We start from the raw sequence: 115343 nt of genomic DNA on the forward strand, positions 1-115343 counted from the left end.
CTCTTGATAAGGGCAGGTTGCACACGTGTTACGCACCCGTACGCCGCTCTCAATCTTCCGAAGAAAATCTACCGCTCAGCTTGCATGTGTTAGGCCTCCCGCTAGCGTTCATCCTGAGCCAGGATCAAACTCTCCATTGTAATGTTTGTTTAATCCTTAAACTCTTGCTCAATTTAAAATTGACGCTTTGGTTTTTTTTCCTTACTTGGTTGTTATATTATTTATGTCAATGATCTCTTTTCTGTTCGCATCCTCGGCTTCTTTTTTCTGTCATCTGTCTGCCGATTTGCGAGTGCAAAAGTAATTAAAAATTTTAATACCCACAAATGTTTTTTAATGTTTTTTTTTCAAACCCTCTAAAACATCCTTCCGAATATTAAACCCTTATTTCTAAATATCTCCTGCGCTGCTTGTCATTTCTGATTTGCGAGTGCAAAACTAAAAACTTTTTCCGAATCTCACAAATATTTTTTCAAGTTTTTTTTCGTAACCCGAATTCACATTGTAGTGTATTCTTTTTATTTGTTTCTAGTAACTTCTGCGCTGCTCACCACTTCTGATTTGCGAGTGCAAAAGTAGTTTCTTTAACCCTACCAATCCAAACTTTTTGTAAACTATTTATTAATTTAATCTTAACTTGCTTATTGTCAGGATCGTTTATTTTGGTTTGATGTTTCTTTTGTTTTAAGTTTAGTTAAAAAAGGAAACGGGAATTTCGGATCTGCCTTTATACTTAATGATCAAAATAGATTTTATCGCAAAGTGAAACTAAGGTTTTTATATATCATCCTCTTTTAAGAGAAACTAAGGCGCAAGGCTTACTTAGGTAAAACTAAGTTTGTTTGAAGTTGCGAGTTAACCACAAAAGGAAACAAAAGAGTTAACTGGGATTTGCATTTGAAGAAAGTTGAGGCACCAGATTGACTTCGTCGAACCACTTCGTTAGGTTTCTGCGTGTCGCTCTGAATGGCAAATGCAATCAAGAATTAGAATTTATCGTAAGGCTAAACAAAGACTTTTAATTTTCACTACTATTTTAAGGAAAACTAAGACGCAAGCTTACTTAGGGAAAACAAAATTTATTTGAAGAGAGGAGTTAACCACAAAAGGGAACAAAAGATTTAATTGGAATTAGTTTCATATAATGCAAAACATAATTCATAATTCATAATTCATAATTCATAATTAAAAATCGGAAATCTAAAATTGAAATTCGGAAATCGAATTACTATCCAGCATCTGCAATAGGGATGGAAGCGGCATCCTTGGAGCGGAGCGAGGCGACGGTGTTACGGCGCGACGAAGGAGCAACGTAACATAGACGACCGAGCGAAGCTTCCAAGATACAGCGGACAGCCCGACCGAGCTAGCAAGGACTCAGCATGGCGCGAGGATTGCCCGAAATAGAAAAAATAAAAAATTAAATTCTGCCTTGTTGCTTCAGCTTCCAATAGCGCAAAAGTCCAGAAACAGACATCCAACTTGGGTTTGCATATTCGTAAACTTGGATTTCTTCGGAAGACAGTCCTTTTTTGCGAAGTTGATTTTGTGTATAGTCCATAAACTTCGGTGTAATTTCGTCAGGCGAAGTTCCGTTTTCGAAATAAGGTTTTATCCAATTTGCCCAATCGTCCAAAATCGCGCGAAGTTCTTGTGTATGTTGCTTGGTGTTTTCTTGACGTCCAAAATGTGTGAGATAAAATGCGTCTGCATTTTCGGCATCGAGTTTATCTAAAGATTGTTTCCAAAGTTCGATATTGATATCTGGTGGCGGACAAGGCGGAACGACAGGATGATTTCCGATTTTGACACCGCCGACATCGCCAGTGAAAATTACACTACCAAGCTTATACGCATTGTGATGAACGGCGTGACCAGGTGTGTAAATCGTTTTGAATTCGTGTTCTCCAATTTTAACAATATCATTATCGTCAACTTGAACAAGATTTTCTTCGGCAATCGGTTCCATTTTTCCCCAAAGTCGATCCATATCGTCGCCATAAATCATCTTGGCAGAATTCCATAATTTTTCAGGATCGAGCATGTGCAAATAGCCTTTCGGATGAACATAAATCTTCGCACCTGCTTTCGCAAACTTCCAAGCGGCGCCCGCATGATCAAAATGAATATGCGTCAACAAAACGTGCTTAACATCATTAATATCGAAACCCGCACTTTCGATAGCTGATTTTAAATGTTCGTAAGTGGATTCGGGACCCGACTCGATAAGAATTAAACCATCTTGACTTTCGATCAAAAAAGAACCAATCGCATGTGGCGTATTGAGAAATTGTAAATCGAGGATTTTGATATCGGACATAATTGAATTATTTTGGACACTCCAATTTACCAATAAAAAAGCCATCTACAAAACTTGCAGATGGCTTTTCTTTATTTTTTCGGACTTGCCTTTTTGGTTGTCGTCGTTTTCTTTGCTGTGGTTGTTTTTTTGGCAGCAGGTTTTTTAGCTGGCGCTTTTTTCTTGGTTTCAAAAGCTTTCGGGTCTTGCTCTTTAATCCAAGCTTTCACCGTTTCCAAATCCATTTGTTTCAATTCTTCGGCATCATACTTTTCACCGTCTGCTCTTTTTGGAATTTTAAGATTCACTTTTCCGAATTTGATAAAAGGTCCCCAACGTCCATTTTCCAAAGCGATTTTTTCATCTTCCCATTGTTGAATGTAACGATTGGCTTCTTTTTCTAGTTTAGCATCGATTAACTCAACAATATCCGATTGCGACAAGTTGTTGAAATCATATTTTTTAGGAACATTTACATAAATCGATTTGTATTTAATGAACGGTCCAAAACGTCCAGTTCCTTTCGTTACCGGTTCGCCTTTATAGCTTGCAATTGGCGCATCGGCTTTTTGCTTTTCTTTGATAATTTCTTCAGCACGATCTTGATCAACTGATAATGGATCTTCGCCTTTCGGGATGGAAATGTAAGTTTCGCCCCACTTCACATACGGTCCAAAACGTCCAACGCCAATCGCAACGGTTTGACCTTCATATTCATTTAATTCAAATGGGAGTTTAAACAATTCCAAAGCTTCTTCCAATGAAATTGTTGCAATATTTTGACCGCTTAACAATGACGCAAAAATTGGTTTTTCTTCATCGTCTTGCTCACCAATCTGAATCATCGGTCCAAAACGACCAATTCTCGCGTGAACTTGTTTCCCAGATTTTGGATCAATACCCAAAATACGTTCTCCAGTTGCACGTTCTGCATTCTCCTCAACATCTTCAATTCTTGGATGGAATTTGGAATAGAAATCCGTCATCATTTTTTTCCATTCTTCTGAACCATCTGCAATTTCGTCAAAACTTCCTTCAACACGCGCCGTAAAGCCGTAATCTAAAATCTCTTGGAAATTGTCAATCAAAAAGTCATTAACCACTTCACCGATGTCTGTTGGGACGAATTTATTCTTATCGCCACCAAACTTCTCGTCAAGAACTTCTTTTTTGATTGCGCCTTTGGTTAGCGAAATACGAACAACTTCTCGCGTTTGCGGTTCAATCTCGCGCTTGTCAACATATTCACGATTTTGAATTGTCTGAATTGTCGGCGCATAAGTCGACGGACGACCAATGCCCAATTCCTCCAATTTTCTAACCAAACCAGCTTCCGTGTAACGAGCACTTGGCTTGGTGAATTTTTCTGAAGCTGTAATTTTTTTATAATCTAAAACTTCACCGATTTTAACTTTCGGAAGTAGTTTTTCGTTGTTTTCCTCATCATCTTCCTCTGTTTTTACTATTCCGTAAGCTTTAAGGAAACCATCAAAAACAATAACTTCGCCTTGCGCTTCAAAATGTTGTGGCAAGCTTGGATTTCCGATTTCGATAACGGTTTTTTCGATTTTAGCATTCGACATTTGCGAAGCTAACGTTCGACGGTAAATCAATTGATACAATTTGCTCAATTGGGCATCACCAATTGTTTTAACACCAAAATCAGTCGGACGAATCGCCTCGTGCGCTTCTTGTGCTGACGCAGATTTTGTTGTGTAATTTCTTGGTTGAGAGTAATCTGCTCCGTATTCCGAAAGAATTTGCGCTTTCGCACCATTAATCGCTTCTTGAGATAAATTCACGGAATCCGTTCTCATATACGTGATAAAACCTTCTTCGTAAAGACGCTGCGCCAAACGCATTGTCGTGGTCACATTGTAACCCAAACGCGAAGACGCCTCTTGCTGCAAAGTCGAAGTTGTAAACGGCGCCGACGCAGAACGCGTTCCTGGCTTTGTCTCAACATTAAGAACTTTGAACTCTGTATTTTTTGCTTGTTCTAAAAACTGTTCCGCATCGGATTCTTTAGAAAAGTCTTTTTTAAGTTTAGCGGCGATTTCTTGCTTACCATCGTTTAAAAAAACCGCATCAACCTTGAAACTTGCTGTTGGTTTGAAATGTCTAATTTCTTTTTCGCGCTCAACAATTAGTCGCACCGCAACCGATTGTACACGACCTGCAGAAAGCCCTGGTTTTACTTTTTTCCAAAGAACAGGTGACATTTCGAAACCTACAATTCTGTCCAAAACACGCCTTGCTTGTTGTGCATTGACTAGATTTTGATCAATATCTCTTGGATTTTCGATTGCTTTTAGAATCGCATTTTTTGTAATCTCATGGAAAACAATACGTTTTCTGTTGTCTGGTTTTAATTTCAGTTCTTCTGCCAAATGCCAAGCAATAGCTTCTCCTTCGCGGTCCTCATCGGATGCTAGCCAAACCATTTCGGCTTTTTTGACAGCTGCTTTCAACTCGGCAACCAATTTCTTTTTATCGGCAGAAACCTCGTAATCTGGCGTGAAAGACGACAGGTCGATTCCCATTCCTTTTTTCGGCAAATCCCTTATATGACCGAAGCTGGACTTCACTTCGAAATCCTTCCCCAAGTACTTTTGGATGGTTTTTGCTTTTGCTGGTGACTCAACGATAACTAGATTTTTGGACATTCTGAAATTTTTTGCAAAAGTAGAAGTTTTTTATTAAATGAGATTTATTGTTTTAAATCATTTTATGAATCAGTTCAAAAGGAACAAAGAAAACCCGATAAAATAAGCCTTCGAAAGTAAATCCTTTCCCAGACATTTCTACTCTATAAATAAGTGATATAAAAATAATTACAAAAGTAATAAGATAAGTTTTATTAAGTTGAATCGGAAAATATTCCCAGATCGTTTTAGTTGGTTTAATTAAAATTGGAAACATAATAATGAGGAACATCATGTGGATATACATCCAGCGTCCCCAATCAATTGCTAAAACGAATAAGGGTAACGAAAATAGAAATGCTCCTAAAATCATCCACCCGACAATTTTGCAGATTTTTTCAGTTTTTAAATAAAAAATAACATGAAAAATGCTAATTGCTAAACTCAAAAAATACCAACGATAATCATCGAATGCATTTTTAATATATTCTCTTTCGTTAATATCCCAGAAGAAAATCCCTCGTGTGAAAACAACGCCGCGTTCCTTAAGAATTGCTAGCGAATGTCCCTCGTTGATTTCCTTCCCAAAAAGAACAATTAGAACCGCAGGTATAAAAACAGCAGCAAAGTATTTAATATAGCGTTTTAATTCAAATTTTTCTTCTTTAAGATATAATGCGATCACAAAATAAGGAACAAAAAACAGTGCTATCTCATGTAAAAACATCGTGATAAAAAGTCCAAGAACTATTATCCATTCTTTGGTTTTTGTGAGTTTGTTATTGATTAACCAAAAAACTAACAACGCAAAAAGTAAGAATATGATAAACTCCTTTTTCCCTGCGTAATCCACACAATTGAAAAGTCCGACAAACCCCACAGAAGACAGCATTAGTGAGATATATAGCAAATCGAGTTTCCTGTTTTTTATGATTTTAAAATAAACAAAAAAGAAACTAACAATAATCACTAGCTGAAATCCAAAGACTAAATAGTTAAGTGGAAATCCTGTCAAGTCTTGCAATAAAAAGAAAAAACTTCCGGAAAGACCTCGTCTCTTAAACCCTCCATCCTGATAGTTAATCAGCCAATCTCCAAGAATATAGCCGTCCGATTTTTTGTTATGAAGAAAAGTAAAAGCCAAAGTGTAAACCGCAGTCGCAATCGTTATAAGATATGCAACGAGTTTTAAGTTTAGCTTACTTAGAAATTTATCCAGCTTCATATCGTATAATTATGGAAGAATCCAGTTTTTATATCTATCTATTGTAAATCTTCCTTTACTAATATTGTTAAATGATGAGAATACTAAGAAGTTAAAAATCGCAAGACAAATAATGAAGAAATGTATTATTTTTTTAGTTCCTTCATTAACCACATACATAGCATTTGGAATTATTAGATAAGAAACCCCAACAAATACACCCGCTAATCTTGACGAAAAGATTGGATTATTCCTAAATATAAAATAAGAACAAATTGCAATTACTGCATAGTTACGATGATACTCGTAATAGGGATACTTCTTTTTCATCGGTGTATCAAAAGCAAATAAGAAGAAGGTCACAATGGTCATCATGAGTTCAGGTAATCCAAACTCTCCTCGTTGTCGTACAATAGTTTCGTTCATATAGCCGTTAAACCCTACGGAAACTGTTGCGTCAGCCGTCAAATTCTCTAACCAGCTACCAAATATCCGATACACCTCAAATGGGGACGCAATTAGAGAACCTATTATTAACAACAGCATCATCATTTTATTAAGAGGAATACGAGCTACCCAATACATTGGTAATAATATATAACATACACTATGCATCCCACCAGCAATATGAATAAACAACAAATACATCCACACCCTCCGTTCTTTAATATATCTTATCGCATAATAAGCAATAAAAGAACCTAGGTTTTGTCTAATCTGCCCACTCTCACCAACAAAAAACCCAGGAATAAAAAATATCAACAAAAATGTAAAAGGATACATCGTATTTTCCTCCACAAATTTGTTTTTAAATGTTACTGCAAGAATAGCGACAACAAAAGTTAACATAAAAAATGGAGCATTAAACATCCTCACCACTTTGTTAATGAAGACAAATCCCCATTCTAACTCAACTGGATTAGGTGGTGTTAAACCTAACGCTTTTAGGAAAATACTCCAATAATCTTTGGTTGTCGACCAATAATAAATACCTAAATAACTTCCAAAATCGGCCCCTACATTATCTCTAAAACCTGCAAGAATTATAAAATATGCACCAAGCCAGTAAAGATACTTTCGGTCTAGCTTTTCAGAATAGGTCTCATAAAAACTGCAGATCATCATGATAACCATTGCAACGATAAAGTAAGGATGTAATATATTCATATCGTTAAATGGTTAATTTCAAATCAGATTTAGAGTTAATAGCAAAAATTACTGCAATAATCATTATCGGCAAAAATAGTCTAGTTTCCCAAAACAATCCGACCAATACGACCATGGCAAAATAAGGTAACGAAAAAATTAAAAAGTTAAAAAAGATACTTTTGCGCTCTTTTATATCAATAAATTTATTCAGAAGCCATATTCCGACTATCCCATATAGCAATCCCAAAAGATTAAATGGACTTGTGAAATTTTGTTTTAAATAAACACCTTCAAAAAATGTCGTTTCTTGTTTAATAATCATTGTTCTCAGTAAAACATACGGAATAATAAACGCTAAAACCAAAATCAACACGTTGACAATAACATTTTTATTCAAAGTTTTTAAATTCTTAAAATCTAAAAATAAAGCAGCAAAAAAAGCAATATTAAGACAAGCCGTTTCTCTAACAAATGTTGACACAAAAATCACAATAGCCGTCAAAATAACATACAAAAAATTCTGGCTTTCTTTAAACTTTAAACTAAAAAAAACACCTAAAAGAAAAAACGCTAACGCAATAGAATCGCCATTAGTAGGCACATATTGCGTCATACAGGTCAAGAAAACAGCGACAATAAAAAGCAGCAAATTCTTCTGACTTTTAAAACCCGAACCATCACTTACAACATTGATTATTCGTTCAAGAACAATAAAAGAAATTGCAAAAAACAACGCATTGGTCAAAAAAATACTATGATAATAAATGCTTCCATTTTTTATTAAAATAGGTTTAATTATCACCAAATAATTTTCCACGACAAAGTGAAGAAAATTATTCATCTCAACACTTACATAATTTGGAATAATTCGATAAGCATACACCGATGAAAATATAAAATCTGGTGGTTGCTCGAGATGTTTTATTTTAACATAAGACGATTCGAAACCGTAATATGTCATAAACAACAATAAAAAAGGAAAAACTATGACAATCAAGAAATAATTCAGGCTTCCTTTCAGTAGATTTGACATGGATATTCAATATTTTTTCTCTTTACGATAAAACGCAAAGATTCTCATTTGTTCATTTTTATAATTGCAAAAATATAAGATTTTAAGATACAAACTTTTGTAACATCATTCCTTTTTTAATCTTTCTTAAAATATTTGATATTAAATTCATGTTTCAACACCATATTTCTCACCTTGCAGACCGCTATTTTTTGCTATATTTTCACTAAATTCGCAAACTTAATTATTTAGTATAAAAGAACTTGAGACTGAAAATGAGTCAATTTAAAGAATATAAAAACCTAAACCTTAGCCAAGTTGCAGAAAATATTGCTGCTAACTGGAAGGAAAACGACACTTTCAAAAAATCTGTGGAAATCCGAGAAGGGCATCCTGAATTCGTGTTTTACGAAGGGCCGCCATCTGCAAACGGACTTCCAGGCATTCACCACGTTATGGCGAGAGCGATTAAGGATATTTTTTGTCGTTTCCAAACGCAAAACGGAAAGCAGGTTTTCCGAAAAGCGGGTTGGGACACACACGGACTTCCTGTGGAATTGGGCGTTGAGAAAGAATTAGGCATCACCAAAGAAGATATCGGAAAGAAAATTTCCATTGAAGAATACAACCAAGCTTGTCGCAATGCGGTAATGCGTTATACGGACATTTGGAATGACCTTACCGAAAAAATCGGTTACTGGGTAGATTTGGAAGATCCGTACATCACTTACGAACCAAAATATATGGAGTCGGTTTGGTGGTTGTTGAAGCAATTGTACAACAAAGATTTATTGTACAAAGGTTATACAATTCAGCCATATTCGCCAAAAGCGGGAACTGGACTTTCTTCTCACGAGTTGAATCAACCAGGAACCTATCGCGATGTTTCGGACACAACGGTTGTTGCTCAATTTAAAGTTAAAAAACTGTCTGAAAAAGTTGCTTCAAAAATCAAAGGTTATTCTTCGATTGAAGCTTGCGATATTGCAGAAAATACTTGTGGCGGCGCTTTGCATTGGGCAGAGTTCGACAATGAAAAAGAGCAACCTATCCATATTTTAGCTTGGACGACAACACCTTGGACTTTGCCTTCTAACACAGCATTGACGGTTGGTCCAAACATCGATTATGTTTTAGTAAAAACTTTTAATCAATATACTTTCGAACCGATAAATATTATCTTGGCGAAAGCTTTGGTAGCAAAACAATTCGGGAAGAAATTCGTAGAAGGAACAAACGAAGATTTTGCAAATTATGCGGCTGAATCCAAAACCATTCCTTACCAAGTTTTAGCAGAATTCAAAGGATCGGATTTGGTCGGAACAACTTATGAGCAATTGGTTCCTTGGTTTTTACCAGCTGAAAATCCAGAAAAAGCTTTTGTTGTAATTCCTGGAGATTTCGTGACAACGGAAGATGGAACGGGAGTTGTGCACACGGCGCCGACTTTTGGTGCAGATGATGCAAAAGTGGCTAAGGATGCTGGTGTTCCGCCGATGTTGGTGAAAGACGAAAACGACAATTTGGTGCCGTTGGTGGATTTGCAAGGTCGTTTCATTAAAGGTGAAAATGTCCCTGAATTATTTTCAGGAAAATATATTAAAAACGAATATTACGACGACGGAACGGCACCTGAGAAATCTTGGGATGTGGAATTAGCGATTTTGCTAAAAACCGAAAACAAAGCCTTCAAAGTTGAAAAATATGTCCACAGTTATCCGCATTGCTGGAGAACGGACAAGCCGGTTTTGTACTATCCGTTGGATTCTTGGTTCGTGAAAATGTCTTCAGTTAAAAACCGTTTGGTAGAATTAAACGAAACCATCAATTGGAAACCAAAATCTACTGGTGAAGGGCGTTTTGCGAATTGGTTAGAAAACGTAAACGATTGGAATCTTTCCCGTTCAAGATATTGGGGAATTCCGTTGCCGATTTGGAGAACTGAGGATTTAAAAGAAGAAATCATCATTGGTTCGGTTGAAGAATTATATAATGAAATCGAAAAATCGATTGCTGCAGGTTTGATGACGGAAAATCCTTTTAAAGGTTTTGAAATCGGAAACATGGCGAAAGAGAATTACGAAATCATCGACCTTCACAAAAATGTGGTGGACAAAATCGTTTTGGTATCAGCGTCTGGAAAAGCAATGAAGCGCGAAAGCGACCTAATCGACGTTTGGTTCGATTCTGGAGCGATGCCTTATGCACAATTGCATTATCCGTTTGAGAACAAAGCAATGATCGACGATAGAAAAGCCTATCCAGCAGATTTCATTGCAGAAGGTGTTGACCAAACTCGTGGTTGGTTCTACACGCTACATGCGATTGCGACGACCGTTTTTGATTCGGTGGCTTATAAAAATGTAGTTTCTAACGGTTTAGTTTTAGACAAAAACGGACAAAAAATGTCGAAACGTCTAGGAAACGCCGTTGATCCTTTTGAAACGCTTTCCGTATATGGTCCCGATGCCACGCGTTGGTACATGATTTCGAATGCGAATCCTTGGGAAAACCTAAAATTCGATATCGAAGGAATTGATGAAGTTCGTAGAAAATTCTTCGGAACGCTTTACAACACCTACTCTTTCTTTGCTTTGTATGCGAATGTTGATGGATTTAATTATTCAGAAAAAGATGTTGAAAACAGACCAGAAATCGACCGTTGGATTTTATCCGAATTAAATCTTTTAATTAAAGAAGTAAAAGCTTTCTACGAAGATTATGAGCCAACAAAAGTGGCAAGAGCAATCAATACGTTTGTGAATGATAATTTATCGAATTGGTATGTAAGATTGTGTAGAAGACGTTTCTGGAAAGGCGATTACAGCGATGATAAAATTTCGGCTTACCAAACTTTATATACTTGTTTGGACACAATTGCAAAACTTTCGGCTCCGATTGCGCCATTCTTTATGGATCAATTGTACCAAGATTTGAATGCTGTAACTGGAAAAACAAACGGCGAATCTGTGCATTTAACGGACTTCCCAGTTGCTGATGAAAGCTTAATTGACACCGATTTGGTAGAAAAAACGCATTTGGCGCAACAAATTACGTCGATGGTTTTCTCATTAAGGAAGAAAGAAAATCAAAAAGTTCGTCAGCCGCTTCAAAAAGTGATGATTCCAGTTTTGGATGCAAAAACAGAAGCTCAAATCAATGCAGTTGCGGAACTAATTAAGCAAGAAGTAAACGTAAAAGAGCTTCAATTAATTAATGCTGAAGAAGCGTCACATTTAATTGTAAAACAAATCAAACCGAACTTTAAAGCTTTAGGAGCGAAGTTAGGAAAAGACATGAAAGCAGTTGCTGGAGAGATTTCTGCTTTCACAAGTGAGCAAATTGCAGATCTTGAAAAAACAGGAAAAGCTACAGTTTCTGGACACGAAATCACGATTGACGATGTTGAAATTTTCACATCAGACATCCCAGGTTGGACGGTAGCAAGTGAAGGAAAAATCACTGTGGCATTAGATTTGACGTTAACGGACGAATTGAAATCGGAAGGAATTGCAAGAGAATTCATCAACCGCGTTCAAAACCTTAGAAAAGACAAAGATTTTGAGCTAACGGATAGAATTAACATTTCTATAGAAAACGATAATCCTTTCTTAGCTGACATCGAAAGAAATAAAGCTTATATCTCTGAAGAAGTTTTAGCAAATAATATTGTTACAGAAGCGATTTCTGAAAACTTCAACGAAATTGAGATAGATGAAGTTAAATTTAAAATAAAGGTAGAAAAAGTTTAAAAATTGTTAATATTGCTTGTTTTTTTTGTAACAGTTTTATAAATATTTTTTACTATCTTTAATTAATATAAAAAAACCAAATTATTTAAAGTTATGAACATGGCAGAAGAGAAATTACGATATAGTGACGCCGACTTACAAGAGTTTAAAAAACTGATTCAAGATAAAATAGATAAAGCAGAAAAAGATTTAAGTCTTATTAAAGAAAGTTTTATTAACGATCAAAATAACGGAACGGACGATACGTCGCCGACTTTCAAAGCTTTTGAAGAAGGCGCAGAGACGCTAAGCAAAGAACAAAATGCGTTGTTAGCAGGAAGACAAGAGAAGTTTATCCGTGATCTGAAAAATGCGTTAATCAGAATACAAAACAAAACTTACGGGATTTGTCGTGTAACAGGAAAGTTAATCTCAAAAGAAAGATTAAAAGCTGTACCACACGCAACTTTGAGTATTGAAGCTAAAAATATGCAACGTTAATCCAAAAACATTTGAGATTGTATAAACGATTATTTTCTTTAATTAAGTAATAATACAGGTTTACAAGAAATTGTAAACCTTTTTTGGTTATAAAGTCATGATACTGGTTATCATCTTTCTTATTATTATCCTTATTTTTGCGTTTGTTTTTAAAGACAAGTTTAGCGCTTCAATTTCTAAACCAGAAGAAAAGTACATGAGCATCGATGACCGTTTTAATAATGATAAACGTGAGCGCGAAAAAGAAATTGACCAACTGCTAAGCAAAATTGGCGAAAACGGAATAGACGATCTAAGTCCTAGAGAACGAAAAAGACTAGACGAATTATCAAAAAAATAAATCCTAAATAAATAATGGAATCTATAATAGTACACACAAAAAATGCAATGGAGTTAGCGGCTCTTAAAAGTGTTTTGAAAGACATGAATATCGAGTTTGAAAAATTTCATACAAGAAATCATTTTCACAATCAAAAAACGGTGAAGAAAATCAACGATAAAAAAGAGCAAAAAATCAATAGACCTAACAAGCCAAAAGGACAATAATGAAGAAGATTGCATTAATCACTTTATTGATTTTAATAATCGACCAAGCTTCAAAAATCTATATTAAAACACATTTCCATCTTGGCGAAAGTGTAGAAGTCTTTGGACTTAGCTGGTTTCGATTGACTTTTGTTGAGAATCCAGGCATGGCTTATGGACTGCATTTCGGAGGACTTTGGGGAAAATATACTTTGATCTTGTTAAGACTTGTCTTAGCTGGCGGGATGATTTTCCTTTTCAGAAAATGGTTAAAAGAAGGTGCGTCCAATTACCTCATCATTCCAATGGCCATGATTTTTGCAGGTGCAATTGGTAACGTTATCGACGGCATGTTTTACGGGATGATTTTCGATTCTGGAACGATGTACGAAGAAAGTATCGGCCGTTGGATTGACTACGACAGCGTATCAAAACTAACGCCTTTCGGTGAAGGTTATTCGCACTTTATGCGTGGTTGTGTGGTCGACATGCTGCACTTCCCGTTGGTTGACACGACTTGGCCAGATTGGGTGCCTATATTTGGCGGTAAACATATTGAATTTTTCAAATATATCTTTAATGTAGCAGATTCTGCGATTACAGTTGGCGCTTTGTTCCTTTATATATTTAGAAAGAAAGCTTTCCCAAATGGTTTAGATTTTTAAATTAAAATTTTTGAAAAGCAATAAATAAATCTTATTTTTAAAATTCGATTAAATGATACGAGTTTAGAATGAAAATTTTCAAGAAAATATTAAATACAGGACTGATACTCATCGTAGTATCAGCCCTTTTTGTTTGGTGGTCCAACACAACGATAGAAAGCGACACCGAAGCTTATAATTCGTTTAATATTAATGATATTCCGAAGGAGAAAGTTGGTCTTGTACTTGGCACTGGAAAAACGCTAGCGAATGGTCAACCAAATCTTTATTTCAATTACAGGATCGAGGCTGCTGTAGAATTATACAAGGCAGGAAAAGTCCAATATTTCATCGTAAGTGGTGACAATTCTAAAAAGAACTACAACGAACCCGAAGATATGAAGTTGGCTTTAATGGAAAAAGGTGTCCCCGAAAATCATATTTTTGAAGACTTTGCTGGCTTCCGAACTTTGGATTCTGTAGTTAGAGCAAAAGAAATTTTCGGTCAAAAAGAACTCGTTATCATTTCGCAAAAATTCCATAATCAACGCGCGGTTTTTCTAGCGCAACAAAACGGAATGACGGCTTATGGCTACAACGCAAAAGATGTCAACAAAGCGATGGGCTTCAAAACCAATCTTAGAGAAAAGTTTGCGAGAGCCAAAGTCTATTGGGATATGTTCTTTGGTGTGGAGCCGAAATTCGGAGGAGAAAAGATTCAGATTCCGTAATTTACCATTCGACATTTCAAAATTACCGTTCATCATTTATAACCATAATTGCTGATCATGAGATATTATATTTGTTTAAGAAAAACCTCAAAAAACAAAATATCATGGTCACACTAATCATCGAAATCGCTGTTAAAATCATAGATTTTATCACACAATTTTTCGCTTAATATTTTTTAAACCAAAACAAAAAAATGAATAAAAAACCAAACTACTCAGAGATGCCAACTGAGGAATTGCAAATATTACGTGACAAACAAAAGAAGATCTGGACTACTTTTGCTAGCATTTGGATCGTCATACTTTTGGTGTATTTAGGAATTAACATCTACAAAGGTTTTGAAAAATTTAATTTCCCAGCGTCGATTCCTATTTTTATTCTCCCAATTACGTTGTTGCCGATCTACACGACCTTTGCGACAATGGATAAAGAATTAAAAAGTAGAAAAAAATAAATATGTCAGACATCGATTATACAACTCTTAGCAACGAAGAATTGTTAAAAGCTAAGAAAACTTTAAAGTCTACGAAAATCCTTAATTCGGTTTTAATTGGCTTCATGGTAGGCGTAGCGGTTTTTGCCTATTGGAAGAAAGGCTTTGGGTTTGCTTTTATTTTTCCTGTGTTTTTAGGCTACTTACTTTATAAAGCTTCGAAAAAAACTGAAATCCTAGAAGCAGAACTAAAAAAAAGAAATCTCTAGAGCAAGTAAAAAATAAGATTAAACATGAAACTCTTAAGTAATTGGCGTTATCACCTTTTCACGATTGTATTTTTTGTGTGTATTATTTTCTTCTTTTTGACTTTTAGAAAATTAATATTCACAGAACTTTACGGCGGCAAAGATTTTCAAATGTTTTGGGTGTTCGAGCTTTTCCTTTGCGTTGTATCGCTGTACATTATATCCAACATTACTGTTTTTATTTTAGAAAAAATAGAACATTTTGGACTTCTAAAACCCAAAACCATCATCATATTATTTGCCGGTTTGTTTCTATGCCACATTGCTTTTCAGGGAACATTTTGGCCAATTTTACAAGAATCGCAAGATTACTTTATTCCCAAAAAATATCATTATAATTTTACTGAAAAAATGGTATTTGATAAGCGTTTGGTTAATTATTTTTATTTCTTTTTTATATCCGTAACGTGGCTGGTTTTCATCTACGCCTACAAGATTTATGAGATGAATCAAAATGAACTGAAGCATAAACTCACCATCGAAAAAAATTTAAAAGAAGCCAATCTCAACACGTTGAAAGGACAGATTAATCCTCATTTTATTTTTAATAGCCTTAACAACATCCGAGGTCTTGTACAAGAAGATCCGCAAAAAACGAAAGAAATGATTACGCGACTTTCCGAGTTATTGCGATCGTCACTTCTATCAGGGAAAAGTAATTTTGTGCCGTTAGAACAGGAAGTGGAAACGGTTGAAAATTTTTTAGAAATTTCTAAAATCCAATACGAAGAACGTCTTAGCTACGACATCGATATTCCAAAAGAGCATTATCGTTATTATGTTCCGCCAATGATTTTGCAAATGTTGGTCGAAAACGCTGTTAAACATGGGATTTCTGTTTTAAAAGATGGTGGTTCTATTTTGGTTAAATCTTATGAAAACGCAGACACTTTTAATCTTTTAGTTAAAAATTCTGGCCAACTCAACACGTCCGAAAAAGGAACGCAAATCGGAATTAAAAATATTGAAGAACGTCTAAAACTATTGTACGACAACCAAGCTAATTTTAGTCTAAAAGAAGAACACAACGAGGTTATTGCCCACATCAGCATAAAAAAAGATGTTTTGAAAAGTTAAAATATGATGAAAATAAAAGCCATAATTGTTGAAGATTCTCGTCTTGCACGCAACGAACTGAAAGAACTTCTCGAAGCTCACCAAGAAATTGAATTGCTTGCAGAAGCAGAAAATGCCGATGTTGCCGAACAATTAATAAAAGAACTAAAACCAGACCTCATCTTTTTGGACATCCAACTTCCAGGACGCGATGGTTTTCAGCTTTTAGAAATGTTGGACGATGTACCGATGGTGGTTTTCACAACGGCTTTTGATGAATTCGCTATTAAATCGTTTGAATATAATGCGCTCGATTATCTTCTAAAACCTATCAATCCGAAACGCCTGAACCAAGCTTTAGAAAAAGTGATTGATAAACTAAATGAACAAGCCGAAAAGCGCGAGAAGAAATTAGATTTTGATGATCAGATTTTTATTAAAGAAGGTGAAAAATGTTGGATGGTTCGTATTTCGGAAATTTATCTTTTTGAGGTGGAAGGTAATTACACCAAAGTATTTTTTAGAAACGAAAAAGCAACACTTTCTAAATCGCTTAACCTCATCGAAAAAAAATTGCCTCCAGAAAAATATTTCCGAGCCAATCGTAACACGATTATCAATGTAAGTTTTATCCAGAATATCGAGCCTTGGTTCAGCGGAAATCTCATGGTGAAACTCCCTAACAACAACGATGTCGAAATATCGCGCCGACAAGCTGTCATTTTTAAAGAAACTTTCGGAATCTAAACCGATTCTAATAATACAAAAAACCGTCGTAAAGACGGTTTTTTGTTACCTAACTTAAAATATAATATGAAAAAGCAATTAGCCTTTCACAAACTTGATACTTTCTTCTTTTCCGTTTTTAAGAACTTTAAGAATGTAAGTTCCTTTTGATAATTTAGAAATATTGATTTGGTTGCTACCTGTATTTTTTTCAGTAATTACTTTTTGTCCCACCAAGTTGTAAATTTCGATAGTGTCTTGTTTACCAACATTTGTAAGATTAATAATATCTTTTGCTGGGTTTGGATAAAGTTTCACCTTGTCTACATTCACATTACTAGTTGCCATGTTTGATTCTGGCAATTTGATAGCGAATCCCATAATTTCGCTACTGTCCTTAAGTCCAACACCAACAATGTATTGACCATTAGGAGAAATCGCCAATGGCAAAGAAAAGTTAATCCCTTTTGTATCGTAACCTAGACTTTCTGCATATTCGTTAAGGTCAACGCGTCCACCTTCTCTTGTCCAAATAAAACCACTACCCGAGAAAGCGCCAGTTCCCCACTGTCTGAAGTAACCAACCACCGTTTTACCATCGTCAGTAATACCTGTTGCAGAACCTTCGTACATTGGATCTTCGTGCGTTAACTCTAGATAACCTTCGGTCTCATCCCAGATATATGGATAATCGTAATTTGCTCCGATAATCGTTTTTCCATTTGGTGTTACAGAAAAAGCTTCGCCCACATTGTTACCATCTGTATCTTTAATAAAATGCTGAACGCCATTTTTCCAATAAACTCCAAAACGGTCAAAGTCATCATCTTGCCAACCAACAATAACAGTCCCGTCATCATTAATACCATTAGCACGAGAGCTTGTTTCAGGATTTGTACTGCCTAAGTCAACAAGACCGCCAGCTTCTGTCCACTTAATTGCATGCGCTTCCATCGCATTTAGGAATCCAAGTCCTACAACTGTAGTTCCGTCGCTTGTCATTCCGTAAGCTGAACTTTCTTGTCCTGCTACTATATTTCCTAGATACTTCCAAGTGCTGGTTGCGACATTGTAATGCGCCATTTCGTTAATCATCGTATCTGGATTTGTCATGGTACCAGAAATATATTTACCATCACTAGAAACACTTGTGTTACCAGATATTTGCTCACCATTAGACGGCTCTCCGATCACAACAACGCCACCAGCTTCCGTCCACATAATCTGATTACCGTACATAACGCTTCCAACTGCAACACCGTTGTTAGAAACATCTGTCATAAATCCGAATTCTGTTGTATCGAAAACTTGGGCATTAGTTAAACTGATAGAACCAAGAAGTAAAGCTGAGTAGTAAAGTTTTTTCATTTTAAATTTTGTAAATATTCGTTATTGAACAAACTTAGATTTATCATAGAAAAAAAACAAAGGAATGACTTTCGTATTTCGGGAAATCCTAAAGTAAAAATTATTTAAATAACTAAATAACAACCACTTACAAAAACAAAAAAGGAAACCTAAAATAGTTCCCTTTCCTTTAACTTAATTTAATATGAAGGCTAATTCTTAGCGAATTATAACATTCCGACTTCTTGTAATTGATGATTCTTCGTGTGTTATTTCCTTTCAATAAATTGAAATAGTAAGCTTATTGAGTTTATAATAATTAACATTGATTTGATGCTTCAAACATAAAACAAAAATGAAATTGAGTTCAAGAATTGATCTTTCGGATTTCAAGAAATTACAAAAGCTTAATAATAAAAAAGATAGCCGACCTGTAACGAGATCGGCTATCTACTAATAACAAAATATGAAAATTAATCCTTAATAAATTTCAAAGTCTCTACTTTGCCATCATTAGTGATTTTTAAAATATAACTTCCTTTCTCAAAGTTTTGAACATCCACTTTTTTCTCGTTTGAAGTCGAAATAGTGTTCATTTTTTGACCAGCCATATTATAAATCTCGACATTAGAAATTTTTCCTTCATTACTAATATTTACAAAATCTTTAGTTGGATTAGGATAAATGCTAAGTTTTGCTTTTTTTGCGTCATTGGTTGCCATCGTCGAATCTGGAAGTTTAATAACAAATCCTCTTGCATCATCTGCTGTCAAACCAATACCAGCAATGTATTGTCCGTTTGGAGAAATCGCCATCGGCAAAGAGAATTTTAAACCAAGTGTATCATAACCAAGGCTAGCAACATAATCGTCAAACTTAACAACGCCTTTTTCTTTAGTCCAGATAAATCCGTAACCGTCCAACGCCATCCCACCATATGGTGTAAAGTATCCCAATACCGTTTTACCATCGCTAGACACAGCAGTTGCTGATCCAAAATAATCTTCATCTAAAGGTGCTATTGCCGTGTAACCATCTGTAGCACTCCAATAGAAAGCATTTTCGTCCAAGCCTAGCCCAACGATAGCACTTCCATCTTCTGACACCGAAATAGCTTCACCTACATGATTGCCAGCTGTAGTCTTAATGTAATTTTGTTGTCCATCCTTCCAATAAACACCTTGTCTTCCTCCGGTAGAACTATCTTGCCAACCAATTACAACATTACCGTCTCCACTTACGCTATTTGCTCTAGAGCTACGACCAGTAACTGTACTTCCTAAATCTTGCATACCATTGGCTTCAGTCCACTTTATACCGTGACCTTTTCCACTGCTTGTCCAACCTAGACCAACAATTGTTTTGGCATCGTAAGACGCACCCCAAGCCGAACTTGTATCTGTACCCGAGCTATTGCCGAGACCTCCAAGATATGTCCAAGTCTTTGATGCAACATCATATTTTGACATTTCGTCTTTACCTGTGCTTGGGTTTGTCATAGATCCTGTAACGGTTGTACCATCTCTAGACACAGTAGTCATCCCTCCAATGTAGTCATTCTGAATTTCACCAATAACCGAACCGCCCGCTTCCTCAGTCCAAATTACATGTAATACACCATAGACATTACCAACTGCAACACCGTTATCCGAAACGCTTGTCATCTGTGCAAAACTTCCTACATCATAGACTTGCGCATTAATACCAATAGTTGCGCTCACCAGAAGTGCAGAAATGTAAAGTTTTTTCATAAATTTTTATTTAATTTTTTGATTCTCTAACTTACTGGTTAGGAACGAAATGAACTAAAATCTGTCTTTGGGATTTCGGAAAATCAAAAAGAACTTAATTTTAATCCATTGAAAATCAAAGACTTTAAAAACAAGTTACAATTATAAAATCTTGATAAAAAAGAGAAATAAGGATTCTAAATTATTCGATAAATAACAAATATTTACAAATCTTTTACTAAATTCACGCTTCTTAACTAATTGTTATCAATTTTGCATTAAGAACAAGCTTATAAATGTGGTGTGAAAAATATATATAAATATTGTGTGGTCTTTTTTCTGATGTGCTATTTCTCCCTGACAGCGCAGGATAAAAGTGAATTTAAGTTAATGCTTTCTAATAGTATAGAAAAGATGTATCAAAATCCGGATGCGGGCATCAAAGCTATAAAATCTATTAGTTCTACTTCTGATAATATCCATAGACAACTGGTTGCAAGAAGCTTACTTTCAGAATCTTATCAATTAAAAGCTAATTATGACGAAGCTCTTAAAATGGCTTTAGAAAATGTAAACACAAAAGGAGAGCTCGAGCCTAATGATCAATTACTGAATAATATTGGAATGATTCAGCAATTACAAAATTTAGGACTTTACGAACAGTCAGAAAAGCTGGTGGACACTATTCTTAAAGAAGATAAAAAAAGAATTGCAGCCCAAGAAAATAGAATTATCGCTGCCAAACTTTATCAATTGCATGCGAAAAATCTTTTTAGAAAAAATAAAATAACAGAAGCGCTAGATTTGCTGACAAAAAGTAATGCTCTTTGCGATATCAACGAAACATCGAGTTACAACATTTTATCCACTAATATTTTAATAAATGCGAGACATTCGCTTCAAAAAAGAGATTATAAACATTTAGAAAATCTGGTCGATCAACTCAGTGGTATTTCCGCAAAACATCCTCAAAATCTTTATGTTGCTTCTCGGTTAGAAAAGTTGAAGGCGAGCATATTATTTGATCAACAAAAATACGATGAAGCGATTGTCCATCTAGACTCTGCCCTATCCAAAATTAATCACGTCGATTTTTTAGGTTTAAAAAATACGCTTTACGATGATCTTGCGAAGAATCATTTGGCTTTGCGTCACACAACCGAACACGATAAATATCAAAAACTGCATCAAGAAAGTCAAAATAAAATCGATGAAAGTCGAAAAGAAGCGATCGAAAATTTGATGCAACTTAATCTCGATTTCCAAAACCAAAACTTCCGAACGATAGAGCATAAAAACCATACAAATCTTTATACATCTCTAGCTGTTGGTGCTGGATTATTACTTTTAATGGGATTTTGGTTATTTCAGACTTATCAAAAAAATCAATTTCTAAATACACAATCAAAGTTTTTAGAATATCAAGCCAAACTATTCGAAAGTCAAAAACAGCAATCAGTTCCGCCAGTTTCAAAAGAAGTTGAAGTTGAAACGCCAGTTGAAAATGATGCAAATCCAATTACGGATCAAGAACTTGAAAAAACTACTAAACAAAAAAGCTTTTCGATTTCCAAACAAAAAGAAGATGAAATTCTGCGCAAACTAAATGACTTCGAAATGTCAAAAACCTTTATGGATCGCAATATGTCTTTGGCAGCGCTATCAACGCAACTCGAAGTTAACACCAAATATCTTTCTGAAGTTATTAAAAAAAGTAAAGGAAAAAACTTCACAACCTATATTAACGAATTGAAAATCAACCATATTGCATACCTCATCTCGACAGATGCGGCTTATCGTCAATATAAGATTAGTTATCTCGCCGAGTTGGCAGGATTTGCGTCGCACAGTACATTTAGCATCGTTTTCAAAAATGTGACTGGCGTTACCCCGAATGATTATATACAACAAATTGCTAAAAGAAAATTGATATGAGAAGTTGGTTAATTGCAATTTGCTGCTGCTTTTTATTAGCACCAAAACAGATCTTTGCACAAGATTTAGAGGCTGATAAATTAAAATTTAAGGAGGCGAGAATGTTGCTTTATGATGAACCAGAAAAAGCAATTAGCATCTCCAAAAGCCTTTTAAAAACAGAAAAAACACCCGATCAAATTGCGAATATCTATATGTTGATTTCGAATGCTTATGTTGCCAAACGCGACATAGACAGCTCGTTATACTACATCATGCGGACTTCCGACTTATTGACGACCAACGTTAAAACGGTTACCAAAATTAGGATTCTTAATACGATTGGCGTGCAATATCAACAGATGGATTTGTTCGATAAAGCCTTAGAAAATCTTGAAAAATCCGAGGCACTTTGCCGTACGCTGCCTGCGAAAGACTATGACCGAAATTTTAATCTAAACTTTATAGACGCCGTTCGCGGGATGATCTATCGTAGTCAATCTAACCCAGAAATGGCGATTAACAAATTTGTCCCTGCCATTAGCTTTTTCAAAAATTTAGCAACAGAACCAAAAAACGACGCCAACATTAGCGTTTTTTCTTACAATCTTGCTTATTGTTTCTTGGAACTAAAAAATTACAACCAAGCCAAAAATTATTTTGATGAAGCCATTTTCTATGGTAAAAGATCAGGAACAAAAAGCCTAGAAGCCTTTGCATATAAAGGTATGGCGGACAATTACTACACACAACATGATTACAAAAAATCCTTAGAGATTCTAGCAGCAGCGGAGATTCTTGCTAAAGATGTTTCGGATCTAAGTCTAAAAGAAGGCATCTACGAAATAACGCGCGACAATTATTTGGCGTTAAATGATTGGACAAAATATCAATCTTATAATGAGTTACTTCGTTTGACGAGACAAAAAAAGCAAGACAGCGAACTGAAATCGCTTAACCGTCTCATGAATTTGCAAAACCAAGATTTCCAAAAGAAACTTTCAAAATCCGAAAAACAGTTTTCTATTTATCAAATCATTATTTGGTCAATTGTAATTTTAGCTTTACTTATTATGTTAAAACGAATTTTGGATTTTAGAAAACGAAACAAAACGCTTACTCAAAAATTAGGAAGTCAACTGACTGACTAATCTTTTATGTAAAGTCAGGAGGTCAAGAAATTGGTCAACAACACAATCTTTTGTATTTTTGCTATTAAATAGAACACTATTATGGCAAGAGTCTTAACCGGCATCCAAGCGACCGGAACCCCGCATTTGGGAAATCTTTTAGGAGCGATTATTCCTGCAATCGAATTATCAAAAAAAGCAGAGAACGAATCATTTTTATTCATTGCAAATCTTCATACTTTAACCTTGATTAAAGATGCAGAAGCTCTGAAACAAAACACCTATGAGATTGCTGCAGCTTGGCTTGCTTGTGGACTAGACACCGAAAAGACGCACTTTTACCGTCAAAGCGACATCCCAGAAACTTGTGAATTGACTTGGTATTTGGATTGTTTTTTTCCGTTCCAAAGATTGCAATTGGCGCATTCTTTCAAAGATAAATCGGATCGATTGGCGGATGTTAATGTTGGATTGTTCAACTATCCAATATTGATGGCTGCAGATATTTTGTTGTACGATGCGGAGATTGTTCCTGTAGGAAAAGATCAACTTCAACACCTAGAAATTACAAGAGATGTGGCAGAAAAATTCAATCGTCAAATGGGCGAAGTTTTTGTTTTGCCGTCAGCTGAATTGCAAGAAGACACCAAATATGTTCCAGGAACAGATGGTCGCAAAATGTCAAAATCGATTGGTAACATCATCAACATCTTCGCACCTGAAAAGGAATTGAAGAAACAAGTAATGTCCATCGAAACGGATTCTAAATCTTTGGAAGAACCAAAAGATCCTGAAACGGATAAAGTATTTGCGATCTATCAACTGATTGCAACACCAGAACAAACCGAGGAACTAAGAGCTAAATATCTGGCTGGCAACTTCGGATACGGTCATGCAAAAACTGAATTGTTAAATCTTATCTTAACACGTTTCGAAAAAGAGAGAGAGACTTTCAATTATTATATGTCGCATCTTGACGAACTAGAATCGAAATTGCAAGAAGGTGCTGCAAAAACACGTCCAATTGCACAACAAACTTTAGAAAAAGCAAGAAAAAGTCTAGGACTATAAAGCTTAAAAAAAAATCGGCGGAATTTATTTCGCCGATTTTTTATTGTGCAGAATCTAATATTCTCGATCTTATTTTTGTAAAATCTAATTAAGATTTAAGTAAAATATCTTGTACATCATCCATACGAGACATCACTGTTCTTGCGTATGAGCAATGTGGATAGACTTTCCAATTGTTATCTCGAGCAAAATCGATGGCTTCTTTCACGATTAACTTGCCAAGTCCTTGTCCTTCAAATTTTGGATAAATATTGACAAACGAAATGACATATCGGTTATCTTCGGGCATTATCGTGTAGGTTAATCTTCCCACTTCTTCGCTGTCATTATGCATCGTCATAAATCCGCCGTTGCCTGATTGGTTGTTTTGGTATGTGTAATTCATAATCTTTTTATTTTTAAATGAAATTTCAAATATTATTCCAAATTAGGCAACTGCGTGACGCGATAGGGATAGTAGCGAATATCCTTTTGCGAGGTGGCTGAGCGCAGCGAAGTCCACCTCGCAAAAGATAGCAGCGGATAGCCCGACCCGAAAGCTTCGGGAAAAGCGAAGGCTCGGGAATCGCCCAAAATACTATCTAACTGGCGTTCTCAATTCGCCGTAACCTAACAATCCATCGTAGTTGCGGCCAAATGGCGTGTAATATAATAAGGACTGGTAAAGGTTTTCGGTCTGCCAAAAGTTACCATTTATTTCTCCAAAATTTAGGCTTCCATCCTCGTTTTTAGTAGCGAGCATATAGTTGTAAAAGCCTTGTTTTAGGTAGATTTTTGCAACATACATTTTGTTGGCTTCGTCATAACTCATCAAGCTATTTTCGTCGACTTTGTAATCGTTAAATTGTCCAAGAACGTAGATGTTTTTGTTCATTTTTAAACTTTCTAAAGCGAAATGAACCATAGAATAATCGGCTTCTTTGTTGGCGTCACGTTCGATGCCTAGATCATTTCGACGGAAATAATAGGCGCCGTTAACGTCGCCATAAGCTTGGTAAGTCTCGGGATATGCCCAAACTGGGAATAGGTAAGTTTGGTTCTGTCCATTTTCTGAGCCTACGTTGGCAACCATGTCGTACGCTTGATTAAGGATTTTGTTATCGAAATAATAAAATTCGCTATTACCTGGAAATGCTAAGCCAAGCTGTTGAAACAACATTTTGTTACCCAAAGTCGACGTTGGACGTTGATTAGTAATCATCGTATTCCAGTTGTTATTTTGCATCAACGACATCGAAATCGAATTGATGTTATTGGTAACGCTTGTCCCACTACCAACCGCCTGCACTTCTATACGTTGACGCAAATCGGGCTTTTTGGCATCTTGATATCTTGACATTTGCAAACCTACATTAGCCGCTTCTTCATAAATTGCAAATCTTTTTTTGAAAAGTGGTTTGTCCGCAGAATCTTTATAAACGATAATCTCGTAGTTACCAGAGATTTTTGGTGTGATTTTTTCGTTCGGGAAAGTCAATTGATAATGTGTGTAAGCCTGAGTCGTGTTAAACGAATACTGAAAATTATCGATCAACGCATTAAGGCTTCCGTTGGCATATTCTGTAAAGAAAAGTCCGTCATCTTGCCAATTTCGGTCGTAATGTTTAATGGTATATCGATAAATTTGGCTGCTATTGGTTAAATCATCAAACCTTAAAATAAGTTGTTGGTTGAAACTAATAATCGGCGTCTCGTCATTAGTTTGTGGATTAAACAATTGTACACCAGCAATTTTCTGAGCCTGCAAAAGGCTTGTCATTAAAAGAAAAACAAAACTTAACTTCTTCATATCACGAAGATAAGAAAATTAGATTCGATTTGGTATTTTTGTAATATTAAGAAATACCTATGTTACACATCAAGACTTTTGCATTTAATCCATTTTCGGAAAATACATACATTATCTACAACGACGACAAAGAAGCTTTTATCATCGATCCGGGAAATTTCCAAATCCACGAGACGCAACAGATAGAATCTTTCTTGGATGACAACCAACTAAAAGTTAAAAACATTTTGTTGACGCATGCACACATTGACCATGTTTTGGGACTTCAGTGGGCTTATGACAAATATGATGTTCCTGTATTGTTACACCTTAATGATAAAGAATTATTGGACAGAGCGCCAATGAGCGCGATGCAATTTGGATTTGCTTTTACGCCTTTTGTTGGAAATTTAGAATTTCTAAACGATGGTGACGTTATTAAACTTGGCGATGAAGAATTTAAAATTTTGTTTGTACCAGGCCATTCACCAGGAAGTATTGCTTTCTATAACGAGAAAGAGGCTTTTGTAATTTCGGGCGATGTTTTATTTTACGGAAGTATTGGCAGAACGGATCTTTATAAAGCGAGTTACGAACAACTTATTGAAAGTATCAAAACAAAGTTATTAGTTCTGAATCCCGACACCAAAGTCTACAGCGGACATGGCGATCCAACGACTATCGGTTTCGAAAAAGATTTTAATCCTTTCTTGAAGTAAACTTCATTTAAAAATTTCACAAAGCAATTTAAGATTTTGAGAAAAATAGTAAAACTGATATTTTTTTTAAACCACAAATGCTTTTCATTCAATAAAAAAACGCTCTCAAAAATTTGAGAGCGTTTGTATTTACTAAGCTTTCCACTTGATATTACAACCCATACTTGGTTTTTGTATATCTTCTTGTGGTTGGTCAGCCAAAAGGTTTTCGAAAGCAATGATAAGATCTTCACCTGTTATTTCTTTTTGATTTCCCGGACGCGAATCATCCATTTGACCACGATATACCAATTTTAAATCTTTATCAAACAAAAAGAAATCTGGCGTGCAAGCTGCTTCATAAGCTTTAGCAACTTCTTGAGATTCATCATATAAATATGGAAAATTAACACCATGTTCCTCCGCAAAATCTACCATCAACTCTGGTCCATCAGCTGGATATGCAATTGCGTCGTTAGAACTAATTGCAATAAACTCGATGCCTTGTGATTTATAATCGTCATAAAGTTCAGCCAATTTTTCGATCACATGCAATACAAAAGGACAGTGATTACAGATGAACATCACCAAAGTCGCTTTTTCACCTTTCAGCGCATTAAGCGTTTCAATTTTATTTTCTTTGGAAGGATTAGGTAGCGCAAAATCTGCAGCAACAGTTCCTAAAGCCAACATATTAGAAGGAGTATTAGCCATTTTTATAAAATTTTGTGAAGCAAAGATAAGCTTTCTTCAACAGAATTTTCGTAGTTAACCCAATTAACATCAACTAACTTTTTGTTCCAAGTGACTTGACGTTTTGCATACCGACGCGAATTCTTTTTAATTTCCTCAATCGCAAAGTCCAGCGTCCATTCGTCATCCATGTACCGAAATAATTCGGTGTAACCAACAGTTTGCAAAGCAACTTTATCACGATGTGACAAAAGACCTTTTGCTTCTTCTAAAAGACCTTGTTCCATCATAATATCTACGCGACGATTAATTCGGTCATAGATAACTTCTCGTGGCGCATCGATGCCAATTCTTATGGTTTCGAAATTTCTTTTATTTTTTGGAGAATCAAGATTTTCAGTATAAGATTTCCCTGTTTGAAAAATAATATCCAAAGAGCGGAATAAACGTCGTGGATTTTCTAAATCGACATTGTTGTAATAATCTGGATCTAAAATTTTCAAAAGATTTTGAAGTGGTTCGATGCCCTCTTTTTCAAAAATAAATTGCAGCAGTTTTTGGTTGTCTTCGTCGGCTTCTGGCAAATCGTTCATACCTTCAACAACAGCTTTTTCGTACATACCACTACCACCAACCATAACAACCACATCGTGACTACTGAATAATTCGTCCAATTTGTCAAGTGCTTCCTTTTCGAATTGCCCTATCGAATAATAATCATCAATGCTAAGATTACCTATAAAATGATGCGGAACTTCGGCCAATTCTTCATCCAAAGGCACGGCGGTTCCTATTTTCATCTCTTTATAAAACTGTCGCGAATCACAAGAAATAATCTCAGTATTTTGAGACTTTGCAATTTCGATTGCCAGTTTAGTTTTTCCGATTCCGGTTGGTCCTACAACAGAGATGAGCCTTTTCAAAATTTTATTTTTTGCGAAAATACGAAATCGAATAATTATTATTAATTTTAATCCACTTTTGAAACAAAATATGACACCAAATATTCAATCCAAATTACCCAATGTCGGCATCACCATCTTTACAGAAATGAGCCAACTCGCAGCAAAAGAAAACGCAGTTAATTTATCGCAAGGTTTTCCTGATTTCCCGATTGATGCAAAGCTCACTCAATTTCTAGAAGAAGGTTCTGCAAAAGGACTCAACCAATATTTACCAATGCCTGGTTACATTGGACTTCGCGAAGCTATTTTGAAAAAAATGTATGACAGTCACAAAGCGACCTACGACATCGAATCCGAAATTACCGTAACGGCTGGCGCAACACAGGCTATTTTCACCGCAATTGCGACCATTGTTAAACCTGGTGACGAAGTTATTATTATAGAACCTGCTTACGATTGTTACGAACCGACGATTCAACTTTTTGGAGGTGTTACAAAACGTTTAATTCTTCACAAACCAGATTATGTCATCAATTGGGAAGATTTTAAAAATTTAATTAGCAACAAAACAAAACTCATCATTTTTAACAATCCAGGAAATCCTTCAACTCGAATTTTAAGAGAATCCGATATTCAGGAATTGATAAAAATTGTTAAAGACACCGATATCTTTTTATTGAGCGACGAAGTATATGAAAATATCACTTTCGATAATAAAGAGTATTTGAGTTTTGCACGTTATTCTGAACTAAAAGAAAGAAGTTTTATTGTAGCATCTTTCGGAAAACTGCTTCACATTACAGGTTGGAAGTTGGGTTATATTTTAGCACCAAAAGAAATGATGTCAGAATACAGAAAAGTCCATCAATACAATGTTTTTTGCGTCAACTCGCCATCGCAATATGCGATTGCAAAATACATGGACGAGGTTTTGGACTATCATGAAATTGCAAAAATGTATCAAGCCAAACGCGATTATTTCCGCAATGCGCTTGCTGGCACGGATTTCAAATTACTCAATTGTGAAGCCACTTACTTCCAAGCGGTCGATTATTCTGCAGTTTCAGAACTTGGTGATAAAGATTTTTGCAAACATTTAACACAAGTTTATAAGGTTGCAGCTATACCTTTCTCGGCGTTTTATCATAATTTTATGGACGAAAAAGTAATTCGCTTTTGTTTTGCAAAAAAGCAGGAAACTTTAGATCAAGCAATTGAAAATTTAGTTAAACTTAAAATATGAAAAAATTAATTGGGCTTAGCCTTTTGTGTTTCGGGCTAATGGCAACTGCACAAACTAAAAACGATCCCAAACAACTAAAATTCGCAAACATCGACGTAAGTCCGTTGGACATGGTGTACTATCCGTTGGATGCGGCGACTGGCAAAAATGTAACACCGATTATGAAGGTGACTTACTCGCGTCCGTCAAGCAAAGGAAGAGCAATTTTCGGAAACTTGGTGAAGTACAACGAAGTTTGGCGTTTTGGCGCTAACGAAAACACAGAGCTTAAAGTTTTCAAACCTATCAAAATCGACGGTAAAGAAATCCCTGCTGGCTGTTATAGCATCTACGCGATTCCTGGTGAGACCGAATGGACCGTTATTATCAACAAAACCACAGACGTTTGGGGCGCTTACGCTTACAACACGGCTAACGACCTTGTTCGCGTCAAAGTACCGGCTACCAAGTTGACTTCGCCGATGGAATATTTCTCAATTAGCTTTGTAAAAACTGACGACGGCGCCAATATGGTTGCGGGTTGGGACACAGCGCAAGTTAGCTTGCCAATTCAGTTTTAAAATATTTTTGGGCGTGCCCCAACACCCCGACTGGAAGAAGATTTCGTTTTTTGAAGGAAGATTCTAGCAGTCGGGGCGCTGGGTCGGTCTCCTACGGACTACACTTCGTTTCGGTCCACGTAAAAGGCGAAGCCGCAGGCTTCGCCTTTTGCATGGACTTTGTCTTCCAGACAAATCCTCCGTCCACCTCACGCACCGCCGTTGTCCTCTAAACCATAAAAAGTTCATTAACAAGACAAGCAGCCAAACGCGCCGTTCTATCTTGAATATCAAACTCTGGATTCACTTCCGCAACATCCAAAGCTTTTAGTTTTTGACTTGCCAAAATATGTCTGTAAAGATTCATAAAAGCAGGATCAGCCATCATTCCATTATAGGCAGAAGCGCTTACGCCAGGCGCAATCGCCGCATTGAAAACATCCATACAAATCGTGACATACAAGACATCGACACTTTCCAAAAATCGATTCACTTCAATATAAAGTCGAGGAAGATTCTCGAAAAATAATTCCTCTGCAAGAATGTAATTCATTCCTAATTGATGAGCCGTATCGAACAATTTCAGTGTATTACTATTTCTTTGGATTCCGATATGCAAACTGTTAATTGGTCCTTCTTGCGCAATTTGCCAAAATCCCGTCCCCGAACTAGCAAGACCATTTTCAGGTTCACGATTATCAAAGTGTGCATCAAAATTTATAATACCAATTTTAGCATTAGGAAAAGCTTTTCTCATGCCAGAATAATGTGCAAATGTAATCTCATGTCCACCACCAAGTCCAACAGATTTTCCACCTTTCTTCAAAACCTCCGAAACTTTCGTCGCAAAATCTTCTTGACTTGCTTCTAGGTTTTGATTTTCACAGACAACATTTCCAAAATCCAACAATCTAAAATCCGCCTGTACAACAGGAAAGTTCGACATATTCTTACGAATAATATCAGGAGATTTTGCTGCGCCGACACGACCTTTGTTACGTCTTACACCTTCATCCACCGCAAATCCATGAATTGCAAAAGCATTTTCTGACACATCAGAAAAATCATTGGTATTTTTAACACGTTGAAAAATTCGATGATACAACGCTTCATCACCATCAAAGCGACCCTGCCAATCAAATGCCATAATTATATTTTTTCACCGTTAATAAAAGTATGTTTTGCAGACATACGACCTTGATAATACAACACATTGTTGAAATTATCTGTTTCAAAACTTACAAAATCCGCTTTTTTATTTTTTGCGATAACGCCACGATCTTCAAAACCAAGCGCGTAAGCTGCACGATAAGTCATCGCTGCCAAAACTTCCGCTGTCGTCAATTTTTGAAACGTTGCCAGAATAGAAGCTTGTGTAATCAGATTCCCCATCGGTGCAGAACCTGGATTCCAGTCACTTGCGATTGCGAAAATAGCGCCTGCGTCTAGCAATTTTCTAGCTGGTGCAAATCGATCACCCAAACCAATACTTGCGCCAGGCAATGCGATAGCAACCGTATTTGACTTCGCTAAAAAATCAATATCTTCATCAGCAGTTGCTTCGAGATGATCCGCAGATTGCGCACCAACTTCAACAGCAACGCGAGAACTTCCCGCTGTGAATTGATCCGCGTGTACTGTAATCAAAAAGCCCATTGCTTTTGCTTTTTCCAAGAATATTTTTGATTCTTCTGGTAAGAAAGCAGATTTTTCTATAAAAATATCAACACGCTTCGCCAAATCTTCTTCTTTAACTTTAGGAAGAATTTCATTTAAAATATAATTCAAATATTCTTGATTTCCACCATCGAAATCTTTCGGTTTAAGATGTGCTGCCAAACATGTAGGAACTAAAGTAGCTTTAGTAAGATCTTGCGCTTTTTTAACAATTCGAAGCATTTTTAACTCTTCATCAACGTTTAATCCATAGCCGCTTTTAATCTCAATTGTTGTAATACCCAAACTTAAAAGATAATCGATTCTTTCTAAAGTCGTTTTTAACAATTCTTCCTCAGAAGCATCACGTGTATGTTTTACACTACTCCAAATACCACCACCAGCTTCTGCAATTTCCAAATAAGTTTTACCAGCATTTCGCATTGCAAAATCGTTAGCTCGATTTCCACCAAAACAAATATGCGTGTGCGCATCCACCAAAGCTGGCAAAAGTACTTGTTCGGTATCGATTAAATCAATTGATGCATTCGGGTTGTTAGATTTTAATTCTTCAAAATCGCCAGTTGCTACAATTTTTTCATCATCAACCAAAACACCAGCATTTGTCATTATTTCTAAGGATTCGTCTTGTATTTTTCCTCTTAAAGGAAGTTTATCTAAAGTTACAATTTGTCTAAAAGGACCTATAATTTTCATAAATAAAATTTAGAGCAATAAATTTAAGAATAATGTTTTATCTACGCCTTGTGAATCGCGATCGGATTTTTATTTAAAACAAAAATGCAGCTTTCTGCCGAAACAAAAAACTGCACTTTCTATAATGAAAAATCTAAAACTTACTTGGCGTGATTCATCGTATTAGCATCAATATTAATTTGTAAACCTTGTGCCACACGCATTCCTAACTCAATATTTGCACGAAAGAAATGACACAATTGTCTGTTAATAATCAAATCTCGATGTGGACCCGAAATTCCGCTCATGGATGAAATAATATTATTAATCAAAGCATTTCTATCGTCAGCATTCATAGCTTTTGTGTATAGCAATCCTGGTTGCGTGTAGTGATCATCATCGTTTTCATTTCGATTAAAATTAGCCACATGATTGTTATCTAGCTCGTATTCAAAATTTTTATACGCAGCATCGGGATTGACGTTGTCAAAACTATTTGGATAATAATTTGGTCTGTCTTTGTAATTACTCGAATCTGCCATAACACCGTCTCGTTGATAATTGTTAACTGCAAAAGGGCAACGATTAACTTCTAAAAGATGCGAATTAGCGCCCAATCTGTAACGATGCGCATCTGGATATGAGAACAATCTACCTTGCAACATCTTGTCTGGCGAGAAGCTAATTCCGTCAACTAAATGACTCGGTGAAAATGCAGCCTGTTCTACATGAGCAAAGTAATTAACAGGAATTTCGTTAAGTTCCATTTCGCCAACTTCAATTAAAGGAAACTCCGAATGTGGCCAAACTTTAGTCACATCAAAAGGATTCCAACGGAAATCCTTAGCCTGCTCTTCCGTCATGGTTTGGGTATACAAAGTCCATTTTGGAAAATCACCAGCTTCGATAGCATTAACCAAATCTTCTTGTGCAAAATCTGGGTTTTCACCTTTCATTTTGGTAGCTTCTTCATTAGTAAAGTTCTTGATACCTTGTTTTGTTTTAAAATGAAATTTAACCCAAGTTCTTTCATTCTGAGCATTAATCATCGAGAAAGTATGTGAACCAAAACCGTGCATGTGACGATAACCATGCGGCGTTCCACGATCCGACATCAATATTAAAACTTGATGAAGTGACTCAGGATTAAAACTCCAAAAATCCCACATCATCGTCGCACTTTTAAGATTGGTTTTAGGTTGTCTTTTTTGAGTATGTATAAAATCTGGAAATTTTTTTGAATCTTTAATAAAGAAAACAGGCGTGTTATTTCCCACCAAATCCCAATTGCCATCTTCTGTATAAAATTTAAGCGCAAAACCTCTTGGATCCCTTTCTGTATCGGCACTTCCCTTTTCTCCTCCAACGGTAGAAAATCGTGCAAACATTTTGCATGAATTTCCAACTTTAGAAAAAAGTTTCGCTCTTGTATATTTAGTAATATCATGAGTCACCGTAAATTTCCCATAAGCTCCCGTCCCTTTCGCATGGACAACACGCTCTGGTATACGTTCTCTTACAAAATGCGCCAAATTTTCTTGAAGTATAAAATCCTGCAACAACACAGGTCCTCGTGGACCAACTGTCTGAGAATCTTGATGTTCAAAATATGGCGAACCAACTGCATTTGTTAACTTATCCTTGCTCATAAAAACTAAGTTTTGGGAGTATAAAGTTAAGCATTATCTCATTATTTTATGAAGACTAAAGCATAATTATTAGTTAAAAGAAAATGTCTTCTAAAAAACCAAACAATTGAAAAAAATATTCACCAAACAAATTAATAGTTATATTTGTAATAGATAAAGTATATTAAAGTGAACATTCAACAACTAGAATATCTTATTGCTGTCGATAAGTATAAACATTTCGGGAAAGCTGCTCAAGCTTGTTTTATCACGCAACCAACGCTTAGTGCGATGATTCAAAAATTTGAAGAAGAACTAGATCTTAAGATTTTTGATCGTACAACACATCCAATTCGTACCACAGATGCGGGAAGTGTGATCATCGACCAAGCAAAAGAAATTGTTGATTCTGTCAACGAACTAAGAAACAAAGCGCACCAACTTAACAACATACTTGCTGGTAAAATAAATATCGGAATTATCCCAACAGTAGCCGGTTACATTCTTCCAACCGAAATTTTTAGTTTTATTTCTAAAAATCCACAGATCGATCTTAATGTTAAAGAAATGACAACCGAAAACGTCATTAAAGCTTTAAAATCGGGAGAATTGGACGCAGGAATTATCTCTACACCTTACGATGCAGCTAATGAATTCTATCACGACTTCTTATTTAATGAAGAATTGATGCTTTATGCTACTGATGAAGATTGTCAAAAGAAAGAAGAACGCTTCATTGTTCCTGAAGAAATCGATGTTGACAAAGTTTGGTTACTCGAAGAAGGCAACTGCCTGAGAACTCAATTTGAAAACATTTGTCATTTAAAAGAGAATAAATTAAAACCTAAAAATTTGGACTTTGCAGCATCCAACGTCAACACGTTAATCCAAATGGTTGATAAGTTAGGAGGCATCAGCATAATCCCAGAAATGGGCGTTGAGCAACTTGGACCAGAGCAAAAGTGTAAAGTAACAAGATTTAGAAAACCTTTCCCTTATCGTGAAATAAGTTTGATCTATTACAAACCGACTTACAAGCAAAGAATTATTGATGAGCTTATTTCTGAAATAAAATCTTCTATAGAGAAACGCCTTAATTACTACAAAGCGCCTAACGATTATAAAAATGTAAAACCTCAGTAAATGAGGTTTTTATATTTTTATGATACAATATTTTGCTAAGACAAAAATAGTATTTAACTTTGCATCTCAAACTAGAGGAAAAATTTGACCTGATTGCAACCTCCATAAAAAATGCTAAAACAGAATTATCTTTTTAGTTCCTTTTATATTGCAATCGCAGGTTTTTCTACAATTTAAAAAAGGAATATTATGCCATATTTATTTACATCCGAATCGGTATCGGAAGGACATCCTGACAAAGTTGCGGATCAGATTTCTGACGCGCTAATCGACAATTTTTTAGCGTATGACAAAGACTCAAAAGTTGCTTGCGAAACGCTTGTAACAACAGGTCAAGTTGTATTGGCTGGAGAAGTTAAGTCGGAGGCATATCTAGATGTACAATCAATCGCGAGAGACGTTATTAACCGAATTGGTTATACAAAAAGCGAATATATGTTCAACGGTGATTCTTGCGGTGTTATTTCTGCAATCCACGAACAATCTTCAGACATTAACCAAGGTGTTGATCGTGCGGCTTCTACAGAAGATTTTGAAGCTAAAGCAAATGCACAAGGTGCTGGTGACCAAGGGATGATGTTTGGTTATGCAACCAACGAAACCGAAAACTATATGCCGTTGGCTCTAGATTTAGCACATCAAATCCTTAAAGAACTTGCTGTTCTTAGAAGAGATAATGATGCGATTAAATATCTGCGTCCAGATGCGAAAAGTCAAGTAACCATCGAATACTCTGACGATCACAAACCAATTAGAATCGACAGCATTGTTGTATCAACACAACACGATGATTTTGGTTCTGAGGAAGCGATGCTTGCAAAAATTAAGAAAGATATCATCGAAATTTTAATTCCTAAAGTTCGCGAAAAGCAAAAACCAGAGATTCAGGCTTTATTTAATGATCAAATTAAATATCACATCAACCCAACTGGTAAATTCGTAATCGGTGGACCTCACGGCGATACAGGATTAACAGGTAGAAAAATTATTGTTGACACATACGGAGGTAAAGGTGCTCACGGTGGTGGCGCGTTCTCAGGAAAAGACCCTTCAAAAGTTGACCGTAGTGCTGCTTATGCAACAAGACACATTGCGAAAAACCTTGTAGCAGCTGGTGTTGCTGACGAAGTTTTGGTACAGGTTTCTTATGCAATCGGCGTTGCAGAGCCTTGTGGGCTTTACATCAACACTTACGGAACATCAAAAGTTGACCTTCACGATGGCGAAATTGCAAATCGTGTTACAAAATTATTTGATCTTCGCCCTTATGCTATTGAGCAAAATTTAAAACTTCGTAATCCTATTTATCAAGAAACTGCGGCTTATGGCCACATGGGTAAAGATTATTATGTAGGAAGTAAAACTTTTAATAAAGGACATAAAAACGAATTAACCTTAGATAATCTAGAATTCTTCACTTGGGAAAAACTTGACCGAGTTGATGACATCAAAAAAGAATTCGGTTTATAAAAATATATTCAAAATCTTTGGCAGCTTTATTCATTTGGATAAAGCTGTTTTTTTTATTTTTGAATTTTAAATTTCTAATATGAGTTTCAATAAAATATTTTTTATCATAAGTCTAATCTTTAGTTCGATATTTTTTAATCAGACTAAAGCGCAAATGACAACGCATTGGCTACTAAACACTGGTTATGTTTATCAAACACAAAGTTTCGGTGAAATCGGTGTTAAAGCTTTGTTTTTAAAAAACGATGATGTCTTGTACAGATTAGGCGGATCGGCTCTTTTGGGAAGCGCAAATGGAAAATTTGCAGCTATTCCTAAACTTCAAGGTGATGTATTATTAAATTTTCAAAAAGGTGTTGACCTTTATCACTCGCATTATTTTATTTTGGGTGCAGAAGCTACAACTAAGTATATTGCACCGAAAGTTGGTGTAAGTATTTTGGGAATCATCGACCTAACGGCGGGCTATGGCTTTGGGTTTTCTGGACAAAACATTAATGGAAAAGAATTGAAAGGCCTCAACATAAACTTCGGTCTTAACCTCCCTTTTGTAATGTTAAATGATATGCTTAAATAATTTTAACACAATAAAAATGTTAAAATTAAAAAATTAAGATTTCGTTAACTTTTTTTTCCTATATTTACCAACACCAAATCACCAATCTATCGACAAAAATTTTATCTCTTTTATAAATAATTAATGAAGAAACTAAGGAATACGCAAGTATTTCTATGAATTCATGTGAGAGATAGAGTTATGAAAACGCAAACCGATAGTCAATTAATCCATTTTTATCAAGGAGGCTGTGAGACGTCTTTATCAAGGCTGATCCACAGACATCAGAAAGAATTGTTCAACTTTATATTTTATAAAGTAATGGACGAAGAATTAGCCAATGACCTTTTCCAAGAGACTTTTATGAAAATAATTGTAACCTTAAAGGAAGGACGCTATAAGGAAGAAAACAAATTTATCCTTTGGGCAAAACGCATCGCCCACAATCTTATTATTGATCATTACAGGCTAAAATCGAAACACATTAAAGTGTCGGAATCATCTTATCAAGATGAAGAATTTAGCATTTTTGACATTATTAAAGAACCAGACGATAACATCGAAGATTTATTAATTAATCAACAAATTAACGATGATCTTTTCCGTATGTTATCCATGCTTCCGGACAATCAGCAAGAAGTTATTCGCTTAAGATTTTTTGATGGCTTAAGTTTTAAAGACATTGCAGAACACACAGATTCTAGTATTAATACGACTTTAGGACGTGTTAGATATGCACTTATTAACCTTCGAAAAATAATGGAAGATAATAACATAATTTTAACAAAATAGAATATAATATTTTGAGGCTTACGTCGTTTTAAAAATAAATAGTAAAGTAGCCTATGAAAAAAAACGACACATTAGCACTTAAAACTTTGAAACCCAAAAAGGAAACAATTGCATTTTTATTAAACTTCTCAAAAAGCTATGAGGTAGTTAAATTGAAAAATGGAAGTGCTCTTGGGATGATTAAGAATTAAGTTTTTCAACTTTAAATAGTTTTAGATTAATGAATACATTCATTTTGTATGGTTAAAATTGATTAGTTTTGTGCCTTATGGAAAATATAAGGCACATTTTTTTTGACCTTGATAACACACTTTGGGATCATCGCAAAAATGCTTACAATACAATCAAAGATTTATTTTTAAAACTAGAAATTAACGAAAAATATAATATTGATTTTGAGAGTTTTCACAAGACTTACGATCGTATTAATGAACATCTTTGGGAGTTAATTCGCGATGCTAAAATCGATAAAGACTATTTAAGAAAACATAGATTTTACGACACCTTTTTAGAATTTGGGGTAGATAATTTTGAGTTATCACAATATTTTGAAGAACATTTTCTAGATCGGATTCTATCTTATAATGACTTAGTTGAAGGCACTATTGAACTTCTTGACTACTTAAAATCTAAGCAATACAAACTACATATTATTTCTAATGGCTTTCAAGAAGTTACCGAAAGGAAATGCATTCTATCTGGTATTGATAAGTATTTTGAAACGATAACCAGTGCAGATTCCGTTGGTAAAAGAAAACCAAATGCAGAAGTTTTTAAGTTTGCTTTAAGTGAAGCTAAAGCAAATATTGACGAAAGTCTAATGATCGGCGACGATTGGATTGCTGACGTCATTGGCGCCACCAATTTTGGAATGAAGGTCATCTATTTTGATGCATTACATAAAAAAACACATCAGACGGAAAATATAAATATTGTCGATCACTTAACCAAAATAAAAAATATAATTAAATAAAAAAACCGCTAATTGCGGTTTTTTTATTTTATAAAGAATCTAAATGTTCATCTGTAAACTCCATATTATGGAAAACATTTTGCACATCGTCATCATCTTCAAAACGCTCTAACATTTTCATATTAGCTGCAAATTGTTCCGTCGTGACCTCTTTAGAATTATTTGGAATACGTTGCAATTCTGCACTTTTCGCCTCTATTTTAATTTCATCCAACTTGTGAGATAGCGTTCCAAAATCTTCAAAAGCTGTTGTTACCACAACTTCAGTCTCATCTTGATCAATTTCTTCGGCACCTCCATCAATCATTTCCATTTCAAAATCATCCCAATCCATTATGATATTTGATTTATCAATAGTGAAAATCCCTTTTCTATCAAACAAAAATGACAATTCTCCATTTTTTCCAAGGTTACCATCAAACTTATTGAAAATAGCTCTTACATTAGCAACAGTTCGAGTTGGGTTATTCGTAGTACATTCTACAAAAAAAGCAACACCACCTTGCCCATAACCTTCGTATGTAATTTCTTCATAGTTTTCCGCATCAGCACCAGCAGCTTTCTTTATTGCGCGCTCTACGTTATCTTTTGGCATATTAGCACCCTTTGCATTTTGGATGCAACGACGCAAGGCAGGATTAGATTCGGGGTCAGGGCCACCGGCCTTAACAGCTAATGCAATATCTTTTCCAATTTTAGAAAAGGTTTTGGCCATCTTGTCCCAACGAGCCATCTTCGATGCTTTTCTATATTCAAATGCTCTTCCCATTTTAATCTGTAATTTATTCTACAAAAATACTTTCAATTCGTGAATTATAAAAATTTTTAAACAAAAAAACACCCTCAATTGAGGGTGTTTATATTTAGAAAAATAAGTTAATTATTTTTTCTTTTTAGCTGGAGCTTTTTTCTTAGCTGGAGCTTTTTTAACTACTTTTTTCTGTACTACTGGAAGATCTGACTTCTGCATTGACTGCCAAGCCTCTCTATTAACCGCAGTTACAACTACTTTTCTATCGATAGCTCTTTCAGCATCAGAAGCTTTTTCGTCAACTGTAGCTTTTTGCTCACCTACACCGATAGATTTTAATTGATCTCCGCTAACTCCTCTAGCTTCAAGAGCTCTTACTACTGATGCAGCTCTTTCTCTTGAAAGTTTTAAGTTATAAGCTTCTGTACCTTTTTTATCTGTCTGACCTTCAACTAAGAATAAACCATCCTTAGAATCTTTGATAATTGTAGACGCTTGATCTAATTTTGGATTAGATTCTGCTTTGATAGAAGACTTGTTGAAGTCAAATAAGATACCTTGAAGTGCTCCTGTAGCTTCTGTTGCGTATGCATCAGCTGGCTTAGGACATCCGTTGTATTCTTTAAGACCGAATACTGTAGGACAAGCATCGTCTTTATCTAATACACCATCACCATCAGTATCTGGCCAAGGACAACCGTTGTTTTCAGCTGGACCTGCTACTGTAGGACATTGATCATCTTTATCTAATACACCGTCACCGTCAGTATCTGGCCAAGGACAACCGTTATTTTCTTTTGGACCAGCAACATCTGGACATTGATCATCGATATCAGGGATACCATCACCGTCTGTATCAGGACATCCTTGGAATTCAGCTAAACCTGGTGTATCTGGACATCTATCTTCTTTATCTGGGATACCATCTTTATCTCTGTCAGTATTACCAAATCTGAATAATAATGAAGCAGATGCTTGCCAAAAGTTAGCAATGTTAGATTTATCACCTGGTGTAGAAACATAATCACCTTGAACTCCTAAACCGAAGTTTTTAGTTACCCAAAGGTTTAAACCAGCTCCTGTTGCAACAGTGAAGTGATTAGCTTTACCAGCTCCTCCTTCTCCATCCCAAGAACCATAAATAGCGCCACCACGTCCTCCTGACACAGCAGGGAAATTAACTCCGCTATAATCATGTCTTAGGTAGTTTGCACCAACTCTCAAATATGGATCAAACCAAGACTCTTCATTCCAAAGACCGTTGAATTTAAATTGTAAACCAAGACCTGTTTGTAAAAAGAATTCTTTATCAAGACCAAATCTTTTGTTATCAACATTACCAACAGTTGTTTGCCAGTCTAATACTAAATACTTGTTCAAGTTTCTAGCAACTGTTAACTTAGATAATGGTGGAGTAATTGAGTATTTTGAAACTCCTAATAAGTTTTGTTTTACGTTCCAAGCAGAAAACGTGTTACCAAAAGTACTTCTTTGCGCTACGTGGTTCACTCCGTGCATACCAACTCCGATAACCCAAGGGTTAGAAGTCGTCTGAGCGAAAACAGTAGAGGCAACTGTAAGTGCCAATGCTGAAATTCCTAATTTTAGATTTTTCATAGAATTAAATGATTAAATAATTGATAATGCAAAATAAATATAATTTTTCTTTAAAAACAAAGTTTTTTTAACTTTTCTTTAATAGTCTTTGGAGGTTTACTTTATTCTCTCTGTCTTTTATAGCCTCTCTTTTATCATAAAGTTTTTTCCCTCTAGCCGATGCAATAAGAAGTTTAGCTTTTCCTTTATCATTAATATATAATTTTAAAGGTATTATAGTATTGCCAACATCCTTTAACTTTTTTTTAAGTTTTTGCAATTCGTATTTATGCAGTAGCAACTTCCGTGCCCTTCTCGCTTTATGATTATAAAAAGTCCCCAATTTATACTCATCTATCTGCATATTAATAATATAGAGCTCATCATCTGTAAATTCACAAAAACTCTCTGATATAGAAGCTTTAGAAGATCGAAGTGATTTGATTTCAGTACCAGTCAAGACAATACCAGCCTCGTATTCGTCGAGAATTTCGTATTCGAATCGCGCGCGTTTATTAAGAATATTAACAGTTCTTTCGATTTTCATATGTATATATATAGTATAAGTAGATACAGTTTATTATACCAACTTATTTTCGTAATTTTGCACAAATTTACAAAACTCTATGTTAACAGTATCTAATTTATCATTACAGTTCGGAAAAAGAGTACTTTTTGATGAAGTCAATATAAAATTTACAAAAGGGAATTGCTACGGTATCATTGGTGCCAATGGTGCTGGTAAGTCAACCTTCCTTAAAATATTAAGTGGGAAGCAAGAAGCAACTACAGGTAATGTCTCTTTGGAACCAGGTAAAAGAATGTCAGTTCTTGAGCAGGATCACTTTGCGTTCGATAATTTCACCGTATTAGAAGCAGTTCTTCGTGGTAACAAAAAATTATTTGAGATCAAAGAAGAGATGGACGCTTTGTACGCTAAAGAGGATTTCTCTGACGAAGATGGTATTAAAGCTGGAGAGCTTGGTGTTATCTACGACGAAATGGGTGGGTGGAATGCTGAGTCTGACGCACAAACGATGTTATCTAACGTAGGTATCAAAGATGATATGCATTATCAAATGATGTCAGAGCTTGAAAACAAGGATAAAGTAAGAGTATTGCTTGCACAAGCTTTATTCGGAAATCCTGATGTTTTGATCTTGGATGAGCCTACCAATGACTTGGATATCGATACAATCGCTTGGTTAGAAGATTTCTTAGGCGGTTACGAAAACACTGTTATCGTTGTATCGCACGACCGTCACTTCTTAGATGCGGTTTGTACGCACATCGGCGATTTAGATTATTCTAAACTTAACTTATATACTGGTAACTATACATTCTGGTACCAAGCTTCTCAATTAGCGACAAGACAAAGAGCTCAAGCTAACAAGAAAGCGGAAGAAAAGAAAAAGGAATTACAAGACTTTATTGCGAGATTTAGTTCAAACGTTGCAAAAGCAAAACAAGCGACTGCACGTAAAAAAATGATTGACAAGTTAAACATCGAAGATATTAAACCATCTTCTCGTCGTTATCCTGCCATTATTTTTGACCAAGAGAGAGAAGTTGGTGATCAAATTTTGGAAGTTAAAGGTTTAGAAAAAACAAAGGATGGCGAATTGCTATTCTCAAATGTTGATATCAACCTTAAGAAAAATGATAAAGTTGCCATTATCTCTAGAAACTCTTTAGCAATTACTGAATTCTTCCAAATTATCACTGGAAACGTAGAAGCAGACAAAGGAAATTACCAATGGGGCGTTACAACAACTCAAAGTTATATGCCACTTGATAACTCTTCTTTCTTCCAAGAAGAAATTAATCTTGTAGACTGGTTACGTCAATTTGTTTTAACAGATGAAGAAAGACACGAAGAATATGTGAGAGGTTTCTTAGGTAGAATGCTATTCTCAGGAGACGAGGCACTTAAATCTAGCCAAGTACTTTCAGGGGGTGAAAAAATGCGTTGTATGTTCTCTAGAATGATGCTTAAAAAAGCAAATGTTCTTGTAATGGATGAACCAACCAACCACTTAGACCTAGAAAGTATCACAACGTTGAACAACTCTTTGAGCAATTTTAAAGGCAACATTCTTTTGTCTTCTCATGACCACGAAATGTTACAAACAGTTTGTAACCGTATTATTGAGTTAACGCCAAAAGGTGTTATTGACCGCGATATGTCTTACGATGAATATCTTGAAGATAAAAAAATAAAAGAACTAAGAGACCAAATGTACTCTTAATCTCTTTTTAAAAATTAAAATAAAAAAAGCCGCAAACAGTTTGCGGCTTTTTTATTCCTTATATAATAGATTCTTTTTAAACTTCAATTATTTTGTGCTTAATTGCATAAAGAACAATCCCAATTCTTGTTTTAACATCAAGTTTCTGAAATAGATTTTCGCGATATCCATCAATAGTTTTAGGACTTAGACACATCATGTCAGCGATTTCTTTATAGGTTTTCTCGGTGCAAGCGAGCTTAATAAATTCTAATTCCCTGTCTTTTAAAACCAGTTGTTCTTCATTTTTGTTCAAAGAATGAATCAAAAAATTAGAAACCATTTCTGTATAGTAAAAGCCTTTTTCATAAACCTCATCCACAGCTTGTTTAAAAAGATTAGGACTTGTGTCTTTTAATATATAGCCTTTCGCGCCGTTGGTTAGCATTTGCATAACAGTTTCTTCATCATTATTAACAGACAATGCGAGCACCTTCAAACTAGAATGCTTACCATTAAGATATTTCATGGTTTCGATACCATTCATAATTGGCATATTGACATCTAATAAAACAAGATCTGGTAAAACCTCTCCTTGCTCCAAAGATGTTATAAAATCTTTACCATTAACAAAGTGTCCTATGACATTATATTCTCCAAAAGTACCAATAAGATAACTTAAGGATTGGGCAAACAATTGGTGATCATCAACGATAACGATCTTCAGTTTTTCCTTCATATATATTACTACATTACAAATATGGATAATCGATAGTCAGTTCTGTGCCCTGTCCTACCGTTGAATTTATCACACATTTTGCATTTATTAACTTGGCTCTATTTTTAATATTTTTGAGCCCAACACCCGACATCACTTTCCCCTTAACTACAAATCCCTTACCATAATCGCGAATACATATAAAACAACTTTGGATATTATTTATTATTTCTAAATCAATTTTTTGACTTTGCGAGTGTTTCAAAATATTATTAATCACCTCTTGCAGCATTCTGTACACAATTACCTGATGTTCCATTGGGATGTTAATTGGTCGATCACCAACAAGGTTAAAATGACATTCGATATTTTTTAACAATTCTATCCGTTGCAAATCTTGTTGTATCAAATCTGTGAATAATACTTCATCCTTTACGTCCGCTAAACTAGATCTAGAAATAAAACGAATTTCATCCAAAGATTTTTCTACAAGGCCTTTGATAGCGATAGAGTTTTCTTTCTCGTTTTCGTCTGTTTGTCGTCCAATCTGCATATTGAGTTGCATCACCGCCACCGAAAGAATTTGACCAACATTATCATGCAACTCTTTACTAAAAGCTAAAGTTCTTTCTTCTCTAATTTCTAATAATGAACTCTGTAATGCCGATTGAAATTTTATTTTATTTTCTAAACCTTGGATATGAAAATTTGATTTCTTTCTTTTCTTGAAAAAAACATAAGCAATGAATAACAGCAAAATAAATAATCCACCAAAAATCCAAAGAATTTCTAGCTTACTAATCTGAAGCATTTTATAAAAATTAAGCTTTTGATTTTCATCAAAACAGAAATTAGAAAATAACAATCAATAATTCTCCACTTAAGAATCAATCAACAAGTCCTGCAAAATTAACCTCAAAGCCAAGAATACAAAAGGGGAAATTTCCCCTTAATTTTTACGGCTATTTCCTGATGCATTCATATATAATAAGTTATACATTTGATACAACAAAAACACTAATTATATAAAACCAATAACCATTAAAACCAAAAAGAGACTACCACAATTGATAGTCTCTTTCTTGTTTTATAAAACTTAAACAAAATTCTTATTTCGTAAGTTTAGTTGTAGGCAAAGTTACAGTTCCGGGATCTTTCCAAAGACCATCCTTCTCAGCTCTTTTTTTGATAGCTTCAGCACGCTTATTACTATCAGGATGCGAGTTGAACATCTTTTGGAAACCACTTTGTTTAGCGCCACCTTCCTCAGATAACAATGCTAATTTTTTAAAAGCTCTATACGCCCCAACAACATCGTAGCCATTCGCCTTCATAAAATCGTAAGAATAGGTATCCGCTTCCGACTCCTGCTTTTTGCTATGAGACGCATCTAGCATTGCATTAGCCATCGCACCAAGCTGACTATCATTAAGTGTCGCTATCGTTTTAGAGCTTGCTGAAGCAGCATCCATCGCAGCAGCTTTTAGATAAGCCGACTTAATAGCATCTTTCGTATCTTCATTTTTAACATGTCCAATCTCGTGACCGATAACCGCCAACAATTCGTCATCCGTCATAATATCCATTAAAGATGAAAAAACACGAACACTACCATCTGCACAAGCAAAGGCATTAATATCTGTCACTTTATAGACTTTATAATTAAGATTAAGACCATCTTGACTTTTGTGTTTGGCAAATAACTTATTAAGACGAACGGTATATGGGTCTTTAGGACCTGCGACGGTATTATTTTTATCCATCCAATCGACACCTTCTTTTGCAAGTTTAGCAGCGTCGGCGTTAGTAAAAGTTAAAGCCTTAAGTCCTTTAGTACCAACATCCAAAGCTTTGTTAAGATTGAATTGCGCATTAATCGTCACACACGAGCCTAATAGAAAAGCTCCAATAATTATTTTTTTCATAACTTTTATTTTCATCCAATATAGAAAAAAATATCACGCTACGACTGTTAAATTTTTGCAAAACCATACTAAAACTCTAATTTTTAAGAATTTTTTCCAGTATAAAAATTATAATCTTTTATAACTACATTGATGAATTGAAGATCAGAATATGAAAAATTGGTAGTATCAAGTTTTATCGTTTGTTTTATTTTGTCTGCTAATTTTTTAATGATAATGCTATCTTTTGATTTTATTGCTCGCTCATAGTTTTCTTTGATGATTCGCATATCGTTATCATTTAGCAAAATAACCTGTGGAAAAATAGGCACATAATCTTCTTTAAGCTCCTCCAAAATCGTATGTGAAATATTAAATTCACTTTTTAAAGAAATAACAGCACAGCCAGAAACCACATCTCCCAATCTTTGGTTGTATTTTGAAGACACCATACTTATCAAACCGACAACGCCAAAATTAGAATAAACATCAATAAGACGCATGAACCATCGCATAAGGTAATCCCCAAATGTAGCCTGATAACCGTCTATTTTTACAACTCTAATTTTTAATAATTTTTTACCAGGAGTTTGTCCTTCAAAAAGGCTTTCCAAAACAAAAGTGTACAAGATGACTGGTAAATAAAAGATTGATAAAAAAGCACCGATAGACCAACTATCCCAACCTTGCATTAATCCGCCAATACCCAAAACATCAAAAAGAATCCAAAAAACTGCAAATCCGTAAGCTGCTTTTATCAACATATCAATAATGAAGGCAAAAAATCTTTCGCCAACACTAGCAATTTTAAAATTAATGTTTACATTTTGAGATGTATTGATGCCTATTTGATTCATTTTTTTGTTACATTAGCAAAATCATGAGAGAAATCGCTTTCATTAAACAAAATAAAGAAAAATGGTTGGAAATCGACCAAGTCATTCAGGGAAAAATTAAAAAAAATCCCGATGACTTGTCATCTTTATATATAAGTATCGTCAACGATCTCTCATACGCACAGACTTATTACCCAAAAAGCAAGACAACAATTTATCTCAATTTTTTGTCTTCGCAAGTTTTCCAAAAAATATATAAGACAAAACGTGTTGAAGAAAATCGTTTCAAATCATTTTTTCTACAAGAAGTCCCACTAATCGCTTACCAATATCGAAGATATCTACTCTATGCGATTTGTTTTTTTGTAGCATTTACAAGCATTGGCGTTTTATCATCCATCTATGATAAAGATTTTGCAAGACTTATTTTGGGGGACGATTACATCAACCAAACTTTAGAAAACATAAAAAAAGGCGACCCAACCGCCATCTATGGGACAGGATCAACTTGGGGCACTTCCTTCGTCATAATCCTAAACAACTTATATGTTGGTGCAAGGCTCTACGTTTACGGCATATTCGGAGGAGTTGGGACCATCTACGCACTGTTCCAAAATAGTGTAATGCTAGGAGCTTTTCAATATTTTTTCAAGGACCAAAGTGTACTACTAGAAAGTGCTAAAGGCATTTGGTTACACGGGACGTTTGAGATTATAGCAATGGTTATCGAGGCTGCAGCAGGACTTATTTTGGGAGCATCAATACTATTTCCGAAAACTTATTCGAGATTCGAGTCTTTCAAAATCGGTTTCAAAACAAGTATGAAACTTTTTTTAAGTACCGTTCCGTTTACAATAATTGCTGGCGTTATCGAAGGTTATGTTACGAGACATGCGCAGGTTATGCCACTTTGGGCTAACTTGGCTATTATCATTATTTGTCTATCAATAATTGGATTCTACTATGGTATATATCCTAGAATGCTTTATAAAAAACACATAAAACATGCAGATTTTTCAGGAGCGAAACTTCGGTAATTTGGTAAGTGACACCTTTAACTTTTTCCGAATTTATGGGAAAGATTATTTTAAAAGTTACTTTATAATCAATGGTGCGTTATTGATAATAATGACATTGTTAACGATATTTTTTTACCGCGAATTTTTTATGCAAATTTTCGTTGCCAATGCTGGTGGACAAAGCTATATGTTCGAAAGTTATTTTAGCAACAACTGGCCAATTCTTGTATTGGTGGGCATTATTGCTTTTATTTTGCTTTTTGTTATTTCTACGGTTGTATACACATTTCCTATTTTCTACATGAAGCGCATCGGCGAACATCAAACCAAAATCACCACCGACGAGCTGCTTTCTGATATGAAAAAAAATATCGGGAAATTCTTCATATTTTGTTTAGCAACAAGCTTTATTGTCGCTCCAGTTATGATGGTTATGTTGGCAATTTCCTCTTTTTTGATTGTAATTTTAGTAGGTTTTTTATTATTAATATTATTAGCGCCAGCATTTTACAACGTACTTTATTTAACCTTGTACGATTATATGAGTACTAACAAAACATACTTCGATGCGTTGAGTAATGCTGCTAGAACCGTTTTCGGGGATATGTTTAATACTCAAAAAACAAAATTCTGGAAATATTGGGGATCAACATTAGTTCTTGGTGTTATCATCTACATTGTGAGTATGGCATTCTCGATGATTCCGTATTTTATGATGATCGGGAACATGAGTCTTAATCCTAACTATGACCAAATTAATGACCCAAGTACCATTTTCTCGGGCGTAATGGGCGTTATTTTTTTTGTTAGCTACGGCGTTTCTATTTTGGTCAGTTCTATTGTGTATAACCTAATGGCCGTTAATGCAGGTTTTATGTATTATGATAGTCGACAAGATCTACACCGCGATTTAGACATTCATGAAATCGATACTATTGGTAATCAAACAGATGCGTAGGTTTTTAGTCATCATATTAATGTATATTTTTGTCCCTATTTTTGGACAAGATTATGATGTTGTGGTTCCTCCGAAATCGCCAGCAGTACCAGCTATCGAAACTCTTGCCGAAACCGATTCTATTTTAAAAACTAACTATCAGACAGACAACACCATAACGACGAGAAAATTTAGTCCCAATTATTACAAAAAATATCAAGGTGAAGACTTCGATTATCGCTTGACAAAACCGCGCGAATCCATTTTTGCAAAGTTTTCAAAATGGTTAGATAAAGTTCTCAATGCACTATTTGGAAATATCGATACACCAAACACTTTCAAATACACGGATATTATTATTAAGTTATTTGCCATTTTGTTGGTCGGTTTTTTATTGTATTTCATCATCACAAAATTCTTTTTGAAAGACGGTAGTATTTTCTTTAGTAAAAAGAATAAAAAACTAAAAATCGCAACGGAAGATCTTAAAGAAAATATCCACGACATCAATTTTGAAAAAACGATTGCCGAATACGAAGCAAAATCCAGTTATCGTATGGCAACGCGTTATCAGTTTTTATCATTATTAAAAAAGCTTTCTGACCGAAAATTAATTGACTGGAATATTGAAAAAACCAATCGTGACTACAGTCGAGAACTTAAAAACGATGATCAAAAAACACAGTTTAATCGACTGACCTACATTTTCGAAAACGTTTGGTATGGCGAGATAGAGCTTGACCAATTGCGTTATGAGTCCTTCAAATCCTATTTTAATAACTTTAAATAATGAGTAAAAATTTCAAAATATATCTTGGTGTTTTTCTCGTTATTTTAGCAATAATGGGAATTTTCCAAGTCAATAAAAAACCAATTGTAGATTGGCGCAAAAATTTTGATCCTAACTCAAAAACGCCTTTCGGACTTTTCGTTTTTAACAAAGAAGCCGATCATCTTTTTGGGAATAATCTAGAGCGCATTAACCAATCGCCTTATGATTATTATTCTAAAGAAAAAGAAACACCAAAACACAATATTTTAATCATTGAAAAAAATCTCGACACCGAATCTTGGAGAAAAATCCTTGATAAAGTTAATTCTGGTTCTAGCGCCATGTTGATCTCGAGATCTCTTCCCGAAATGTTGGAAGACAGCCTAAAGTTTAGACTTTGGATTAACAATTCGGATACAAAATACAATCTAGAATTTACTGATGTCAAACTAAAAACCGACACTTTACTTATCAACCGACTGCCAGATAGTCGTGGTTTTACGAAGATTAATAAAAGCATTGAAATTTTAGGCTACAATAAAACATCAGGTTTCGGAAACGACGAATACAAAAATGCCAATTTTATTAAGGTTAAACATGGTCAAGGTTATTTTTATTTGTATTCGGAACCGAGTGCTATTTCCAATTATTATCTTTTAAAATCACGATCTGCCTATCCTACCAAGTTATTTTCGTTCTTACCTCAACAGAAAACCATTTGGTTTACAGAAAGCAAATCTGCGGGCAATTCGCAGTCGCCGATGCGTTTTATCCTTGCAAATCCACCATTGCGTTATGCTTTATATATCGCAGTTTTAGGCTTGGCTTTGTTTATGATTTTTAATGCTAAACGAAAACAACGCATTGTCCCAATTGTAGAACCACTGAAAAACACGTCATTAGAATTTGTAAAAAGCATCGGAAATCTGTACTTACAAGAAGGCGATTTTCATGATATGATGGCGAAAAAAGCGCAATATTTTTTACACAAAATTAGATTGGATTTGTTAATTGACACTTCCAATTTGGACGAGGATTTCATTAAAAAATTACACTTAAAAACGGGTGTCAAAATAGAAACTATTCAGGAAGCTGTATCTTTAATCAAGAAAGCGCAAGATCCTTATTCTAATGTTATGAAAGAGGATTTTATTAAAATGAATAGTCTTCTCGATGACATTTTAAAATAGATTTTGAAAATTAAAAATTATGGAACAACAAGATCAACCAAGCAACGACTTCCAGTCCAGAATCGATATGTCTGAACTGAGCAACAGCTTACACCAAATAAAACAAGAGATTTCTAAAGTCATCGTGGGACAAGACAAAATGATCGAACATCTTTTGGCGGCACTTTTATCTAACGGACACGTGTTGATAGAAGGTGTTCCTGGTGTTGCTAAGACTATTACATCAAAACTTTTGGCCAAAACTATTGACGTAGATTTTAGCAGAATCCAGTTTACGCCAGATTTGATGCCGTCGGATATTTTGGGAACGTCGGTTTTTAATGTTAAAGAATCTGATTTTAATTTTAAAAAAGGTCCAATTTTCTCGAATTTCATTTTGATTGATGAGATTAACCGTTCACCTGCAAAGACGCAATCCGCGTTGTTTGAGGTGATGGAAGAACGCCAAATTACAATGGACGGCGTAACTTATCCAATGGAAGAACCATTTTTAGTTATCGCTACTCAAAACCCAATCGAGCACGAAGGAACTTATCGCCTTCCAGAAGCACAACTTGACCGTTTTCTTTTTAAAGTTGAAGTAGGTTATCCTGATCTTAACCAAGAAATTGAAATCATTAAAAACCAGCATCACAACAAGCTTGACGACAAAACCGATGTGGTTAACAAAGTCGTAACTGGACAACAATTAAAGACTTATCAAAATCTTGTAAAAGATGTTGTTGTTGAAGAAAAACTGATTGAGTATATCGCTAAGATTATTGTTAATACAAGAGAAAACCAATTCTTATATCTTGGTGCTTCGCCTAGAGCAAGTTTAGCTTTGTTAACCGCGAGTAAAGCTTTTGCGGCGATTCGTGGTCGTGATTTTGTAACGCCTGATGACATTAAAGAAGCCGCACTTGCAGTCCTAAGACACAGAGTAATTGTCGCACCAGAACGCGAAATGGAAGGTCTAACAGCCGACGAAATTATCCGCCAAATTTTAGAATCAATTGAGATTCCACGTTAGATTTTTAAAAAATTATGAAAGCACTTTACCTCAACAACAGATTATTCTTCGCGCTAATGCTAGCGGGCATTATCTACGTGTTGGCTTTCTTTTTCCCGATATTGATTTGGCTGGCACATGTTGTTTTAATTTTGATTTTAATTCTAGCTTTCGTTGATTATCTTATTTTATTTAAAGTAAAAGACGCGATAAAAGCGCAAAGAATGTTGCCAGAAAAATTGTCAAATGGCGATCAAAATCCAGTCAGAATCGATGTTAAAAGTAATTATCCTTTCAAGACTAGGATTAAAATTATTGACGAAATTCCGTTTCAATTTCAGAAAAGAGATTTTTTTATTCAGAAAGAATTGGAAGCCAAGTCGGAAGTTTCAATGCAATATATTTTGGAACCTAAAGAACGCGGTGAATATAGTTTTGGAAGCTTAAATGTCTATGCAAATTCACCAATTGGTTTTGTTGCTAAACGTTTTCAGTTTCAAAAAGATGCTTTGTTACCGAGCTATCCGTCATTTATTCATTTAAGAAAATATGAATTGATGGCACTTCAAAATGAATTTCAACTTGGTGGCATTAAAAAAATTCGCAAGCTTGGACACACCATGGAATTTGAGCAAATTCGTGAATATGTCCAAGGCGACGACATCCGAAGCATCAACTGGAAAGCGACTTCCAAGACCAATCGACTGATGATTAATCAATATCAAGACGAAAAATCGCAACGTATTGTGATGCTCATCGATAAAGGTCGGACGATGAAAATGCCTTTCAATGGGTTGAGTCTTTTGGATTATTCTATCAACGCCACGATGGCTTTGTCGCATATTATTCTTAAAAAAGGAGATCGCGCTGGGATGATGGCTTTCTCTAAAAAAATGGAAAATCGTGTGCCTGTTGATAACAAATCTGGTCAACTTCGCAAGATTTCTGAGGCTTTGTACAACATCCAAACTAACTTTTTCGAGAGCGATTATAACCGACTATATCAAGACGTAAAATTTAGTCTCAACCAACGAAGTTTAGTATTGTTATTCACAAATTTCGAAACTTTGGATGCGTTAAATCGTCAGATTAAATATTTGAGAGGGATTGCGAAAAATCATTTGTTGGTGGTTGTATTTTTTAAAAACGCTGAAATTAATACTTTGTTAAAAACCAATCCCGAAAGTATCCAAGAAATCTATGATGAGATTATCGCAGAGAAATTTGAGTTTGAGAAAAAATTGATTATTCAAGAATTAAAAAAATACGGAATTTACTCTGTTTATACACTTCCGGAGAATCTCAACATCGATGTTATCAATAAATATTTGGAGATAAAAGCGCGCGGAATTTTGTAATTTCGCCTGAGAATTCTCGATACATTTTTTTGCTTCGCCTCGAAAAACCACTCGAATTGACGCACTTAGTAATACAATAAAAATTTAAAAATGAAAATACAACTTAATAGAATCAACGACGATTATTTGTTCGAATGTAGTAACCAAAACGGACATTCGATTTTAATTGACAATACCTCAAAAGAAGGCGCAACAGGTGTTTCGCCAATGGAAACAGTTTTGATGGCAGTTGCAGGATGCAGCGGAATTGATGTGGTTTCGATTCTTAAAAAGCAAAGACAAACGATTACGGATTTCAAAGCAGAGGTTGAAGGTGAGCGTGTACAAGTTGACGATGCAAAACCTTTTAAACATATTAAAGTGATTTTTAAACTAGAAGGTGAAATCGACACTAAAAAAGCTCAAAAAGCAGCAGAGCTATCATTTGAAAAATATTGTTCGGTTTCCAAAACTTTGGAACCTAATGTTGAAGTTAGCTACGAAGTCTTTGTTAATGGAGAAAAAGCTTAAGTTTAAACTAAAAATTTAGATAATAAAAAAGTCAGCAATTATGCTGACTTTTTTATTTTTGAAAGAATGGTTTTACTTTTTAATTAAACCTAATTCTATTAATCTTTCTGTTAAGAATTCACCTGCTGTGATGTCGTCGAAAGCTTTTGGATGTTCGTCGTCAATTGTATTTTCGAGAACATTCAATGGCATTTCGCTGATTGGATGCATAAAGAACGGAATCGAAAAACGTGACGTTCCCCACAATTCTCTCGGTGGATTTACAACTTGGTGGATCGTAGATTTTAATTTGTTGTTAGAATGTCTTGATAACATATCGCCAACGTTAATCACCAATTCGTCATCTTGTGCAATCGCATCAATCCATTCGCCTTTATGGTTCTGAACCTGAAGTCCTTTACCTTGTGCGCCCATCAACAACGTAATCAAGTTGATGTCACCGTGCGCTGCTGCTCTCACAGCATCTTTTGGTTCATCTTGGATTGGTGGATAATGGATAGGACGCAGGATTGAATTTCCGTTTTTGATGTAATTATCAAAATAAAACTCATCCAAACCTAAATAAATAGCCAAAGCTCTCAACACATAAATACCCGTTTTTTCTAATTTTTGATAAGCTTCTTTACCAACTTCATTAAATTTTGGTAACTCATCAACCATCACATTTTTCGGATATTCTGCCTCTAATTTTGGATTGTTTTCGACATATTGTCCAAAGTGCCAAAACTCCTTAAGATCGCCAGTTGTACGACCTTTTGCAGATTCTTTACCAAAAGAAACATAACCACGTTGTCCTCCAATACCTGGAATCTCGTATTTAGCTTTGGTTTCTAATGGAAGGCTGAAAAAGTTGCGTACTTCTGAGTACAGATTTTCAACCAATTGGTCATCAAGAAAGTGACCTTTAAGTGCTACAAAGCCGATGTCTTCGTAGGCTTTTCCGATTTCATTTACAAATTTTTGTTTACGTACCGGATCATCCGATAGGAAATCACGCAAGTCAACACTAGGAATGTTTTGCATTGTTTGTAATTTTTATACGAATGTAAATTTAAGCAAATTTTCAAAGGCTATAATAAAATTTAATGACAAATTATTTTTAACCCAAAAAGTATCATGAACAGGTGTAAAGTTTATGTTTAAAAAAGGTAAAAGCATTATTTGTTTTAAACCATAAAAAAACAGCTTCATTTTTATAAAGCTGTTTTTGAATATTTTAAGAAAAATCTTATTTGTTCATTGACATTAAGAATTCTTCGTTGTTGCGTGTGTTCTTCATGTTTTTCATCACAAAGTCCATTGCTTCTACAGGATTCATATCAGAAAGGTATTTTCTCATAATCCACATACGTTGTTGTGTTACTTCGTCTTGAAGCAAATCGTCACGACGTGTACTAGAAGATACCAAATCGACTGCAGGATAAATACGTTTGTTAGCAATTTTTCTATCCAATTGCAATTCCATGTTACCTGTCCCTTTGAATTCTTCAAAGATCACTTCGTCCATTTTTGATCCAGTGTCGATAAGAGCCGTTGCGATAATCGTCAAAGATCCACCACCTTCAATCTTACGAGCCGCTCCAAAGAAACGTTTTGGTTTGTGAAGCGCATTAGCATCAACACCACCAGAAAGAATCTTTCCAGATGCAGGCGTAACCGTGTTATAAGCTCTTGCCAAACGCGTGATAGAATCTAGCAAAATCACAACGTCGTGACCACATTCTACCATTCTTTGCGCTTTTGACAAAACAAGGTTCGCCACTTTAACATGCTTTTCTGCTGCCTCATCAAAAGTAGAAGCGATAACTTCGGCATTCACACTTCTTTGCATATCGGTAACTTCCTCTGGACGTTCGTCGATTAAAAGTACCATCATGTAAGCTTCTGGATGGTTTGCAGAAATAGCGTTGGCGATATCTTTTAATAAAATCGTTTTACCAGTTTTTGGTTGCGCCACAATCATCGCACGTTGACCTTTACCAATCGGTGCAAAAAGATCTACAATTCTTGTTGATAAAGTCGAATTACGACCAGCAAGATTAAATTTTTCTTGAGGGAAAAGTGGCGTCAAATATTCGAAAGCTACACGATCTTTAATAAATTCTAAATCTCTACCGTTAACTTCTGTTGGCTTTTGTAAAGAGAAATATTTCTCACCTTCTTTTGGAAGTCTCACGATACCTTTAACAGTGTCACCCGTTTTAAGACCATAATTTCTGATCTGCGCTGTCGATACATAAACGTCGTCCGGCGAAGAAATATAACTAAAATCCGAAGAACGTAAGAATCCGTAGTTGTCTGGAAGAATCTCCAAAACGCCTTCGATGGTTACAAGTCCATCAAAGTTAAACTCTTTCTTAGCTGGTACTTCTTCCTGCTGAGATTGTTGTTCTTTATTCGGATTGTTGTTGTGGTTGTGTTGTTGGTTGCCGCGGTTTTGGTTTTGTTGACCTTGAGAATTCCTGTTTTGGTGTTGCGGCTTTTGCGTTTGTTGTGGTTTGGGAGCGACAGCTTCTACTGGTGTAGTGCTTGTTGTGCTCTCGGGCTGAGTTTCTGTATTGTTAGCTTCTTCAGCTTTCGGTTCTTCCGTTTTAGGACGTCTCTTGCGAGGTCTCTTAGTTGTTTTGTCTGCTTCCTGTTCCGAAGTTGCTTCTGCTGTTGGCGTTTCTGCTACTGGAGCAGCAACTGGTTGTTCTTCAACTTTAGCTTCTTCGACTGGGGCAGCTTCTGTAGCAACTGGCTCTGGCTTAGCTTTTGGCTTTCTACCAGGTTTTTTGGCTGGTGTTGCTTTTTGTTCTATTGCTTCTTCTTTAATTTCCACTTCCTTCATAAGTTGGTTGTTGGCTTCTAAGTAGGATTTTATTTCGGTTTGATGCGTTGACTGATAATCTAAAATCGCAAAAACCACTTGTTCGTGTTCGGGTTTTCTACTGATTTTAACGCCTAAATCTTTTGAAATTTGAGTCAATTCGTCGAGCGACTTTGACTTCAGCGTATCAATGTTAAACATAAATGTTGTAAAAATATTGTATTTTAAAACTTTGTAAGTAAGAAAGTTAAACCAGGCGGCTTAATTATTTTCTGAGTGATTACTATGCAAATCTACATTAATTTTTGAAATACGCAAAAATTATTTTAAATTTGCCTAATCTTTTAAAGATAAAGAAGATACTAAAATTTTATGATCCAAAGAATACAGTCCGTTACCATGTTCTTTGCTGTATTATCAGCAGTCTTTTTATTCTTGACTTCACAAGATGTTGTCATCGTAAAAAGTGTACCGGTAATGCTTATTGCATGTATTGTCCTAGTACTTTTGGGCTTGTTAAGTATTTTTAGTTTCAAAAATAGAAAAAGACAAATTCTACTGAACAACATCAGTATGGTTATAAACGCTTTGTTGATCGGTTTGTTGGGGTATTGGTTACTAAGTTTATCCGGAGGAATTAGTTTTCCTGAGAAGGGTATTGAGCCAGTTTTTCCGTTGTTGGCGATTATCTTTTTACTCATGAGTAATTTGTATATCCGTCGCGACGAGAGGCTCGTAAAATCTGTCGACCGTCTTCGATAAATCACACAACGATTTTTTTGAGTTTAAACAGCTTCTTATTAAGGAGCTGTTTTTTTTATGTTGTTGCGGAAATGCATTACATTTGTAGCTTAATCAATTTTCAATGAATTTATATAGAAGAATTCTACGATTTGCTGCTCCACACCAAAAATATATCTACGCTAGTTTATTTTTCAATGTTTTATATTCTCTATTCCAGATAGCATCATTAGGGACAATTTTACCCGTTTTAGGGATGTTGTTCGGAACCATAAAAATGGAAGACAAGCTTGTAGAACCCATATATGACGGACACATTTCGCATTATTTTAATTATCTAAAAGAATACTCATATTATTATATTCAATCTCAAGTTAACGAAAAAGGCGCTTTAACCGTTTTGGCTTGGCTTTGTTTGATAACAGGATTTATGTTTTTACTCCGTAATATTTTCCGTTATCTAGGCGCTTATTTACTTATTTTCTATCGTGTTGGTGTGACAAAAGACTTGCGAAGTGCGATGTATAATAAGATTTTAGCTTTGCCAGTTTCGTTCTTTACAGAACAGAGAAAAGGTGATTTGATGTCGAGAATGTCGAACGATGTTGGCGAAGTCGAGAATAATATTTTGGGCAGCTTGGTGGATTTAATCAATTCGCCCTTTATGTTAATCAGTACTTTGGTGACTTTATTTTATCTAAGTCCGCAATTAACTTTATTTAGTTTAATCGTTTTACCAATCATGGGAACACTTATTTCTTTAATTGGAAAAAGTCTTAAAAAAGATTCTCACGAAGCTCAAAACGAATTAGGAAACATCTTCTCTATTGTTGATGAAACCTTAAAGTCCACTAAAATTATTAAAATCTTTAATGCTGATAAATTATTAAGTAACCGCTTTTCTGGTTCGATGACAAAATGGATTAATAATTCCGTAAGTCTCGGTCGAAAAAAAGAACTAGCGTCACCAACCAGTGAGTTTTTGGGTGCGTTAACTTTTTTGATGATTACTTGGTATGGCGGTAAAGAGATTATCGTTAACCAAAGTATTCGTCCAGAAGATTTCTTGGTATTCTTGGGTATTTTCTTCCAAATTTTACCGCCTATTAAAAGCCTTTCTTCTTCGATTTCTAATGTACAAAAAGGTGAAGGATCTTTGGTTCGTGTGATGGATATTTTGGACGCTGATGTCAAAGTTGATGAAATTCCGAATCCTGTTCCGATTTCTGAGTTAAAAGACAAAATCACTTTTGAGAATGTTGGTTTCTATTACAATCAAGAACATTTAATCCTAAAGAATTTTAATTTAGAAATTAAAAAAGGACAAACCGTCGCTCTTGTTGGACAAAGTGGAAGCGGAAAAACAACGATCGCAAACTTGCTAACGCGTTTCTATGACGTGTCAGAAGGTAGCATCAACATCGATGGCGTTAATATTAAAAACTTAAACTTAAAACAATACCGTTCGATTTTAGGAATGGTTACACAAGAGTCGGTTTTGTTTAACGACACCGTTTTCAACAATATTGCGATGGGTAAAGAGAATGCAACTCGCGAAGAAATTATCGAAGCTGCAAAAATTGCTAATGCTCACAACTTTATCGAAAGCCTTCCTGAAGGTTACGACACCAATATCGGTGACGATGGTAACAAGCTTTCTGGCGGACAAAAACAACGTGTGTCGATTGCGAGAGCTGTTCTCAAAAATCCACCAATTATGATTTTGGACGAGGCAACTTCTGCGTTAGATACAGAGTCTGAGCGTTTTGTACAAGATGCTTTGGAAAAAATGATGAAAAACAGAACTTCACTGGTTATTGCGCACAGATTGTCAACCATCCAAAAAGCTAATCATATTGTGGTGATGGAAAAAGGTGAAATCGTCGAACAAGGCAGCCATCATGATCTTATGGAAAAGAATGGCGTCTATCGTAAGTTAGTTGAATTACAAAATTTTGAGTAGATTTTAATCTACTTACAATCTATTTTAAATATAAAGTGATGTCAAATCTGGCATCACTTTTTTGTTTATCTTTTTTAAATTTTAGTTCTAAAATGAATGAATTTTTAAAAGACATCATTTATATTCTCACGTAACAAAAAACACCATAAACAGCTCTCCTATTGACATCTACATTACTTAAAATATCAAGATTCATGAATTTTAAAACACTTACTTTTTTAGTAAAAAAAGACGCATAGTATTTTTGAGCATCAAATATTTAATAAAAAATCATGAAAAAAATCTACTTAGGCGTTGCAATTAGTTTGCTATCCGTTACATCTTTATTTTCACAAAAGAAGTTTAACTTTCTTAATCAAACATTTGGGACTGCTATTTACGGAATTAATAAAAACGGTGAAGGTGTTATGGGTTTAAGGTATTATAATTTTGCTACAAATACGCTTACCGCTGCCGAATCACAAGTTGGGACGCTTGCATCAATCAACGATAACGGACAATATGCAGGCGCAACTTTTTTGGATGAAGTCAATTATATTTTTCAACCAAGTTTTAAAAAATCTAGCAATTGGCAAGCAATTCCTTGGTTTTCTGAGTCTGTCCCAAGTCAATCTCAATTTACAACTTACAAAATTTCGCCAAACGGAAAATGGGTTGTTGGGCAAATGTCAATTGGTACAGAACAATACGGAATGTTTATCTTCAACACCGAAACAATGGAAATGAAACGCGTGATCGGTGGCGATTATGAACATTATGCCGCTTATAGCGTTAACGATAACGGAATTGTCGTGGGATGGGCTGACCTTTTAGGAGTTGGGACAAAAAGAACGCCTGTTTATCTTAATGTTAATGATATGCAAGTTCACGAATTTTTACCAACACCTTCAGCCATTCTTAATGCGGCAGGCGGCATTAATGCGAACAATATCATTGTTGGAAATTATGAAAACCAAGCTTTTTATTACGATCTGAACAATAATAATTTCCAATCACTAGATAATCCTGCAGGTTCTATTTCGTGCTCTTTAATGGACATCTCAAACACTGGAGTTGCTGTTGGTTTCGCAAGTATGGGTGGAAATTCCAGAAAAGCCGTTATTTATCATCCGTCGATGGGAAATACTCCCATGTATTTAACAGATTTTCTGTCTTCTAACGGAATCGATTTTTCGACAGCGACAGACCAAACTTTAGGAACTGCATCAACAATTTCTTCGGATGGAAAATATATTGGAGGCTTCATAAACTCAACAATGGCGGCATTTGCGTATGGTTGGGCTGTTTATCTAGATGACGCAACTTTAGGAACTACCAATAATCTTACGACATCCAAAATCTCAATATATCCTAATCCTGTTGCGGATAAACTTAGTATAAAAACAAATGAAAAAATTTCTAACGTCGAAGTTTACAATATCGCTGGAACAAAAACTCAAATTCTAAAAACACAAAATAATGAAATAGATGTTCGTCATCTGTTGCCTGGCACTTACATTATCAAATCTAATATTGGTAATAAAGTCTTTAGCGAAAAATTTATTAAAAAGTAAATGTGATTTCCAAATGAAAAAGAGCGAAAATTTCGCTCTTTTCTTATGCTTGATTATGTTGAATATTGTCTATCAAACTCAAAACTTTTAATTTTTGATCTGCATATTTAGCTTGAAGTTCAGATCCTTCGCCCATTCTTCGATAATATTCTAAAGCTTTTTCTGCAAAGAATTTTTTGTGATAATCACTAACATCAGGAACGTTCGGAAAATTGGTATGAAATAACATTTCGTAGTAAGCTTGCCATTCGCGTTCGTTCTTATCTTCCAGCATCATTTCGGGAGATTTTTGTCGGACGTGCAACATCTCGTGAGCAATCATATTAATGACTAAATTAAATTCAAAATCAAATAAATTTCGGGGTATTAAAACCATTTGACGCTCACCAATATCACCATTTGCAGTCAACAAAATTGAGTTTTTCTCTAACTCGTCGCGAAAACCAAAACCTTCTAAATTTGGATGATCGAGCTCAAATTCATAAACAAGAAATTTAGCCAAATCCAAAATCTGATTGTTCTCTTTATAAGCATTAATGTTAAACATCAGCTGATCGTAATTCATCCCAAAAAATTTTACGAATGTAAAAAAAACTTTGTTTGTGCTAAATGTTTTTCTCGCCTTTATTCATTTTCTTCATCGTGTTAACTTTCACTTTTCTAAATGGTCGTATCATCTTTTTAATTGGTCGAAGTGATCGTAAATAAATGGTGACAACCAAAGAAATACAAGCCGCTGTTCCCAGCGCGCCTCCAAAGCCTTTAAATTCTTTTGAAATATTTTGATAAATCAACGTGAAAATAATTGGAGCGATAAATAAATTGAAGTTTTTAAAATGTTTCCTCGAAGAAATCATCCCAATGAACGTAGATCCAATCACGATAAACGGAATATCTTTCGGTAAATCGAAATGCCAAAACCAGGTGTTGAACTGGTAAAATCCTCCAACCAACATGGCTATTAATCCAGAGGCTCGAACGGGGCCTAATTTTAAATTTTTGTTTAAATGATAGGTTAACCAAGCTCCAGAAATGGCTAAAACGATATTGATAATCAACGTTTCTACCATGGCAAAAAGAATTTATAGATTACATACGCGTACAAAACGCCCATAAATGCTAAAGTTCCTAATTTTCCGCCAATTCCGTGGAAATAATGATGCGAAAATGTATAAAAAACCGCCGTTAAAATCGTTGAAAGAAATATAAAAACATAACCATACGGAAGTTGTGTCATGCCCACAAAAGCCCCACAATAGATGGCAATCGGCCAATGCGCAGCTGATTTCATTTGATACTTAATATGTCGGGTAAAGCTTCCCGTAAAACCTACCAATCCTGCTGCAAAAACGGTATTTAAACCAACTGTAGATTGTAAAAAATAGGTCGCAAAACTTCCTATCAAAAACCAAACGAACAAATCGTAATGCACTTCATGTTTCAATTCGATGTGCAAACGGTGTTTTTTTCGATACGACAAAGCCATTCCCAAAACAATCAACGAAAAAGCAATGAGAAACCATGGTTTCAAGTTCTTTTCTTTGATGATGGCCACAATAAAATAAACCTGCGCAGCAATGAACAGGAATAATAAGAGTTTCGGAATTAACTTTTTAAAATTTTGCATTTAAACAAAAATAGGGCGATTAACGCCCTACTTCTTTATTCTTCAATAATCAGATCTACGCCTAATTTTTCGGCTAAGAGTTTTGAAATTTTTAATTTTAGTGGCTCGATATCAATGTTTTGCATGGCATCGTTTGCGAAAGCGTAAAGCAACAGAGCTTGCGCTTCATTCTTCGAAATTCCACGTGCACGAAGGTAGAACATCGCATCTTTATCCAATTGTCCAACCGTACAACCGTGCGAACATTTCACGTCATCAGCAAAAATTTCCAACTGAGGTTTGGTGTCGATTGACGAACCTTCAGAAAGCAAAATATTGTTGTTTTGCTGATAAGCATTGGTTTTTTGAGCAATTTTATCTACAAAAACTTTCCCGTTGAAAACTCCGTGAGATTTTCCACCGAAAATTCCTTTGTAGTTTTGGTAAGACTCGCAATGCGGTTGATTGTGATGAACCGCCGTGTGATGGTCCACTAATTGGTCTTTATCAATCACCGTAATTCCGTTCATAAACGAATTGATGTTGCTTCCGTTTTGAATAAAATCTAAGTTATTTCGCACTAATTTTCCCCCAAAAGAGAAAGTATTTACCGTTGCCAAACTGTCTTTTTTTTGCTTAGCATACGTATTATCAATTAAATACGAACTATCACTATCGTTTTGAAGTTTATGCCAATCTGCTTTTGCATTTGGATAAACGAAAATTTCCGTCACCGAATTCGTGAACGTAAAACTTTCATCAAAATTGTGATGACTTTCAATAACTTCTACTTTCGAATTTTCTTCAACAATTAACAAATTACGCGTGTTGTAAAATGTGTTTTCTTGTTGATTTTGAGAAAGATAGAACACATGAATTGGTTTTTCAATCACGGTATTTTTTGGAACGTGAAGGAAAAACCCGAACTTACAATACGCATCATTCAAATCCACAAATGTGTTGTTTTCCAATGCAATAGTATTGAAATATTTATCGAAAACCGCTTTGTGTTTTTCATCATTCAACGCATGATTGAAAGACAACATTTCGATATTTGCAATCGAAATTTTCGACAATTCTTTGTGTAATTCTCCGTTTACAAACACGATGTAATCGAAGTTTTCCTCGCCCAAATGCAATGCATCAATTTGCTCTTTCGTAATATGATGCTCGTTGGTTGGGAAAAAATTGTAGTCTTTTTTTACAATTTCTGCAAGGTTGGTGTATTTATATTCTTCGTCTTTCTTCGTCGGGAAGCCCAATTCAGCAAACTTTTGCAAAGCCGCCTTTCTTTTATCATCGAGAAAACGATGCTTCAAGCTTTCTAAAAAAGAAGTATGTTTTTCTAAAATTTGGTCTAATAGCATATTTGAAATTTGAAGTTTGAGATTTGAAATTGAGGTCGCTAAACTTTCGTTTATTCCTCGTTCTTCCGATTGAATTTATTTCCTTTATGAGTTGAATTTTTCAAATAGTTAATAAATCCCGAAAGCTTTTTTGAAATCTCTAAACTTTCATTTTTTAGTTTTAAATAAGTTTCTTCATCCAGATATTTTCTATCAAATGCTCTTATAAGTTGCGACCGAACTTCACCAGCGGAACCTTTAGACATTATAAGAAAATTAACAAATTCACGATTTCCTTCTCTTTCAAAACCCTCAGCAATATTATCCATTATCGAGGAAGAAGCTCTGTCAATTTGCGTTTTATCATATCTCTGAAATTTGTCGTTGAGCACGCAATTTTGATAAATGGACTCACAAAATCTTCTTGAATTTTGCCAAATTTCCAAATCTTCAAAATTATTTATCGTTCCCACAATTTCAAATTTCAAATATCCAATCTCGAATTACTTAAGCAGCCAATCGTAGCCTTTTTCTTCTAATTCTAATGCAAGAGATTTGTCTCCTGTTTTGATGATTTTTCCATCCGCTAAAACGTGTACGAAATCAGGTTGAATATGATTCAAAAGTCTTTGGTAGTGCGTAATTAAAAGAACCGCATTTCCTTCATTTCTGAATTTATTCACACCATCCGAAACAATTCTCAAAGCGTCGATATCCAAACCAGAATCGGTTTCGTCCAAGATTGCCAATTTCGGGTTGAGCATCATCATTTGGAAAATCTCATTTCTCTTCTTTTCACCACCAGAAAAACCTTCGTTTAACGAACGAGAAAGGAAATCTTTTTTAATTTCCAAAAGCTCCGATTTTTCGCGAATCAAAGACAACATTTCTTTTGCTGGCATATCTTCAAGACCGTTTGCTTTGCGGTTTTCGTTCATTGCGGCTTTAATGAAGTTCGTTACCGAAACTCCCGGAATTTCCACCGGATACTGAAACGACAAGAAAATCCCTTTGTGTGCTCTTTCTTCTGGAGCATCTTCGATGATATTATCACCTTCGAAAAGGATTTCACCATCCGTTACTTCGTACTCTTCTTTACCAGCAATCACCGATGAAAGCGTAGATTTACCAGCACCGTTTGGTCCCATAATCGCATGAACTTCACCCGGTTTTATCTCTAAATTGATTCCTTTTAAAATTTCTGCGCCATCTTCAATTCTGGCGTGTAAGTTTTTAATTTCTAACATAATTTTTAATGTGGTAATTAGATAATCTGATAATTAGTTAATTATTTCTTACCACTTATTTTTAATGTAATGATAATTTTATTTGTAATATTTTCAATATCTTTTAGTTGCTCTAACAAGTCGTCACATTCTGGATAATTTTCTGAATGTTTGCAAAGCAATAGCCAATAATTAGTTTCTTCTATTTCTTTTGCTGCGATTTTAAACTTATGTATAAAATCATTTTTACTTTCAGAATTTTGAGCTTCTCTAATGTTTGCACCAATTGAAGTCCCAGATTTTAATAATTGGTTTGAAATCACAAATTTTTTTTGCTCGTGAAGTAATTCGCAATATTTGATAATTCTTAATGAAAAATTAAAAGTTTTGGTTAAAATTATATTGTCTTTCATTATCAAATTATCTCATTTCCAAATTAACACATTAACCTACCGAACCTTCCAATGAAATTTCCAGAAGTTTTTGAGCTTCGATGGCGAATTCCATTGGGAGTTTGTTGAGAACTTCTTTACTGAAACCGTTTACGATTAATGCAATTGCTCTTTCGGTGTCGATTCCTCTTTGGTTGCAGTAGAAAATTTGGTCTTCACCAATTTTCGATGTTGTTGCTTCGTGCTCCAATTGTGCACTTGGATCTTTGATTTCGATGTATGGAAAAGTATGTGCTCCACATTCATTCCCCATCAATAAAGAATCACACTGAGAGAAATTCCTCGCGCCTTTTGCAGATGGCATTACTTTTACCAATCCACGGTAGGAATTGTTCGATTTTCCTGCAGAAATACCTTTAGAAATAATCGTTGAACGCGTATTCTTACCGATGTGAATCATTTTCGTTCCTGTATCGGCGTATTGATGCATGTTGGTAACCGCAATCGAATAAAATTCTCCGATTGAATTGTCACCTTTCAAAATACAAGACGGATATTTCCAAGTTACGGCAGAACCCGTTTCCACTTGCGTCCAAGAAATTTTTGCGTTTTTCTCGCAAAGTCCTCTTTTTGTTACAAAGTTGAAAACTCCTCCTTTTCCGTTTTCATCACCTGGATACCAGTTTTGTACGGTTGAATATTTAATTTCAGCATCATCCATTGCAATTAATTCCACAACAGCGGCGTGCAACTGGTTTTCGTCACGAGATGGCGCAGTACAACCTTCCAAATACGAAACGTAACTTCCTGCATCAGCGATAACAAGCGTTCTTTCGAACTGTCCTGTTCCAGCTTGGTTGATACGGAAATAAGTGGAAAGTTCCATTGGACATTTCACACCTTTTGGAATATAGCAGAATGAACCGTCAGAAAACACCGCCGAATTCAATGCTGAATAGAAGTTATCACCTCTCGGAACAACTGTTCCCAAATGTTTTTTAACTAAATCTGGATGATTTTTAATCGCTTCAGAAATGGAGCAGAAAATAATTCCTTTTTCTGCTAAAGTATCTTGGAAAGTCGTTTTCACGGAAACGGAATCCATCACGATATCAACAGCAACACCAGCCAAACGTTTTTGCTCTTCGATGTTAATACCCAATTTTGCAAAGGTTTTCAAAAGTTCTGGATCAACTTCGTCTAGACTTGCCAATTCTGGTTTTACTTTTGGTGCAGCGTAATAACGAATCGCCTGGAAATCTGGCTTTTCGTATTTGATATTCGCCCAATCTGGTTCTTCCATTTTTTGCCAAATTCGGAATGCATCCAAACGCCAATCGGTCATCCATTCTGGCTCCTCCTTCTTTTCCGAAATCATTCGGATAATATCTTCATTAAGACCCGTCGGAAAATCGTCATACTCGATGTCGGTATAAAAACCGGCTTCGTATTCTTTGGTTTTAAGATCTTCTCTTAGATCGTCTTCTGTGTACTTACTCATAATTAAATTTTAGATTTTGAATTTTAGATTTTAGATAAGAATGTCTCCAATCTCTTGTCTAAAAATCTCTAATCTACAAACTGAAACTCTCACCGCAGCCGCAAGTTCTTGAGGCATTTGGATTGTTAAAAACGAAACCTTTACCATTTAACCCGCCAGAATATTCTAATGTTGTCCCGGCAAGATAAAGGATGGATTTTTTCTCTACAACGACTTTTACACCGTTGTCTTCAAAAATTTGATCGGTTTCCCCTTTTTGGTTGTCAAACTTCAAGACGTACTCAAGACCGGAGCAACCTCCACTCTTTACGCCTACTCGTATATAGTCGGTTTCAGGATTGAAGCCTTCTTCAGTCATTAACTGCGCTGCTTTGGCTTTGGCCTGATCTGAAACTTTTATCATTGTTTTTATTTAGAATGATTTTTTATAGTGCAAAAATACAAACTAATTTCCGCAATCTCAAATCGATAGATTCTATTTTAGTAATTTAAGAATTTATTAATGACTTTTAATGAAAGTTTAACCTATTAATTGCTTGAATTATTAGTAAGTTTTAAGCTTTATTTTTATAAAAATTTAATTTACATCTTGAAATTTGTTTTGAAAGCAATTTAACTTTTAAAGTCAAAAAAACTCTAAACACTAAATTTGAATATGAAATATATATTAGGAATAATTGGAGTCATCATATCGCAATTCACATTTTCGCAAGCAACAAGATTTGTTTATCAAGCTAGCATGACACCAGATTCAACAAAAGTTACTGAAAAGAAAATTGAAAAAGTCTATCTGGATGTCGATGGACAAAAGTCGGTTTTTTATTCTGAAAATAGAGCCAAACGCGATTCGATTATGAACCGAATGCGAGAAACCAAAAATTTTGACAGAACTCAAATACAAGATTTACGATCTATTATTGATTATAGTGTAGAAAAAGATCTAGCGAAACAGAATCTTAATTTCAAACAACGAATTGCTCGCGACCAATATGTCTATGAAGAGCAAATCCCAAATACTTGGAAAATCTTACCCGAAACTGTAAAAATTGGAAATTACCAAACTCAAAAAGCGGAACAAAATTATGGTGGACGAACTTGGTATGCGTGGTTTACGACGGATGTGCCTTTGCAAGATGGTCCTTATAAATTTGGAGGTTTGCCTGGATTAATTGTAAAGCTTGAAGACAGCAAAGGTGATTATAGTTTTGACTTAATGGAAAGTAAAAAAATCGCAAGCATACAAACACCAGAAAGTCGAGGCCAAGATATTAGTATTAAAAAAGATAAATTTTTGGCAATGCAAAAGAGGTTTCAACAAGATCCTAGCAGTTTTATGAATGCAAATTCTAATCGAATGGGTGGTGGACAACGCGCCAATGCTGGTGGTCGTCAGCGACAAGTCTCAAACCCTCAACAAATGCAAGATATGCAAAAGAGAATGCTAGACGATATTAAATCGAGAAATAATCCGATTGAAAAATTATAAAAAAAGAGAACCAATTAATTGGTTCTCTTTTGGTTTTATAGATTAGAAATGGCTTTGACAATATCATCTTTGATAACCTTAACACCAAGAAGATGATCGCCTTTGTATTCCAAAAATTGTTTTGGTTCGGCGGCATTGGCGAAATTGGTTTTGCCCTGCTCAAACGGAACGGTTTTGTCCTCGGAACCATAAATAAAAAGCTTTGGAAGACCTTTTAATGCTTTAACATCTTCTTTTACAGAATACGGAGAAATCAACATTTTTTCGATAACATCTTTGTATTGAGGTGCAAAATGAGCTGCAATATCCGTGAAAGATGACATGCCGCCATCGATAATCAATCCTGAAATTTTATTTTGATTGTCTTTTGAAATTTTTGTGGCCACTTGTGTTCCTAAAGATGCACCGTAAATATAGACTTTAGTATTTTTGATATCAGGGCGAACAAGCATTGCATCAAAGAATTTTTGTGCATCTGCAGCTACGTTAAGATGCGTTGGTGTCCCAGTAGATTTTCCATAACCGCGCAAATCTACCATCACAACTTGATAACCGACTTCCACCAATGGTTTTACCATAAATTGATAAGTTGTCACATTACCGCCTGCCCCATGAAAAAACAAAATCGTCTTTTTAATGCTTTTAGTCTCAGGTTTTAAGACAATGGCAGTTATTGTGTCAGACTCAACTGGTAGAGAAATATTTTCAACATTTTTAAATTCTATTGGTTTCAAAATTTTACTTGGTTGATAAAATTTATCATCCATCTGGGCTTTTGAAAATTGAGAAAAAAAAGCGAGAACAAAAGTAAATAATAGTGCGTTTTTCATAATAGATTTTGATTTATGCTTCAAAAGTAAAACGCAAACATTTTAAACCGAAAAAAAATATGTTGAATGGTAATTTTCGGAAACTGAATGGTAAAAAAAGAGACTTTCAAAAAAAGTCTCTTTAATATTATTGATGGTAAAATTAATCTCTTAATCTCGCGATGACATCTAGACCACCTTTAGTTTTGTCTCCGATTTTGCAAAGGATTTCGGTATCAAGTGGTAAGAAAACGTCCATTCTAGAACCGAATTTAATAAATCCAAACTCGTGACCAGCTTTCGCCTTATCCTCGATATTACAATAGAAAACAATACGTCTCGCAACGTAACCTGCAATCTGACGGAACACCACTTTATGATTGGTTTCACTTTTTACAGCAACAGTTGTTCTTTCATTTTCTGTTGAAGATTTTTCGTGCCACGCTACCAGATATTTTCCTGGATGATATTTTTTATAAACAACATCTCCAGAAACTGGATAACGACAAATATGAACATTAAGCGGCGACATAAAGATAGAAACTTGAATACATTTTTCTTTTAAAAACTCATCTTCAACAACTTCTTTAATCATTACAACCTTACCGTCAACTGGTGCAATTACATTCTCAACATGTTCCAAAATATTACGGTTTGGAACACGGAAAAACCAAAACACCAATCCTAAAATCACCAATAATGGAACGATGATTAACAATGACCACATTTTTAGAAAGTAAATAGAAATACCTCCAATTATTAAAATGGCTAAAATCGCAACCGTTAAGGTGCCTTTGGATTCTTTATGAAGCTTCATAGTCTATATTTTCGAACCTTTAAGATTCTATACAAATTTTTCTAAAATAAAATACAAATATACAACAGGCGCACAAATTATGAAACTGTCTAATCTATCTAACACGCCACCATGTCCTGGAATGATGTTTCCGCTGTCTTTAACACCAAAAGAACGTTTTAATTGGCTTTCCACCAAATCGCCTAAAGGTGCAAAAACCGACACTAAAAACCCGACCATAATCCAATTACCACGAAGTTCTGGAAAATATTTTTCAACAAAGAAACCTAGGATCAATGTGAAAAATACACCTCCAGCAAAACCTTCCCAAGTTTTTTTAGGACTAATAGTTGGTGCCATCTTGTGTTTGCCAAAGAATTTTCCGGTAAAATAAGCGAAACTGTCACTACTCCAAATAAGAATAAACAACATCATCACTTCTAAAGTAAAAGGCTTGTTAACTGGATCTAATGTGCTAAAACTCGGCAATCCTAATGCAAAACTAAATGGTAAAGCTGTATATATAACGGTAAATATAAATTTACCGCTTTCGAAATAAAGTTCTTTCGGAAATTTGAAAAGTGTAATACAAGCAATTAAAATTAAACCTAAAGCAAGTATTTCGGACAAATTAAAATTGAAGAAAAATCCGTGGTAGAAAAATCGTTTTGAAAATTGATAATAAATAAAAGCTACCAATGGTAAAACCAGCCATTTGTAAATACCGTTATCAAATTTCATAATTCGGATACATTCCCAAACGCCAACAAGCATAAAGAATGTCATTAATCCGTAAAAAAGATATTGTTGTTTGACAGCAGGAATGATGGGACTAAGCCATGATTCGCCCAAAGGTGTACAACAAAGTATGATGACTAAACCATAAATTGCTCCCGAAATAAGTCGCTGAATGAGATTTTTATCCAAAGTTTGAGTTTAAAAATTAATCTTCCAGCAAAAGTAAGAAAAGTTTTGAACTGTCTTTGTTAGGTGTGTCAAGTTTTGATTGACTTCCGCTAATCGAAGTTAAATTTTTAAGATTACCAGCACGTTTTACTTTCATCATCGCTTCACCAAGATTGGTTACAATTTGCGAAACATTGGCGATAATAATAATTTTTTCGGGTAATCTAGAAGAATGGTAATGCATAATATTGTTATGCGATAACATAACTCTACCATCAAAAGCGATGAGATATTCTGCTGTGATAAAAGCAGCATCATTTTCTTCCTCTAATTGCGAAGTGTACTTAGTTTTAGTAACATTAAGGAAATCTTGCAATTGCTTATCCCAACAAAAAACAGAAGTAATACCTTCTATTTTGAGAATTTGATTAAGCGTCTGTAACGCCTCTGCATCATCTCCACAATAGTTAAAATAGCCACCAGAATGCGTAAACAATTGGGCAAATTTGTAGTCCAAATCTGCATCACGCAATTCGTCGCCCAACTTCGTCACATTAGGATCGTCTTCCTCCTCTTGTTGGTTAAGTATCTTATTTACAATTTTTTTGAATAAACTCAATTTCGATGAGAGATTTTGATACAATTACAAAAATATAAAATATCTGTAATATTAAAAATTTAAAAATCAAAAATATAGCAAAAATCCCGATTACCACACATAAAAGATGAAGAATCAGGATTTTTTATATTATTTTTTAGAAAATTAACAATATTAATGTTCTAATTTGGGTTCCGCTTGTGGCGTTTCGTTCTGTTGTTCAACATTAGTTGCATCAGTTGCTGTTGCAGGAAGAACTTCAGCGTTAGAAACTGGCTTCTCCGTCAACTCTGGATCCCAAGCTCTTTTCCCGAAAATCTCTTCAAGATCTTCACGGAAGATAACTTCTTTCTCTAATAATTTATTAGCTAAAGCAGTTAATTTGTCTTGATTATCTGTAAGAATTTGGATTGCTCTTTCATACTGACTTTGTACAAATCTTTGGATTTCGTCATCGATAATCTCCGCAGTTTTCTCAGAATATGGTTTTGAAAACGCATAATCATTTTGACCAGAACTATCATAGTAAGATACGTGACCAACTTTCTCGCTCAAACCATAAATGGTAACCATTGCATTAGCTTGTTTGTAAGCTCTTTCTAAGTCATTTTGCGCACCCGTAGAATAATCTCCCAACGCAACTTGCTCTGCCGCACGACCACCTAATAAAGAACACATTTCGTCCAACATTTGTTCTGTTGTTGTAATCTGTCTTTCTTCTGGAAGATACCAAGCTGCTCCCAAAGAACGTCCTCTTGGTACAATCGTAACTTTTAACAAAGGCGCTGCGTGTTCTGTCAACCAAGACACCGTTGCGTGACCAGCTTCGTGGAAAGCAATTCTTTTCTTTTCAGAAGGTTTAATGGCTTTATTTTTCTTTTCGAGACCGCCGATAATTCTATCAACTGCATCTAAGAAATCTTGTTTAGTAACAACTTCATGGCTATTTCTTGCAGCAATTAGTGCAGCTTCGTTACAAAGATTTGCAATATCAGCACCACTAAATCCTGGTGTTTGTTTTGCTAAGAAATCTCTGTCAACTTCTGGATCTAATTTAATTTTCTGTAAATGAACATCGAAAATTTGTCTTCTCTCATGAAGTTCTGGAAGGTCAACATAAATTGATCTATCAAAACGTCCAGCTCTCAACAAAGCTTTATCCAAAATATCAGCACGGTTGGTTGCAGCCATAATGATAACATTAGTATCTGTGCCAAAACCATCCATTTCGGTTAACAACTGGTTAAGTGTATTTTCGCGCTCATCGTTACCACCGCTAAAATTTTTACCACCTCTTGCTCTACCAATTGCATCAATCTCATCAATGAAAATAATAGCGGGTGATTTTGCTTTAGCCTGAGCAAATAAGTCACGAACTCTAGATGCCCCAACACCTACAAACATCTCCACAAAGTCTGATCCAGACAAAGAGAAAAACGGTACTTTAGCCTCACCAGCAACAGCTTTTGCTAATAAAGTTTTACCAGTACCTGGAGGACCAACTAAAAGAACACCTTTAGGAATTTTACCTCCTAGTTTCGTATATTTTTCTGAGTTTTTAAGGAAATCGACAACTTCTTGCACCTCTTCTTTTGCGCCTTCTAGACCAGCAACATCTTTAAAGGTTACATTAATTTTTTCTTTATCATCAAAAAGTTTAGCTCTTGACTTCCCGATAGAGAATATCTGTCCGCCAGGACCGCCGCCACCGCCCATTTTTCTGAATAAGAAAAAGTAGAACAATGCCATAATTGCAATCCAGAATAAAGCAGTAAACAACAACTCAGAGAACGGGCTTTTGCTAGTCCCAAATTCCATGGTTGCTTTTTTGTCAGCTGGCGCTTCCGAGTTGATTTGGTTAAATCTTTCTTGGAAATATCGAAGATCACCATAAGTCAAGGTATAATCTGGACCTGGTTTCATTGCCAACATAGACAATGGATTTTCGTCTTTTTTAGCTGCAGATTTTTGTTCTGCTTTAGCAGCTTTGTTAAGAAAAATTTCTGCTTTTGGTGTATCTCTGTACACCATAACTTCTCCAACCTTACCAGACTGGACAAGCTTATAGAAGTCATTCTCACCGATATTTTTGGTATTGGAATCTCCTAGAAATCCTGGCACTAAAAACAGCACCATAACCAAAATAATAATGGGAATAAACCAATTAAAACCTTTATTATTATTCATTATTTTTTACTTTGAAATATTTGGAAATAATATCTTAGAAGTTGGGCTGTGCATCTTCGATGCGTGTTACTTTTGCATCACCCCAAAGCGTCTCGATATCATAGTATTCTCTAACTTGTTTTTGGAAAACATGGACAACAACCGATACATAATCTAACAACACCCACATTGCATTTTCGTTACCTTCTACATGCCATGGACGATCTTTAAGCTCGTTTCTCACTTTCTTTTCGATATTACCAGCGATAGACGATACTTGTGTATTAGAATTACCACTACAGATGATAAACGTCTCTGCAACTGCATTTTCAATATTCGAAAGATCAAAAACTAAAACGTCCTCACCTTTTGTATCTTGTATTGCTTCTATTATTTTCTCTACTAATAGTTGTTTTTCTGTATTTTTACTCATTCAAAAATTATATATCTGCAAATTTATTGATTTTAATCTATTTAAGCTTTGTCTTCTTAGCTTTGGATGTCTTAAAGTTTTCTTAAATGACCGATCTAATTTACAAATCTGAAGTAACTTCTACAAACGAAGAAATTCTTGACCTGCTAATTAACACTCCAGAACACTTGGCGCTGTACAGTTTTAACCAAACTAAAGGCCGCGGACAATATGGAAATGTATGGAATATCCAAATTGACAAAAACCTCGCCTACACCTTTGCTATAAAAACGAAGAACATAAATCTTGACGATGTCAGCTTCAATTATCGTACCGCGCTTATTACACGTGATTTTATAGCCAAAATGACCAAAAGTGCTGTCAATATCAAATGGCCAAATGATTTAATTTTAAACCAAAAAAAAATCTGTGGCATCTTAATCGAAAAGAAAAAAGTTGACCACGAAAGTTATTTCATTATTGGGATTGGCATTAATATTTTGCAAGAAAACTACGACAATCTTCCAAAGGCAGGTTCTATTTTAACAACTACTGGTCAAGCTTTCGATATAAAAAACTTTGCTGAAGCTTTTCATTATTATTTTAAAAGTGAAATTTCAAAAACAATTTATGACGTGGAAATTCTAAATAATTTCAACAGTCATTTATTTAGAAAAAATGAAATTTCGGTGTTTGTAAAAGATGACATAAGACAAAATGGCATAATAAAACACGCCGATGCTGACGGTTATCTTTGGATTGATTTTGAAAAGGATGGTCTACAACGTGTTTTTCATAAACAAGTCGAGTTACTTTATTGATTAGCGCGCTTCCAATAAAGATAAAATGCGATTGGCCCAAATATTAAATTCGGAAGCCACATTGCAAGAAGCGGTGACATACTTTTGTTCTCGGAAACCACGCTTAAAGCTTGGAAAGAAAACACAAACACGAAAGCCAACGCAATACCAATGGCAAGGTTAATCCCAAGTCCACCACGCTTTTTTTGTGATGACAACGACAAAGCCAAAAATGTCAAAATTATAATAGAAACTGGCATCGACGTACGCTGATGCAATTCATTATAAAAGGTATTAACATTACTATTTCCCTTTATTTTTTCACGCTCGATAAGTTTGATGAGATCAGGCGTTATTTTATTCTGACCAACTAATTTGTCAGGAAAAAGTTCTTCTGGCGGCAACCCAAAATCTTGCTTTTTTTGATCACCGTTTGCTAACTTTTCGGAGTCGTCTTTTTGAGGCCAACGCTCCATATAACTTGTTAGCAAAAAGGATTTTGATTTAGCATCCCAAGTAACATCATTCGCGATAATCTGATAAATTAACTTTTTATCCTTGTCAAATTTTTGATAAAGATAACCAAAACCTTTCTTCTGTTCGCGATTATAATTGTTTATAAAAATATACTCGAAAGGGTTAAGATTGGTCGCAATTGTGGTATTCCCCAACAACTCGTCTTTGTTAACTTGGTTGTAAGTATAAGGTTCTAATTTATTCTTTTTAATATTCGCCCAAGGCAAAATAAAATGATTGGTCGCTAAGGCAAACCCGGCAATAATTAAAGATGCAATTAAATAAGGTTTTGCAAAACGATGAAAACTTGCACCGCTACTGATAATTGCTACAATTTCGGTATTATTAGCCAATCTCGACGTAAAGAAAATTACCGAAATAAAAACCAAAATCGACATAAAGGTGATAATCAAATTCAGGATCCAAAACGGATAGAAATTCACCAAGAAATAAGTTACCGAAAAACCGTTATTTTCGATACGTGGTGTTTTACTCTGAACATCGATGATTAATACAATTATCGACAAAAGCGCCAACATAAAAAAGAGGGTGCCAAGATATTTTTTGATAATATATGCGTCGATAATTTTCATAAAACCTACGAAGAATTATAGTCTTTGTTTAAGTTGAGGAATAATAGAATCTTTCCATTCGTAAAAATCGCCAGCAACAATATGCTCTCTCGCAACTTTCACCAAATCTAGATAAAACGCCAAATTATGAATAGATGCAATTTGTTTTGCTAAATATTCTTTCGCAACAAATAAGTGACGAACATAGGCTTTGCTATAATCGCGATCCACAAAACTTGTCCCAAACTCATCCAAAGCCGAGAAATCGTTTTTCCACTTTTCGTTTTTCATATTGATAACACCTTGCCAAGTAAACAACATCGCGTTACGCGCATTTCTTGTCGGCATCACACAATCCATCATATCAACGCCAAGTCCGATGCTTTCTAGGATATTCCAAGGTGTACCAACGCCCATCAAATAACGCGGTTTATCTTTTGGAAGAATATCAGTTACCTCATTGGTAATTCTGTACATTTCCTCTTCAGGTTCACCAACAGAAAGACCACCAATCGCATTACCTTCGGCGCCAGCTTCAGAAATAACTTCTGCAGAAATTTTTCTTAAATCCGAGTACGTCGAACCTTGTACAATCGGAAACAAACGTTGCTTGTGCCCGTAAAGTTCTTCATTTTCTTTAGTCCAATCCACACATCTTTTTAACCAACGATGTGTTAACTCCATAGACAATTTTGCTTGATTATATTCGCACGGATAAGGCGTACACTCATCAAAAGCCATAAAAATATCTGCACCAATTTGACGTTGGATTTCCATTGATTTTTCAGGAGAAATAAAATGATAACTTCCGTCGATATGCGATTTAAACTTAACACCTTCTTCCGTCATTTTGCGACTTTTAGAAAGTGAAAAAACCTGATAACCACCGCTATCTGTTAAGATTGGACGATCCCAATTCATAAACTTATGAAGACCTCCTGCTTGTTGCATAATATCCATCCCTGGACGCAACATCAAGTGGTAAGTATTCCCTAAAATAATTTGCGCGTTGATATCGTCTTTCAACTCGCGTTGGTGCACAGTTTTAACACTTGCAACGGTACCAACCGGCATAAAAATTGGCGTCTGAATATCGCCATGATCTGTATGTAAAACCCCAGCTCTAGCTTTGCTTTGGGATGTTTTTTCAATTTCAAAAAACTTCGACATTATATTTCTTCTAGTTCGTCTTTTCTGGTGGCAAGTTAGCTTGCTCTTTCTTTTTGATATAGTCTTCGAGTTTTGGTTCTTTTTTAAATAAATACTCTTTCGACTGTTCTACAATAGCGTCCAATTGATCTGTTGCTACATAATAGGTATAACTTTCACTAAAATCTTTAGACGTTATTTTATATTTTTTGAGAAGAAACTTAGTTGCGCCTTCTCTATTATCTTTTTGGTTGAAAATATAGCTTTGATCATTGATTGCAAAATCTGCCATAATCTCTGCCATTTGATCTTCAGGAATTAAGTTTTTGGGCTTATCCACTAATTTGGAGCAAGCCATCAAAACAAATAATATTAAAAAAGACCATTTTTTCATAAGTCTATAACTTACCGAAAATACTTTTTAGTTTTAAATCCAAAACACCAAACACCGCTTCTTTGATGATGCCGCCATTCATTTTGCTTTCGCCTTCTGTTCTGTCCGTAAAAATAATTGGAACTTCTTTTATTTTGTATCCTTTTTTAAAAGCTCGGAATTTCATTTCAACTTGAAATCCATAACCTTTAAGTTTTACATTATCAAGTCCAATACCTTCCAAAACTTTTCTCGAAAAACATACAAAACCCGCCGTTGTATCGTGCACAGGAATTCCTAAAATAAAACGTACATACTTCGACGCAAAATACGACAACAACACTCTAGACATCGGCCAGTTAACAACATTAACGCCTTTACTATAACGCGAACCAATTGTCATATCGGCATCCAAACAAGCTTCATATAATTTGGGAAGATCGTTTGGATTATGCGAAAAATCGGCATCCATTTCAAAGATATAATCGTAGCCATTATCTAATGCCCAACGAAATCCATGAATATAGGCTTTCCCAAGTCCATCTTTAATATTTCTGATTGTAAGATGAAGTTTTTCGGGATATTGTCCTTGTAAAGATTTAACAATATCCGCCGTGCCATCTGGTGAAGAATCGTCGACTACCAAAACCTCAAAACCTCCGTCCAATGCCATAACAGCAGCGATAATTCGTGCTATATTTTCCTTCTCGTTATAAGTTGGTATAATGACCAGTTTCTTCATTAAAAAAAATCAATGTGCAAAGATAGTATTTTCGAAGCATACAATAATCTCACCAATCAAAATTCGACAATCGATATTTGGCTTTAATTATTTCCGTATTTTTGCAAAAATTTTGAAGTGGTAAGACTTTACGAACAACATGATTGGGTAATTTTTTGCATCTTGGGTTGTATTTTCATCTTCATTTTTAGTTTTATTTTTCTTCATCGCGATGCTTCCATCAAAGAATTTTTACTACTAAAAAAAGACGAGAGCAGCAACGTTGTATTGTCATGGATATTGACGTCCATTGTATTTTGTGTGATGTCAACGGTAGCTTTTTCGCAATTTGTACCTGTTGTTCCAAAATTTATTTCAGATTTACAAATCGGTGGATTTGCTCTCAACAAATTTGGTTTTGTCTTCATTAGTATTGTTTTATTTTTTTTAATTAAAACAATAATGACCTACTTTTTCTTCACAAGTTTGGGTTATAACAAACTACTAATTAACCTTTATATACTGGCAAACAAGTACTATTTTTTGAGTAGTATTTTGTTAATTATCGCATCTTTTACTTTTTTCTATTTCCCAATAGATGAGTTAAAATACCTTTACATTGCGATGATTTCGGTATTATTTTTATTTATTTTAAAACTATTTCTTTATTGGTTTAACAAACCTCAAACAATGCCAAACGAATGGTATTATAAAATTTTGTATATTTGCACCCTCCAAATAGCACCCTTGTTTGTGCTTTGGAAATTTCTTTTTAGCTAATTTATAAAAGACACTCAAAAACACATGAAAATTAAGTCTATATTGGTTTCGCAACCAGCTCCCAAAGAGTCTTCTCCATATTTGGAACTTGCGAAAAAAGAGAAAATAAAAATTGATTTTCGTCCTTTTATTCACATCGAAGGTGTGGATGCCAAAGATCTTAGAACCCAAAAAATTGACCTGTCTCAATACACAGGTGTGATTTTTACAAGTAAAAATGCTATTGACAATTACTTCCGTCTAGCTCAAGAAATGCGTTTTACAGTGCCTGACACAATGCGTTACATTTGTCAGTCAGAAGCGATCGCTAACTTTATGCAAAAACATATTGTGTACAGAAAGCGCAAAATTAGTTTCGGTGAAAAAACCTTTTCGGATCTTACACCGCTTCTTAAAAAGCACAATACCGAGAAATATCTATTACCTTCATCGGACGTTCTTAACGACGATATCCCAAGAACACTTGACAATGCTGGTGTAGATTGGACACGTGCTATTATGTATCGTACCGTATGTAGCGACCTAACAGATATCGACATTAACGAATATGACATGTTGGTGTTCTTTAGTCCACAAGGGATCAAATCTTTGAAACAAAACTTCCCTAACTACGAGCAAGGTGATAAAAAAATCGCTGTATTTGGACCAACGACACAAGCTGCTGCGGAAGAACACGGATTAAGAGTTGACGTTATGGCTCCAACAAAAGAATCGCCATCTATGACCATGGCAATTGAAAAATACGTTAGAAGTTTGAACAAATAAAATCAAACGCATCTATAAATTTACAACCACTTGTCCAACATGGAAGGTGGTTTTTTTATTAATTTAGAACTTTAGTTTTTCTATATGAAAGCGCCTCAAGCAAAGAAAATCGACCATATTATCGAAAAGCACAAAGATGTGCGAAACGACCAATATTACTGGATGAACCAACGAGAAAATCCTGACGTTTTGCAGTATTTGGAAGATGAAAACAAATTCGCGGATTTTGTAATGCAGGATACTGAAACTTTGCAATCTGAATTGTTTGAGGAAATGAAAGCGCGCTACAAAAAAGATGACGCATCACTTCCCTATTTTTTCAACGGATATTGGTATATCGTGCGTTATGAAGACGGAAAAGACTATCCTATTTTCACAAGAAAAAAAGAAAGGCTGGAAGCGGAAGAAGAAATTTTACTTGATGCTAACCAATTAGCTGATGGTTTAGAATATTTTGAAATCGGAAGCTTGACTGTTAGTCCTGACAACAAAATTCTAGCTTTTTCTTACGATAAAATTGGAAGAAGAATTTACGAAATCAATTTTAAAAATCTAGAAACTAAAGAACTTTACACCGATAAAATTGAAAATAATACAGGGAAAATTGTTTGGGCAAATGATAACGAACATGTATTCTATATTACTAAAGATGAAAGCCTACGCGCTGATAAAGTCTATCGTCATAGATTAGGAGAGCCAGAAAATGTTTTGGTTTATCACGAAGAAGATGATACTTTTGATGTTGGCTTGTTCAAAACTAAATCTTTAGACTATATTTTTATCGCGACTTCTAGCACTAACGAGGACGAACAGCGTTTTATCCCAGCAGATAACGTTAATGCTGAATGGACAATTGTCCAACCGAGAACTGAGGACCTCGAATATTCTGTTGAACATTATGGCGATTTGTTCTACATTATTACAAATGCTGATGATGCCACGAATTTTAAAATCGTAACAACACCTGTTTCGCAACCAAGCAAAGAAAATTGGGTTGATTATATTCCGCATCGTGAAGAAGTGTTGTTGGAAGGTTTTGAAATTTTTAAAAATTATTTTGTCATTGAAGAAAGAACTGAAGGTCTTTTACAAATTAAAATCATCAACAACGACACTGGAAATGCGCATTACTTAGAATTTTCAGATCCGACTTATACCGCCTACATCGGCATCAATTTAGAATTTGACACCAAAATTTTGCGTTACGGATACACGTCTTTAACCAAACCAAATTCGACTTTTGAATACGATATGGAAACCGAAACTTCAACATTGTTAAAACAACAAGAAGTTTTGGGAGGAAAATTTGACGCTGACAATTATATTTCTGAAAGAATTTGGGCAACTGCTCGCGATGGTAAAAAAATTCCTATTTCTTTAGTTTATCATAAAAACACTGCGAAGAAATCGGACACACCTTTATTACTTTATGGTTACGGAAGTTATGGTGTGACGATCGATGCGAGTTTTTCGAATGTTAGATTATCGCTTTTGGATCGAGGTTTCATTTATGCTATCGCGCACATTCGAGGAGGAGAATATCTTGGTCGCGAATGGTACGAAGACGGTAAAATGCTTCAAAAGAAAAATACTTTTACTGACTTTATTGATGCTGGAAAATATTTAACAGAAATCAATTACACTTCTCCAAAACATCTTTATGCAATGGGCGGAAGTGCTGGGGGACTTTTGATGGGCGCTGTTATTAATATGGAACCAAAACTTTTCGCAGGTGTTGTGGCGCAAGTTCCGTTTGTGGATGTTGTAACGACAATGTTGGATGACAGTATTCCTTTAACGACGGGAGAGTATGATGAATGGGGAAATCCAAATGAAGAAGAATATTATCAATACATGAAATCTTATTCGCCGTATGACAATATTGTGGCGCAAGATTATCCAAATATGCTGATAACAACAGGCTTCCACGATTCTCAAGTGCAATATTGGGAACCCGCAAAATGGACTGCAAAACTTAGAGATTTAAAAACCGATGATAATATATTAATCTTTAAAACCGATATGACATCTGGTCATGGCGGCGCAAGTGGCAGATTCGAAAGCTTAAAAGAAATCGCTTTGGAGTATGCTTTCCTTTTAAAAATTGAAAATAAGAATTAATATGAATGAAGCAGAAATCTGGAAAAAGATAGAATCTTTTTTCGAAAATAATTTTGACACAGAAAAAAATCCACCCATCGAAAGCATGCTTTTCTTAATTGGCGTGCAAGAGCTTGGCAGTGGACAACAAAAATATACCAAAGACGACAAGGTTAACCTCATCCACATCGCGGTTTGCAGACTTTTGGAACCTTTTGGTTATTATAAATTTTCACATTATGTTGATGGTTGGCCACAATACGACGAAACGGACAATCTTCCCGAGTTAAAACCAAATGAACAAAGCATCTTGATGCGAAAAGCAATTGTACAATACTTTTTGGATGAAGAAATCCCTTTGGACTAGCTTGAGTTTCAACTCATTCTAAGCGATCACATTTACGATTCACGAAAAAATGTTAAAAAAATAAGATTTAAGAAACAAAATATATTTTTTTAGCACAATATTTGTTATCTGCATATAGAATCGTTTAATTTTAACTTTTCAAAAACAATTCAATGAACAATAAATTCATTCCGATTATCTCTGTTTTTATGACGATATCACTCATTGTGTTCGTCTCTTTGCAGTTATATTGGATTAAAGAATTATATGGCGCGCTGGAGCAAGATTTTTCTAATAAAGTCTATTCTGCATTAGAAACTTCTTCAGAAAAAATACAAGAACTGGAAGTTGACAAGTATTACAACAAAGATTTTACAAACTTAAAATCAGAAATTGTAAGCAACAATCAGCCAACGCAGACTTATATTCAGCAGACTAAAGATTCTGCAAACAGAACCTCGATTTTGTTTCAAAAAAGCATTATCGAAAAACAACAAATCCCGATTTCTAAACAAGGTGACTCACTGAATATCACCAAGTTATACAAGGATGAAGGTTTGTACAAAATTAAAAAACAAAGTCCAGAATTACTGACATCACAAATCGGTAAAGACCTAGACAACAGCACATTACAACTGAAAGAATTTGCAAAACTTAACGCCAGCAACCTTCCAATTGAACAACGTGTTGACAACAAAACCATTGATTCTGTTTTAACAAAAGAATTAAAATTAAAAGGTATTGACACCAAAATAGGTTTTGGCGTGATCGATAAAACCAACAAGTTAACATCGATTAGCAACAACACTTATTTGGATCAAAAAGATAAAACCAACTATACGTATCCACTTTTCACGAACAGTAAAGACCAAACATTATACACGCTGGCGTTGGTGTTTCCTAGAAAAGATTACTCTTTGGTGAGACACAATTTGCCAATGTTAGTTGGGACTTTTGTGTCGCTGTTAACGATTTTGGGGATTTATATTATTTCCATCAATTATATGATGCGTCAGAAAAAAATCGCTGATGTCAAAACGGATTTCATCAACAATATGTCGCACGAATTCAAAACGCCTTTGGCAACGATTTCGGTGGCGACAGATTCTTTATCAAACGATAAAATAGCAACAGATCCAGATAAGGTCAAATACTATTCTAGCTTGATAAAACAAGAGAATCTAAGGATGAAAAAGCAAGTCGAAAATGTTCTTAATATGTCAAAATTAGAACGTAACGAGATGCAATTATTTTTAAAAGAAACTAATGTAAGAGAGTTGATTAAGAAGATTACTGAGTCTTTCAAACTAATTGTTGAAGAACGTCAAGGTATATTAACAACCAACTTTACGGCGGAGAAGTATAATTTTAAAATAGATGAATTCCATTTTTCGAATGCCTTGGTTAACTTATTAGATAATGCCAACAAGTATTCGCCAGACACACCAGAAATTACTATTAAAACTAGAAATGATGGTAATTGGTATGTCATCGAAATTTCTGACAAAGGCATGGGAATGGACGCGGAGAACAAAGCGAAGATTTTTGAAAAATTCTTCCGCGAAGAGACCGGCAACATCCATAACGTTAAAGGTCAAGGACTTGGACTTTCTTATGTTAAAAAAATCATAGAAATCCACCACGGACAAATACAAGTAGAATCTCAAAAAGGAAAAGGTAGCACATTTATTGTTAAACTGCCTATGAGTTAAAATACAAATCAAACAATTAAATAAAATAGGAAGCAATTCCGATTAACCAATTAAAATATTAAGGCTATGAGCAACAGAATATTATTAGTAGAAGACGATCAAAGTTTTGGTGCGGTTCTTAAAGATTATCTTAGCATCAACAACTTCGAGGTGACTTTGGCGACAGACGGAGAAATGGGTCTTAAAGAATTCACAGAGAAAGAGTTCGACATCTGTATTTTCGACGTAATGATGCCGAAAAAAGATGGTTTTAGCCTTGCTGAAGACGTTAAAAAAATTGATAAAAATACACCGATTATCTTCTTAACTGCTCGTAACATGAGAGAAGATATCTTGAAGGGTTATCAAATTGGTGCTGACGATTATATCACAAAACCATTTGATACAGAGCTTCTTCTTTATAAGATTAAAGCTATTCTGCAAAGAAGTGCAGTTTTAGAAAACGAAGATCAAGAACAATTCAAGATTAGTGATATTTTCTTCGATTCTATGTTAAGACAACTGCGTGTTGGCGAAAAAGAATACAAGCTTTCTCCAAAAGAGAACGAACTTCTTAAGCTACTCTGCTTACATCGTAACGACTTCATGCCAAGAGACTTAGCTCTTAGAAAAATCTGGAAAAAAGAAAATTACTTTACCGCAAGAAGTATGGACGTATATATTGCTAAACTGAGAAAACTTCTTAAAGATGACGAAGGTTTAGAGATTATCAATGTACATGGTGAAGGTTTCCGACTATTAGTGAAAAACTAATTCTTTTGTATCTTTGAGAAAATATAAGTTATGAAATCTCAAATTTTAAGTCTAGCAATCATCTGCGTTTCGGTTATTTCTTGTGGGAAGAATGATAAAATCTCTCCAACACCAGATAGCAAATCAACTGAAGTTGCAAAAGTTGATAGCACGAATACAGAAGCTAAAACTGAAGTTGCGCAGCCAAATCAAGTTCAAATTGCAACTCCAGCACCAACAACTGCTGGACTAAATCCTGAACATGGCATGCCTGGCCACCGTTGCGACATTCCTGTTGGACAACCGTTAAACTCGGCACCATCGCCAGCACCTACAGTTGGGATGAATCCAGCGCCAACGGTACAGCAGATAACGCCAGTTGCACCGCAACAACCTGCTACACCACAAGCGATTGGACCAAAACCCGCGCTTAATCCGGCACATGGAGAGCCACATCATGACTGTGCAATACCCGTTGGAGAGCCACTTACTTAACAATATAAAGCCTGCTAATTGCAGGCTTTTTTATCAATAATTAATTTATGTTACGTTATTTAATATTTAGTTTTTTATTTACGATTGGATTTTTCAATGCGCAAAGCGAAGTCGCTTATGCTTATGTTGATAATGGTTTGTATGCGAATTCGGTTTTTAATCATCAAAAAAATGAAATGGTTAAAGTCTATGTTGACCAAACCAAAATACGTGAGCTTCCAACCTTAACATCAAAAGTTGTTGATAGTGTTTCACATAACAAAAGTTTAAAAATTATAGAAGTGACGGGCGCTGTTACCCAACTTGGTGAACGAGCAGCAAATTGGTTACGCGTTGCATACGACAATAAAACTGGTTTTATCTGGAGTGGCAATCTTGCAATTTCTCAGTTTTCAAAAGACGGTGTTGACATTCTGTTTGGTATTCCTTCAACGGAAACAAAAATAAATCCTGATAATATTAGTTACAAAGGTCTTGTTGGCGGCATCAAATATTTTAAAAATGCAAATTTGATTTCAGAAAAGAATTTCGATGCTGGAACCACAGAAAATCTTAGTGCACATACTTTAACCGTTGAAAAAGCTACTCGATTAAAAAACATCGACTATACGATTAACACGATGGTCTCGGGAGAAGCTTGTGGAATCCCAACCTACGAACAGACGATTTTTGTGACTAAAGATAATTTGATTTTGTTACCGAAAACCGAAAGTGTTGCTGATGGCGGAATTTTCTATCATTCCGAAAGCATCGAATTGCCGAGTGCAGAAAACAAACTGAACAATCAGTTCTACTATATTTTAGAAAAAGGACAAACCGATGATAACGATGTGACGACTGGCGAGAAGATAAAAAACCTTTATCAGTGGGACGGTCAAGATTTTAAAAATATTAAAACAATAAAAGAAGCCATCAAATCATGATGGCTTCCTTTCAATTATTATTTAATCTATTGCTTTGCAAGAACCTCGTTTGACAAAGGTTCTGCCACCTTCAACCACTCGGATTGTGAAAGATAATTTTGATCTGGATAATAGATAAACAGACAAGACTTATCTTTAATTCTATCAATAATTGGTGCAGCCAAAGCTCTTGGCACAGCTGGACAACCCCAACTTCTACCCAATCTTTTTTCGGATTTTATAAAATCCTCACTTACATAATCGGCACCATGCATTACAATAGCGCGCTTCATAGCGGCATCGTTGTAACCTTTGTCCATCCCAACTAATCGTAAAGAATAGCCATTGTCACCGTTATAAGTTGTTTCTGTCACATAAAATCCCAGACTTGATTGGTGAGAATTTTCTGTGTTCGAAAAGTTAGTAGCGAATTCTTCGCCCGTACCTTTACCATGCGCAACCAATGAGTTAAAAAGCACGGTTTTCGTTTCTACATCAATAACCCAAAGTCTCTTTTTGTTAGACGAAAGGCTAAAATCGCAGATGCTTAACAATCTCGCATCTTCGTTGAGTGCGCCTGATTTTTTTAAATTTTGAAACCCTAAATAAGCTTTATTAAAAACGTCAAAATTTAAAACATCATTACCTTCAAAAGAAATCGAATTGTAGATCGTTTCTGCTGTTGTTGTTTTGTTTTCTTCTTTGATTTTTTCGACTACAACTGTCTTGTAAGTTTTTTCAGTTTTAGCCGAAGTTGTTTCGATTTTTGTATTGGGATAAAAAGATGTTCCTAACAAAAACACTGAACAAAGAAAAATTGGGAGTCTCTTCATATATACTTTACATTTGCGAGGGCAAAATTACAATTATAAGATTATCAATGAATTATATATTACGAAGTTTAACTAAACTTTAATAATTTTTAACTAAAACGAATTTTCATCTATTATATTTTTTGTAAGTTTGCAATCAAGTGTTAAAACAAATGTTCAGAAAGTTACTATTTTTCGTTAGTCTGTTCTGTTTGGGAAGTATGGTTTTCCCAATGCAGGTTATCGAACTTTCTATTGCTGATGACACTTGTTGCGAAATGACAACCAACGCTGATGATTGTTGTACAAAACACTCTGAAGAAAAAGACGCTTGTCATACAGACTCCAAATCGGACAACTCCAAAGACTCTTGTCAAGACCATTGTCAGCAATGTCACACTTGTCATAGCTGCTATATGCCGTTATTTTTAACAGATTTTAACGCAAAGAATAGTCTTGCTAATGTTTTTAACACTCAAAAAACTTTTGGGTATTCTTTTAATTTCATTAATAATAATTTCTTTAACATTTGGCAACCGCCCAAAATAGCTTAATTGTATTATCACAGGCTTGAGAAGTATTTTTTCGAGCGAATTTTATTATCAATTAAATTATTTTAAAAATGAAATCTATTATTAAATCTGGGATTTTCATCCTATCTATATTTTTATTTTCAAACTTTTCAGCGCAATCCAAAACAGAAACTTATCGTGTAGAAGGTAATTGTGGCATGTGTAAGGACAACATCGAAACTGCAGCCAAAGCGGATAAAAATGTTGAAACTGCAACTTGGGACAAAAAGTCAAAAGTGTTAACAGTTACTTACAAAACGGCTAATGTTACTTCTAGTACTGTTTTGAAAAACGTTGCTGATGCAGGTTACGACAACCAAGCTTTCCGTGCGGCTAACAAAAAATATTCTTCGTTAGAAGAATGTTGTCAGTACAAGCGTCCAGACAATTCTTCTAAAATGTCTGCGGATTGTGATCCTAACAAAGTTTGTAAATTAAAATAACCTCCGAATTTTTTTCAAATGAAATTTTTAAATAAAAGTGTTCTCACTTTTGTTATGTTGCTATGTTCCATAACAATTTGGGCACAAGAAACTCTTAAAACAGAATCTTTTTACGTGCGAGGAAATTGCATCTCTTGTAAAATACGTATCGAAAAGGCTGCTAAAGACATGGGAACTTCCTCTGTAAATTGGGATGCCAACGAACAAAAAATACATGTCACTTACGATTCTACAAAAACCTCATCGGATAAGATATTAAAGCACATTGCAGATGTTGGTCACGACAATGAGAAATACACGTCGGAAACGAAAGTCTATGACAAACTTCCGAAATGTTGTCTGTATGATCGTAACTTCAAATGGGGCGAAAAAAATCCACTTGTCCACATGGATGAAGAGGAAGAAGCTCCAAAACAAGCCACTAAAACTGAAGATGAACACGCTGGTCATGGGCATGGCAAAGAAGCCAACCAAATTGATGGTGTAACGGTTACAAAAACTAAGGCAGCAACAGCACTTAGCAAAAAAGAAGTTGGTTTGACATTTAATATCGACTCTAAGGAATTATTAAAAGCGGCTTGTTGTAATCTTTCCGAAAGCTTTGAAACCAACGCGACGGTTGACGTTTCGTTTAGCAATGCAGTGACTGGGACTAAACAACTTAAAATGTTAGGTCTTGACCAAAAATACACGAGTTTAACGAAAGAACTTCTACCAGAAATTCGAGGTTTGGCGTCAGCGTATGGACTTAATTTCATTCCTGGAAAATGGATTGGCGGCATCCAACTGACAAAAGGCGGAAGCACAGTTGTTAACGGTTACGAAAGTATTACTGGACAAATCAACACCGAACTTCTAAAATCTCACGACGAAAAATCGGCGACAGAAATCAATCTTTTTGCAGATTTTGAAGGAAGAACAGAAGCCAACATTACGCATACTTCCCCGTTATCAGACCATTGGAATCAAAGTATTTTGCTACACGGCAACGCAACTTTGGGCAATACGGATATGAACAAAGATGGCTTTCTAGATCGTCCAAAAGGCACACAACTTAATGTTACTTACTTATTAAACTATAATGATCTTGACCATTCTGGTTTGGGATCGCACTTCGGTGTTAACTTTTTGCAAGATCAAAGAACTGCAGGACAAGTTGGCTATAACAAAAGACTTTCTCAAAAGGAACAAGATCTTTATGGTGTAGGAATCGACATTTCTAGATTTCAGGTTTGGAATAAAACAGGTTATGTTTTTAAAGGAAAACCTTACCAAAGTTTGGGCTGGATGAATCAATTTACTTATCATCAGCAAGATAGCTTTTTCGGATTTAGAAATTATTTTGGAAAACAATCGACTTTTTATTCCAATTTAATTTTTGAAAGCATTATCGGCAATACCAACCATAAATATAAAGTTGGTGCGAGTTTCTTATTGGATAATTACAACGAAGATTATTTAAACCAAAACATCGAACGTCAAGAGACAGTGCCAGGACTTTTCGCGGAATATACGTTGACTGGGACTAAATATACGTTGGTTGCTGGCGCCAGAGTGGATTTTCATAATTTGGCTGGGACACAATTTACGCCGAGACTTAATTTTAAATATGATATCACGCCTCAAACAATCTTGAGATTATCAGGTGGAAAAGGCTTCCGAACAGCGAATGTTTTTGCAGAAAACCAACAATATTTCGCCTCGAATCGTAAGATCGAAATTATTAACAACGGTGGAAAAATTTATGGTTTAAAACCAGAAATCGCTTGGAACTATGGCATCAGTTTACAACAAGAATTTAGATTATTTAATAGAAAATCTAGCATTGTTGCTGACGTTTTCCGAACAGATTTCCAAGATCAAGTTGTGGTTGACCTTGATCAATCGGCGCACAAAATTTTGTTTTATAACCTTGAAGGAAAATCTTTTGCAACAAGTTTCCAAACGCAATGGGATATCAACGCTGCGAAAAATCTAGATTTCCGTTTGGCTTACAAATATTATGATGTAGCAACCGATTACATCAGTGGTTTGAAGAAAGTACCATTCATGGCGAAACACAGAGCTTTCTTTAATGCAGCTTATGCGACCAACAAATCTGAAAAAGGAGGTTTCTGGAATTTTGATGCAACACTTAATTGGATCGGCGAGCAACGTCTTCCAAATATGGGACACAATACTGCCGCTGGACATTTAGGAAATTATTCAAAACCTTATACAACGCTTAATGCACAGGTTTCGAAAAACTTTACGGATAAAATTAGAGTGTATTTGGGTGGCGAAAACTTAACCAATTACAAACAACACAATGCGATTCTTGATGCGCAAAACCCTTTCGGCAACAACTTTGACGGCGGAATGGTCTATGCTCCAATCATGGGAATCAATATGTATGTTGGTGTAGATTTTAAGTTTTAATATTTTTAAATAAATACAAACCGATTTAAAATAAAAAAGGCTGTTTCGCAATGAAGCAGCCTTTTTGTTTTTTATGGTTTAAATTTAATCTTTTTCAAAATCCAAACTTATGGAATTCATGCAATAACGTGTTCCTGTTGGTGGTGGTCCGTCGTTGAAAACATGTCCCAGATGCGAATCGCAACGCTTGCACAAAACTTCGATACGCTCCATGCCGTGCGAAGAATCTCGTTTATAAATGACACCTTCTTTATCAGCTTCGAAAAAACTTGGCCATCCACAAGAACTTGCAAACTTTGATGTAGAACGGAAAAGGTGATTGCCACAAACCGCACAATAATAGTCGCCAATAGCATCAAAATCGTTATATTTCCCAGTGAAAGGTCTCTCGGTTGCAGCTTCTCGCGCTACCGCATATAAATCGGGGGAAAGAATTTTCTTCCATTCGTCATTGCTGACATTTAATTTAGTTCTATCCGTTCGTGAAAAGTAAGGATTATCTTGATGTTCCATTGTTTTGGTAGTTTTAATAGGTTGTTGTGTTTGACTACAATTAATCAAACTTAAAATTATAAAAAATGAAAAAATATATTTCATATTACAAATTTAGACAAAAGCACTGAAGCCTGTAATAGCTCGACCAACAATTAAAGAGTTAATTTCTTTTGTGCCTTCATAAGAATAAATTGCTTCGGCATCTGCAACAAATCGTGCTACATTATGTTCTAACAAAATCCCGTTACCGCCCATAACTTCACGAGAACGACTTACGATATCCCGCATTCTCATCGTACAAAAAACCTTTGCCAGAGAAGCGTGTTCATCTTTTAAGATTCCTTCATCTTGCATTTCGGAAAGTCGAAAAACCATGGTTTGCATCGCCGTTAGATTGGATAACATTTCCACCAAATGTCCTTGTATCATTTGGAAACTTGCAATCGGTTTACCAAATTGTTTTCTTTCACGCGTATATTCGAGAGCATTTTCGTAGGCACCTCGCGATAAGCCAACAGCCATCCAAGCAACTCCTGCTCTTGTCATTTGCAAAACTTTGGCAGTATCTTTAAAAGAATTGGCGTTTTCTAATTTATTTTCATCGGTAATAAAACAATCCGACAAAGTAATCAAACCATTTTGGACAATACGAAGTGCCATTTTTCCTTTGATTTTTTCGACTGCAAAACCAGGATTATCTTTTTCAACAATAAAACCTTTAACCTCGTCATTATCAACATCACGAGCCCAAATGATAATAACATCTGCAAAGGTTGCGTTTCCAATCCATTTTTTTTGACCATTAAGAATCCAACCGCCTTCCACTTTTTTGCAAGTCGTTGTCAATCCTCCTGCAGCACCAGAACCAACTTCGGGTTCTGTCAATCCAAAAGCGCCAATCTTTTCAAATTTTTGCATAGCGGGAAGCCATTTTTCTTTTTGAGCTTCCGAGCCACACATATAGATTGATCCCATTGACAATCCAGATTGTACACCAAAAAATGTTGCAATTGATGCGTCAACACGTGCCATTTCCATTGCTAAAATTCCTTCCATTAAAAATGGTAAGTTTGGGCAACCATAACCATCGTAAGTCACACCACAAATATTGAGTTCTCTAAATTTCTCAATTAACTGAAACGGAAATTCGTCGTGAAGCCAATAATCGTTAACCAAAGGTTTTACTTCTTTTTCCATAAAAGCACGAACTTTTAACTGAATTTCTCGATGCTCGGGACTTAAGGTGTGATTAACGTCGTAAAAATCGCCATCTATTTCGGGAAGAACTTTTTCTTTTTTGTTAGGATCCATCATCTTCATCATCGCGCCTAATTGTTTTTCACTTAAATGAGAAACATTATTAACCAACTTTGGGAGGTCAACTTTAGAAGAAATTTCAGAAATTTTTTCGATGTCCAAATGACGAAGAAGTTCTATTATATTTTTGAGTTTTGAAAATGTAGAAGACATAAGCTGTGATTTTGAAAAACAAAGAACAAATTTTGTTCCTAAAGTTTAGCATTAATAAGTTTTCAACCAGTACAATTAAAACCATTATATTTTACAAAATACAGATTTTCAATCGTTTAAAATTGTAAACTAAGCTTTACAACTAAAAAACAAAAAACTTACAACAAGAGCACTTCTGTTTGGATTTAGCTTTATCACAATTCTAAAATCCAAATATTATGAAATCAATTATTAAAATCTCAATCGCAGCAGCTTTTATTAGTTTAAGTGTTATCTCATGCGCTAAACACGAAACAGGAGAAGCTTCCACAATGGAAATGTCTAAAGCCGAAATGGCAACTACAGATAGCGCTTCTGTTGCGGCATCTCAACAAGTTGAAGGTAAGAAATTCATTAAAACTGCCAACATTGATATGGAAGTTAAGAACGTCTACGATGCTTCTGTTGCTATCGAAAAATCTTTGGTTAAATTGGGTGGTTTTGTTACGAAAAGTCAAATGAAAGCGCAAACGGTTTCAGAACGAACATTCAACACGTCTGATACTGAAGCGACTTTAGTTCGAAAATATCAAAATGAAAACACGATGCAAGTTCGGGTTCCGACTGAATTTTTAGGAGATTTTTTAAATGAAATTAATCAAAATAAATTGTTTCTAAATGCAAGAATTATCAATGCAGATGATGTTACCGCAAATATCGCTTTAGCAAAACTAGATGCGCAACGTCAACAAAAGAACGAAGAAAACATCAATCAACTGAAAGCCAACAAAGATAAAGTTGAACTAGCTGACGACAATTATCGTGAAGCCAACGATCAAAAAGTTGCCAACATCAATATTGCTGACCAACTAAAATACAGCACAGTTGATATTTATCTAAAAGAACCAAATGTTAGTGTTGCACAAATCCCAATTGCAAACACGCAAAACTATGATAATCAATTCAAAAGCAACTTCGGATTCGAATTAAAAAATGCTTTGGTCGAAGGTTTTTATATGATTCAACAGATTGTAGTTTTCTTGGTTTCTATTTGGCCAATTTTACTAATAATTGCTGGTTTAATTTATTTAAACAAAAAGAAATTCTTCTTGAATCGTTTTTCGAAAGAGCAAAAATCATAATAAAAGTTCCGTCTACCAAGGCGGAATTTTTTAATTAAAATAAACCACAAAAGTTATCTAATTTTAAAGATACAATAACCTAAACATAGTCCATAAAAGCATTTGATGATCTATTTTAAGTTAAAGCTTTTGTCGCAAATCCATTTCTTTTGTGGTTAATAGACTTTTATTGTTAAAATTCATCTTTTGAAAAAATGAAATTAAAAGCACAAAAATCTGCAAGCTCATCCGACGAATTTTCAGTAAATTTGTAGATTAAAAACATTTGTGATTATGCTTCCAAAAATTAATCCATCTCATACCAAAGCTTGGGAAGACTTAGAAAGTCATTTCGCAAACAACGATTTTGAATTGAGAACACTTTTCAAATACAATCCAGAACGCTTCAAAGAGTTTTCTCTTGAAACGGAAGATTTGCTTTTTGATTACTCGAAAAACCTTATCGATTCGCGCACTTTGGATTTGTTGTTAAAATTAGCAGAAGAGACGCAATTAAAGGAAGCCATCGGACAAATGTTCTCTGGTGAAAAAATCAACGAAACTGAAAACAGAGCCGTTCTGCATACTGCTTTGCGCGATTTTTCGGAAACACCAATTTTGGTAGATGGCGAAAACATTAAACCAGCTATCAAAAAAGTTTTGAACCAAATGAAAGCTTTTTCAGAAAAAGTAATTTCTGGCGAACACAAAGGCTTTTCAGGAAAAGAAATTACGGATGTTGTCAACATCGGAATCGGCGGTTCAGACCTTGGTCCAGTAATGGTTTGCTCAGCGCTGAAGCATTTTAAAACACGTTTGGATGTTCATTTTGTTTCAAATGTTGATGGCAATCACATCGCTGAAGTTGTTAAAAACTTAAATCCAGAAACGACTTTATTTATTATCGCTTCTAAAACATTTACCACGCAAGAAACAATGACCAATGCTCAGTCTGCGAAAGATTGGTTCTTGAAATCTGGAGCAAATGAAGCTGATGTTGCTAAGCATTTTATTGCGCTTTCTACAAATACAGAAAAAGTTAATGAATTCGGAGTTTTAGCCGAAAATACTTTTGAGTTTTGGGATTGGGTTGGCGGTCGTTACTCACTTTGGAGTGCGATTGGATTAAGCATTGTTTTAGCAGTTGGTTATGAAAATTTCGAACAACTTTTGAAAGGTGCCGAAGCAACAGATATTCATTTTAAAACTAAAGATTTTAAAGAAAATATTCCTGTATTAATGGGACTTTTGGGGATTTGGTACCGAAATTTTTACGCAGCAGGAACATACGCTATTTTACCTTATTCTCAATATCTTGATCGTTTTGCAGCTTATCTGCAACAAGGCGACATGGAAAGCAACGGGAAATCGGTGGACAGAAATGGTGATTTTGTAGAATATGAAACGGGGCCTATTATTTGGGGTGAACCTGGAACAAACGGACAGCACGCATTTTATCAATTAATCCATCAAGGCACGGAATTGATTCCATCAGATTTTATCGCGTTTTCAAAATCATGTAATGATGTCTCTAATCATCAAGATAAACTCATAGCCAACTTTTTCGCTCAAACGGAAGCTTTAGCATTTGGAAAAACAGAAGAAGAAGTTTTAGCAGAATTAGAGAATCAAGGTCTTTCTGAAGAAGATATTGAAAAGCTTATCAATTATAAAATATTTGTTGGAAACACGCCAACTAACTCTATATTAATCAAAGAATTAACCCCTTACACTTTAGGACAATTGATTGCTTTTTACGAGCATAAGATTTTTGTACAAGGTGTCATTTGGAATGTGTTCAGCTTTGACCAATTTGGTGTTGAGTTAGGAAAAGTTTTAGCCAACAAAATCCTACCTGAATTAAAAGATAATCAAGACATTACAAATCACGACTCTTCAACCAATGGTTTGATAAATTTCTATAAAAAATCGAAGTAAAAAGAATCTAATATAAAAGTAAAAAGAAAGAAAAATGGCGCAAATCTTAGACGGACTAAAAGTCTCAAAAGAAATTAAACAAGAAATCCGCGAGGAGGTCGAAAAAATTTTGGCTAGCAAAAGACGTGCTCCACACTTAGTTGCCATTTTAGTTGGTAACAATGGCGCAAGTAAAGCTTATGTCAATAGCAAAGTGAAAGATTGTGAGGAAGTTGGTTTTAGTTCAAGTTTAATCAAATTCCCAAGTACAGTTTCTGAAGCTGAACTTTTAGAAAAAATTGATGAACTTAACAAATCAAAAGCGGTCGATGGTTTTATTGTTCAATTACCTTTACCAAAGCAAATTGACCAAGAAAAAATCATTATGGCAATTGATCCTAGAAAGGATGTGGATGGTTTTCACCCAGAAAATTTCGGGAAAATGGCTTTAGAAATGGACACATTTTTACCAGCAACCCCTTTTGGAATTTTGACTTTGCTAGAGCGCTACAATATTGAAACAAAAGCAAAAAATTGTGTAATTATTGGTCGTAGTCGCATCGTTGGAAAACCAATGAGCATTTTGATGGGGAGAAAAGATTTTCCAGGGAATTCGACTGTGACGTTGACGCATTCTTACACACAACATATAGAAGAATATACTAAAAAAGCAGATATCGTGATTACCGCTCTAGGCGATCCTCATTTTTTAAAAGGTGATATGATCAAAGAAGGCGCTGTAATTATTGACGTTGGTATTACACGTGTTGACGACAACTCAGAAAAAGGTTACCATCTTGCAGGCGACGTAGACTTTGATAGTTGCGCTGCTAAGGCAAGTTGGATAACGCCAGTACCAGGTGGTGTTGGTCCCATGACACGAGCGATGTTAATGAAAAACACGATTATCGCTTACAAAACTTCAGTTTATAATGACTAAAGAACAAGAAGATTTATTATTAAAAGAAGGTAAAATGCTCCCAGTGATGGAGCATTTTTACACTATTCAAGGAGAAGGATTTCATGCTGGTAAGGCAGCTTATTTTATTAGATTAGGTGGTTGCGATGTTGGCTGTCATTGGTGTGATGTTAAGGAAAGTTGGGATCCGACACTTCATCCATTAATGTCAACCGAAGAAATCGCGGAAACCGCAGCCAAATATTGTAAAACTATAGTATTAACTGGTGGCGAACCCTTGATGTGGAATTTAGATTTATTAACATCTAAATTAAAATCACTCGGTTGCACCATTCATATCGAAACTTCTGGCGCTTATCCAATGTCGGGACAATTGGATTGGATTACATTGTCTCCTAAAAAAACAGGCTTACCATTAGATGATATCTACAAAGTAGCTAACGAATTGAAAGTCATCGTATTTAACAACAATGATCTAAAATTCGCTGAAGAACAAGCCGCAAGGGTAAATCCTAACTGCGAATTGTTTTTACAAAGTGAATGGAGTAAAAAAGATGCTAATTATCCGAAGATAACCGACTTTATATTGGAACATCCAGAATGGCGTTCCTCAATCCAAACGCATAAATACTTAAATATTCCTTAAAAAAAATATTATATTAGCGGATTGATTACAATGTAGATGCAAAAACTCCGATATTCTCGATATTTTAAAAGCCTTATGATACTATTAGATATGATTCTAGTAGCATCTGTTTTTGTGATATTTTATTATCGAAATTTTGAATGGAAATACGACTCAGTTGAGATTGAGCAAAATCTACTTTCTACAGCATTACTATGTTTATTTTGGATACTATTGAGTGGCCGTACTCGATTATACCACGTCCCAAGAAGCCTAACATTTACTAGTTACCTTGAGAGGATTATTGTTCACATCTTCATTTTCTTTTTGGGTGTCATTCTATTAGGAAAGGTAAGTAATAACGAATTTTTAAAAACAGAACGTTTCTATCTTGCTGGCTTTATGCTTCTGGTAATGATACCTTTTAAAAGTTTGGTTTTTTCTCTTTTAAAATACATTAGAACTTTAGGGAAAAATCACCGAAACGTCATGTTAATTGGAGAAAGTACATCAACTGAAATCTTAAAAGAAATCATAGAAACTAGACCTGATTATGGTTATAAAATTTATGATTATCCTCATTCTAAAATTGATATTAACGAGTTAATAACTTTTTGGAAGAAAGAAGGAATCCATACTGTTTTTCTCCCTTCTGAAAATTGTTTAGAAGCAGATTTAGAAAGAAAAATATTTCTTGCTGCTGAAAGTAACAAAGTCATTATTTCATTAGTGCCGAATATCATCCAGAATAATTTTTTTGAATACGATATTAACTATATTGTAACTCTACCCGTTTTAACGCCGACTAAATATCCTTTGGATTATTTCACGAATGCATTATTAAAGAGATGTTTTGATATTGTCTTTTCAGTAGTTGTTTTATTCGGGGTTTGCTCTTGGTTATTTCCTATTATTGCTATTTTAATAAAGTTAGACAGTAAAGGTTCTATCTTTTTTAAACAAAAGCGTTATGGTTTTCATGAAGAAATTTTTGAATGTTGGAAGTTCCGCACAATGGTCAACAATGCAGATTCCACAACCAAAACAACAGAAGTTGGTGATAAACGCATTACTAAACTTGGAAAATTTCTTCGAAAATCCAGCATCGACGAACTGCCCCAATTTATTAATGTTTTTAAAGGCGAAATGTCTGTTATCGGACCACGACCACACATGCTTTTAGTTGACGAATTTTACAAACCAAAGATTAGTCGTTACAGCATTCGAAGTCTTGTAAAGCCAGGAATAACGGGACTTGCGCAAGTCAATGGACTACGTGGTGATGATGGCGATATGAACATCCAAATGAAAAAAAGAGCACTTGCCGACGCTTTTTATGTGAAAAACTGGAGTTTTAGCCTAGATTTTGTTATTATTCTCAAAACCATATACTTGGTAATTGTTGGAGATAAAAATGCACGATAATCTCCGCAAAAAGTTTAATTTTACAAAATGTTTAGAAGATTATTTAAGGCAATAGGCGAATACGTTCTCTTGTTAGGAAAAGTAATAAGCAAACCGCAAAAAATGCAGGTTTTCATGAAGCTACTCATGAGAGAAATATACGACCTAGGCGTTAATTCGTTTGGATTGGTACTTTTCACATCTTTCTTCGTGGGCGCAGTTGTAGCCATCCAGATGTTTAACAACTTCTCTGCTTCTAGTTTTCCGATTCCTTTATCATTTATTGGATATGCAACAAAGGTTGTCTTAATCCTCGAGTTTTCACCAACGATTATTTCGGTAATTCTTGCGGGTAAAGTAGGATCATATATCGCATCAAGTATTGGTACAATGCGTGTTACAGAGCAGATCGACGCACTAGATATTATGGGTGTTAACTCTCCTAATTTTTTGATTTTACCTAAAATTTTTGCGAGCGTTATTTTTAATCCTTTATTAATTGCAATAAGTATTGCTGTAGGTATTTGGGGTGGACATATTGCTGGTATCGTTACTAAAAACTGGACAGAAGCAGATTATATTACTGGTATCCAAATGTATATGCCTTCATTCTTTATTTGGTATGCATTTTTGAAAACTGCAGTTTTTGCTTTTTTAATTGCCACAATTCCTGCTTATTTTGGATATAATGTAAAAGGAGGTTCACTAGAAGTTGGTCGTGCAAGTACGCAGGCGGTTGTTTGGACAATCGTATCAATTATTATTTGTGACTTATTATTAACCCAAATGCTTTTAAGCTAATGATAGAAGTTAAAGATTTAAAAAAGAGCTTTGACGGAACTGAAGTTCTTAAAGGTATTACTACAACTTTTGAAACAGGAAAAGTTAATCTCATTATCGGACAAAGTGGTTCTGGGAAAACGGTTTTCCTAAAAAGTTTACTTAATGTATATCAACCTACAAGTGGCGCTATTTTATTTGATGGTCGTAACATTGTTGATATGTCTCGTGACGAAAAACAATTATTAAGATCAGAAATAGGAACAGTTTTCCAAGGAAGTGCGCTTTTTGACTCGATGACTGTTGAGGAGAATATACAATTCCCGCTAGATATGTTTACGAATATGACTTTCCGTGAGAAGAAACGTAAAGTTTTACAAGTAATTGGTCGTGTTAATCTACAAAATGCCAATAGAAAATTCCCGTCAGAGATTTCTGGTGGAATGCAAAAACGTGTTGCCATCGCGAGAGCAATTGTCAACAATCCGAAGTATCTTTTTTGTGACGAACCTAACTCTGGTCTTGATCCTTATACATCTAATGTTATCGATGATCTTTTAATGGAAATTACAAAAGAATACAACACTACAACCATCATTAATACCCACGATATGAACTCGGTAATGACCATTGGAGAAAAGATTTTGTATCTTCGTCTCGGTGTTAAAGAATGGGAAGGCAATAAAGATATTTTGGCCACAGCTAAGAATAAAAACTTAATTGACTTCGTTTACTCATCAGAATTGTTCAAGCAATTAAGACACTTTATGCTTGAAAATGATCAAACAAGTTTAACGTAAAATTTATATATTCATGAAAAAATTAATCACAGCGATGGCAATGTTTGCAAGTGTTGCAGCATTTTCGCAAGTTACATTAGGAGCGAGAGCTAACCTTTTGTTCAATACATCTTCAGCAAAATGGAAGGATATTAAAAACACAGCTTCTAATGCTTGGGAAAGCAACGGAAAGAGCAACACTGGATTTAATTTTGGTCTTTCTGCTAAAATTAATCTTCCTGTAACTTCTCTTTTTGTAATGCCAGAAATCTATTACACAAGTATCAAAAACTCCGTTGAAGTTAATGATCCTGTTGCTGGTAAAAATATAGAACTTGAAGCTAAAAACGATAGAATAGACATTCCTGTTTTATTAGGTTATAACCTAATGGGAGAAACTTTGAGTGCTTTTGTTGGTCCTGTTTTTTCAGTTAACACTTCAAAAGACAATAAGTTTGAGAACTTTACAGAATCTGAAGCTAAAGACTTTGGTGTTGGTTACCAATTTGGTGCAAATGTAACACTTAAGAAATTCGTTATTAATGCAAGATACGAAGGAGCCTTCTCTAAAGATGAAAGAAAATTCATCAATTCAGTTGGAGGTAGCAATACAGAGATTAACTATGACAATAGACCAAGCTTCTTTATCCTAGGTTTGGGTTACAATTTCTAGTAAAAAAATTTAATTAAATAAAAAGAGCAGAATTACAAATAATTCTGCTCTTTGTTTTGTTGTTTAGCCGCCTCTTCCTGTTCTTTAGCCAAAGCTTGTTGTTGCTTTTCAAGCTCTAACTTATCTTTTTGTAATTGCTTGTAAGCTTTTCTACGCTCATCTTCCTTTATAGCGCTTCCCTTACTCACATAACCAACAATCCCTCCGATTATCAAACCCAAACCGACACCAGCCATTACTCCCATAAAGTGGGAAAGTTTCATTTCTCCTACAGAAAAATTGGTTGTTGCGTAAAATAGTAAAGCTGCAATCCCAAATAGGACTAATCCTATAATTGTTAAACTTCTCATAGTTTTATTTTTTGTGTTTTAAGATACAAATTTAAGAATGCATCTTGTAAAAATTATAATTTTTGAAAAAGCTTTTGAAAAAAAATTTAGAACAAATATGAACTAAATTTTAATAATAATGCAAAATACCCAACATAACACAAAGTTACAATGCGTATACAAAATAAATCACAACTTATTGATTAATAAAACAATACAAATAATCTAATAGCGTCACATTTAAAAAAACCAAGATTTTCAATGATAAAATAATTCTTTATTTTTTAGTTTTGCATAAAATTTAATACAAATTGATCATGAAAAAAAGAATTCTAAGCATTGCCTTATTATGTTCATTTTTATTTGCTTCAGCACAAGTTGGGATCGACACGACAGCGCCCTATTCAACATTGCATGTACGCGAAAAACGTAATACAGCAAACACCAATACAGCAACTGCAAAGGATGGTATTATCCCACCATCTTTGACAAAGAAAGAACTTTCGCTTAAAGCATCGGGTACTTATAGTAGCTCGCAAAATGGAGCCATGGTTTTCGTGACTGATGTGTCATTAGCAACCATTGCAACAGATCCAAGTTTTGCCCAAGTTTCTAATATTGATTCAGCTGGATACTATTATTATAGCTCAACTGCAAACAAATGGATTAAATTAACGCCTAATGTTCCTATTCAAGATTTACGCATGCTTACAAACAATAACCATGTAACTCAAGATGCTGGATTCGGAAGCAATGGAACATCTTTAGGAACTGGAACAGATAATATTGCCATCGGGAAAGACGGTCAAAAATCTATTACTACGGGAACCAGAAACATCTCCTTAGGTACCAACGTCTTAAGTTCTAACACTACTGGCAACAGTGCAATCGGTATTGGTTACAATGCCTTATCAAAAGTAATTGCTACAACTAGTGCAACCGCACCTATAGCGATTGGTGAAAGCGCTTTGCAAAACCTTACTTCTGGTGACTCTATGTTAGCGATTGGCAACAATGCTTTATCAACGTTTACTAACGGAGGACACTACTCTATTGCAATTGGCAATAACGCACTTGCAGCAAACAACAATAGTTGGAACACCGCCGTTGGAGTAAACTCTTTACAAAGTGCAACTGGCAGTAATAATTCCGCATTTGGATATCGCACCGGAACTTCAATGACCACAGGTGTAAACAACACATATATTGGCGCCTCGACTGCAGTATTTCTTAAATCTAGCGTTGATCATAATCAAAATACATTTGTAGGATCGCAAATCACACAAAATACATCAGGAACTACACCTGGTTTTGATGTCAAATATGATGGAGTATCGGCTTTAGGAGCAACCTCCCTACAAAAGCTACCAACGACTTTAAATGCTATTAGCCAATCGAGTTTTTTAGGAACAAATGCTACTGTAGCACCATCCTACACAGAAACAAGTCTAAACTTCGGAACAGCAATTGGGGCGCAAGCTAAAGTGGGCGCAAGTAATTCAATTGTCTTAGGAAGACTACCAAATTCTACGTTAGACAATAATGGTATACCAACTACCAATCCTCAAGATAATGTAGGCATCGGTGTAATTGCACCAACAAATGCTTTACATGTCAAAACTACAGCGACAGCCGACCCTGTAAGAATCGAAGGTTTACAAGCAGAAACAGGAACTACAAATAATGTTCTTGTTGTCGATGGAACAGGTGTTATAAAAACTGCTAGTCGTAATAGCATGTCTGGTGGAGCTACAGTTACCGCTAGTAATGGATTGACTAAGTCTACAAATGATATACAACTTGGTGGCCCATTGTCAAAAGCGACAACAATTGCGCAAGGCGCTAATCCTATAGCTTTTACAAGTACAGCAACCAACGCATTCTCAGTAGATGGAAGTACATTATCGGTTGATGCAGCTAACCATCGTGTGGGTATTGGTACGACAACACCTGCTCAAAAACTACATGTTTCATCTGGTAATGTTCAAATTAATGACATTAATACAAACATTGGTACTTCTGGGACTGATAGACAGGTAGTAGCTGACGCTAACGGAGTACTAAAAACTATTAATTTTGGCAATTATACAGTTTTCCATGCACAATTAAAAGCAACCCAATCAATTCCAGCCAATACTGTTACAACACTTTTATATAATTCTCCAGTAACCAACTCAGGTCTTTACTCCTATAACACCGATACTGGGATACTAACCTTTAATGAATCTGGAAATTATCTTATAACGATGCAGGCTGGTTTCGCTGGCTTACAAGAAAAATCACAGCTGGTATTAGGGATTAGAACAATTACGACAGATGTATACTTAGGAAGAGGCAGTCATTATAATGCTGTACCAACAAGTACTGCATTAGGCGAATTAATGTCTTATACAACAATGCTTCAGGTTACAAGTGGTCAACAGATCAAATTTACTGCAGTCGTAAATATTGGAACTACCAATACTGTTCTAAAAGATGAAACAGGTGGTACTGGAAGTGGCAATGTCACTAATGTTACAATTCAAAAAATATAAATTTAATATAAGAGATTAAGCATATTGTTTAATCTCTTTTTTTTACATTATAAAAATTTTGAAAGTAAATATAGTAAAAAAACAACCTAGAATTGATATAACTATTCTTATAAACCTATCTTTGTGTTAAAATAACGCAAAAATGCAAAATATAAAAGTAGCCGTTGATGCTGTTGTATTTGGATATTTCGAAAATAAAGAATTGCATATTCTTTTAATTAAAAGAAATATAGAACCTTTTCTCGACTCTTGGGCATTACCTGGTGGTTTAGTAAAAAACGAAGAAACTTTGGAGGAAGCTATTTCTCGGGAACTTCACGAGGAAACTGGTGTTAAAACAACCTTCATTGAACAGCTATACACATTTGGAGAACTCGATCGGGATCCTAGAAATCGCGTTATTTCGGTGGCTTATCTTGGTCTTGTTAATCCAAAATCATACGACCTTAAAGCTTCCACAGATGCATCGGACGCACAATGGTTTAGTATTAATAATCTTCCCAATCTCGCATTCGATCACTTAACGATTGTTACAAAAGCCTTAGAGCGTCTACGAACTAAAATCCAATATCAACCAATTGGTTTCAATCTTTTAAAAACAGAATTTGCATTTTCGGATCTAGAAAGTCTTTATCAAAGTATTTTAGGAAGAGACGTTGATCGTCGTAATTTCAGAAAAAAAATAATGAGTTACAATCTCTTAATCGAAACCAAGAATTTAAGAAAAGAAGGAAGCGGTAGACCGGCTAAACTATTTCAATTTAACCAAGAGAAATATCAGAGCTTGGAACAACAAGGCTTTTATTTCGAAGTTTAATTTTACATATTGATTTTCAGTATTTTAAACATTTGCGTAAAATAAACATTAATTAAAATTTTGAAAGTTAAAAAATCAATTATACATTTGTGTAAAATTAACACAAAATGAAACATTTAATCATAATCCTAATTTTATTTGCTGCTATTCAAACTAATGCTCAAAAACAAGATAGCATCCAAAATATTGACAGTATTGTTATTATAAGCCAAGCCAAAAAGTTAGATGCAGTCAATTACCTCAATTATCTTCCACAAAAAGATGTACAGAATAACGGTACAGAACTTCCCTTTCTTATCAATAAACTTCCTGCTGTAACCGCCTATTCGGACACTGGCAGCAACAACGGATATTCTTATTACAGAATTCGAGGCATCGATCAAACACGTGTTAATGTTAACTTCGAAGGCGCTCCCATGAACGAGCCAGAAGATCAAGGTGCTTATTTTTCTAATTTCCCTGATTTTTTTAATTCCGTTGATTTTTTACAAATTCAGAAAGGCATTGGACTCAGCAAAAACGGAACAGCCAGTTATGGTGGAAGTTTACAAATTAGTGCACCAAATCTTCATCAAAGAGCATTAGAATTTGGGACAAATTATGGTTCTTACAATGCATTTCGAGCTTATGCTAAATACACTTCGGGATTGATAAAAAATAAGGCAATCCACGTAAGAGTTAGCGAAATTTACAACGGAGGTTACAAGTATAACTCGACCAATCATGGACAATCTGCAATGATAAGCGCAGGCATTTTTAATCCGAAATCTACGTGGAAATTCAACACAGTTATCGGAAATCAAAATAACGATTTGGCTTGGCTAGGCGTTACCAAAGAACAAATTGATAAGGATCCTCGTACCAATGCGAATAGAAACGAAAAAGATCATTTCTTCCAGAGTTTTTTCCAATTATTAAATCAGATTAAACTTGGGCAAAATACAACTTGGCAAAATGCGGTTCATTACACATTTCTAAAAGGAAATTATGACTTTAATCTCAACAATTTTATCGGACTTCCAGAAGATGCTGAAATCTACAACTATGGTTTCCAATCTAACTTTGGCGGTTTTTATTCTAATTTAGAAACAAAATGGAATCACTTAAAAATACAAACTGGACTTAATGCCAATTGGTATAATCGCGACCTTATTTTTACAGAAAAGCAATTAGGTGAACTCTATGAAAATACTGGTTATAAAAACGATTTTAGCGCCTTTGTAAAAGCAGATTATCACTGGGAAAAAATAAAAATTTCTGGAAGTCTTCAATACCGTCATGCAAAATTCTTTTACAAAGGTGACGCAGAACTTACACCGTTAGAATGGGATTTTCTAAACCCAAAATTCGGAATAACTTATAGCCTAAAACCAAATCAAGAACTATATTTCAGTCTAGGAAAAGTTGGAAGAGAACCTACCAGAAACGATATTTTTGCAGGAAATGATAATTTATCTCTTGACGAGAATAATGAATTAATTTTGGGTACGACAACACCAGAATATGTTACAGATTATGAGTTTGGATACCGATATTTTAGCAATAATCTAAAAATATCAGCGAATCTTTTTTACATGAAATTTAAAGATGAAATTGTTTTAAACGGACAATTTGGACCCAACGGAATTGCACTAACCAACAAAGTGGACAAAAGTTACAGAATGGGACTTGAGTTGTCAGCTGATTATAAGCTTAATGACAATTGGATGCTATCAAATAACAGCTCTTGGATGTCTTCAAAAATCAAACAAAGCACTGAAAGTTTTACTCCAATACTAACACCAAAATTAATTGTAAATCAAGAAATTAAATACGTAAAAAATGCTTTGCAATTACAAGCAAGTTATCGTTATCAAGCTACATCTTTTATTAATTTTGCGAATGATAAAAAAATCCCATCTTATCAGCTTGTAAACGCTGCCGCATTCTACAATTTTACAAAATGGGAAGTTGGTATTCTTGTCAATAATATTTTTAATAATATATATTTTAATCACGCTTACGTTGAGGCGGATGGCACGGCAAAATACTTCGTGCAAATGCTAATAAACTTTATGATAAGTGTTAAATATAAAGCATTCTAATTATGAAAGCCTTCGTATTTGGGAAGTTTTACCCGTTCCATTTGGGACACAAAGCTTTGATAGATTTTGCTTTACAAAACAATGATTTTGTAGAAGTTATGGTTTGCACAGAACAAAATGAACAACTTTCTGGCGAACTCAGAAAAAGTTGGATTGACGAAAGCTTTTCTAATAACAAACGCCTAAAAGTTATTGTGTTCAACTACAAAGAAGAAGATTACGCCAATACTTCTGAAGCTTCTTGGGAAGTTTCTAAACAATGGAGCGAAGTTTTTAAAACTTATTTTCCTGATTTTGAAAAAGTTGTCACATCTGAGCCTTATGGAGAAATGATTGCTGAATTAATGAATATTCAACACCAACTATTTGATATTAAACGACTTGAACATCATATTTCCGCTTCTGAAATCCGAGCTAACATTTACAAACATTGGGAATTTTTACCGAGGGCTGTTCAAAAGTATTTTTCTTTAAAAATCGTCTTGCTAGGAACCGAAAGCACTGGCAAAACCACACTTACCGAAAGACTAGCAAAACATTATAATTGTAATTTTGTTTTGGAAGCAGGACGAGATATTGTCGATGATTCTAAAGATTTCGAATTTAATGATCTTTCAAGAATATATCTTGAACATTACAAACGAATTAAATCATCTAGTCTAAACAATTACTTAAACATCATTGATACAGATTTTCACATTACAGAATCTTATTCAGAATTCATTTTTAATAAAAAATTAAATATTCCTAATTATATAAAAGCTGAACAAAAGGCCAATCTTTATTTATATCTTTCAGCAGATGCACCTTACTTTCAAGACGGAACTCGACTCAACAAATCTGACCGAAATGCCCTCGATATTCATCATCGAAAACACCTCGCTAAATCAAACATTAGCTTCATCGAAATTTCTGGAAATTGGCAAGAACGATTCGAAAAAAGCGTCCAACTCATTGATCAACTCATTTTGGAAAACTCTAAAATTTAGGTTTAAATAAGATTATAACATTGGTCATAAAAGAAATTACTTCTTAAATTTGAGTTCGAAATCAGATTTCTTCTATGAAAGCAATTTTTATCGCAAGCCTTTTTGTCTCGACAATTCTGTGGGGACAATCTTACAAAACGCCTTTTGAACAAGGCAATGGCAACCAAACAACCACTTACGCAACGATGCGTTCTTACTATCAACAATTAGCAAAGGATTTTAAAACCATCGAATTTCTAAAAATGGGTGAAGATGACAACGGCGAACCTATCGAAGTCGTGATATTTAATCCTTACAAACAAGATGTTGAAAGTCTTATCAAGACCAAATCTGTTTTACTTATCAACAACGGAATTCATCCTGGAGAGCCAGATGGCATCGATGCGACAATGGCGATGATGCGCAACTTTGCAACAAAAAAACTTAAAGCACCTCAAAATGTTTTGATTGCAGCAATTGCGGCTTATAATGTTAGCGGCATGATGAATCGTGGACAGTTTTCGCGTGCCAATCAAAATGGTCCAGAACAATATGGTTTCCGAGGAAATGCCCGCAACTACGATCTTAACAGAGATTTTATAAAAACGGACACTAAGAACTCGTGGAGTTTTCAGAAGATTTATCAATATTTTCAGCCTGATGTTTTTATTGACAACCACGTTAGCAATGGCGCTGATTATCAACATACTTTCACTTATATTTCAACAAATAAAGAGCGTTTAGGAAAACCGCTTGGCAATTATTTTCATCAAAATATGCAACCCGAAATCTTAAAAAGTTTTACGGAACGCAATATTCTTTCGGTGCCTTATGTCAACATTCATGGAGATGTTCCAGATAAAGGATTTCCAGCTTTTGTAGATTCGCCGCGTTATGCAACTGGCTACACGACTTTGTTTAACTCGATTGGGACCGTTGTGGAAACGCACATGCTAAAACCATATAAAGATCGTGTTGCCGTGACTTATGATTATATGTTGGAAAGTATTAATTATATGGAAAAGAATTATCTACAAATAAAGCAAAAGCGACAAGAAGCTCGCAACGAATACAAAATAGGTCAAGATTATCCGCTTCGTTGGAAGTTGGATTCTACAAAATACAGTCAACTGGACTTTAAAGGTTTTGAAGCTGGATATAAGCCAAGCGTCATTTCGGGGAAGCCAAGGCTGTATTATGATAGAAACAAAAAATTCTCAAAACCGATTTTGTATTACGACACTTACACACCAATAAGTTTTGTGAAAATCCCCAAATATTATGTGATCCCTCAATCTGAATATCATGTTATTGATCTTCTAAAACTAAATAACATCGAAATGAAAACGATAAAAAAAGACAGTTTAATCTCTGTTGAGCAATATCGAATTCGAGATTTTAAAACGGTGCAAAATCCTTACGAAGGTCATTATCTTCATTACGAAACTGTTGTTGGTAAAGAAAATACGCAAAAGACTTTCCGTGCTGGCGATGTGCTTGTCAACCTTAATCAAAACGGCATGAAGTTCTTACTCGAAACTTTGGAACCCGAAGCGGTGGATTCTTATTTTAACTGGAATTTTTTCGATGCGATTCTTGGTCAAAAAGAATATTATTCGGCTTATGTTTTTGAAGACACCGCCGAGCAATTAATTAAAAATGACAAAGCTTTAAAAACGGCTTTCGAACTAGAAAAAGCAAAGGATCCGAAATTTGCTCAAGATGGTGCAGCGCAATTGGATTGGGTCTACAAAAACTCGCCTTATTACGAGAAAACCCACAGATTGTACCCTATTTTCAGGATTAATTAAGTATTTTTGAGAAAATTTGAAATAAAAAGTTGTGTTTGCGTGAGCGATGGCAGCGGAAATCCTTTGGGTTGGAGTGAGGCGACGGAGCGTAGCGGAGTCGTCCGAGCGACAAACCAAAGATTGAAGCGAACGTAGCGACCCGCTTGTTTTTTTGGATGGGAACTTTAGCCAAGGAGAAAAAACAAAGGGACACGCCCTAAAAAATTTGTTATGAAAAACGTGAAATTTTCTTTGTTATTGGTACTTTGTTCGTTGTTTTTATCAGCGCAAAAAGACGCTTATTATCAACAATATGCGAAGTACAAAATGGACATCGATGTCGATGCGACCAATTTTACCTACCAAGGTAAGCAGACGTTGCAGTACACCAACAACTCGCCAGACGACTTGGATGTGGTGTATTTTCATTTGTATTGGAACACCTTTAAGGCGGGATCGATGATGGATCAACGTGTGCAAAACCAAGGTGTAAATGCCGACGGAAGATTGGCGGCAAAAACGGCAAATGGCGTTGTTAGCCGATTAGCGAGCATCCCACAAAATGAAGAAGGTCGCCAAAATATCCATTGGATAAAACTGAATGGTAAAGAATTGAAATTTGAAATTCAGGAGACGATTATGAAGGTTTATCTTCCTGAAAAAATAAAGTCTAAATCTACTGCGACTTTCACGATGGAATGGGATGCGAATATCCCAATGCAAATTCGTCGTGCTGGACGTAATAACCGCGAAGGTGTCGATATGACGATGACACAATGGTACCCAAAAATCGCTGAATACGATTACGATGGTTGGGCAACTTTTGACTATATCGGAAGAGAATTCCATGCGCCTTTTGCTGATTTTGACATCAATATTAAAATCGATAAAAACTACATAATCGGCGCTGGCGGAACTTTAGAAAACCCTAACGACGTTGCTGGTTATACTAAAAATCCTACTTTAAAACCCGATGCCAATAACAAAGTAACTTGGAAGTGGACTGCGAAAAACATGTTAGATTTCGCTTGGGCTGCAGATCGCGATTACTCTGTTGACAGCTTCACAATTTTGGATGGACCAAAAGTATATTTCGTGTATCAGAAATCGGAGAAAACTAAATATTGGGAAGAGTCAAAACCTTATGTGACGAAGTTTTTCCAAATTATGAATAACAAATTTGGACGTTACAAATGGCCGTCTTACTCTTTCGTACAAGGTGGTGACGGCGGAATGGAATACGGAATGTGCACTATGATTTTAGGCGAATCAAAATCTTTGGAAGGTCTTTGCGGATTAATGTTTCATGAAGGTGCGCACTCTTGGTTCCAGCAAATGTTAGCAACCAACGAAAGCGAAAAACCTTGGCTAGACGAAGGCTTCACAAGTTATGCGGAGAATTTTGTAATGAATCAATTATTTCCACCAAAATCTCCACAACCAAATCCTTTTGTAGAAAGTCTTGCGCGTTATGCGGATTTCACTAAAACTGGAAAAGAAGAACCTGCGGTTTGGTTTGCAGATCATCACGATAACGGAACGGCTTATTCTTTTGCATCTTATGTTAAAGGAGAGTTGTTTTTGGTACAATTAGGCTACATTATTGGTGAAGATAATCTAAGCAAAGTAATGCTTCGTTATTATGACGAATGGGCGATGAAACATCCAACAGAGCGTGACTTTATGCATATTGCTCAACAAGTTTCTGGGATGGATCTTAAATGGTTTTACAACTATTGGATCAACACTACAAAAACAATTGATTACGGTATTAAAAATGTAAAATACGATGGCAACTCGACAACGATTACGCTTGTCAATAAAGGGACAATGCCTATGCCGATTGATTTTAGCATCTTGACTAAAGATAAAAAAGTGATCAATTACAACATCCCATTGAATATGACGCACACTTGGAAAAAAGCCGACATCTACGGACCAATCCAAATTTTGGCTTACTGGCCTTGGACGCAACAAGAATACAGCTTTACAATCCCATACGGAAAAGAGCAAATTTCTGCGATGGGTATTGATTTTAGCCAAAGATTAGCCGACGTTAATCCCGAAGATAATTATCTGGAGGTTAAGTAATGTTTAAATAGCATTAGTTCATTTTTTGCATAAGAATTAATGCTATTTTTGTAAAAAACCAAAGATTTGTATGAAACAAAATTATTTTCTTTCGATTATTTTATTTTTTGCTTTTGCACTTTGCAGAGCAGAAATACCTCAAAATGAAAAAAACGCTTTACTAGCCATAGCTGAAAGCCTAAACATTACAAACTGGAACGACCAAACCCCAATTAATAAATGGCCTGGAGTGACGATTAGTAATATAAACGGGGCAGACCACGTGACTGCATTGAAGCCATTTATACCCTTTAGTAACATTGTTATTAACTTTAGCGAGAAGATATCCGAACTTGTTTATTTAGAAGATTTAAGTATAGAAGCTAACAGCTCTATTATTAAGTTAAATTTTGATTTTAAAAACCTGATTAACCTCTCATTACTAAAAAACCTTACAGTAGTTAGCAGATACAATAAAGATATTAATGTTCAAAATAGCTTTTTAAATCTTGATTCAATTTCGCAATTGAGTAATCTAGAAAGCCTAAAGCTTGGTCTAAATAATAATCTATTTACTATTCCTTCATCGTTTTTGAACCTTCCAAAACTTAAATCATTATACTACAAAAATGATTTAAAAAGAGACATTCCTAAAGAAATTTATAATTTAACTAACTTGGAAGAACTAAGTATAGATACTGCCAATTTGAATCCCGATGAATATGAGTTTGCAGCGATAAAAAATTTAACAAATCTAAAGTATATTTTTCTGAGATCTAATAACTTAGCATATCTTCCAGATATTTTTTACGAGCTAAAATCATTAGAATCTTTAAGAATACAATCATCATCAAATAATTTTTTTGTATCAAGCGCAACTGCCAATTATGCTAACCAATTAAAAACACTATCTATTGAGGCGGATGAAATTTTTAATCAATCTCAAATATGGTCTTTGAAAAAACTAGAAGAACTACATTTATCTTCTTATAAATTAGAACTACTTCCAGCTATTTCAGAGGTCAAAAACCTAAAAAAACTTTCTATTACACCTAAAAGTTCTACTCTTAAAATCCCTAAAGAAATATCAGAACTATTAAATCTTGAGGAACTACTAATATTTAATCCTTACGTAAATACTTATGACGAGCTAGATCTTGAAAACATCTTTAATATTCCGAATCTGAAAATTCTAGTAATTCCAATTAATGAAAGTAATATGTCGGAAAATGTTGGAAAGCTTCAAAAGCTAGAACATCTTCAAATTTTAGCAGGTCCAAAATTCACCATTTTTCCAGAAGCTATTGGCAGTATTAAAACGCTTAAATACTTAGACTTCCTTAGCGATAATGCCCAAGAGGCAGTTTCTTTTATACCAAACTCTTATAAAGATTGGCCTTTGTTAGAACAGTTTTGGTCGCAAAGAAAAATGGTTGGCGATATAACAAATCGTTTCATTAGTAGCCCTAATTTAAAAACCATTGCAATTGATCCCTTTTTAGAGGAACAAGTAAGTGCCTTAAAAGGAACGCTTAATCTATGCAATAATAAAGACGTATCAATAATTGTCGTGAATAAAACTGAAATTGATACTGTTGATCTTAGAAATAATGAACACATTAAAAACAGCACCCTAGGTTATGCAAATTTTATTGATACAAAAGTCTCAAAATTTATTGTTGATGATGTGGAACAGTTTAACGCATTAGTTGCTTCAGGAAGAATTAAAATACAATCAACTGCACCGAATGGATATGAGGTTGTAACATCGACTGAATCTTGTGAAAAACCTTTAGGGAATTATGATCTTGCATTTAATAAAACAATCATCTACCCAAATCCCACCAAGAACATTATCAATTTTAAAACTAATCATAAGATTGAAGATGCACAAATTACTTCTATTTCTGGACAAATTTTCAATATTAATATAAGTAAAAATCAAGCAGACCTTTCAACGTTATCTTCTGGTATCTACATTTTAAAATGGAAAGAAAATGGAGTTTTAAAAACTGAAAAGATTATTAAAAAATAGTTTTCTAATGAATTCAATTGTAATAAACATAGGCAACACAAACATTCGTTTCGGACTTTTCGATGATGATAATTGTGATATTTCTTGGGTGATAAATACCAAACCTTATCGCACAAGAGACGAAATGTATGCGCAATTTCTGATGCTTTATCAAACCTACAAAATAGAGCCAGAAAGCATCGAAAAAATTATCATAGGTTCGGTTGTACCCCAACTAACAAGAGATATATCGAGTGCGGTGGAAAAAATCCATGGAAAAAAACCTGTTTTAGTGGATCGCACAACGCCATCTGGTGTACAGGCGAAGTCAAAACAAATGGGAACTGATATTTATGCAAATTTAGTTGCAGCTCATAATCTTTACCCAGCTAAGAAAAAAATTGTCCTAGATTTTGGAACGGCTCTTACCGCAAGTTGTGTTACCGAAACTGGTGAAACGCTGGGTGTTATCATTGCGCCAGGCATTATCACTTCTCTTAATTCATTGATTAATCAAACCGCGCAACTTCCAGAAATTGAACTTAAAAAACCAAAATCTGTTCTCGGACTCGACACCGTAACCTGCATGCAAAGCGGTATGGTTTACGGATTTTTGGGAATGGTAGAAGGTTTTATTGACCGAATAAACGCTGAAGTTAACGATGATTGTTTTGTTGTTGCAACTGGCGGCGTTAGCCATGTTTACAAACCTTTAACCGAAAAAATTCATTTAGCAGATCGACTTCACACATTAAAGGGACTTTACTTCCTCGGAAAAGATTTATAAAAATTAAAACCACTTCTCAAAAGGAGTGGTTTTTTATTCATCGTTTAGATTTAAAAAAATCTTTTACAATTTGTGAACATTGCTGTTCCAAAACGCCAATTTCGACTTCCGTTTTTGGATGTAATGACAATCCTTTGTTGATGTAACCTCGATGTTCGTCTCGAGCACCAATGACAACTTTAGAAATTTGAGACCAAGTTAAAGCGCCAGCGCACATCACGCAAGGCTCCAAAGTCACATAAAGCGTACAGTTTTGTAAATATTTACCTCCCAAATAATTGGCAGCAGAAGTTATCGCTTGCATCTCGGCATGCGCTGTAACATCGTTAAGCGCCTCTGTTAAATTGTGCGACTTCGCGATCACTCGGTTATTGGATACAATAATACATCCGATTGGCACCTCATCACGTTCAAAAGCCGCTTCCGCCTCTTGATACGCCATCTTCATAAAATATTCGTCGGTAAACATCTTTTAATTTTTAGCAATGGTGATAGGAATCGAATAATTAGAACGCACAGGAACACCATTAATGGCTGCTGGAGAAAATTTTTCGGGTAATAAATACAATACAATCTCGCCTTGACGATTGAGACTTGCACTATTTCCCGAGGCTTTTACTTGACTCACGCTACCATCCCGTTCAACAATGAATTTGACTTTGGTCGAAAGCTTTTCTTGCTCCTCAAAATTAACGCTATCTGTATAAAGATGCTCCGAGATAAAATTTCGAATAGCATCTATTCCGCCTGGATATTTTGCTAACGCTTCAGTTTTTGAATCTTCAATTTTGGAAGCATCCGAATTTCTTGGAAAAGTGCGAGAAAGATCTTCAAGATTCTTTACTTTAACCAAAGTCGCCACCAACGCAGCATTTTCGACACTATCAAGTTTTTTTAAAAAATATTCTTTCTGTTGATTAACCAACTCCATCATTCCGGATTTAGTCAATTGATTTTGCTTTTTATTAAATTCGGTTTCCAACATTGTACGATGATGCTGGAATTTCTCTTTCACTTCTCGAAAATCCGCATTGACTTGACTTTTCGCTCCGAAAAAACCAAATATCATAAAAACAAAAAGGAAGATTTTGCCCATTGCAAGTATTCTAATCTTGTAAAAATACAGAAAGAAAAAACATGTTTCAATAAAAAATTAAAAAAGCCGCTCCAACTGGAACGGCTTTGATGTTTATGCGAAAAAAAAATTAATCGTTCAGTTTCAAAACCGCCATAAATGCAGATTGTGGAACTTCTACACGACCAATTTGTTTCATTTTCTTTTTACCTTCTTTTTGTTTTTCAAGAAGTTTACGCTTTCTGGAAATATCTCCACCGTAACATTTTGCAGTAACATCTTTTCTTAAGGCTTTAATCGTTTCTCTTGCAATAATTTTTGCTCCTAAAGCTGCTTGAACTGCAATGTCGAATTGTTGTCTCGGAATTAATTCACGCAACTTTTCACACATTCTTTTACCGATGTAATAAGCATTAGAATCGTGAATTAATGATGATAAAGCATCTACCATATCACCATTAATAAGGA

Annotated in this window: 111 protein-coding genes and 1 rRNA gene (1 of these 112 running past the window's edge); 62 read left to right on the plus strand and 50 right to left on the minus strand. The window is 35.0% G+C overall.

Annotated elements, in window-relative coordinates:
* From B5X62_RS11780 to B5X62_RS11805, 6 genes are all read right to left on the minus strand, one after another.
* Positions 1 to 140 (minus strand): 16S ribosomal RNA (locus B5X62_RS11780); the annotation flags it as partial.
* Positions 141 to 1420: 1280 nt separating this feature from the next.
* Positions 1421 to 2320: an MBL fold metallo-hydrolase gene (locus tag B5X62_RS11785; protein WP_079667753.1), complete on the minus strand. Its 900-nt coding sequence runs from the start codon at positions 2318 to 2320 to the stop codon at positions 1421 to 1423.
* A 71-nt stretch (positions 2321 to 2391) separates the two neighbouring features.
* The gene (topA, locus tag B5X62_RS11790) at positions 2392 to 4965 is read right to left on the minus strand and encodes a type I DNA topoisomerase (RefSeq protein ID WP_079667633.1); all 2574 of its coding nucleotides are present in this window, start codon (positions 4963 to 4965) and stop codon (positions 2392 to 2394) included.
* Between the two features lie 52 nt (positions 4966 to 5017).
* The gene (locus tag B5X62_RS11795; RefSeq protein WP_079667634.1) at positions 5018 to 6169 is read right to left on the minus strand and encodes a hypothetical protein; all 1152 of its coding nucleotides are present in this window, start codon (positions 6167 to 6169) and stop codon (positions 5018 to 5020) included.
* Between the two features lie 9 nt (positions 6170 to 6178).
* Positions 6179 to 7315, minus strand: coding sequence for an EpsG family protein (locus B5X62_RS11800; protein ID WP_079667635.1), 1137 nt, complete (start codon positions 7313 to 7315; stop codon positions 6179 to 6181).
* Positions 7316 to 7319: 4 nt separating this feature from the next.
* The gene (locus B5X62_RS11805; protein ID WP_079667636.1) at positions 7320 to 8330 is read right to left on the minus strand and encodes a hypothetical protein; all 1011 of its coding nucleotides are present in this window, start codon (positions 8328 to 8330) and stop codon (positions 7320 to 7322) included.
* A 254-nt stretch (positions 8331 to 8584) separates the two neighbouring features.
* Here B5X62_RS11805 and ileS point away from each other — a divergent pair, with 254 nt between their 5' ends.
* From ileS to B5X62_RS11855, 10 genes are all read left to right on the plus strand, one after another.
* The gene (gene ileS, locus B5X62_RS11810; RefSeq protein ID WP_079667637.1) at positions 8585 to 12061 is read left to right on the plus strand and encodes an isoleucine--tRNA ligase; all 3477 of its coding nucleotides are present in this window, start codon (positions 8585 to 8587) and stop codon (positions 12059 to 12061) included.
* 99 nt (positions 12062 to 12160) lie between these two features.
* A complete protein-coding gene (locus tag B5X62_RS11815) occupies positions 12161 to 12541 on the plus strand; it encodes a TraR/DksA family transcriptional regulator (protein ID WP_079667754.1) in 381 nt (126 codons plus the stop codon).
* Positions 12542 to 12638: 97 nt separating this feature from the next.
* Positions 12639 to 12881, plus strand: coding sequence for a DUF6576 domain-containing protein (locus tag B5X62_RS11820; RefSeq protein WP_144038374.1), 243 nt, complete (start codon positions 12639 to 12641; stop codon positions 12879 to 12881).
* Positions 12882 to 12895: 14 nt separating this feature from the next.
* Positions 12896 to 13087 (plus strand): DUF2683 family protein, encoded by a 192-nt coding sequence (locus tag B5X62_RS11825; protein ID WP_079667638.1) that lies wholly within the window; start codon positions 12896 to 12898, stop codon positions 13085 to 13087.
* Positions 13087 to 13731, plus strand: coding sequence for a lipoprotein signal peptidase (locus tag B5X62_RS11830; protein WP_079667639.1), 645 nt, complete (start codon positions 13087 to 13089; stop codon positions 13729 to 13731). Before B5X62_RS11825 ends, B5X62_RS11830 begins: the two co-directional genes overlap by 1 nt.
* A 68-nt stretch (positions 13732 to 13799) precedes the next feature.
* The gene (locus B5X62_RS11835; RefSeq protein WP_079667640.1) at positions 13800 to 14441 is read left to right on the plus strand and encodes a SanA/YdcF family protein; all 642 of its coding nucleotides are present in this window, start codon (positions 13800 to 13802) and stop codon (positions 14439 to 14441) included.
* Positions 14442 to 14635: 194 nt separating this feature from the next.
* On the plus strand, positions 14636 to 14896 hold the full coding sequence (locus B5X62_RS11840; RefSeq protein ID WP_079667641.1) for a hypothetical protein: 261 nt from the start codon (positions 14636 to 14638) through the stop codon (positions 14894 to 14896).
* A 2-nt stretch (positions 14897 to 14898) separates the two neighbouring features.
* Positions 14899 to 15144, plus strand: a complete 246-nt coding sequence (locus tag B5X62_RS11845) for a hypothetical protein (RefSeq protein ID WP_079667642.1) — start codon at positions 14899 to 14901, stop codon at positions 15142 to 15144.
* Positions 15145 to 15168: 24 nt separating this feature from the next.
* Positions 15169 to 16260: a sensor histidine kinase gene (locus tag B5X62_RS11850; protein ID WP_079667643.1), complete on the plus strand. Its 1092-nt coding sequence runs from the start codon at positions 15169 to 15171 to the stop codon at positions 16258 to 16260.
* A gap of 3 nt (positions 16261 to 16263) precedes the next feature.
* The gene (locus B5X62_RS11855) at positions 16264 to 16986 is read left to right on the plus strand and encodes a LytR/AlgR family response regulator transcription factor (protein WP_079667644.1); all 723 of its coding nucleotides are present in this window, start codon (positions 16264 to 16266) and stop codon (positions 16984 to 16986) included.
* Positions 16987 to 17064: 78 nt separating this feature from the next.
* Here the strand turns inward: B5X62_RS11855 and B5X62_RS11860 are convergent, their stop codons facing one another.
* Together B5X62_RS11860 and B5X62_RS11865 are read right to left on the minus strand one after the other, a co-directional pair.
* Entirely contained in the window at positions 17065 to 18333 is a 1269-nt protein-coding gene (locus B5X62_RS11860; RefSeq protein WP_079667645.1) for a T9SS type A sorting domain-containing protein, read from the minus strand.
* 452 nt (positions 18334 to 18785) lie between these two features.
* The gene (locus tag B5X62_RS11865; RefSeq protein WP_079667646.1) at positions 18786 to 20063 is read right to left on the minus strand and encodes a T9SS type A sorting domain-containing protein; all 1278 of its coding nucleotides are present in this window, start codon (positions 20061 to 20063) and stop codon (positions 18786 to 18788) included.
* Between the two features lie 369 nt (positions 20064 to 20432).
* On the opposite strand from B5X62_RS11865, the gene B5X62_RS11870 reads away from it, so the two are divergent.
* The 3 genes from B5X62_RS11870 (at position 20433) to trpS (ending at position 24157) form a co-directional block, all read left to right on the plus strand.
* Positions 20433 to 21977 carry a helix-turn-helix domain-containing protein gene (locus B5X62_RS11870; protein ID WP_159447654.1) on the plus strand — a complete coding sequence of 515 codons (1545 nt, stop codon included), beginning with the start codon at positions 20433 to 20435 and terminating at the stop codon, positions 21975 to 21977.
* A complete protein-coding gene (locus B5X62_RS11875; protein WP_079667648.1) occupies positions 21974 to 23107 on the plus strand; it encodes a tetratricopeptide repeat protein in 1134 nt (377 codons plus the stop codon). The genes B5X62_RS11870 and B5X62_RS11875 overlap by 4 nt, the downstream gene beginning before the upstream one ends.
* Positions 23108 to 23188: 81 nt before the next feature.
* On the plus strand, positions 23189 to 24157 hold the full coding sequence (gene trpS / locus B5X62_RS11880; protein WP_079667649.1) for a tryptophan--tRNA ligase: 969 nt from the start codon (positions 23189 to 23191) through the stop codon (positions 24155 to 24157).
* An 88-nt stretch (positions 24158 to 24245) separates the two neighbouring features.
* Here trpS and B5X62_RS11885 read toward each other — a convergent pair whose 3' ends face one another.
* Both B5X62_RS11885 and B5X62_RS11890 read right to left on the minus strand, forming a co-directional pair.
* Positions 24246 to 24542 carry a GNAT family N-acetyltransferase gene (locus B5X62_RS11885; RefSeq protein WP_079667650.1) on the minus strand — a complete coding sequence of 99 codons (297 nt, stop codon included), beginning with the start codon at positions 24540 to 24542 and terminating at the stop codon, positions 24246 to 24248.
* Positions 24543 to 24734: 192 nt separating this feature from the next.
* Entirely contained in the window at positions 24735 to 25946 is a 1212-nt protein-coding gene (locus tag B5X62_RS11890) for a type IX secretion system plug protein (RefSeq protein ID WP_079667651.1), read from the minus strand.
* Positions 25947 to 26005: 59 nt separating this feature from the next.
* On the opposite strand from B5X62_RS11890, the gene B5X62_RS11895 reads away from it, so the two are divergent.
* The gene (locus B5X62_RS11895) at positions 26006 to 26644 is read left to right on the plus strand and encodes an MBL fold metallo-hydrolase (protein ID WP_079667652.1); all 639 of its coding nucleotides are present in this window, start codon (positions 26006 to 26008) and stop codon (positions 26642 to 26644) included.
* Positions 26645 to 26776: 132 nt separating this feature from the next.
* Here B5X62_RS11895 and B5X62_RS11900 read toward each other — a convergent pair whose 3' ends face one another.
* Both B5X62_RS11900 and miaA read right to left on the minus strand, forming a co-directional pair.
* Positions 26777 to 27337 (minus strand): thioredoxin family protein, encoded by a 561-nt coding sequence (locus B5X62_RS11900; protein ID WP_079667653.1) that lies wholly within the window; start codon positions 27335 to 27337, stop codon positions 26777 to 26779.
* Positions 27338 to 27339: 2 nt separating this feature from the next.
* The gene (gene miaA, locus B5X62_RS11905; protein WP_185116722.1) at positions 27340 to 28242 is read right to left on the minus strand and encodes a tRNA (adenosine(37)-N6)-dimethylallyltransferase MiaA; all 903 of its coding nucleotides are present in this window, start codon (positions 28240 to 28242) and stop codon (positions 27340 to 27342) included.
* Between the two features lie 67 nt (positions 28243 to 28309).
* On the opposite strand from miaA, the gene B5X62_RS11910 reads away from it, so the two are divergent.
* Both B5X62_RS11910 and B5X62_RS11915 read left to right on the plus strand, forming a co-directional pair.
* A complete protein-coding gene (locus tag B5X62_RS11910) occupies positions 28310 to 29464 on the plus strand; it encodes a methionine aminotransferase (RefSeq protein ID WP_079667655.1) in 1155 nt (384 codons plus the stop codon).
* The gene (locus B5X62_RS11915; protein WP_079667656.1) at positions 29461 to 30024 is read left to right on the plus strand and encodes a DUF2911 domain-containing protein; all 564 of its coding nucleotides are present in this window, start codon (positions 29461 to 29463) and stop codon (positions 30022 to 30024) included. Before B5X62_RS11910 ends, B5X62_RS11915 begins: the two co-directional genes overlap by 4 nt.
* A 208-nt stretch (positions 30025 to 30232) precedes the next feature.
* Here the strand turns inward: B5X62_RS11915 and hutG are convergent, their stop codons facing one another.
* From hutG to B5X62_RS11930, 3 genes are all read right to left on the minus strand, one after another.
* Entirely contained in the window at positions 30233 to 31150 is a 918-nt protein-coding gene (gene hutG / locus B5X62_RS11920) for a formimidoylglutamase (RefSeq protein ID WP_079667657.1), read from the minus strand.
* 2 nt (positions 31151 to 31152) lie between these two features.
* Complete coding sequence (gene hutI / locus B5X62_RS11925; protein WP_079667658.1) at positions 31153 to 32376, minus strand: imidazolonepropionase; 1224 nt, start codon at positions 32374 to 32376, stop codon at positions 31153 to 31155.
* Between the two features lie 140 nt (positions 32377 to 32516).
* Positions 32517 to 34004 carry a catalase gene (locus tag B5X62_RS11930; protein WP_079667659.1) on the minus strand — a complete coding sequence of 496 codons (1488 nt, stop codon included), beginning with the start codon at positions 34002 to 34004 and terminating at the stop codon, positions 32517 to 32519.
* 168 nt (positions 34005 to 34172) lie between these two features.
* On the opposite strand from B5X62_RS11930, the gene B5X62_RS11935 reads away from it, so the two are divergent.
* The 6 genes from B5X62_RS11935 to B5X62_RS11955 all read left to right on the plus strand — a co-directional run bounded on the left by B5X62_RS11935 (position 34173) and on the right by B5X62_RS11955 (position 38917).
* Positions 34173 to 35126, plus strand: coding sequence for a hydrogen peroxide-inducible genes activator (locus tag B5X62_RS11935; RefSeq protein ID WP_079667660.1), 954 nt, complete (start codon positions 34173 to 34175; stop codon positions 35124 to 35126).
* 189 nt (positions 35127 to 35315) lie between these two features.
* Positions 35316 to 36596, plus strand: a complete 1281-nt coding sequence (gene metK / locus B5X62_RS11940) for a methionine adenosyltransferase (RefSeq protein WP_079667661.1) — start codon at positions 35316 to 35318, stop codon at positions 36594 to 36596.
* A 79-nt stretch (positions 36597 to 36675) separates the two neighbouring features.
* The gene (locus B5X62_RS11945; protein ID WP_245797191.1) at positions 36676 to 37173 is read left to right on the plus strand and encodes a hypothetical protein; all 498 of its coding nucleotides are present in this window, start codon (positions 36676 to 36678) and stop codon (positions 37171 to 37173) included.
* Positions 37174 to 37353: 180 nt separating this feature from the next.
* On the plus strand, positions 37354 to 37944 hold the full coding sequence (locus B5X62_RS11950; protein WP_079667663.1) for an RNA polymerase sigma factor: 591 nt from the start codon (positions 37354 to 37356) through the stop codon (positions 37942 to 37944).
* A 53-nt stretch (positions 37945 to 37997) separates the two neighbouring features.
* Positions 37998 to 38135 carry a hypothetical protein gene (locus tag B5X62_RS15565; RefSeq protein ID WP_185116719.1) on the plus strand — a complete coding sequence of 46 codons (138 nt, stop codon included), beginning with the start codon at positions 37998 to 38000 and terminating at the stop codon, positions 38133 to 38135.
* A 77-nt stretch (positions 38136 to 38212) separates the two neighbouring features.
* The gene (locus B5X62_RS11955; RefSeq protein ID WP_079667664.1) at positions 38213 to 38917 is read left to right on the plus strand and encodes an HAD family hydrolase; all 705 of its coding nucleotides are present in this window, start codon (positions 38213 to 38215) and stop codon (positions 38915 to 38917) included.
* 28 nt (positions 38918 to 38945) lie between these two features.
* On the opposite strand, the gene B5X62_RS11960 is transcribed toward B5X62_RS11955, so the two are convergent.
* The 3 genes from B5X62_RS11960 to smpB all read right to left on the minus strand — a co-directional run bounded on the left by B5X62_RS11960 (position 38946) and on the right by smpB (position 41811).
* A complete protein-coding gene (locus B5X62_RS11960; protein WP_079667665.1) occupies positions 38946 to 39686 on the minus strand; it encodes a YebC/PmpR family DNA-binding transcriptional regulator in 741 nt (246 codons plus the stop codon).
* Positions 39687 to 39797: 111 nt separating this feature from the next.
* Positions 39798 to 41285, minus strand: coding sequence for an OmpA family protein (locus B5X62_RS11965; RefSeq protein ID WP_079667666.1), 1488 nt, complete (start codon positions 41283 to 41285; stop codon positions 39798 to 39800).
* 67 nt (positions 41286 to 41352) lie between these two features.
* Positions 41353 to 41811 (minus strand): SsrA-binding protein SmpB, encoded by a 459-nt coding sequence (smpB, locus tag B5X62_RS11970; protein ID WP_079667667.1) that lies wholly within the window; start codon positions 41809 to 41811, stop codon positions 41353 to 41355.
* 79 nt (positions 41812 to 41890) lie between these two features.
* Between smpB and B5X62_RS11975 the strand changes: the two genes are divergently transcribed.
* Positions 41891 to 43513, plus strand: a complete 1623-nt coding sequence (locus tag B5X62_RS11975; protein ID WP_079667668.1) for an ABC-F family ATP-binding cassette domain-containing protein — start codon at positions 41891 to 41893, stop codon at positions 43511 to 43513.
* Between the two features lie 76 nt (positions 43514 to 43589).
* Here B5X62_RS11975 and B5X62_RS11980 read toward each other — a convergent pair whose 3' ends face one another.
* The 4 genes from B5X62_RS11980 to B5X62_RS11995 form a co-directional block, all read right to left on the minus strand.
* Positions 43590 to 44231, minus strand: coding sequence for a response regulator transcription factor (locus tag B5X62_RS11980; protein ID WP_079667669.1), 642 nt, complete (start codon positions 44229 to 44231; stop codon positions 43590 to 43592).
* A gap of 13 nt (positions 44232 to 44244) precedes the next feature.
* Positions 44245 to 45021 carry a sensor histidine kinase gene (locus B5X62_RS11985; protein WP_079667670.1) on the minus strand — a complete coding sequence of 259 codons (777 nt, stop codon included), beginning with the start codon at positions 45019 to 45021 and terminating at the stop codon, positions 44245 to 44247.
* Positions 45022 to 45319: 298 nt separating this feature from the next.
* Entirely contained in the window at positions 45320 to 46135 is an 816-nt protein-coding gene (locus B5X62_RS11990) for a M48 family metallopeptidase (protein ID WP_079667671.1), read from the minus strand.
* Positions 46136 to 46218: 83 nt separating this feature from the next.
* A complete protein-coding gene (locus tag B5X62_RS11995; protein ID WP_079667672.1) occupies positions 46219 to 46971 on the minus strand; it encodes an RDD family protein in 753 nt (250 codons plus the stop codon).
* Between the two features lie 23 nt (positions 46972 to 46994).
* Between B5X62_RS11995 and B5X62_RS12000 the strand changes: the two genes are divergently transcribed.
* The 7 genes from B5X62_RS12000 to B5X62_RS12030 all read left to right on the plus strand — a co-directional run bounded on the left by B5X62_RS12000 (position 46995) and on the right by B5X62_RS12030 (position 53727).
* Positions 46995 to 47987: a stage II sporulation protein M gene (locus tag B5X62_RS12000; RefSeq protein WP_079667673.1), complete on the plus strand. Its 993-nt coding sequence runs from the start codon at positions 46995 to 46997 to the stop codon at positions 47985 to 47987.
* 130 nt (positions 47988 to 48117) lie between these two features.
* Entirely contained in the window at positions 48118 to 48927 is an 810-nt protein-coding gene (locus B5X62_RS12005) for a DUF4013 domain-containing protein (protein WP_144038375.1), read from the plus strand.
* A complete protein-coding gene (locus B5X62_RS12010; RefSeq protein ID WP_144038376.1) occupies positions 48920 to 49696 on the plus strand; it encodes a DUF4129 domain-containing protein in 777 nt (258 codons plus the stop codon). Before B5X62_RS12005 ends, B5X62_RS12010 begins: the two co-directional genes overlap by 8 nt.
* Positions 49696 to 50868 carry a hypothetical protein gene (locus B5X62_RS12015; RefSeq protein WP_079667676.1) on the plus strand — a complete coding sequence of 391 codons (1173 nt, stop codon included), beginning with the start codon at positions 49696 to 49698 and terminating at the stop codon, positions 50866 to 50868. Before B5X62_RS12010 ends, B5X62_RS12015 begins: the two co-directional genes overlap by 1 nt.
* A gap of 19 nt (positions 50869 to 50887) precedes the next feature.
* Complete coding sequence (locus B5X62_RS12020; RefSeq protein ID WP_079667677.1) at positions 50888 to 51880, plus strand: AAA family ATPase; 993 nt, start codon at positions 50888 to 50890, stop codon at positions 51878 to 51880.
* Positions 51881 to 51894: 14 nt separating this feature from the next.
* The gene (locus tag B5X62_RS12025) at positions 51895 to 53217 is read left to right on the plus strand and encodes a DUF58 domain-containing protein (protein ID WP_079667678.1); all 1323 of its coding nucleotides are present in this window, start codon (positions 51895 to 51897) and stop codon (positions 53215 to 53217) included.
* Between the two features lie 90 nt (positions 53218 to 53307).
* Positions 53308 to 53727 (plus strand): OsmC family protein, encoded by a 420-nt coding sequence (locus B5X62_RS12030; protein ID WP_079667679.1) that lies wholly within the window; start codon positions 53308 to 53310, stop codon positions 53725 to 53727.
* Between the two features lie 72 nt (positions 53728 to 53799).
* Here B5X62_RS12030 and B5X62_RS12035 read toward each other — a convergent pair whose 3' ends face one another.
* On the minus strand, positions 53800 to 54750 hold the full coding sequence (locus B5X62_RS12035) for an isopenicillin N synthase family dioxygenase (protein WP_079667680.1): 951 nt from the start codon (positions 54748 to 54750) through the stop codon (positions 53800 to 53802).
* Between the two features lie 205 nt (positions 54751 to 54955).
* Positions 54956 to 56737 carry a transcription termination factor Rho gene (rho, locus tag B5X62_RS12040; protein WP_079667681.1) on the minus strand — a complete coding sequence of 594 codons (1782 nt, stop codon included), beginning with the start codon at positions 56735 to 56737 and terminating at the stop codon, positions 54956 to 54958.
* Positions 56738 to 56908: 171 nt separating this feature from the next.
* Here rho and B5X62_RS12045 point away from each other — a divergent pair, with 171 nt between their 5' ends.
* The 3 genes from B5X62_RS12045 (at position 56909) to B5X62_RS12055 (ending at position 60793) form a co-directional block, all read left to right on the plus strand.
* The gene (locus B5X62_RS12045) at positions 56909 to 57298 is read left to right on the plus strand and encodes a DUF4293 domain-containing protein (RefSeq protein WP_079667682.1); all 390 of its coding nucleotides are present in this window, start codon (positions 56909 to 56911) and stop codon (positions 57296 to 57298) included.
* Between the two features lie 103 nt (positions 57299 to 57401).
* The gene (locus tag B5X62_RS12050; protein WP_079667683.1) at positions 57402 to 59240 is read left to right on the plus strand and encodes an ABC transporter ATP-binding protein; all 1839 of its coding nucleotides are present in this window, start codon (positions 57402 to 57404) and stop codon (positions 59238 to 59240) included.
* Positions 59241 to 59512: 272 nt separating this feature from the next.
* On the plus strand, positions 59513 to 60793 hold the full coding sequence (locus B5X62_RS12055) for a T9SS type A sorting domain-containing protein (RefSeq protein WP_079667684.1): 1281 nt from the start codon (positions 59513 to 59515) through the stop codon (positions 60791 to 60793).
* 43 nt (positions 60794 to 60836) lie between these two features.
* Here B5X62_RS12055 and B5X62_RS12060 read toward each other — a convergent pair whose 3' ends face one another.
* The 9 genes from B5X62_RS12060 to B5X62_RS12100 form a co-directional block, all read right to left on the minus strand.
* On the minus strand, positions 60837 to 61358 hold the full coding sequence (locus B5X62_RS12060; RefSeq protein ID WP_079667685.1) for a hypothetical protein: 522 nt from the start codon (positions 61356 to 61358) through the stop codon (positions 60837 to 60839).
* A 40-nt stretch (positions 61359 to 61398) separates the two neighbouring features.
* The gene (locus B5X62_RS12065; RefSeq protein WP_079667686.1) at positions 61399 to 61863 is read right to left on the minus strand and encodes a hypothetical protein; all 465 of its coding nucleotides are present in this window, start codon (positions 61861 to 61863) and stop codon (positions 61399 to 61401) included.
* Positions 61857 to 62420, minus strand: coding sequence for a hypothetical protein (locus B5X62_RS12070; RefSeq protein WP_079667687.1), 564 nt, complete (start codon positions 62418 to 62420; stop codon positions 61857 to 61859). Before B5X62_RS12070 ends, B5X62_RS12065 begins: the two co-directional genes overlap by 7 nt.
* A 35-nt stretch (positions 62421 to 62455) precedes the next feature.
* Positions 62456 to 63766, minus strand: coding sequence for a Fe-S cluster assembly protein SufD (sufD, locus tag B5X62_RS12075; RefSeq protein WP_079667688.1), 1311 nt, complete (start codon positions 63764 to 63766; stop codon positions 62456 to 62458).
* A 50-nt stretch (positions 63767 to 63816) separates the two neighbouring features.
* Positions 63817 to 64218 carry a four helix bundle protein gene (locus tag B5X62_RS12080; RefSeq protein ID WP_079667689.1) on the minus strand — a complete coding sequence of 134 codons (402 nt, stop codon included), beginning with the start codon at positions 64216 to 64218 and terminating at the stop codon, positions 63817 to 63819.
* A 30-nt stretch (positions 64219 to 64248) separates the two neighbouring features.
* Complete coding sequence (gene sufC / locus B5X62_RS12085) at positions 64249 to 64992, minus strand: Fe-S cluster assembly ATPase SufC (protein ID WP_079667690.1); 744 nt, start codon at positions 64990 to 64992, stop codon at positions 64249 to 64251.
* 41 nt (positions 64993 to 65033) lie between these two features.
* Positions 65034 to 65384 (minus strand): four helix bundle protein, encoded by a 351-nt coding sequence (locus B5X62_RS12090; RefSeq protein WP_185116720.1) that lies wholly within the window; start codon positions 65382 to 65384, stop codon positions 65034 to 65036.
* 31 nt (positions 65385 to 65415) lie between these two features.
* Entirely contained in the window at positions 65416 to 66864 is a 1449-nt protein-coding gene (gene sufB, locus B5X62_RS12095; RefSeq protein WP_079667692.1) for a Fe-S cluster assembly protein SufB, read from the minus strand.
* A gap of 73 nt (positions 66865 to 66937) precedes the next feature.
* Complete coding sequence (locus B5X62_RS12100) at positions 66938 to 67267, minus strand: HesB/IscA family protein (RefSeq protein ID WP_079667693.1); 330 nt, start codon at positions 67265 to 67267, stop codon at positions 66938 to 66940.
* 252 nt (positions 67268 to 67519) lie between these two features.
* On the opposite strand from B5X62_RS12100, the gene B5X62_RS12105 reads away from it, so the two are divergent.
* Positions 67520 to 68350 (plus strand): GLPGLI family protein, encoded by an 831-nt coding sequence (locus B5X62_RS12105; RefSeq protein ID WP_079667694.1) that lies wholly within the window; start codon positions 67520 to 67522, stop codon positions 68348 to 68350.
* A 35-nt stretch (positions 68351 to 68385) separates the two neighbouring features.
* On the opposite strand, the gene B5X62_RS12110 is transcribed toward B5X62_RS12105, so the two are convergent.
* From B5X62_RS12110 to rsfS, 6 genes are all read right to left on the minus strand, one after another.
* A complete protein-coding gene (locus tag B5X62_RS12110) occupies positions 68386 to 69117 on the minus strand; it encodes an alpha/beta hydrolase (protein ID WP_245797192.1) in 732 nt (243 codons plus the stop codon).
* A 205-nt stretch (positions 69118 to 69322) separates the two neighbouring features.
* A complete protein-coding gene (locus tag B5X62_RS12115; protein WP_079667696.1) occupies positions 69323 to 69976 on the minus strand; it encodes a phosphatidylserine decarboxylase family protein in 654 nt (217 codons plus the stop codon).
* A gap of 27 nt (positions 69977 to 70003) precedes the next feature.
* Entirely contained in the window at positions 70004 to 70882 is an 879-nt protein-coding gene (locus B5X62_RS12120) for a phosphatidate cytidylyltransferase (protein WP_079667697.1), read from the minus strand.
* Between the two features lie 16 nt (positions 70883 to 70898).
* Complete coding sequence (locus tag B5X62_RS12125; RefSeq protein WP_079667698.1) at positions 70899 to 71480, minus strand: LUD domain-containing protein; 582 nt, start codon at positions 71478 to 71480, stop codon at positions 70899 to 70901.
* 153 nt (positions 71481 to 71633) lie between these two features.
* The gene (gene ftsH, locus B5X62_RS12130) at positions 71634 to 73646 is read right to left on the minus strand and encodes an ATP-dependent zinc metalloprotease FtsH (RefSeq protein ID WP_079667699.1); all 2013 of its coding nucleotides are present in this window, start codon (positions 73644 to 73646) and stop codon (positions 71634 to 71636) included.
* Positions 73647 to 73680: 34 nt separating this feature from the next.
* Positions 73681 to 74058, minus strand: a complete 378-nt coding sequence (gene rsfS / locus B5X62_RS12135) for a ribosome silencing factor (RefSeq protein WP_079667700.1) — start codon at positions 74056 to 74058, stop codon at positions 73681 to 73683.
* A gap of 86 nt (positions 74059 to 74144) precedes the next feature.
* Between rsfS and B5X62_RS12140 the strand changes: the two genes are divergently transcribed.
* Positions 74145 to 74858: a biotin--[acetyl-CoA-carboxylase] ligase gene (locus B5X62_RS12140; protein ID WP_079667701.1), complete on the plus strand. Its 714-nt coding sequence runs from the start codon at positions 74145 to 74147 to the stop codon at positions 74856 to 74858.
* Here the strand turns inward: B5X62_RS12140 and B5X62_RS12145 are convergent.
* The 4 genes from B5X62_RS12145 to B5X62_RS12160 are packed head-to-tail and all read right to left on the minus strand — an operon-like array spanning position 74852 to position 78189.
* Positions 74852 to 75946 carry an LptF/LptG family permease gene (locus tag B5X62_RS12145; protein WP_079667702.1) on the minus strand — a complete coding sequence of 365 codons (1095 nt, stop codon included), beginning with the start codon at positions 75944 to 75946 and terminating at the stop codon, positions 74852 to 74854. The two genes, B5X62_RS12140 and B5X62_RS12145, sit on opposite strands and share 7 nt — an antisense overlap.
* Before the next feature lie 15 nt (positions 75947 to 75961).
* Entirely contained in the window at positions 75962 to 77095 is a 1134-nt protein-coding gene (gene tgt, locus B5X62_RS12150; protein ID WP_079667703.1) for a tRNA guanosine(34) transglycosylase Tgt, read from the minus strand.
* A gap of 10 nt (positions 77096 to 77105) precedes the next feature.
* A complete protein-coding gene (locus tag B5X62_RS12155; protein WP_079667704.1) occupies positions 77106 to 77468 on the minus strand; it encodes a DUF4296 domain-containing protein in 363 nt (120 codons plus the stop codon).
* A gap of 4 nt (positions 77469 to 77472) precedes the next feature.
* Positions 77473 to 78189, minus strand: a complete 717-nt coding sequence (locus B5X62_RS12160) for a polyprenol monophosphomannose synthase (protein WP_079667705.1) — start codon at positions 78187 to 78189, stop codon at positions 77473 to 77475.
* A gap of 117 nt (positions 78190 to 78306) precedes the next feature.
* Between B5X62_RS12160 and B5X62_RS15765 the strand changes: the two genes are divergently transcribed.
* The 8 genes from B5X62_RS15765 (at position 78307) to B5X62_RS12200 (ending at position 86021) form a co-directional block, all read left to right on the plus strand.
* Entirely contained in the window at positions 78307 to 78948 is a 642-nt protein-coding gene (locus B5X62_RS15765) for a DUF4271 domain-containing protein (protein WP_079667706.1), read from the plus strand.
* 24 nt (positions 78949 to 78972) lie between these two features.
* Positions 78973 to 79713 carry a uroporphyrinogen-III synthase gene (locus B5X62_RS12170; protein ID WP_079667707.1) on the plus strand — a complete coding sequence of 247 codons (741 nt, stop codon included), beginning with the start codon at positions 78973 to 78975 and terminating at the stop codon, positions 79711 to 79713.
* Between the two features lie 84 nt (positions 79714 to 79797).
* Complete coding sequence (locus B5X62_RS12175) at positions 79798 to 81834, plus strand: S9 family peptidase (RefSeq protein ID WP_079667708.1); 2037 nt, start codon at positions 79798 to 79800, stop codon at positions 81832 to 81834.
* 1 nt (position 81835) lies between these two features.
* The gene (locus tag B5X62_RS12180) at positions 81836 to 82180 is read left to right on the plus strand and encodes a hypothetical protein (RefSeq protein WP_079667709.1); all 345 of its coding nucleotides are present in this window, start codon (positions 81836 to 81838) and stop codon (positions 82178 to 82180) included.
* 152 nt (positions 82181 to 82332) lie between these two features.
* Positions 82333 to 83871: a sensor histidine kinase gene (locus tag B5X62_RS12185; protein WP_079667710.1), complete on the plus strand. Its 1539-nt coding sequence runs from the start codon at positions 82333 to 82335 to the stop codon at positions 83869 to 83871.
* 66 nt (positions 83872 to 83937) lie between these two features.
* Positions 83938 to 84624, plus strand: a complete 687-nt coding sequence (locus B5X62_RS12190) for a response regulator transcription factor (RefSeq protein ID WP_079667711.1) — start codon at positions 83938 to 83940, stop codon at positions 84622 to 84624.
* Positions 84625 to 84654: 30 nt separating this feature from the next.
* A complete protein-coding gene (locus B5X62_RS12195) occupies positions 84655 to 85098 on the plus strand; it encodes a hypothetical protein (protein WP_079667712.1) in 444 nt (147 codons plus the stop codon).
* A 47-nt stretch (positions 85099 to 85145) separates the two neighbouring features.
* Complete coding sequence (locus B5X62_RS12200) at positions 85146 to 86021, plus strand: SH3 domain-containing protein (protein ID WP_079667713.1); 876 nt, start codon at positions 85146 to 85148, stop codon at positions 86019 to 86021.
* Positions 86022 to 86047: 26 nt separating this feature from the next.
* Here the strand turns inward: B5X62_RS12200 and B5X62_RS12205 are convergent, their stop codons facing one another.
* Positions 86048 to 86833: a murein L,D-transpeptidase catalytic domain family protein gene (locus B5X62_RS12205; RefSeq protein ID WP_079667714.1), complete on the minus strand. Its 786-nt coding sequence runs from the start codon at positions 86831 to 86833 to the stop codon at positions 86048 to 86050.
* Between the two features lie 152 nt (positions 86834 to 86985).
* On the opposite strand from B5X62_RS12205, the gene B5X62_RS12210 reads away from it, so the two are divergent.
* The 3 genes from B5X62_RS12210 (at position 86986) to B5X62_RS12220 (ending at position 90245) form a co-directional block, all read left to right on the plus strand.
* On the plus strand, positions 86986 to 87366 hold the full coding sequence (locus B5X62_RS12210; protein WP_144038377.1) for a hypothetical protein: 381 nt from the start codon (positions 86986 to 86988) through the stop codon (positions 87364 to 87366).
* 68 nt (positions 87367 to 87434) lie between these two features.
* Complete coding sequence (locus tag B5X62_RS12215; protein WP_185116721.1) at positions 87435 to 87827, plus strand: heavy-metal-associated domain-containing protein; 393 nt, start codon at positions 87435 to 87437, stop codon at positions 87825 to 87827.
* 18 nt (positions 87828 to 87845) lie between these two features.
* Complete coding sequence (locus B5X62_RS12220; protein WP_079667716.1) at positions 87846 to 90245, plus strand: TonB-dependent receptor domain-containing protein; 2400 nt, start codon at positions 87846 to 87848, stop codon at positions 90243 to 90245.
* A gap of 84 nt (positions 90246 to 90329) precedes the next feature.
* Here the strand turns inward: B5X62_RS12220 and msrB are convergent, their stop codons facing one another.
* Together msrB and B5X62_RS12230 are read right to left on the minus strand one after the other, a co-directional pair.
* Complete coding sequence (gene msrB / locus B5X62_RS12225; RefSeq protein WP_245797194.1) at positions 90330 to 90758, minus strand: peptide-methionine (R)-S-oxide reductase MsrB; 429 nt, start codon at positions 90756 to 90758, stop codon at positions 90330 to 90332.
* Positions 90759 to 90851: 93 nt separating this feature from the next.
* Positions 90852 to 92210, minus strand: a complete 1359-nt coding sequence (locus B5X62_RS12230; RefSeq protein WP_079667718.1) for an acyl-CoA dehydrogenase family protein — start codon at positions 92208 to 92210, stop codon at positions 90852 to 90854.
* Positions 92211 to 92428: 218 nt separating this feature from the next.
* Here B5X62_RS12230 and B5X62_RS12235 point away from each other — a divergent pair, with 218 nt between their 5' ends.
* From B5X62_RS12235 to B5X62_RS12270, 8 genes are all read left to right on the plus strand, one after another.
* On the plus strand, positions 92429 to 93331 hold the full coding sequence (locus B5X62_RS12235) for a DUF4349 domain-containing protein (RefSeq protein ID WP_079667719.1): 903 nt from the start codon (positions 92429 to 92431) through the stop codon (positions 93329 to 93331).
* 273 nt (positions 93332 to 93604) lie between these two features.
* Complete coding sequence (gene pgi / locus B5X62_RS12240) at positions 93605 to 95248, plus strand: glucose-6-phosphate isomerase (protein WP_079667720.1); 1644 nt, start codon at positions 93605 to 93607, stop codon at positions 95246 to 95248.
* Positions 95249 to 95282: 34 nt separating this feature from the next.
* Positions 95283 to 96167, plus strand: coding sequence for a bifunctional 5,10-methylenetetrahydrofolate dehydrogenase/5,10-methenyltetrahydrofolate cyclohydrolase (locus tag B5X62_RS12245; RefSeq protein WP_079667721.1), 885 nt, complete (start codon positions 95283 to 95285; stop codon positions 96165 to 96167).
* A complete protein-coding gene (locus tag B5X62_RS12250; protein WP_079667722.1) occupies positions 96160 to 96792 on the plus strand; it encodes a 7-carboxy-7-deazaguanine synthase QueE in 633 nt (210 codons plus the stop codon). Before B5X62_RS12245 ends, B5X62_RS12250 begins: the two co-directional genes overlap by 8 nt.
* Positions 96793 to 96867: 75 nt before the next feature.
* A complete protein-coding gene (locus tag B5X62_RS12255) occupies positions 96868 to 98196 on the plus strand; it encodes an exopolysaccharide biosynthesis polyprenyl glycosylphosphotransferase (protein WP_245797195.1) in 1329 nt (442 codons plus the stop codon).
* Positions 98197 to 98223: 27 nt separating this feature from the next.
* Positions 98224 to 98976: an MlaE family ABC transporter permease gene (locus tag B5X62_RS12260; protein WP_079667724.1), complete on the plus strand. Its 753-nt coding sequence runs from the start codon at positions 98224 to 98226 to the stop codon at positions 98974 to 98976.
* Positions 98976 to 99755, plus strand: coding sequence for an ABC transporter ATP-binding protein (locus tag B5X62_RS12265; RefSeq protein ID WP_079667725.1), 780 nt, complete (start codon positions 98976 to 98978; stop codon positions 99753 to 99755). Before B5X62_RS12260 ends, B5X62_RS12265 begins: the two co-directional genes overlap by 1 nt.
* A 13-nt stretch (positions 99756 to 99768) precedes the next feature.
* Complete coding sequence (locus B5X62_RS12270) at positions 99769 to 100407, plus strand: outer membrane beta-barrel protein (RefSeq protein WP_079667726.1); 639 nt, start codon at positions 99769 to 99771, stop codon at positions 100405 to 100407.
* A 32-nt stretch (positions 100408 to 100439) separates the two neighbouring features.
* Here the strand turns inward: B5X62_RS12270 and B5X62_RS12275 are convergent, their stop codons facing one another.
* Positions 100440 to 100757: a hypothetical protein gene (locus B5X62_RS12275; RefSeq protein WP_079667727.1), complete on the minus strand. Its 318-nt coding sequence runs from the start codon at positions 100755 to 100757 to the stop codon at positions 100440 to 100442.
* 296 nt (positions 100758 to 101053) lie between these two features.
* On the opposite strand from B5X62_RS12275, the gene B5X62_RS12280 reads away from it, so the two are divergent.
* From B5X62_RS12280 to B5X62_RS12315, 8 genes are all read left to right on the plus strand, one after another.
* On the plus strand, positions 101054 to 103270 hold the full coding sequence (locus B5X62_RS12280) for a beta strand repeat-containing protein (RefSeq protein ID WP_079667728.1): 2217 nt from the start codon (positions 101054 to 101056) through the stop codon (positions 103268 to 103270).
* 142 nt (positions 103271 to 103412) lie between these two features.
* Positions 103413 to 104087 carry an NUDIX hydrolase gene (locus B5X62_RS12285; protein WP_079667729.1) on the plus strand — a complete coding sequence of 225 codons (675 nt, stop codon included), beginning with the start codon at positions 103413 to 103415 and terminating at the stop codon, positions 104085 to 104087.
* A gap of 107 nt (positions 104088 to 104194) precedes the next feature.
* Positions 104195 to 106171, plus strand: coding sequence for a TonB-dependent receptor (locus B5X62_RS12290; RefSeq protein WP_079667730.1), 1977 nt, complete (start codon positions 104195 to 104197; stop codon positions 106169 to 106171).
* A gap of 2 nt (positions 106172 to 106173) precedes the next feature.
* Positions 106174 to 107160, plus strand: coding sequence for an AAA family ATPase (locus B5X62_RS12295; protein ID WP_221405229.1), 987 nt, complete (start codon positions 106174 to 106176; stop codon positions 107158 to 107160).
* A 74-nt stretch (positions 107161 to 107234) separates the two neighbouring features.
* Positions 107235 to 108950, plus strand: coding sequence for a M14 family metallopeptidase (locus B5X62_RS12300; protein WP_079667732.1), 1716 nt, complete (start codon positions 107235 to 107237; stop codon positions 108948 to 108950).
* Between the two features lie 210 nt (positions 108951 to 109160).
* Positions 109161 to 111020: a M1 family metallopeptidase gene (locus B5X62_RS12305; protein ID WP_079667733.1), complete on the plus strand. Its 1860-nt coding sequence runs from the start codon at positions 109161 to 109163 to the stop codon at positions 111018 to 111020.
* A gap of 70 nt (positions 111021 to 111090) precedes the next feature.
* Positions 111091 to 113034: a T9SS type A sorting domain-containing protein gene (locus B5X62_RS12310; protein WP_079667734.1), complete on the plus strand. Its 1944-nt coding sequence runs from the start codon at positions 111091 to 111093 to the stop codon at positions 113032 to 113034.
* A 7-nt stretch (positions 113035 to 113041) separates the two neighbouring features.
* Complete coding sequence (locus B5X62_RS12315; protein WP_079667735.1) at positions 113042 to 113800, plus strand: type III pantothenate kinase; 759 nt, start codon at positions 113042 to 113044, stop codon at positions 113798 to 113800.
* A gap of 37 nt (positions 113801 to 113837) precedes the next feature.
* On the opposite strand, the gene B5X62_RS12320 is transcribed toward B5X62_RS12315, so the two are convergent.
* The 3 genes from B5X62_RS12320 to lepA all read right to left on the minus strand — a co-directional run.
* Positions 113838 to 114269 carry a nucleoside deaminase gene (locus tag B5X62_RS12320; protein ID WP_079667736.1) on the minus strand — a complete coding sequence of 144 codons (432 nt, stop codon included), beginning with the start codon at positions 114267 to 114269 and terminating at the stop codon, positions 113838 to 113840.
* Between the two features lie 3 nt (positions 114270 to 114272).
* A complete protein-coding gene (locus tag B5X62_RS12325) occupies positions 114273 to 114896 on the minus strand; it encodes an energy transducer TonB (RefSeq protein ID WP_079667737.1) in 624 nt (207 codons plus the stop codon).
* 109 nt (positions 114897 to 115005) lie between these two features.
* Positions 115006 to 115343, minus strand: the 3' end of a protein-coding gene (lepA, locus tag B5X62_RS12330) for a translation elongation factor 4 (protein ID WP_079667738.1). It continues 1459 nt past the right edge of the window; only the last 338 of its 1797 coding nucleotides appear in the window; its start codon lies beyond the right edge, outside the window; its stop codon occupies positions 115006 to 115008.

This window comes from Soonwooa buanensis (assembly GCF_900167905.1).
Lineage (GTDB): Bacteria > Bacteroidota > Bacteroidia > Flavobacteriales > Weeksellaceae > Soonwooa > Soonwooa buanensis.

Excerpts from the sequence above, each read along its gene's own strand:
- B5X62_RS11785 (WP_079667753.1), bottom strand. The coding sequence starts at position 2,320 with ATGTCCGATATCAAAATCCTCGATTTACAATTTCTCAATACGCCACAT.
- topA (WP_079667633.1), bottom strand. The coding sequence starts at position 4,965 with ATGTCCAAAAATCTAGTTATCGTTGAGTCACCAGCAAAAGCAAAAACC.
- B5X62_RS11795 (WP_079667634.1), bottom strand. The coding sequence starts at position 6,169 with ATGAAGCTGGATAAATTTCTAAGTAAGCTAAACTTAAAACTCGTTGCA.
- B5X62_RS11800 (WP_079667635.1), bottom strand. The coding sequence starts at position 7,315 with ATGAATATATTACATCCTTACTTTATCGTTGCAATGGTTATCATGATG.
- B5X62_RS11805 (WP_079667636.1), bottom strand. The coding sequence starts at position 8,330 with ATGTCAAATCTACTGAAAGGAAGCCTGAATTATTTCTTGATTGTCATA.
- ileS (WP_079667637.1), top strand. The coding sequence starts at position 8,585 with ATGAGTCAATTTAAAGAATATAAAAACCTAAACCTTAGCCAAGTTGCA.
- B5X62_RS11815 (WP_079667754.1), top strand. The coding sequence starts at position 12,161 with ATGGCAGAAGAGAAATTACGATATAGTGACGCCGACTTACAAGAGTTT.
- B5X62_RS11820 (WP_144038374.1), top strand. The coding sequence starts at position 12,639 with ATGATACTGGTTATCATCTTTCTTATTATTATCCTTATTTTTGCGTTT.
- B5X62_RS11825 (WP_079667638.1), top strand. The coding sequence starts at position 12,896 with ATGGAATCTATAATAGTACACACAAAAAATGCAATGGAGTTAGCGGCT.
- B5X62_RS11830 (WP_079667639.1), top strand. The coding sequence starts at position 13,087 with ATGAAGAAGATTGCATTAATCACTTTATTGATTTTAATAATCGACCAA.
- B5X62_RS11835 (WP_079667640.1), top strand. The coding sequence starts at position 13,800 with ATGAAAATTTTCAAGAAAATATTAAATACAGGACTGATACTCATCGTA.
- B5X62_RS11840 (WP_079667641.1), top strand. The coding sequence starts at position 14,636 with ATGAATAAAAAACCAAACTACTCAGAGATGCCAACTGAGGAATTGCAA.
- B5X62_RS11845 (WP_079667642.1), top strand. The coding sequence starts at position 14,899 with ATGTCAGACATCGATTATACAACTCTTAGCAACGAAGAATTGTTAAAA.
- B5X62_RS11850 (WP_079667643.1), top strand. The coding sequence starts at position 15,169 with ATGAAACTCTTAAGTAATTGGCGTTATCACCTTTTCACGATTGTATTT.
- B5X62_RS11855 (WP_079667644.1), top strand. The coding sequence starts at position 16,264 with ATGATGAAAATAAAAGCCATAATTGTTGAAGATTCTCGTCTTGCACGC.
- B5X62_RS11860 (WP_079667645.1), bottom strand. The coding sequence starts at position 18,333 with ATGAAAAAACTTTACTACTCAGCTTTACTTCTTGGTTCTATCAGTTTA.
- B5X62_RS11865 (WP_079667646.1), bottom strand. The coding sequence starts at position 20,063 with ATGAAAAAACTTTACATTTCTGCACTTCTGGTGAGCGCAACTATTGGT.
- B5X62_RS11870 (WP_159447654.1), top strand. The coding sequence starts at position 20,433 with ATGCTTTCTAATAGTATAGAAAAGATGTATCAAAATCCGGATGCGGGC.
- B5X62_RS11875 (WP_079667648.1), top strand. The coding sequence starts at position 21,974 with ATGAGAAGTTGGTTAATTGCAATTTGCTGCTGCTTTTTATTAGCACCA.
- trpS (WP_079667649.1), top strand. The coding sequence starts at position 23,189 with ATGGCAAGAGTCTTAACCGGCATCCAAGCGACCGGAACCCCGCATTTG.
- B5X62_RS11885 (WP_079667650.1), bottom strand. The coding sequence starts at position 24,542 with ATGAATTACACATACCAAAACAACCAATCAGGCAACGGCGGATTTATG.
- B5X62_RS11890 (WP_079667651.1), bottom strand. The coding sequence starts at position 25,946 with ATGAAGAAGTTAAGTTTTGTTTTTCTTTTAATGACAAGCCTTTTGCAG.
- B5X62_RS11895 (WP_079667652.1), top strand. The coding sequence starts at position 26,006 with ATGTTACACATCAAGACTTTTGCATTTAATCCATTTTCGGAAAATACA.
- B5X62_RS11900 (WP_079667653.1), bottom strand. The coding sequence starts at position 27,337 with ATGGCTAATACTCCTTCTAATATGTTGGCTTTAGGAACTGTTGCTGCA.
- B5X62_RS11910 (WP_079667655.1), top strand. The coding sequence starts at position 28,310 with ATGACACCAAATATTCAATCCAAATTACCCAATGTCGGCATCACCATC.
- B5X62_RS11915 (WP_079667656.1), top strand. The coding sequence starts at position 29,461 with ATGAAAAAATTAATTGGGCTTAGCCTTTTGTGTTTCGGGCTAATGGCA.
- hutG (WP_079667657.1), bottom strand. The coding sequence starts at position 31,150 with ATGGCATTTGATTGGCAGGGTCGCTTTGATGGTGATGAAGCGTTGTAT.
- hutI (WP_079667658.1), bottom strand. The coding sequence starts at position 32,376 with ATGAAAATTATAGGTCCTTTTAGACAAATTGTAACTTTAGATAAACTT.
- B5X62_RS11930 (WP_079667659.1), bottom strand. The coding sequence starts at position 34,004 with ATGAGCAAGGATAAGTTAACAAATGCAGTTGGTTCGCCATATTTTGAA.
- metK (WP_079667661.1), top strand. The coding sequence starts at position 35,316 with ATGCCATATTTATTTACATCCGAATCGGTATCGGAAGGACATCCTGAC.
- B5X62_RS11945 (WP_245797191.1), top strand. The coding sequence starts at position 36,676 with ATGAGTTTCAATAAAATATTTTTTATCATAAGTCTAATCTTTAGTTCG.
- B5X62_RS11950 (WP_079667663.1), top strand. The coding sequence starts at position 37,354 with ATGAAAACGCAAACCGATAGTCAATTAATCCATTTTTATCAAGGAGGC.
- B5X62_RS15565 (WP_185116719.1), top strand. The coding sequence starts at position 37,998 with ATGAAAAAAAACGACACATTAGCACTTAAAACTTTGAAACCCAAAAAG.
- B5X62_RS11955 (WP_079667664.1), top strand. The coding sequence starts at position 38,213 with ATGGAAAATATAAGGCACATTTTTTTTGACCTTGATAACACACTTTGG.
- B5X62_RS11960 (WP_079667665.1), bottom strand. The coding sequence starts at position 39,686 with ATGGGAAGAGCATTTGAATATAGAAAAGCATCGAAGATGGCTCGTTGG.
- B5X62_RS11965 (WP_079667666.1), bottom strand. The coding sequence starts at position 41,285 with ATGAAAAATCTAAAATTAGGAATTTCAGCATTGGCACTTACAGTTGCC.
- smpB (WP_079667667.1), bottom strand. The coding sequence starts at position 41,811 with ATGAAAATCGAAAGAACTGTTAATATTCTTAATAAACGCGCGCGATTC.
- B5X62_RS11975 (WP_079667668.1), top strand. The coding sequence starts at position 41,891 with ATGTTAACAGTATCTAATTTATCATTACAGTTCGGAAAAAGAGTACTT.
- B5X62_RS11980 (WP_079667669.1), bottom strand. The coding sequence starts at position 44,231 with ATGAAGGAAAAACTGAAGATCGTTATCGTTGATGATCACCAATTGTTT.
- B5X62_RS11985 (WP_079667670.1), bottom strand. The coding sequence starts at position 45,021 with ATGCTTCAGATTAGTAAGCTAGAAATTCTTTGGATTTTTGGTGGATTA.
- B5X62_RS11990 (WP_079667671.1), bottom strand. The coding sequence starts at position 46,135 with ATGAAAAAAATAATTATTGGAGCTTTTCTATTAGGCTCGTGTGTGACG.
- B5X62_RS11995 (WP_079667672.1), bottom strand. The coding sequence starts at position 46,971 with ATGAATCAAATAGGCATCAATACATCTCAAAATGTAAACATTAATTTT.
- B5X62_RS12000 (WP_079667673.1), top strand. The coding sequence starts at position 46,995 with ATGAGAGAAATCGCTTTCATTAAACAAAATAAAGAAAAATGGTTGGAA.
- B5X62_RS12005 (WP_144038375.1), top strand. The coding sequence starts at position 48,118 with ATGCAAATTTTCGTTGCCAATGCTGGTGGACAAAGCTATATGTTCGAA.
- B5X62_RS12010 (WP_144038376.1), top strand. The coding sequence starts at position 48,920 with ATGCGTAGGTTTTTAGTCATCATATTAATGTATATTTTTGTCCCTATT.
- B5X62_RS12015 (WP_079667676.1), top strand. The coding sequence starts at position 49,696 with ATGAGTAAAAATTTCAAAATATATCTTGGTGTTTTTCTCGTTATTTTA.
- B5X62_RS12020 (WP_079667677.1), top strand. The coding sequence starts at position 50,888 with ATGGAACAACAAGATCAACCAAGCAACGACTTCCAGTCCAGAATCGAT.
- B5X62_RS12025 (WP_079667678.1), top strand. The coding sequence starts at position 51,895 with ATGAAAGCACTTTACCTCAACAACAGATTATTCTTCGCGCTAATGCTA.
- B5X62_RS12030 (WP_079667679.1), top strand. The coding sequence starts at position 53,308 with ATGAAAATACAACTTAATAGAATCAACGACGATTATTTGTTCGAATGT.
- B5X62_RS12035 (WP_079667680.1), bottom strand. The coding sequence starts at position 54,750 with ATGCAAAACATTCCTAGTGTTGACTTGCGTGATTTCCTATCGGATGAT.
- rho (WP_079667681.1), bottom strand. The coding sequence starts at position 56,737 with ATGTTTAACATTGATACGCTGAAGTCAAAGTCGCTCGACGAATTGACT.
- B5X62_RS12045 (WP_079667682.1), top strand. The coding sequence starts at position 56,909 with ATGATCCAAAGAATACAGTCCGTTACCATGTTCTTTGCTGTATTATCA.
- B5X62_RS12050 (WP_079667683.1), top strand. The coding sequence starts at position 57,402 with ATGAATTTATATAGAAGAATTCTACGATTTGCTGCTCCACACCAAAAA.
- B5X62_RS12055 (WP_079667684.1), top strand. The coding sequence starts at position 59,513 with ATGAAAAAAATCTACTTAGGCGTTGCAATTAGTTTGCTATCCGTTACA.
- B5X62_RS12060 (WP_079667685.1), bottom strand. The coding sequence starts at position 61,358 with ATGAATTACGATCAGCTGATGTTTAACATTAATGCTTATAAAGAGAAC.
- B5X62_RS12065 (WP_079667686.1), bottom strand. The coding sequence starts at position 61,863 with ATGGTAGAAACGTTGATTATCAATATCGTTTTAGCCATTTCTGGAGCT.
- B5X62_RS12070 (WP_079667687.1), bottom strand. The coding sequence starts at position 62,420 with ATGCAAAATTTTAAAAAGTTAATTCCGAAACTCTTATTATTCCTGTTC.
- sufD (WP_079667688.1), bottom strand. The coding sequence starts at position 63,766 with ATGCTATTAGACCAAATTTTAGAAAAACATACTTCTTTTTTAGAAAGC.
- sufC (WP_079667690.1), bottom strand. The coding sequence starts at position 64,992 with ATGTTAGAAATTAAAAACTTACACGCCAGAATTGAAGATGGCGCAGAA.
- B5X62_RS12090 (WP_185116720.1), bottom strand. The coding sequence starts at position 65,384 with ATGAAAGACAATATAATTTTAACCAAAACTTTTAATTTTTCATTAAGA.
- sufB (WP_079667692.1), bottom strand. The coding sequence starts at position 66,864 with ATGAGTAAGTACACAGAAGACGATCTAAGAGAAGATCTTAAAACCAAA.
- B5X62_RS12100 (WP_079667693.1), bottom strand. The coding sequence starts at position 67,267 with ATGATAAAAGTTTCAGATCAGGCCAAAGCCAAAGCAGCGCAGTTAATG.
- B5X62_RS12105 (WP_079667694.1), top strand. The coding sequence starts at position 67,520 with ATGAAATATATATTAGGAATAATTGGAGTCATCATATCGCAATTCACA.
- B5X62_RS12110 (WP_245797192.1), bottom strand. The coding sequence starts at position 69,117 with ATGGATGATAAATTTTATCAACCAAGTAAAATTTTGAAACCAATAGAA.
- B5X62_RS12115 (WP_079667696.1), bottom strand. The coding sequence starts at position 69,976 with ATGAAGCTTCATAAAGAATCCAAAGGCACCTTAACGGTTGCGATTTTA.
- ftsH (WP_079667699.1), bottom strand. The coding sequence starts at position 73,646 with ATGAATAATAATAAAGGTTTTAATTGGTTTATTCCCATTATTATTTTG.
- rsfS (WP_079667700.1), bottom strand. The coding sequence starts at position 74,058 with ATGAGTAAAAATACAGAAAAACAACTATTAGTAGAGAAAATAATAGAA.
- B5X62_RS12140 (WP_079667701.1), top strand. The coding sequence starts at position 74,145 with ATGACCGATCTAATTTACAAATCTGAAGTAACTTCTACAAACGAAGAA.
- B5X62_RS12145 (WP_079667702.1), bottom strand. The coding sequence starts at position 75,946 with ATGAAAATTATCGACGCATATATTATCAAAAAATATCTTGGCACCCTC.
- tgt (WP_079667703.1), bottom strand. The coding sequence starts at position 77,095 with ATGTCGAAGTTTTTTGAAATTGAAAAAACATCCCAAAGCAAAGCTAGA.
- B5X62_RS12155 (WP_079667704.1), bottom strand. The coding sequence starts at position 77,468 with ATGAAAAAATGGTCTTTTTTAATATTATTTGTTTTGATGGCTTGCTCC.
- B5X62_RS12160 (WP_079667705.1), bottom strand. The coding sequence starts at position 78,189 with ATGAAGAAACTGGTCATTATACCAACTTATAACGAGAAGGAAAATATA.
- B5X62_RS12170 (WP_079667707.1), top strand. The coding sequence starts at position 78,973 with ATGAAAATTAAGTCTATATTGGTTTCGCAACCAGCTCCCAAAGAGTCT.
- B5X62_RS12175 (WP_079667708.1), top strand. The coding sequence starts at position 79,798 with ATGAAAGCGCCTCAAGCAAAGAAAATCGACCATATTATCGAAAAGCAC.
- B5X62_RS12180 (WP_079667709.1), top strand. The coding sequence starts at position 81,836 with ATGAATGAAGCAGAAATCTGGAAAAAGATAGAATCTTTTTTCGAAAAT.
- B5X62_RS12185 (WP_079667710.1), top strand. The coding sequence starts at position 82,333 with ATGAACAATAAATTCATTCCGATTATCTCTGTTTTTATGACGATATCA.
- B5X62_RS12190 (WP_079667711.1), top strand. The coding sequence starts at position 83,938 with ATGAGCAACAGAATATTATTAGTAGAAGACGATCAAAGTTTTGGTGCG.
- B5X62_RS12195 (WP_079667712.1), top strand. The coding sequence starts at position 84,655 with ATGAAATCTCAAATTTTAAGTCTAGCAATCATCTGCGTTTCGGTTATT.
- B5X62_RS12200 (WP_079667713.1), top strand. The coding sequence starts at position 85,146 with ATGTTACGTTATTTAATATTTAGTTTTTTATTTACGATTGGATTTTTC.
- B5X62_RS12205 (WP_079667714.1), bottom strand. The coding sequence starts at position 86,833 with ATGAAGAGACTCCCAATTTTTCTTTGTTCAGTGTTTTTGTTAGGAACA.
- B5X62_RS12210 (WP_144038377.1), top strand. The coding sequence starts at position 86,986 with ATGTTCAGAAAGTTACTATTTTTCGTTAGTCTGTTCTGTTTGGGAAGT.
- B5X62_RS12215 (WP_185116721.1), top strand. The coding sequence starts at position 87,435 with ATGAAATCTATTATTAAATCTGGGATTTTCATCCTATCTATATTTTTA.
- B5X62_RS12220 (WP_079667716.1), top strand. The coding sequence starts at position 87,846 with ATGAAATTTTTAAATAAAAGTGTTCTCACTTTTGTTATGTTGCTATGT.
- msrB (WP_245797194.1), bottom strand. The coding sequence starts at position 90,758 with ATGGAACATCAAGATAATCCTTACTTTTCACGAACGGATAGAACTAAA.
- B5X62_RS12230 (WP_079667718.1), bottom strand. The coding sequence starts at position 92,210 with ATGTCTTCTACATTTTCAAAACTCAAAAATATAATAGAACTTCTTCGT.
- B5X62_RS12235 (WP_079667719.1), top strand. The coding sequence starts at position 92,429 with ATGAAATCAATTATTAAAATCTCAATCGCAGCAGCTTTTATTAGTTTA.
- pgi (WP_079667720.1), top strand. The coding sequence starts at position 93,605 with ATGCTTCCAAAAATTAATCCATCTCATACCAAAGCTTGGGAAGACTTA.
- B5X62_RS12245 (WP_079667721.1), top strand. The coding sequence starts at position 95,283 with ATGGCGCAAATCTTAGACGGACTAAAAGTCTCAAAAGAAATTAAACAA.
- B5X62_RS12250 (WP_079667722.1), top strand. The coding sequence starts at position 96,160 with ATGACTAAAGAACAAGAAGATTTATTATTAAAAGAAGGTAAAATGCTC.
- B5X62_RS12255 (WP_245797195.1), top strand. The coding sequence starts at position 96,868 with ATGATACTATTAGATATGATTCTAGTAGCATCTGTTTTTGTGATATTT.
- B5X62_RS12260 (WP_079667724.1), top strand. The coding sequence starts at position 98,224 with ATGTTTAGAAGATTATTTAAGGCAATAGGCGAATACGTTCTCTTGTTA.
- B5X62_RS12265 (WP_079667725.1), top strand. The coding sequence starts at position 98,976 with ATGATAGAAGTTAAAGATTTAAAAAAGAGCTTTGACGGAACTGAAGTT.
- B5X62_RS12270 (WP_079667726.1), top strand. The coding sequence starts at position 99,769 with ATGAAAAAATTAATCACAGCGATGGCAATGTTTGCAAGTGTTGCAGCA.
- B5X62_RS12275 (WP_079667727.1), bottom strand. The coding sequence starts at position 100,757 with ATGAGAAGTTTAACAATTATAGGATTAGTCCTATTTGGGATTGCAGCT.
- B5X62_RS12280 (WP_079667728.1), top strand. The coding sequence starts at position 101,054 with ATGAAAAAAAGAATTCTAAGCATTGCCTTATTATGTTCATTTTTATTT.
- B5X62_RS12285 (WP_079667729.1), top strand. The coding sequence starts at position 103,413 with ATGCAAAATATAAAAGTAGCCGTTGATGCTGTTGTATTTGGATATTTC.
- B5X62_RS12290 (WP_079667730.1), top strand. The coding sequence starts at position 104,195 with ATGAAACATTTAATCATAATCCTAATTTTATTTGCTGCTATTCAAACT.
- B5X62_RS12295 (WP_221405229.1), top strand. The coding sequence starts at position 106,174 with ATGAAAGCCTTCGTATTTGGGAAGTTTTACCCGTTCCATTTGGGACAC.
- B5X62_RS12300 (WP_079667732.1), top strand. The coding sequence starts at position 107,235 with ATGAAAGCAATTTTTATCGCAAGCCTTTTTGTCTCGACAATTCTGTGG.
- B5X62_RS12305 (WP_079667733.1), top strand. The coding sequence starts at position 109,161 with ATGAAAAACGTGAAATTTTCTTTGTTATTGGTACTTTGTTCGTTGTTT.
- B5X62_RS12310 (WP_079667734.1), top strand. The coding sequence starts at position 111,091 with ATGAAACAAAATTATTTTCTTTCGATTATTTTATTTTTTGCTTTTGCA.
- B5X62_RS12315 (WP_079667735.1), top strand. The coding sequence starts at position 113,042 with ATGAATTCAATTGTAATAAACATAGGCAACACAAACATTCGTTTCGGA.
- B5X62_RS12320 (WP_079667736.1), bottom strand. The coding sequence starts at position 114,269 with ATGTTTACCGACGAATATTTTATGAAGATGGCGTATCAAGAGGCGGAA.
- B5X62_RS12325 (WP_079667737.1), bottom strand. The coding sequence starts at position 114,896 with ATGGGCAAAATCTTCCTTTTTGTTTTTATGATATTTGGTTTTTTCGGA.